The organism is Bacillus sp. IT-79MI2, from assembly GCF_949768135.1.
Taxonomy (GTDB): Bacteria; Bacillota; Bacilli; order Bacillales; family Bacillaceae_G; genus Bacillus_A; species Bacillus_A pseudomycoides.
Genome location: NZ_CATKPV010000062.1, coordinates 57,672 through 173,014 on the forward strand (window position 1 = coordinate 57,672; position 115,343 = coordinate 173,014).

Genomic DNA, 115,343 nt, shown 5'->3' on the forward strand with positions numbered 1-115,343 from the left:
TATTGGCGCATGTTGGATTAGCATCTGATCACCATATCCCTTCTCATAGTTTAATTACAGGATTATCAAAAGAAGTATTAAAAACAGGGAAAATAATGAAAGCGAAATCACGAGAGATTATTAATTGTCAACATGAAGAATGTCCTTTGCAGGCAGCAATCGTTATTCCGTTAACTTCGCATGGCAATACAATCGGAACATTAAAGCTTTATTTTAAAAATCCGAACCAATTAAGCCGTGTGGAAGAAGAATTAGCAGAAGGGTTAGCGAAGATTTTCTCAACACAGCTTGAGTTAGGAGAGGCAGAATTACAAAGTAAACTACTTCAAGATGCAGAGATAAAAGCATTACAAGCACAAATTAATCCGCACTTTTTATTCAATGCGATTAATACAGTATCAGCTTTATGCCGTACAGATGTAGAAAAGGCAAGAAAGCTCTTATTGCAACTTAGCGTGTATTTTCGTTGTAATTTACAGGGAGCACGCCAGTTACTTATTCCATTAGAGCAAGAGCTGAATCATGTACATGCATATTTATCATTAGAACAAGCAAGGTTCCCAAATAAATATGAGGTGAAAACATATATTGAAGAAGGATTACAAACAATTTTACTCCCACCATTTGTACTGCAATTGTTAGTGGAAAATGCACTTCGTCATGCCTTTCCGAAAAAACAACCAATTTGTCAGGTAGAAATTTATGCACACGCGCAGGGAGATATGGTTCATTTTAAAGTGAAAGATAATGGTCAGGGAATTGAACAAGGGCGCTTAGAGCAATTAGGAAAGGCAGTCGTTCCATCGAAAAAAGGAACAGGAACGGCGCTATATAATATTAATCAACGGTTAATAGGACTGTTTGGGAAAGATACAACACTTCATATCGAGAGTGAATTAGAAAAAGGGACAGAAATTTTATTTACAATTCCGATTCAAAACATAGGGGAGGAAGAAAGCGGTGTTAAAGGTATTAGTAGTTGACGATGAGATGTTAGCACGGGATGAATTGAAATATTTATTGCAGCGTACGAAAGAAGTGGATGTAATTGAAGAAGCTGATTGCGTGGAAGATGCATTAGAAAAGCTAATGGGGAATAAGCCGGATCTTGTCTTTTTAGATATTCAGCTTTCAGATGATAATGGATTTGAGATTGCGAATATATTAAAGAAAATGAAGAACCCACCGTCCATTGTTTTTGCAACAGCTTACGATCAATATGCGCTGCAAGCATTTGAGGTGGATGCATTAGATTATATTTTAAAGCCGTTTGATGAAGAGCGAATTGCACAGACACTGAAAAAATATAAGAAGCGAAAGCAAACTGAAACAGAGAAAAACCAAGATGTAGCTACGGAGATGTATAAGCTTGCATTGCCAATAGAAGAATCCATTGTGCTCGTGAATATTGAAGATATTGTTTATGTGGGACTTGTGGACGGGAAAGTAACTGTAAAGACGATTCGGGAAACATACGTAACCCATGATACGCTTGTTATTTTAGAAAAGAAGCTGCCGCAAACGAGCTTTATGCGCGTTCACCGTAGTTTTATTGCGAATATCAACCATATTTCGGAAATACAGCCCTGGTTTAACTCTACTTATAATTTAATTATGAAAGAGGGATCTAAGGTACCTGTAAGTCGTACATATGCAAAGGAACTTAAAAAGCTGCTTCGTATTTAAGAAGCAGCTTTTGCATTTCATCCCGTTATTTTTGTAACTGATTCCGTATATTTGACGTTCTGATATGTAAACGCTTACTTAAACATTTACATCATATACAATGAAGGTACCAAATCGAAAGAGGTGGCCAAAATGAGTACAAAAAAAGTATACAGTTTCTTATCACAAGCATTTGTTTTTTCAGCTATCATGTTGGTTTCTCATATTATTGCAACGCACTTACCAATTCCAATGCCTTCATCAGTAATCGGATTAGTCATTTTGTTTAGTCTATTATGTTTAAAGGTTATTAAGTTGGAGCAGGTTGAATCACTTGGAACGGCGTTAACAGGTATTATTGGATTTCTTTTCGTACCATCTGGTATTTCCGTTATTAACTCTCTTGGGGTAATGGGGCAATACTTTGTACAGATCATAACTGTAATTGTTGTCGCAACAATTATTTTACTAGCAGTAACAGGGTTATTTGCACAATTTATTCTAGGTAAAGATGAAAAAGAAACAACTGATACAAAACAATTAGATGTTGTAAATAAAGGACGCAAACACGGAAAAGTTGCGTAATATATCAGACCATATATGGTTAGGAGGTAATGAACATGGCAAGCACAATGACTCCATACTTCGGAATCGTCGTTTCATTAATCGCATACGGGATCGGAACATTCTTATTTAAACATTCAAAAGGGTTCTTCTTATTTACACCACTGTTTGTAGCAATGGTACTTGGTATTGTCTTTTTAAAGGTTGGAAATTTTACATTTGAAGAATATAATACTGGCGGTAAAATGATTAGTTTCTTCTTAGAGCCAGCAACAATTGCCTTTGCAATTCCATTATACAAACAAGTTGATAAGCTAAAAAAATATTGGTGGCAAATTTTATCCGCTATCGTTGTTGGATCTGTTTGTTCGGTGATTGTCGTGTTCATTGTCGCAAAAGCAATTGGTTTAGATACATCTGTAATGAACTCTATGCTACCACAGGCAGCAACAACAGCAATTGCACTACCAATATCTGGAAGTATCGGTGGTATTCCAGCAATTACATCTTTTGCAGTTATCTTTAACGCAGTTATTGTATACGCACTTGGTGCTTTATTCTTAAAAACATTTAAAGTGAAAAATCCAATTGCGAAAGGATTAGCGCTAGGAACTGCGGGACATGCACTTGGCGTTGCGGTTGGGATTGAAATGGGTGAAGTAGAAGCAGCGATGGCAAGTATTGCAGTAACGGTCGTTGGGGTTGTAACAGTAGTTGTTATTCCAATGTTTATGCCATTTATCGGCTAACAGAATATGTTTTGTGAAAAATATAAAAGCAAGCTATTCGTAGGACAGATTTCTACTGATAGCTTGCTTTTTGTGTTACAGTAGTGGTAAGACCTATTTTATATAAAAATAAATGAGATTTTCCTTAAATCTTCATTAATACTTTGGATAATACGTTCTGAAAAGGACTATTGTATTGTAAAATAGAAAGTAGCTAATGTATCTTGATCTTAAATCTAGCGAAAGCAAAGAAGATAGGTAGGAGAGTCCATAAGCACTCGATTTGTGGGAGAGATAAAGAAAATCCCACTTATTAAAGTCTCACTTTATAGGACAGGAGAGATCACTCGTCGATTATGCAAATGAAAAGCCTGTTTCAAAGCAAAGGATTCCAAAGATTACTCGTACTGCTCTTGTTGGCTCTTATATTATATGGGCTACAAAGTATGTTTAATTTAATTTTAATTACGTTCATTCTTACGTATTTAATGGATCGATTCCAAAAGTTTATTTCTCGAAAACTCGATCATTTTATGCCGATTAATCGAAAAATTATTATAGCGTTATTATATGTGACGTTAGTTGGTGGAATCACTGTTACGTTAGTTAAGTATCTGCCAGTACTAACGGTGCAAATCTCACAATTAATCTACCAGTTTAATGTATTCTTTAAAAATCCACCAGATAATGAAATTATAAAGGCAGCAATTAATGCCATTAACCATATGGAGCTTTCCAAATATATTGGTCAAGGTGTGGACATTCTTTATAAATCCATCGCCAATGTTGGGAAATTTGGGCTGCAATTTTTCCTTTCTCTTATTTTAAGTTTATTCTTCTTGCTTGAGAAGGCACGTATTGTCGCTTTTACCGCGAAATTTAAAGAGAGCAGACTTGCCATTTTTTATAATGAAATTGAATATTTCGGAAAGAAATTCGCACGTTCTTTCGGAAAAGTAATTGAAGCGCAGTTTTTAATTGCTATTGTTAATTGCGTTTTATCTGTTATTGCGCTATGGATTTTAGGATTTCCACAATTGCTTGGTTTAGCGTTAATGATCTTTTTACTCGGCTTAATTCCAGTAGCTGGTGTAATTATTTCGCTAATTCCACTCTGCATGATTGCTTATAATATTGGTGGCATTACATATGTTGTCTATATTATAATTATTGTTACTTTCATTCATGCACTTGAAAGTTATGTGTTAAATCCAAAATTCATGTCACAAAAAACGAATTTACCGATTTTTTATACATTTATGGTATTAACTTTCTCTGAACACTTTTTAGGTGTGTGGGGGCTTATTATTGGTATACCAATTTTTGTGTTCCTATTAGATGTGTTAGATGTGACGAGCGATGAGATAGAAAAAGATTCTGCTGAAAAATAGAGTAAAAGAAAAAGCATCGGACGCCGGTGCTTTTTCTTTTATAACTTCTAACTTCTTATGCCATACTGTAAGAAGAATTAAATAATTGGGGTGAAATAAATGACTATAAATGAAAAGGTAGAAATTGCAACGTTTGCAGGAGGGTGTTTCTGGTGTATGGTTTCACCATTTGAAGAGATGGAAGGTATTATACAGGTTGTTTCAGGTTATACGGGTGGGTATAAAGAGAACCCGACTTATAAAGAAGTTTGTTCTGAAACAACAGGGCATTATGAAGCGGTACAAATTACATTCGATGCAAATAAAATGCCATATGAAAAATTATTAGACATTTATTGGAGGCAAATTGATCCAACAGATATTGGAGGTCAATTTCATGATCGTGGACAATCTTATGGAACTGTAATTTTTTATCATAGTGAAGAACAACTTGAACAAGCAGAAGCTTCAAAAATGGCACTTGCTGAGAGCAGTCGGTTTTCGAAACCAATTGCTACAAAAATACTCCCTGCTACTACATTTTATCCAGCTGAAGAGTATCATCAAGGATATCATAAGAAAAATGCATTTCGCTATGAATTATATCGCCAAGGATCAGGACGCGATGCGTTTATTAAAAAGCATTGGCCGAAAGATAATGTGCATTTAAAAGAGCGATTAACAGATATGCAATTTTATGTAACACAAGAGAATGGTACAGAGCCCCCGTTCCAAAACGAATATTGGAATCATAAAGAGGAAGGAATTTACGTAGACATTGTTTCTGGTGAACCACTATTTACTTCTTTAGATAAATTCGATAGTGGATGCGGTTGGCCGAGTTTTACAAAACCAGTGATGTCCGCTAGTGTAAAAGAGAAAATGGACGTTAGTCACAATATGACGCGTACGGAAGTAAGAAGTAAAGAAGGCGATTCTCACCTTGGGCATGTGTTCCCAGATGGGCCAGGTCCGAATGGTCTTCGTTACTGCATTAATTCAGCAGCGCTTCGGTTTATTCCGAAAGAGGAATTGGAGAAAGAAGGCTATGGAGATTTTTTAATCTTGTTCGGAAATAAAAAATAACCTCGCATATTGCGAGGTTATTTCTTTATTCTACAGTTTTCTTTTTCTTTTTAAACTTACTGAGTACCTCATAAACAATTGGAACGATAAGAAGTGTTAGTAATGTTGAACTTGTTAACCCACCAATTACCGTTACTCCAAGACCTTTAGAAATTAATCCACTTCCTTCGAATCCTAGTGCAAGCGGGATAAGGGCACCAATTGTTGCGATTGCAGTCATTAGAATTGGGCGTAAGCGTGTTGCGCCAGCTTCTAACAATGCTTCGCGTGTTGATAGCCCCTCGCGCTCCTTATGAATAACACGGTCGATGAGAACAATTGCATTTGTTACAACGATACCGATTAACATAAGGGCACCAATCATTGCCGATACGCTTAACGTTTCACCAGAAATCAATAAGGCAACAAGGGCACCGATGATTGTAAATGGTAGCGAGAATAAGATTGCGAGTGGTGCAAGTGCACCGCCGAATGTAACGACAAGAACGAAGTATACAATGGCAATCGCAGCTAACATTGCTAGGCCAAGTTGTTTAAATGATTCTTGAATATCTTTTGTAACACCACCTATAGAAACATCTACACCAGAAGGAAGATCCATTTTATCTACTTCTTTCTGGACAGCAGCAGATGCTTTAGAAACATCATCAGATGTTAATTTTGCACTTACTTCTGCATAAACGCGACCATCACGATGTGTTACTGTATTGGAAGTTTCACCTTCTTTTACAGTCATAACATCTTTAACAGCAACCTCGTTGCCAAGTGGTGTTGTAATTTTACGATTTGTTAAATCATTAATTGTTTGATAATCATGTTTTTCTGCTTCTACATATACGTTAACATCTTTACCGTCTTTTTTGATTGTAGTAAGAACAGGGCGATCATGTTGATTAGAAAGTCCCATTCCAATTTGGGCAGCGGTTAGCCCCATCTTACTTAATTTTTCTTGATCAGCGACTAATGTGTATTCTGCGTATGTTTTTGCAATACTAGAGTCAACATCTTTTAAATCTTTATTCTTTTTCATGATGTCCTGAATATCTTTAACAACAGGTTTGATGTCTTCTGAGCTATCTCCGTATACGTACAGCTTGATTTCATTGCTACCGCCACTTGCTCCGAAGTCTTGGCTTTTCCATTCACCTTTTCCTGTCATCTTTTGTAAGTCTTTAATAACTTGTTCTTTCTCTTTGTCGAAGTTCTTTGTGTCATTATCATACTGAACGAAGAACATAGCTTGATTTGTTTTACCTGGACTCATTGGGTTTTCTCCACCTAATGAGAACTGAATTGTTTTTACATCTTTTTTATCTTGGAAGTGTTTTTCAGCTTTTGTTGTAATTTTTTCAACATCTTCTAAAGTTTGCCCTGGTGCAGGGTTATACGTTGCAATAATCATTTTCTCTTCTTCAGATGGTAAGAAACTGACACCGATAATTGGTACAAGTGCAAGGCTACCTACTAATAAAAGAACAGCAAGGCTAGATGTAATGATTTTATGGTTTAATGCCCATCCAAGCAGGCGTCTATAGCCATTTGCTAATTTACTTGGTTTTTCTTCATGATGTACTTGTTTTTCTCTTGTACTTTCCTTTTTAAATAAAGAGTGTGCTAACATTGGTACAATTGTAACTGCTACAAGTAATGAAGCTAACAAGGCAAAGACAATTGTTAAAGCGAACGGTAAGAACATTTCACCAATCATACCTTTTACAAGTCCAAGAGGTAAAAAGACTGCAATTGTTACAATTGTTGAAGACATAATCGGAACAAACATCTCTTTTGTCGCTTCACGAACTAAGTCTCTACCTTTTAATTTTTCGTCTGATAGGGACATGCGTCGGTAAATATTTTCAATAACAACGATCGAATCATCGACAACGCGCCCAATTGCAACGGTCATCGCTCCAAGCGTCATCATATTAAGTGTAATATCCAGCTGTTTTAATACTAAAACAGCAATTAATAAAGAAAGTGGTATAGAGACAACAGAAATCAATGTTGTTCGAATGTTTCGTAAGAACAACATAATAATAACAATAGCAAAGATGGCACCAAATATTGCTTTGCTAAGCATAGTATCAACTGATTTCTCAATCGGTGCACCTTGGTCAAATGTTGAGATGATTTCTAAGTCTTTATATTTTTTCTCAAAGTCCTTCACTTTGTCTTTGACCGCATTTACGACATCAACTGTATTTGCATCAGCAGCTTTGATGATTTGAATGCCGATTGCTTCTTTTCCATTTGTACGCGAAATAGATTCGGCTTTTCCTACTTCTTTAATATCGGCGATTTCATCTAATGTAACAGTTGGGATTCCGCCAACTAAAGCTGGATTCATCTGAGGTGCTTGGGCTTGGGAACCTGCTCCTGTTCCAGCGTTACCTTGGCCACTTGCTGCTGAAGGGACAGCAGGAATTTTCATTTCTTTTAAAGCTTTGAGTGTTGTAATATTACCATCTACAACAACTGATTTCTCCGTATCTTTAAATGTATATAGGCCAAGTGGTAAGGATACGTCAGAACCTTTAATCATATTTTTAACAGTATCTTCACTTAAACCTAATTCTTTCATCTTATCTTTTTTGAAGACAAGTTGTACTTCATCTACTTGTTGTCCAGCAATTTGAACAGATGCAACACCATCAAGCCCTTTTAATCCTGGAACGATATTTTTTTCAACTTTTTCAGTTAAGGCAGCTAAAGATTCATCTTTACTTGCTACGTTTAATGAAATAACAGGGAAGGCATTAAAGTTTACTCGAGAAACTTTTGGGTCTTTCACGCCTTCTGGTAATTTTACATTTGCAAGTGCTTCTTTAATTTCAGTTTCAGCTTTTTCCATATTCTTATCAAAGTCATACTCTACTTGAATAGACGAAGCATTTTGATAAGAGGAAGAACTGACAACGTTCACGCCATTTAAATTCTGCAGCTGTTCTTCCATCGGTTTCGATACCTTATCAGCTACTTCTGCTGGTGTAGCACCAGGATAAACCGTTGTTACCGTTACAACAGGGGTTGTAATGTCAGGAATTGTCTCTAGTTTCATATTAAGACCAGAGTAAATTCCTGCAATGGTAACAATAATGGCTAGTAGCCAAACTGCGAACTTATTTTTTAACGAGAAGTTAATGATTTTGTTCATGTTTGCGCTCCCTTTTTAACGTGTATTGACCAAGCGGTCAGTCTAATACATAATATAACTGACTGAGTGGTCACTCGTCAATGAAAAGGGATGGTATAATAAAAGTAAGTTAAAATGTTATGATGCGAGATTGAATTAGGAGAGAAGATATGAAAGAAAAAGAACGTTTAATTATAGAAATGGCAATGAAGTTATTTGCAACTAAAGGTGTGAACGCAACGTCGGTACAAGAGATTGTAACAGCATGCGGTATATCAAAAGGAGCATTTTATCTATATTTTAAATCGAAAGATGAATTGTTATTAGCAACACTCCGATATTATTATGACAAAATCCATAAAAAGATGCTGGCTATTGATGGAGAATCATTGCTGCCACGTGAAAAGTTTGAAAAACAACTACATTGTCAATTTAACGATGTACAAAAACATAAGGAATTCATTATTATGCACGCGAGAGAAAATGCAATTCCTTTTAATAAAGAAGTAGAAGCATTTATGATGAGAATGAAGCTCGAGTCACATGCATTTTATCGAAATAGTTTATTATCAATTTATGGTGGACAGGTTACTCCATATCTTTTAGATCTTGTTATTATGGTAGAAGGGATATGCAGGGGTTATTTAGAGTTAATTATTTTAAATGTAGCTGAAATAGATTTATTTCATGTTTCATCATTTATTTTAAAGAGGATGGATGATCTTGTAGCAGGTCTTGTACAATCTAAGGATACGCCTGTTTTACATGAAGAAAAGCTGGGACAATTCTTTTGTAGTTCAGAGCTTATTAAAGAGCAGGCAAAAGAGCACTTTTTACAGGAAATTGTTACGTTCAAACGTACATTAGCAGATCAATTAGAAAATGATGAGTTATTAGTGACTTTAGATGTTCTTGAAGCTGAAATGAGGTTGCTAAATCCAAGAATTCCTGTTATTCAGGGAATGTTAGCAAATTTAAATGCCTATCCTGATTTGAAGGATTTTAAATTACGGCTTAAAGGGTATTATAATATAAAAGGGTTTTAAGTTTGTGGTTATCGTAAAGAGTTGATATGAGAAAAAGTCGTTTTTTTATATAAAGTAAAACTTTAGTCAGTGAGGGCTTCATCCCCACTGATTATTAGCCTTCACCAATTGGGCTTTTACGGGCAGTTTATCTCCCGCCTAACTTCTTTGCTTTTACTGAATTTTGACGTGGAAGTATTACTGTCCACGAATAGCGAGATAAAAAAGGTATCGTTATATTTTACAACGATACCTTTTTGTTTCTATTTATAATGAACTTACTGTTTCTCTTTTAGGCTCAGAAGTATCTTTCTGATCGACATTTATTGTTTCTTTCACAATATAAATTGGACGGTTTTTACTTTCATCATAAATACGAGCAATATATTGACCAACGATTCCAAGGCCAAGTAATTGAATTCCACTGAAGAAGGTAATGGCAACCATAATAGATGCCCAACCTGTTTGGATATCTTTTCCGATTAATTTTACAATAACAGAGTATAGTAGAACTGCAATGGAGATGAAAACAGACATTATACCTAAAGTCATGACGATTCTTAACGGCTTTGTGGAGAATGCAATAATACCATCTGATGCAAATTTAATCATTTTCTTTAGTGGGTATTTTGTTTCACCAGCAAAACGTTCATCTCTTTCATATTCAACATATGTTTGGCTAAATCCAACCCAAGACATCATCCCGCGAATGAAACGATTTCGCTCTGTCATTTGTTTGAAAACATCGGCTACTTTCCGATCGATAATTCGAAAATCACCTGTATCCTTTGGAATATCGATATCAGACATATAGTTTAAGAAGCGATAAAAATATTTAGCTGTTAAAAGTTTAAACCAAGTTTCACCCTTACGTTGCTTTCTTTTTGCATAAACAACTTCATAGCCTTCTTGCCATTTTGCTATAAGTTCAGGAATGACTTCTGGCGGATCTTGTAAGTCTGCATCTATAATTACGATAGCATCTCCACTTGCGCAATCAATACCTGCTGTTACAGCTGTTTGGTGACCGAAATTACGTGCGAAATTAACGACTTTAGCACGATAATCGTTTGCAGCAATTTCTTTTAAAATTTCCATTGTTCGATCTGTACTTCCATCATTTACAAATACAAATTCATAATTGATATTATTTTGAATCATGACAGATTTTAAACGATTATAGCATTCCTGTGCTACTTCTTCTTCGAAATACATAGGAACTACAATTGAAACGAGTTTGTCCATGTTTCTGTCCTCCATAGTTTCAATAAATTTTAATAGATTCTAATTAGTAGGAGTTTTCGCTTTGATTAAACGTCCAAATTTTATTAAGGAAAAAGTTTATCATCATACCAATACCGATCGCAAAAATTTGTGCAATAAATTCATTATATAAAAGTTTGTCTACCAATATAAACAAGCTAAATGTATTAAAAGCTAATACGATTAGATTTACAATCAGAAATTTTAAAAAAATTGATAGATTTTTACCGTTAGATCGAAACACCCAATTTTTATTCCAATAATAGCTATTTGCAACGCCAATTAAATAAGAAATAATATTTGCAATAAGGTAATTAATTCCAAATTTAACTAAGATTATATAGCTAATAATTGTAATCAGTGTATTAAAGATTCCTACTAAACCGAACTTTAAGAATTTCTCCATAATAGTATCCTCATCTTTATAAAATATATAAATAAAATAGATTGTACTGGAATGTTATTCGTACATAACAACTAACAACTAACAATTATAGCATAGTTGTTAGTAACATGTTACATATTTTGGGTAGATTAATTTTTTTACTACGAATAGCATTTTTTATTTTAATCCCAATATTTAGAAATGATAATGTTTTAATTGCAAAATTTCTTGAAGGAAAAAAGTTAGGCGAGATGAAGGGGAGAATGGGGAATTTCTCCTAGAAATATAATTCTTATTGTTTACAATTTTGATATAAGGGAATAAAAATTTCCTTTCATATAACTTTGATTAGTCTAATCGTTGGTACCAAATCGAATATGGCAATCCCAGTGTTATTAATGTATAGTAATTTGTAGTGGAATCCAATGATTGGGATATATGAGAGTTGTTTTAATGAGGAAAATAATACTCGGGAATTTTTGGGTTATTCCGTGTTTTATAAAGTAATGTAGACCAGTATTTAGGAACGTTTTTGTGAACAATATAAAGATGCTCTTGTAATATTCTTGTATAAATATAATTTAAAAGGAGTGAAATTGTTGAACGCATTTTTAAAAGGGTTATCAACTTTTTCGGCACGAACCGTATACATTATTTACGGGTTTTTTGCTTCAGTATTAATTATTAATTACTTCTCTGATACGCAAAAACACAATTATGTATTATTGGTAGTTAGTTTTTTATTCTTGTGTTTGATTGGGACTTTTATACTTAGAAAAGGTTCAATGTATCTTGAAAAATTAAACGAAACAAAATGTTTTTTGGTATTATTAATTGCTTGTTTGGCAGTTAAATTAACTTGGATTTTCTTATATAAAATTGAGCCACTCGTAGATTATGCAACTTTTTATTATACTGCAGAATCACTCAGCAAAAATTTTGTTATTAGTAGCAGGTATGTAGCGCTTTTTCCACATATTTTTGGATATGCATCATTCTTAAGTATTTTCTTTAAAATATTTGGAGTAAGTTATATGATTCCACCTATTGTTAATGTAGTATTGTCGACGATATCAATGGGATTAATATATTTTATATGTAGAAAAATTGGCGGTGTTAAAACAGCAATAACTGCAAGTATTTTATGGATTCTTTTGCCTTCACAAACTATTTATAATATGTTTGCAATTTCTGAACCGCTGTATTGTACAATACTGCTGTTAATTTGGGCGATCATGATTATTGTTTATGAGAAGCTCCCCAATATGGGTGTTAAAAAATTGCTCCTTTATTCAGTTTTATTAGCTGCATTACTTACGTTAATGAATATGGTACGTCCAATTGCAGCGGTGCCTATCATAGCTTTAGCTATATGGCTTTTTATAATAGATACAGGGCATATGGGTAATAAAAAAATATTTTTAAATAAGGTGACATATATAGGCGTTATCATATTGGGATATTTTGTTTTTTCTTCAGCAGCAAATCATTATATAACATTGCGTTTGGGAGAAGAGATAGCATCAACACCTGGATACAATTTTTATGTAGGATTTAACACGGAAAGTTCAGGAACATGGAATGCGGCAGACTCTGAATTGCTTTTACATTACAATGATAGACCAGGATGGACTGCGAATGAGGTTCAAAAACAAATGTTAGAAGAAGCAAAGAAGAGAATACAAAGTGGTAGTATAGATTTTCCAAAGCTATTTTTTGATAAGTTTATCATTTTTTTAGGTGAAGATAGTCAAGCTGTTGGATATGCACAATCAGTAATAGATCATAATGTACGATACGCTGTAATGTCTAATGTTTTTTATTATTTTTTAATTGCAACCTCATTGATAGGTGTTTTGAAAGCATTTAAAAATAGAAATAAATCTTCAGTTTTCATTATTTGTCTTTACACGATAGGGTTAACATTAGCACAAATGTTGGTAGAAGTAGCGCCAAGATATCATTATTCTGCTACAATGCCTATGGTTATTTTAGCTGCTTATGGTATTAGTCAAATTTATAATAAGAAAAATGATATCGATCCTATTAACAGGATGAATTATAAAATAAGATAGAAAGATATCATATCCTTAGAAGTATTATTAATAAAAAAGCTATATAGTTGTTCTTTTGGTAGTACTTATATGTTTAGTATGGAAGAATAAGCTAAGAAAACAAGCAGCTGTTTAGAACAGCTGCTTGTTTTTTATCTCGCATTAACGGAAGGATTTTTATTATAGATAATTAAGCGTTTTGCCCAGCCCATTCTTCTACATTCCAAACTTTCGTTATCCAATCCTCATAGAAATCTGGTTCGTGACATACAAGAAGGATTGTTCCTTTATATGCTTTTAAAGCTTTTTTTAATTCTTCTTTAGCTGAAACATCAAGGTGATTTGTTGGTTCATCAAACAGGATCCAGTTGCTTTCTTCACCCATTAATTTACATAGACGGACTTTCGCTTGCTCTCCACCGCTTAATTGGCTTAATGGACGAGAGATATGCTCGTTTTTTAAACCACATCGTGCTAACATTGCCCGAACTTGATGCTGATCTAGACTTGGGAATGTATTCCATACATCATCGATAGGTGTTAAATTCTCAGCTTTTACCTCTTGTTCGAAGTATGCAGGTTCTAAGAAGTCACCAAGGCTTGTTTTCCCGCTTAATGGTTTAATTTTACCCAGGATTGTTTTTAATAATGTTGATTTACCAACACCATTACATCCAACAATCGCGATTTTTTCTCCACGCTCAATTGTCATCGTTAATTTTGGTAATAATGCATGTGTGTATCCAATTTCTACATCTTCACCTTCAAAGACAAAGCGACTGCTTGCGCGACATTCTTTGAAAGAGAATTCCGGTTTAATTGCTGTTTCTGGGCGATCAATACGCTCCATGCGATCTAGTTGTTTTTGACGGCTCTTCGCACGGCCTGTCGTAGAATAACGAGCTTTGTTTTTTGCGATAAAATCTTCTTGTTTTTTAATGAATTCTTGCTGCTTTTGATAAGCGTTTAAATGTTGATTTTTATTGATTTCAGCTAGCTCTAGGAATTTTTCATATGTCGCTGTGTAACGCGTCATTTTTGAGAATTCTAGATGGAAAATAACATCAACACATTTGTTCATAAATTCCGTATCATGGGAAATTAAAAGGAACGCATGTGGATATTCTTTTAGGTAATTTGTTAACCATTGAATATGTTCAACATCTAAATAGTTGGTCGGCTCATCAAGTAATAGTACCTCTGGTTGTTCAAGTAATAGCTTTGCAAGTAATACTTTTGTACGCTGCCCACCACTTAATGCAGAAACATCACGGTCTAATCCAATTGCATCAATTCCAAGACCACGTGCAGCTTCTTCGATTTTAATATCTAATAAATAGAAACCACCTGCTTCAAGCGCATCTTGAATCTCTGCCATTTGATCAAGAAGTTCTTCTAATTCTTCCGGCGTAGCTGTTCCCATTTTCTCAGTAACGATATTGAGTTCTTTTTCTTTCTCAAATAAAGGTAAGAACGCATCTGTTAATACGTCACGAATCGTTCTGCCCGGTGTTAATATTGTATGTTGGTCTAAATATCCGTAATGTGTACCAGGTGTCCATTCTACGCGTCCTTCATCATGGATAAGTTGTCCAGTAATAATATTCATAAATGTTGATTTACCAACGCCGTTTGCACCAACTAAACCAACATGTTCTCCTGCTAATAAACGCATTGATACGTCTTTAAATAGTGTACGATCACCAAATGTATGACCTAAATTTTCAACTGTTAATAAGCTCATAATGTCCTCCGTCCATTTCAAAATAGTATCTTGAATCATGATACTAAATTCTTGGATATAATGCTATCCTTTCAAAATGTATATTTTTTCAAAAATAGGGTTGCTTATTTTTATAAAAGGAATATACTGTAATTGAACGGTGGTTAATTAAATTGTGAGGTATGAGAAATGTCGCCAAGAAGAGCAGTTAAACAAGAATTAACGAGAGAAATGATTATGAATGCAGCGAGGGATTTATTTATAAAACAGGGTTATCAACATACTTCAATGCGTAAAATTGCATCAGAATTAGGATATAGTCATGGTTCAATTTATTATCATTTTAAAAATAAAGCAGAACTGTTTTATGCGATGGTAGAGCAGGATTTTCAGTTATTAAATCAAAAGTTAGATGAAGTCACTGCTCAAAATTTAGGGCAGAAAGAGCAATTAAAAGCAGTTTTATTCGGATTTATTGAATTCGGTTTACGAAATCAAAGTCATTATGAAATCATGTTCTTAATTAAAGATGATGAATTAAAAGAATGTTTAGCAGATGGACCAAATGTTAGTTATGAAAAGTTTGCTTCTGTTATATCTTCCTTATGTAAAGGGAATATAAATGTAATGACAATATGGTCTGTTTTCTTATCATTACATGGATTTGTTGCACATTATTGTAGAAGTAATCAAACGTTTGAAGATGTGCAAGATTTAGCTGCTGCACATGTGAATTTTATTGCGAAATCGCTTCTTATGTAAGTGATTTTCTTTTTACAATTAATTGAACAGCGGTTAATTAAAAGGGGGATTAAGATGAAAAAGGCGTTAGTATTGGGAGCATCTGGAGCAATGGGATATGCAATTACAAAGGAATTGTGCGGGAGAGGGATTGATGTAATTGCTTTTGCGAGAAATAAGGAAAAGCTAGAAAAGCTGTTTTACGATGAGGAAAGAATACAAATAATAGCGGGAAATGTATTTAAGAAAGCAGATATAATGGAAGCTGCTAAAGATGTAGATGTGATCTTTCATGCTGTAAATATTCCGTATACGGATTGGGAGATAAAACAGCCAGAGTTACTAAAAAATATATTAGAAGCGACGAAACATCACGGTGCTAAATTAGCGATGGTAGATAATATTTATGCGTATGGAAGACAAGGACGAGGGAAGGTAACGGAAGAGGTTGTAAAGAATCCACATACAAAGAAGGGGAAAATTCGTTTGCAGCTTGAATTGATGGCGAAACAGGCTGGTGTACCGGTACTTACTGCTCATTTCCCAGATTTTTATGGGCCAAATGCAGAAAGTACGCTTGTTCATCATACGTTACAAGGTGTTCTTGCAAATAAAACATCTAGCTTTGTCGGGGATAAGAAGCTTGCTAGGGAATATATTTTTACGCCGGATGGAGCTAAGGCGATTGTTGAATTAGCATTACGTGATAGTGCATACGGGCAAAACTGGAACATACCAGGAGTGGGTGTAATTACAGGGGAAGAGATGATCGGGCATATAAGAGAATTAACCGGATATAAGAAGCCTATAATGACTGTGAAAAAACGTATGATTGGAATGCTTGGCTTATTTGATAAACAAATGAAAGAGTTTGTAGAAATGTTGTATTTGACAGAAGAACCGGTTGTATTGAGTGGAGAAAAGTATGAGAGTTGTATTGGTAAAGTGCCAAAGACATCTTACCGTGAGGGACTAAAGGAGACTATTTTGTTTTTGGAGGGGAGAAATTAGATAAAAAAGAAGAGCAAACTGTTCTAATATTGAACGATTGCTCTTCTTTTTTCTTCTATTTAAAATAACCTCGAACGATTCCTTTTAAACGATTTGCATGGAATTTGCGTTTATCATTCGAAATATTTTGCGTCATACGGAATGTAGCGGCTGCAACCGCACGTAAAAAGTATGGGAAGCCATAATGTAAACGAATTACTCTTCCGAAACCACCGGCATAGGAAATGGCTCTTTTTAATGATTGCTCATTAATGACTTCCTCTTTTACTGGATGGTATACGAATAGGTCTTTTTTAAATAGTCCTGTATATCCATTTTTCATACCGCGTAGTACGAAGTCAGTTTCTTCACCAGCTCCGTAAATTGTTCCTGATCCAACACCTAAGTCTTCATCAAATGTACCAACATCTTGCACAAATTGTTTCGTAAAGAATAGTGTGAAAGACGGTCCCATGAATCCATATTTATCATTTAAAATAATATCTGTTTCTGGTGCATGTACTAATGAGCCTGTTCCTTCAACATTTGTAGTATTTGTTGATATAAATTGAATATCCTTATCCTTATTAAATGTTTCTAGGGTGCTTTCCAACACGTTTGTTTCATAAATACAGTCATCATCCGGAAATGCGATAATATCACCATCAGCTACTTTTAATCCTGCATTACGGGCACGGGATAATCCTTTAATAGGCGTATAAATATAGTTGATGGAAAATTTTTTTTTATAATCTTCAAAGAGATCAGAAATTGGTGTATCGTTTTGGTCAACTACAATGAGCTCAAAGTTTTTATAAGTTTGTTTTTCTAATGAGTTTAGTAAATCAAGAATGTCATCACGTCTGCCGCAAGTGGCCATGATTAAAGAAAATTTCAATTGTAACAGCTCCTTCAAGAGGGTTCATTTGTTCATATACAGAAAAGAGTTTGTATTTCTTACGTCATTTTACATTAAGCTCTTTTAAATCTTGCTTTTATTTTGTCTAACAGCATAAAGAGAATTTCATCTTTCGCTATGAATAGGATAAGTGCATAAGCTAATCCACATGCTAACATTGTGACGATAACTTGTAGAATTTGTCCGGAAATTATCGTATTCACTAAGAATGCTATTGGTAAAAATGTTAGTGAATAAAACAGGTATTTTAGCTTTTGCATATCGAATAATGTGTAATTTACTTTTAATTTCTTTTTTATATAAATATATTCCAATACAATCAATGCACAGTTAGCAATCGTTGTTGTAATAATTGCTGTTGTTGGTGTAAGTACACGGAAGAATACAAGTGCAAAATTTAATACAAGGTTTATAAAACCGCAAATGAATAAAAAGCGCACTAAAATACTTTCTTTCTTTTTCACATAAATAATTTGGTTTGATAAAATAGATTCAATTCCTACTGAAATCATATAAAATGCGAAAACCATTAATGTGTCACCAGCTCCAGCAAATTGCCTTCCGCCATAAATAATAACGGCCCCATGAGCGATAAGCATTAAACCAATAGCGGCTGGGAACAACGTAATGAAATATACTTTTGAAATTTTGTTTAGTAATGATTCATATTCTCCATCATTTGCGTTTCCTGATAAATAAGAAAGCCTTGGAATTGTAACTTGTACAACACTTGACATAAGTGTGTTAATAATAGTCATAATCTGGAAGGCCATTGCATAGAAAGCGACCGTAGCTTCTCCTTTATTTTGTAATAAGAAGAGGCGATCTAATTGTGTATATAACATATTGGCGTTTGAAAAGATAACGACTAATACTAAAGGTTTTAAATGTGGAACAATTGTTAAATTAGAAAAATCAAATTTGACTTGACGCTTCACATATACAAAGCTAATAATGTGGTTTAAAAATGTTGATAAAGCTAATAAGCCAGCGAATTTTTTATAGTCATCCACTCCGTGAATTAGAGCGAAAAGAAGCACAACATAAGTAAGTCGGACGATAACTGTTTTCTTCGTAATGAAATCATAATTTTCATGTGCCTCGTTAAACCATTCTACGTAAAACAAATTTGAAATAAAATTGAATCCGAAAATGAGCAGTACAGGAAATAAATTCTGATCACCATATCCAAGGTAGCTAAAGAGTACGAATGTCACTAGAGCCAGGATACTGGTTGTAAAGTTAATCACATATAGACTTGTGAACAATTGTGAAACTTTTTTCTTATCATTTTTTACTAAGCTGATTTCACGTAATCCATATTGATATACACCAAATACAGCAAAAATGAAAAAATAATTAAAAATGGTTTCAGCGGAGCTAACGGTTCCTATTGAAGTAGCCCCGAGTGTTCGGTATGCGTAAGGGCCTACTAAAATTGGAAGAATGATATTAAAGGTATTGAGCAATATTTTATAGAAAATATTTGATACAAGTGACTTTTGCATAATTTCACCTTTCCGTACAAATGAAAGTCAAATAAAGTACCTTTCATGTGAATCATATTAGTTATTGGAATAGATTCCTTAATGAATCAATTATTATTACTTGTAGTTAATAACTACGGGTATAAGTTTACCTCACATAAACTTTGTAAAGCAACTATTGGTTGATAGGTCAGATAGAATAAAGACTTCAGGTGAAATATGAGATTTGTTCTATTTGTATTTAGGCTAGTGGACGATTATATAGTAAGTATAGTGGTATTATGAAATCTCTGTAACGGTGAATACAAAGGAACATAGAGAGGGGATGCAAGTAAAAGGTACGGAATAGATCTCTTTGAAATTCATGTGGTAACAAGAGTGAAATTAGACAGAATGCAATGCTAATTATATTAGAAAAGGAAGATTATTCTTATGTAAATAAAAAAGCTGCCCTAAAGTATCTACTCAGTTACTTTGAGGCAGTCTCCTTAATTGATGGATGTTTTAATTTATACACTCCAAGGTTTGCTCAGTGTTAATACATCAGCCATTTCTTTACTTTTTGAACGATTTTCTTTTTTGCTTTGTGCACGTTCTTTTCCAGTTTTGTATAACCAATGTTCTTCTTCTGTTTCTGGTAACACTTGAGGTACAGAAGAAGGCTTGCCATCTTTTAATGCTACGAATGTAATGAAGCAAGTAGCAGCAATGCGGCGTTCCCCTTCTAATAAATTTTCTGCAACGACTTTCACAAATACTTCCATAGAAGATTTTCCAGTATAGCAAACGAATGCCTCGTAGCAAACGGAATCCGTTTGATGGATTGGAGTTAAAAAGTCAACGGAATCAATGGAGGCCGTTACGCAATGTTTCCTACTATGTCTTGCTGCTGCAATAGATGCGATGCTGTCAATTTCCGCTAATAATTTTCCGCCAAATAATGTTTGATGATTGTTTAAATCATTTGGGAAAACACGCGTTGTTTTAATTGCTTTTGATTCTCTCATAAATTTTTTGTCCATATAATCTACTCCTATTTCTGTTTCCTATATAAAAAAGATGGGTATTTTCTATCGAATATTATTTGTTATTTAGACGATTGAGATCCGATAAAAAGTTTACTTCATTAAAATAGAATAATATTGTATTTCCATGCGTGTAACTGAAAGAAAATTTAATTTGTATAGATTGTAGTGTAAAAGAGGTTTCGCTTACATTGCAAGCGAAAAAGTGAATGTTATATTTTTCTATATAAAGTGAAACTTTAATCAGTAGTTTTTTTCATCCCTCATTGATTATTAGCACTAACCAATCAGTACTTTTACGGGCAGTTCATCTCCTAGTTAATTCTGCTCCTTCTGTTTGAATTTCGTGGTGAGAGTATTACTTGCTCGCAAATAGCGGGATAAATTTTCTAACCGTCATGTGTCCATTCATGATAGAATCGTTGTGTTATGAATGGAAATAGAGGTGCAATATACATATGAATAACATACAAACAGGGTTTTCATCTTTTTTTAGTAAAATAATTATTGGAACTATGCTTGCCTTTTTTGTTTATTCTTGCTGGAACGCCTTCGAGGGAAGTAAGCAATTTTTGGGAGGAAGCGCCACAAGTTTAACGATTGTGCTATCAATTTTCGTGATACTCCTTTTACTTCTTGCTTCTATTTTGCAATATCGATTTACGGATAAACAGTTTCTCATTTTTCTAATGAGTATGACAGTGCTTGTTAGGCTTGGAGCAGTTCTCTTTTTTGATGCTCCAGTTATAGGTGATATGAGAGCTATGTATGAGACTGCAAAACAAGTTGCGCTAGGAAGCAGTAATGTAACTGTTGTTAGTCAATTACCTTTCATTATATATGAGTCAGTATTGATTCGTGTGTTTGGCGATGCTACATTTGTTTTGCAATTTTTTAATGTTTTGTATTGCGCAGGAACAGCGTTTTTCATTTATCGAATTGCTGCAAGTTTATTTCAAGAAGAATGTGGCCGAATTGCTGCAGTGTTTTACTCGCTATATTTGCCAAATATTCTTTCATGTTCATTATTAACAGGGGAATTATTCTCTATATTTTTATTTTACTTTGCGAGTTATATATTACTACATAAAGGATTGAGCCATTCTTACATGTGGGCATGTGCCGCGATACTATTTGCTCTTAGTAATATGATGTATCCAGTAGGCATATTTATACTTATTTTAGTAATTGTGTATGTCTTGCTAGTGGAAATATTCCAAAATGCAGATAAACAAAATGTATTGTTAAAATTGATAGGGGTTTTAGTCGTATTTTATGTTACTCATTTTGCTGTGAATTATGGGATTCAAGCAATGGGAATAAAACAGTATGCCATTTCTAACGATGCGTATGTGCAATCGGTTTTAATCGGAGAAGAGCGTAATAAACAAGAAACCGTTCAAGCACAAAGTATGAAAGAGCGCTTGAGTCAAAAGTTAAAAGAGTTAGAAACAGAGCGATTAGCTGTGGTTAAGCCAAGTATAGATCAGGTATCATCAGAGGGAATGAATGGGATATTGCTAAAAGGTGAAAAACTCATCTTTATAGCTGTAACTCTATTTATGTCAATTGCGCTTTTACATTTCCTTATTCAGAAACAAAAGAGCGAAGGCTATATGTTGTTACTGTTACTTATAACAGGATATATTGGAATGAAGCTTTTTAATGCAGATATTGTGTACGATGGTTTAACGATACCAAGTCTTTTCATTTTACAAAGTTTAGGTGTATATATGTTGTCATTCTATTGTCAAAAGCTATTTTTCAAAAAATAAAGTGAAGTCTTGCGTAGCAGGAAGGTTTGATCCTATATTTTTAGGGGAATCTTGAAGTGTGTGATAAGAAAAAACTCACCGTTTTTTAAACGGTGAGTTTTTTCTTATATTTAGGCAATAAGGAGTAACTATTATAAATAAAGAGAATTCGATTTGAATTCTCTTAATGACTTTTATTAGCTTTTGCATGAGCCTTAAAGAAGACTGGAAAATGCACATTGTATATAACAGTGACTACACGTATGATGAATGTTACTAGTAAACAGATATAAAAGGCTAATACGTGTGCACCCATTTCATACGTAATTAGGAAACTAATTGCACCTAGAATAGAAGCAATTGCATAGATTTCTTTACGGAATACATAGGGAATATCTTGAGCGCAAATATCGCGCATAATCCCTCCACCAATACCTGTAATAACACCCATCGAAACAACTAAAAATGAAGCATCAACGTGATGCGACATTGCAGCGTTTGCGCCAATAGCAGTAAAAACGCCTAAACCGACAGCATCTGAAAGCATGATTACAACTTGAAGTTTATTAATGCGTTCAAAAAACATACAAGTAAAGAGAGCTGCTAATACACTGACCAAAAAGTAAATCGGTTGTACAAATGCAACGGGAGGTAGGTTACCAATCATAATATCACGAATAATTCCGCCACCGAGTGCAGTAGCTACAGCTAAACAAAGGACACCAAATAAATCTAGATCTTTCTTTAAACCAACTAATGTACCAGAAATGGCAGCGGCGACAATGCCAAGAAACGTAAATATTTCGATTAATAACATAGCTCTAATCCCTTCCTCTTAAAGATGTTCCAGAGCAAAATATACACTAAAGTTTTAGAAATAACAATTACTTTTCGTTACATGTAGAAAAAAAGAAAAAATGGGGAAAGAAAGCGTTTGAAGATACGAGATATGTGACATACGAGAAGGGGATTTATTATCTTTTATCTGCATAAATAGGAAGTGGTTAACTAAAAAATTATGTTATAATAAATATTTGAGACGAGTTAGAGGCTTATTGTAAATTGTATAAAGTGAGATAAGGTAATGATAGTTATGGGGGTTCGAGATGTTAGGAAATAATAATTTAAGTAATAAATTTGGGAATTTTTTATTGATTTTCATTATGTTACAGCCGGTTTTAGACTTACTCACGTCATTTTGCATCATGGTTTTAAAGATTGATACGACAATTGGAATTATTACGCGTCTATTTGTAATGGTTCTTGGTGGAATCTATATTTTATTTCAGGCAAGAGAAAAAGAAAATCGTAAATATATCATATACTTAATAGTAGTTGGAATTGTTCTTGCTGCAGGTTTAGTAAATAATAAATTGGTCAAAAGCCCTATCATGTTGGGAGAAGAAATTAAATTTATAGCAAAAGCATTATATCCATTTATTATGCTTACCTGTTACATTTTTGTGTTTAAATCATTACGTGAAAAAGCAAATGCATATTCAAAAATGCGTAACTATATTGTATATTCAACATTAATCATAAATAGTATCATGGTTATTTCGATTGCGACAGGAACTGATTATAATAGCTACGATTGGGTGAAACTTGGTTCACGTGGTTGGTTCTATGCAGGAAATGAATTAGGGGCCATTTTAGCAGTTGTATGCCCAATCGTCGTTCTATATTCAATTGAAAAAACAACAAGCATAGCAAAAAGTTATTTTTGGATTCCTTCTATTTTAATTATCTTCTCATTATTTGCTGTTGGTACGAAGGTGGGAGTTGGAGCCATTTTTGGCACAATGGTTGTTGCTGTTTTCATGTGCTTTGTTCAGGCATTTTTACAGCGTAAAGATAGAAATAAGAAGTCATATTTACTGAATGGCATCCTTGCGACTGTTGTTTTTGCTGGAGCACTAGCATATACACCGTTTTCGCCATTCTTAAAAAATATGGGATTTCACGTCCAAATTCTTGATGAGAAAAAAGAAGTGAAAAAGGCAGAAGAAAAGAAGGAAGAAAAAACGCACCATAAACCGCCTGTAACACAAGAGGAAAAAGCAAAAGAAAAAGAAATAGAGAAAAAAGAGGAAACACAAGCAATAATCTTCAGTGGACGTGAGATATTTGAGAAAATGTATAAAGATTACTATGCAGAAGCTCCAACATCTCAAAAATTATTCGGTATGGGATATGCTGGAAATTTCAAAGAGAAACCGAAGCTAATTGAAAGGGACTTTCATGATTGGTTCTATACATTTGGGATTGTCGGTTTCATCCTACTTTTAATCCCATTTTTATACTTCGGTGTGAAAATTCTTCTCGTACTAGTAACTAGGTTTAAAGAGGTATTTACAGTAAGATACGGGTTATTAGCAACCGCACTAGGATTAAGTATGGGTATTGCATTTATAGCGGGACATGTATTTACAGCGCCTGGAGTAAGTATTTATTTTGCTGTGATTTTTGCATATTTAATCGTTGATTTAGAAATTGAATGATAGAAAAATAAAAGCTAGCGTCACGTTAGCTTTTATTTTTTGTTATAGTAAACTATAAGAGAACATAAAGATGGAGGAAGAAAGAGATGAAAGTGTTGCATATGAATGCTGGAGCAGAAGAAGGTGGCGGGAAAACTCACATTATTTCACTTTTGTCGCAATTTCCAAAAGCTGAAGTTGAACTAGTTGTGTTTGAAGAAGGTGCAATTGCTAGAGAAGCAAGAGAGCTCGGAATTAAAGTGCACGTTTGTTCTCAATCATCTCGTTATGACATATCGATTCTTTCTAAAATACGTACGTTTATTAACGAAGGACACTTTGATATTGTACATACACATGGTGCGCGCGCGAACTTTTATCTTTCTCTTCTAAAAAGGAAGATACGTGCAAAATGGGTAACAACAGTTCATAGTGATCCAACTCTTGATTTTATGCAGCGTGGTTTGAAAGGTTGGATCTTTACAAAGTTAAATTTATATTCATATAAGAAAGTTGATTTGTTTTTTGCAATTACAGAACGTTTTAAGCAAAATACTGTAGCACTCGGTGTGCCAGCAGATAAAATTTGTACCATTTATAACGGGATTGAGTATGATGACATTCCAGCGAAACCTTATAACTTAAAAGATGAATTAGGTATACAAGAAGGAGTATTTACAGCGATTCAAGTAGCCCGCCTTCACCCTGTAAAGGGGCATAATATTTTATTCGATGCCTTGCAAAAAATAACAATTCCTAATATGAAAGTATTGTTAGTTGGCGATGGCCCGATTAAAGAAGAGTTGAAAGAAGCAGTAAGGCAGAAAGGGTTAGAAGATAAAGTATTATTTTTAGGTCATCGTTCGGATGTAAAAGAATTATATGCATCCGCCGATATTAATTTATTAACTTCTTATAGTGAAAGCTTTCCGCTTGTGTTATTAGAAGCTGCAAATCAACGTTTAACGTCTATTGCAACGAATGTTGGTGATATGGAACAGTTGATTGTCGATCCTACATACGGATGGATTGTGCCAATTGGTGATGCACATGCATTAGCAAGTGCATTAGAGGAAGGATATAAGAAGTGGGAGAATGGTGAATTAGCAGTGATGGGTGAACGTTTGTATGAGCATGCTTCTTCTCATTTCTCATTACGAAATCTATATGAAGATACTCATAAAGCATATAAAAAACTTTTATTGAAATAGAGAGGATTATAATTATGGCAGTACAAACAGTTGATATTTTAGGTGTCCCTTTTTCTACGATGACAATGGAAGAGACAATTCGATATATCATGAAGCAGCTAGAATCAGAACAAACTCATACATTTCAAGTTGTAACAGCGAATCCGGAAATCGTAATGTGTGCCAAAAAAGACTCAAGTTTTCATCAAACCCTTTTAGAAACAGATTTGATTACACCGGATGGTATTGGTGTTGTAAAGGCAAGTGGCATGCTAGGGACACCATTAAAAGAGCGCGTAGCAGGTTTTGATTTAATGAGTGATTTATTTGGGGCGTTATCGAAAGAGAATAAATCTGTATCTGTTTTTTTACTGGGAGCGAAACCACATGTTGTGAAGGGTGCTGCTGATCATTTAACAAAAACTTATTCAGCTGTATCTATTGTTGGTACGCAGGATGGGTATTTTGAACAAGAAGAGGAAGAGGGCATCATTGCTCGCATTCAAGAAGTAAAACCGGATATTTTACTTGTAGCTCTTGGATTCCCAAGACAAGAAAACTTTATTCAAAATAATAAGCATCGCTTACAAACAAAAGTGGCTGTTGGTGTAGGTGGCAGTCTGGACGTTTGGGCAGGAGAAGTAAAACGTGCACCAAAATGGATTCAAGCAATTCATCTAGAATGGTTTTACCGTCTATGTAGCAATCCGACGCGTTGGCGTCGTCAGCTTGTATTAGCTGAATTTCTAAAAGAAGTGATGCGTTCGAAAAAGTAGCGAAATATCGCTACTTTTTTTATTTGTGAAAGCTAAAAATGTAGTATTCTCCACTAATGGAAGCTCTATTTTATGGGAAGATTAAAAGGAAGCTTTTAAGTGAAAATAGGGATAAAAGTATTTTACTTATACAATATACACATGTAAAATGAAGTGTAAAGACACCTGTGTAAGGAGGACTTCTAGTGGGGGATATAAAAGAAATTTCAAAGCGCAAGCTTCTTGGAATAGCGGGGCTTGGTTGGTTATTTGATGCAATGGATGTTGGCATGCTTTCATTTGTCATCGTTGCGCTGCAAAAAGAATGGGGATTAAGTAGTCAGGAGATGGGATGGATCGGAAGTATCAATTCTATTGGTATGGCGGTGGGAGCACTTTTATTTGGCATATTAGCAGATAAGTTGGGGCGCAAGTCTGTTTTTATTATGACATTATTATTATTTTCTATCGGTAGTGGTTTAACGGCATTAACAACAACATTAGCTATGTTTCTTATATTGCGTTTTTTAATCGGTATGGGGCTTGGTGGAGAATTACCAGTAGCTTCGACACTTGTATCTGAAAGTGTTGAGGCTCATGAACGCGGGAGAATTGTTGTATTACTAGAAAGCTTTTGGGCGGTTGGCTGGTTAATTGCAGCTCTAATTTCTTATTTTGTAATTCCAAAGTATGGCTGGCAAGTAGCGATGGTATTAAGCGCGATTCCAGCTCTTTATGCACTATATTTACGATGGAATCTACCAGATTCGCCGCAATTTGAAAAAGTTGAGAACAAACAATCTGTTATTACAAATATAAAGGCGGTTTGGTCTGGAGAATATCGAAAAGCGACGATTATGTTATGGATCTTATGGTTCTGTGTTGTCTTTTCTTATTATGGCATGTTTCTTTGGTTACCAAGTGTAATGGTACTAAAAGGATTTAGTCTAATAAAAAGTTTCCAGTACGTATTAATTATGACATTGGCACAGCTTCCCGGATACTTTACTGCTGCATGGTTTATTGAGCGCCTCGGCCGTAAATTTGTGTTAGTTACTTACTTAATTGGCACAGCATGCAGTGCGTACGTCTTTGGAGTAGCTGAATCGCTTACAACATTGGTGATAGCAGGAATGTTACTGTCCTTCTTTAATTTAGGAGCATGGGGTGCGTTATATGCATATACACCTGAGCAGTATCCGACAGTAATTCGCGGTACTGGAGCAGGTATGGCTGCAGCATTTGGCCGTATTGGTGGTATTCTCGGTCCATTGCTAGTAGGTTATCTTGTTGCTTCACAAGCGTCTCTTTCATTGATCTTTACAATTTTTTGCGGTTCCATTTTAATTGGAGTGCTTGCAGTAGTTGTGCTAGGGCAAGAAACGAAGCAGCAAGAGTTGGTATAACGAAAGAAGGGAGCCCAAGCGGCTTCCTTTTTTGTTGTTTTTAAGGGAAGTGATGGTATAGTAAATAGAAAATAGGGCTAGAAAAAGGGATTGTTTCTTACTAAGGCGAATGTATACAACAAGACATATGGACAAAAGAATTAGGTGGTTGGGCAGATGAAAATTTTACTTATCATGGAAGATGCAGAACATCGAAATCGATTCATTGAGATATTTACAGAAAATATGCGAAATGTAGAGTGCTTTGAAGCGGGAACAGGAATGGAATCTTTACAAGTAGCTAAAAAGCATATTCCTGATTTCGTTTTTTTAGATACAGAGTTAAAAGATGGTACAGGGTTTGAACTCTCTAGTTTATTACAACAATTAAATTGCGATACAAAGTTTATTTTTATCGGTGAGGATATAGAAGAGGCGATAACAGCTTTTCGCTTCCAAGCGTTTTATTATTTACTACGACCATTTCGTGAAGAAGATTTACAATTTCTCGTATATAGAATGGAACAAGACAAAGGAAAGAAAATAAAAAGCCATTTGCGAAAACTTCCGATTGAAAGTCATGAAGGGATTACGTATATTTTTCCAGAGGATATTGTATATGTAAGTAAGAATAAGGAGAATAAAACGGTTTCAATTTATACAGCGAATAATCAGTATATTTCAACATATACACTTCAAGAATTGGAAAATAAATTAACAGCATATGATTTTTTACGTGTTCATAAAAGTTATTTAATAAATGTTATGCATGTTCAGGCATTAAAGCCTTATTATAATGGAACGTATAACCTTTATTTAGATAGGTATGATGAGAAACCGATTCCTGTTAGTCGAAACTATGTAAAACGACTTCGAAATAAAATTGAACTATGACAAGTTGTAAGTGAATTTCAACATGTTAACATAAGAATCCTTCATGATAAGGAGGATTCAAATTAAATATTCAGAAAATTTAGTACAATCTCCACTAAGAAGTAGTATAGGGGGGATTGTATGTGAAGGCGTTTAAGTCAATTTTACTTTGGGGTATCATCGCAGCATTAGGAGCAACCGGATTTGGTGTAATTGCCCTATCACAAGGTGAAACAATTAATGCTGTATGGCTATTAGTAGCAGCTGTTTCTGTATATGCAGTTGCTTATCGTTTCTATAGTAGATTTATTGCACAAAAAGTATTTGAGCTAGATAATAATCGGCAAACACCTGCTGAGACGCTAAATGATGGAAAGGATTATGTTCCAACAAATAAATGGGTATTATTTGGACATCACTTTGCGGCAATTGCAGGAGCAGGTCCATTAGTAGGGCCGATTTTAGCAGCGCAAATGGGATATTTACCAGGAACAATTTGGATTATCGTTGGAGTTGTAATTGCAGGAGCAGTACAAGATTTTGTTATTTTATTTGCTTCCATGAGACGTAATGGAAAATCATTAGGCGAAATGATTAAAGATGAGATTGGTCCTGTAACAGGATTAATTGCGATGATTGGTATTTTAGGTATTATGATCATTTTATTAGCAGTATTAGCTTTAGTAGTTGTGAAAGCACTTGTCGGTAGCCCTTGGGGAATGTTTACGATCGCAGCGACAATTCCAATCGCTATTTTAATGGGTGTTTATATGCGTTATATTCGCCCAGGGCGTATTGGAGAAGGATCAGTTATCGGTATTATTTTACTTCTTTTATCTCTTGTTGGAGGGCAGTATGTAGCTGAGAATCCTACGCTTGCAAGCATGTTTACTTTTAGCGGTGAAACAATCGCAATTATGCTTATTGTATACGGTTTTATTGCGTCTGCATTACCGGTGTGGATGCTCCTTGCCCCACGTGATTATTTAAGTACATTTTTAAAGGTCGGAACGATTGTTGGGCTAGCAATTGGAATTCTAATTGTAGCACCAAACTTACAAATGCCGGCCGTATCCAAGTTCATTGACGGAACAGGTCCAGTGTTTTCCGGAAATCTATTTCCGTTTCTATTTATTACAATTGCTTGCGGGGCTGTATCAGGATTCCATGCTTTAGTTTCCTCTGGTACTACGCCGAAGATGATTGAAAGAGAAGGGCACGCACAACCAATTGGTTACGGGGCAATGTTAATGGAATCGTTCGTTGCGGCGATGGCCATGATCGCAGCTTGTGTATTAACACCAGGGACATATTTTGCAATTAATAGTCCGGCAGCTCTTATCGGAACGGATGTATCACAAGCAGCTCAAGTTATTTCTTCTTGGGGATTTGCAATTACACCAAATGAATTAAAGGATCTTGCTGTAAATGTTGGTGAACAAACGATACTATCTCGTACAGGAGGAGCGCCAACATTAGCAATTGGGATGGCCTACATCTTTTCACAAGTAATCGGTGGAACTGCGATGATGGCATTCTGGTATCACTTTGCTATTTTATTTGAAGCACTATTTATTTTAACGACAATTGATGCTGGTACACGTGTAGGGCGATTTATGATTCAAGATATTTTAGGACATGTATATAAACCATTTGCGAAAACAGATTCTACACTGGCTAATGTGATTGCAACAACGTTATGTGTGTTAGGATGGGGGTATTTCTTATACCAAGGTGTAGTTGATCCGCTCGGTGGAATTAATACATTATGGCCACTCTTTGGAATTGCTAACCAGATGTTAGCGGGTATTGCGTTATTGCTCGGAACAACGATATTGTTCAAAATGGGGAAAAAGGCGTACGTTTGGGTTACGCTTATCCCAACGGTAGGTTTGCTGATTGTGACGATGACAGCAGGCTACCAAAAATTATTTCATGAAAATCCGAAAATTGGATTTTTATCGCATGCAAAAGTATTCCAGAGCGCCTTAGATGAAGGGAAAATACTAGCACCGGCCAAAAATGTGGCACAAATGAAGCAAATTATCTTCAATGATTATATCGATGCTATGCTTTGTGGAATTTTCATGTTAGTTGTAATAGCAGTTCTTATTTCTGCTATTCGTATATGGATTAAAGTATTGCAAAATAAATCTATACCATTAAAAGAAGCACCATATATTCCAAGAGATGAAAGTGAGTCGAGAAATTATGCTTAAAAAATTGGAGAAGGTGTGGAGAACACGAAAGCAATTTATTAGTTTGCTTGTTGGAGTACCAAGTTATGAAACGTACGTTACCCATATGAAAGAGTACCACCCAGAAGAACCGATTTTATGTCGAAAACAGTTTTTTGCTGAGGCGCAAGAGGCTAGGTTCAATGCGAAAGGTGGAAAAATATCAAGGTGTTGTTGAAGAGAAAGAGCGATTCGTCGCTCTTTTTTTACTTTTTTGTTGTTTCACGTGGAACAACAAAAAAGTAAAAAGTTTCGGGAATTATAGAGGTAAGGTAAGTTTAGCATCATAAAAAAACAAGCTATCTATGGATAGCCTGTTTTTTACCCCGTAAAAGCCCGATTAGTGAAGGTTGATTAAAGATTCACTTTATTTCTTATACAAGTTCTTTGCCAGTTGCAAATTTACGATATGCACCGTGATGTGTTGGTCCTACATATTCGTTAATTTTGAATGAGTGACGAATTGCTGCTGTGATGAATTCTTTTGCAGTTTTTACCGCTTCTTTTACAGATTTACCTTTTGCAAGTTCTGCTGTAATTGCTGCAGAGTATGTACAACCTGCGCCGTGTGTATTTGTTGTATCAATTTTCTCTGATTCTAAAAGATCAAATGTTTCTCCATCGTACAATACATCGATTGCAGTTTCTGTACCTAGCTTGCTACCGCCTTTAATTAGTACATATTTTGCACCTAAAGCATGGATTTTTTTAGCAGCTTCTTTCATGTCTTCAAGAGAATTAATTTTCACACCGCTTAGTTGATATGCTTCGAATAGGTTTGGTGTAACAACTAATGCTTTTGGAACAAGTACATCGCGTAAGCAGTCATTTGTTTCAGGATGCAATGCTTCATCTGCACCTTTACAAACCATAACTGGGTCTACTACTACATTTTGTAGATTATGCTTTTCAATTGTTTCAGCAACCATTTCAATGATTTCAACAGATCCAAGCATACCCGTTTTTAAAGCATCAACACCAACACCTTCAATTGTTGTTTCTAATTGTGGTTTGAGTGTAGAAGCAGGAATAGGGAATACGTTATGTGCCCAGCCATTATGTGGATCCATCGTTACGATTGTTGTAAGAGACGTCATTCCGTATACACCAAGTTCTTGAAACGTTTTTAAATCCGCTTGTATACCAGCGCCACCGCTTGTGTCAGAACCAGCGATTGTAAGTGCTTTGTTTAATGTCATTGTGAAAGCCCCCTCAGGTGATATAATGAAAACTACATTTTTAACCATTATATCAATCTTATGAATAAGTACAAAGTGAAAAAGTTACTTGTTTGTTTAAGAATACATTGAATTTGGTACAATGAGAAAAGAAAATATTGTATGTAGGAGACAATTTATGTTTCAAGAGAACCGTATAAGCGAATTAGCTATATTAAAAGAGATTGCAGAAACATTAAATACATCCAATGATACATATCATGTGCTACAAGCGGTATTAGAAAAATTGCTGCATGTGACAGGATTAACAACAGGATGGATTTTTCTTGCTGATGAAAATGGTAGGTATACAAAATTAATTGATTATCATTTACCAGCAGCGCTTACCTTTCAAGATAAAAAGCCAATGTGCGAAGGAGAATGCTGGTGTTTGCGCCGTTTTGTGGAGGGGAAATTAGAACGAGCGGTTAATATTATTGAATGTAAACGAATTAACAATGCGGTTGAAAATAATTGGGGTGATACAGAAGGAATTCTTCATCATGCAACCGTTCCATTAAAAGCTGGCGGAGAAGAGTTTGGAGTCTTAAATGTCGCTAGTCCAGGGAAAACACATTTTTCTGAAGAAGAACTGATGCTATTACAATCGGTTGCCCTGCAAATTGGAACAGCTTTAAAACGAACGAAACTATATGAAAATGAAAAGAAACGGGCTCATTATTATGTGAAACTAGAGCGTTTTATTCAGGAACTAAGAAAAATTCATAAATTAAATACATTACCAGAAGAAGTTGTAAAACAAGTGGGAGATGTATTTCTATGGGAGCAAGTTGCATTTTTTATACAAGAAGAAAAAAAGATATCCATGCGAGCTTGTTATAAGAAGCGTACATTACAAAAGGATTCGGGTTTAGAGAGAGCGGCAAAGGAAGCAATAGAAAAGAACAGACCTGTTTTAATGAAAAGACAAGTTGGAAATGGTGTTCATCCTAACGGCTCTATTATTGCCGCTCCAATACATATTCGAAATCATGTGTTTGGTGTTTTATGTGTGAATTCAAATCAAGGTGAGTTTGATACAAATACCGTAGACATACTTCAAGCGTTAACGAATCATATTTCATTAATGATTGAGAATTTACGATTAAATGAACAGCGTCGTGAACTGGTCCGAATGGAAGAACGTAACCGTTTAGCAAGGGATCTGCACGATTCAGTTTCACAAAAGCTATTTTCATTAACCTTCATGACGAAGGGAGCGGAAGCTGTTTTGAAGGGACAAAATGAAAGGGTAGATCAATCTCTTCATGAGATGAGAGAGTTAGCGCAAGGTGCTTTAAAAGAAATGCGGACACTTATTTGGCAGCTTCGTCCAGAAGGATTAGAAAAGGGATTGCTTTCAGCTTTAAAGCAATATGGTGAAAACTTAGGTTTGAAAATTCGTGAGCAGGTTACAGGTGTGCGTGACTTACCGCGTGTAGTAGAAGAAACATTATGGCGTATTGGACAAGAGGCATTAAATAATGTAAGTAAGCATGCAGGTGTCATGGAGGCTACGATTTACTTCAAAGTAACAGAGAATGATGTATCTTTAGAGGTAGTTGATCATGGTGTTGGTTTTATAGAAGCGAATGTAAGAGAGAAGAAATCACTTGGAATGACTACAATGCGAGAACGAGCAGAGTTAATCGGTGGATGTATTACAATTGTAAGTGAAAAGAACCGAACAAGTATAAAGGTTATCGTACCATTATGATGTGAAAATGAGGGAAACTTGTGAAAATAAAAGTATTATTAGTTGATGATCATACAGTTGTTTTAAAAGGATTAGCATTTTTCTTAAGCATGCAAGAAGATTTGGAGTTAGTTGGAGAAGCAAATAACGGAAAAGAAGCGTTAAAGAAAGTAGGAGAAGCACAGCCGGATATTGTTTTAATGGATTTATATATGCCAGAGATGGATGGGATTGAAGCAACCTCGTGTATTAAAAAAGAATATCCAAATGTGAAAGTGCTCGTATTGACTAGCTTTTCTGATCAAGCGCATGTTTTACCAGCTTTAAAGGCCGGAGCGAGCGGATATATTCTAAAAGATGTTGAACCAGATCAACTTGTGGAAGCTATCCGTAGTGCATATAAAGGAAATATTCAGCTTCATCCTGATATAGCAAGTGCGCTTCTTTCTCAAACTTTGCCGCAAGAAGAGAAACAGGAGTCATCAAATATTCATGTAGATGTACTAACGGCAAGGGAGAATGAAGTGTTGCAGCTCTTGGCAAAAGGGATGAGTAATAAGGAAATTGCATCCGTGTTAGTGATCACAGAAAAAACAGTAAAAGCTCATGTAAGTAGTATTTTAGGAAAATTAAATTTATCGGATCGTACACAAGCAGCTTTATATGCAGTGAAAAATGGGATCGTATAAGACAAAAGTCGTAGGATTAGTTCGCCTTTAGGAGATGGACCTTTTTTATGAAAAAATCCGTCTATGTGAGGAAGAAATTGTTAGGAGGAGAGGATAAAATGTATTTGTAAGCAACAATAATTACAGGGGATTGTCCCTTTTTAGTGAGTAGATAATAAACAACGTAAGAGTGAGTAATAGGAGGAAAAAAGGCATGACAACAGTTTTATTTGTAAAAGCTAACAACCGTCCAGCAGACCAAGCAGTTAGTGTGAAATTATATGAAGCGTTTTTAGCAAGCTATAAAGAATCACATCCAAATGATACGGTGGTAGAACTTGATTTATACAATGAAGAATTACCATATGTAGGCGTAGATATGATCAACGGTACATTTAAAGCTAGTAAAGGATTTGACTTAACAGCAGAAGAAGCAAAAGCAGTAGCTGTTGCTGATAAATATTTAGAGCAATTCCTTGCAGCTGATAAAGTGGTATTTGGTTTCCCATTATGGAACTTAACAATTCCAGCTGTATTGCACACATATATCGATTACTTAAACCGCGCTGGAAAAACATTCAAATATACACCAGAAGGTCCAGTAGGTCTTATCGGTGATAAGAAAATTGCATTATTAAATGCACGTGGTGGTGTATATTCTGAAGGTCCAGCAGCTGGCGTAGAAATGGCTGTTAAATATGTAGCAAGCATGATGGGCTTCTTCGGTGTAACAAATATGGAAACAGTTATCATTGAAGGTCATAATCAATTCCCAGATAAAGCGGAAGAGATTATTGCAGAAGGTCTTGAAAAAGCAGCTAAAGTAGCAAGCATATTCTAATTCATGAAATAATCGTCACTCGATATGCAGTACCAACACTTTTATAGTGATGGTACTGCTTCCTATTTGTTCATTTTACTATTTGATATTTGCACTAGCCGCTTGTTTATTCTCACTATTGTTAGGAAGTGGAAATGAATTTCCAATCATTGCAGCTCCAAGCATCGGTAATAACAAATTAATTGGGAAGAACATAAGTAATAGCACTGTAATAGCGATTGGTTTTCGTAATGCATAGCTTGAAATGGCTGTCGTCACGATAGCTACAGAAGCAATTGGATCTAGCGGTATGACAGTGGCCATAGCATATCCAATACTTGCTCCAGCAAATATAATCGGAAAAATGTGTCCTCCACGCCAACCTGTATTTAAACAAACTGCCGTTATACATAATTTTAAAACACCTGAAAGAAACAGCACCCCAAATGATAATTCTGTCCACTCATTCACTAATTCTTTTAATTGGTGTTCTCCTGAAAACATAGTATATGGGAGGAAAGTTCCGGCAATCCCTAAAATAATGCCACCTATAATCCCTAATGTTAGTTTATATTCTTGAAAAGGGTGCACTATTTTTTCCAATATATATTCTATCTTGAAATAAAAATAGCCTACACTAGCACCTATACAAGCAAGAGGTAGAAAGGCAACCCATTCATGAAGTGCAAAAGATCCTTCTCCAAAATTAACAATAAAAGATCCTCGATTATCAAATTTACTAAGCAATAAATAAACAGAAAAACCAGCCAAAGTAGTAGCGACATATACGATAGCCTTTTTCCCTTTGGAAACTTCAGCAAGTCGTTCATCCTCATTTTCACTTGGAGCTAAGTAACCGAATAACGGTGCATTAAAAATAACACTTAAAGTAGCGCCGATTCCAATTTCTGTTAGCCCCTGCATTCCTTTTACAGCAAAGTGAAAGCGATCGCCAACCCATGTACAAAGCCCGCCTATAATCCCAACAAGTGCAGCTTCCGGTCCTAAACTTGCTCCAAATACTAAAACAATAATAGCTGTTAATGTAGCTTGATGTACAAAACGGTATTCAATCCTGCCTGTTTTCTTATATTCATCCATTACCTCTGGCATTAAACGTGGGTATGTACCAAAGTACTTTTGTGACAGTCCAATAAGAAAACCACCGATTATTGTTACACAAATTGTATAATAAGATGGTAATGCAAATTCTTTAGGTAAATATTCCCAAACGAAATGAATTCCAGCATTGGTGACAACTAAAAATAACCAGACTGTGGCACCAACGATAGAACCTAGAAATATACCGTACACGATGAGTAAATAGTGCATATTTCTCCTAATAGCCAATTTTTATGCCTCCTCTATTTATACGTTATTATGAAAAATTAGAGATTCTAATACGAAAATAATGAATTGAATGTGCATATTATCTTTTTAAAGAATTACTTATTCAACATATATTATAAACATTATTAGTATTATTTCTTCTAAAGAAGCAAAATACAAGTGATGTTTAAAGCTTTTGATCTCATCGAGATGATAATGCTCATGCCATGTGCTGAAATAAATATAAATTGTCTAAAATATTATTGTAATCTCTACGAGAATTGTATACTAGTATAAGTTAAAATACGCATTAGATTTAGGAGGTTTCTTATTTGATTCGTGAGTTGAAAGAACAAGCGCTTGATGAGCTTGATGAAAAATGGGGATTAGCGGTAGGAGTTACCTTGTTCTTTATATTCCCTTTCGTATGGTTTTGGAGCTGGAGTAAAGTAATAGAATCGTTTATGATCGATATTATTGTCGTGCTAATGGTTGGGCCCTTAACTTTAGGTGCTTACTATCTTGCCTTAAATACAGTTCGTGACAGGACAGTTGGAATTGGGCAATTATTTAAATGGTGTAAAGAGGTAAATAAATTTATTAAATCAATTTTAATATATTTACTAATGGATATCTATATTACTTTATGGACATTGTTATTTATTATTCCAGGGATTGTTAAATCTTTCTCTTATACCATGACTTTCTTTATTTTAAATGATCATCCGGAATTTTCAATGAACCAAGCTATTACGGAAAGTCGTCGTATGATGAACGGACATAAGATGGATTATTTCTTAATATGTTTAAGCTTTATTGGCTGGTTTATACTAAGTATCCTTACTTTAGGAATCGGTTTCTTATGGTTGATTCCATATTTTTATACTACAAAAGCAGCGTTTTATGAGAAGGTTTCAACAGACTATTATAAAAGAAAATCTTATGTTTAAAAACAACAAAGCATAGATGTTAATGTTCATGCTTGCTGTTCTTTATAAGCATTTTATAAATTGTTATACCATTGAATGACTTGTGATCTCTTACTTTAACGATTGTGTTATGGTATATGATCTATGATCTATAGATCACTTACAGTAGATGCTTTACACGCAAAATAAGCAAACATTTCATAAATACGAAAATGGCCAAGAGTTCTTTAAAAAAATCCTTGGCCCTTAATTTTTTTAAAATATCACGTGCATTATATCAAGCGGTAGGCCTACCAGATTGCCACTATAGAATCTTACAAAACTGTCATGTTGTTGTAAGGTCTAGCGATAGTAAAAAAATAGATTTCCCTACATAATAAAGGTATAACAACAAACACAATTTCATGAGGTGATATATATGAATGGAAATAAAGTTTTATCTTCTTTTTCGTACTGGAGTGTTCTTTTTGCCCCTGTCTTATTCCCACTAATTGTTTGGATTCTCGGAGATCATGAAACAAAAGGTCATGCGAAACGAGCTCTATGGACACATCTTATTCCGGGAATTACTACTTTTATAGGAATTGTAGTATTGGGAATCATGGATGTCGGTTTTAAGCAACTAGGTACAACAATGGCTATTGGCGCAATGATTATGGTATGTATTTGCGGCCTAATTAGTCTATACTTCTTTATTTGGAATATTGTAAAAGGGATTCGAGTAATTAGAGCATAATCTCTAGGGTATCTACTATTCTTCGTATTCATCATTGTAATTCTTATTTAAGCTTACCTTGATGATGAGGGGATATTTCCCTTGTTTCCTTAAATTTAAATTTTCATAATAAACAGTTAAACAGCCAATAAAATATTTTATAAATATTCAGAAAAATAATTGACATTAGGAAATTATTGCTATAAAATCAACGGTAATTGCATAGTCTTATCAAGAAAAGGTGGAGGGACAGGCCCTATGAAACCTTGGCAACAGCCGTGTAACGGAATTGTGCCAAATCCTGCAGGTAATAACCCTGAGAGATAAGAAAGAGACTTTAGAGCGTGTTTTCAAACTGCTTCTTTCTTGTTAGGGAAAGAAGCAGTTTTTTTATTTTCTATAAAAGAAAGGAGAATAAGGAATGGGAGAATCATGGGGAAAAGGAACTATTTGTGTGCAAGGTGGTTATACACCGAAGAATGGTGAACCACGTGTTTTACCACTTTATCAAAGTACGACGTATAAATACGATACGTCCGATGATTTAGCAGCGCTCTTTAATTTAGAGGCAGAGGGCTATATTTATACGCGTATTGGGAATCCGACACTAGCGGCATTTGAACAAAAATTATCAGAGCTCGAAGGTGGAGCCGGAGCTGTTGCGACAGCCTCTGGTCAAGCGGCTATTATGCTTGCTGTTTTAAATATTTGTGGCAGTGGTGATCATTTGCTTTGTTCTTCAACCGTTTATGGGGGAACCTTTAACCTGTTTGGAGTAAGTTTGCGTAAGCTTGGTATTGATGTAACATTCTTTAATCCGAACTTAACTACTGATGAAATTGTGGCACTTGCAAATGATAAAACAAAGCTTATTTATGCAGAATCACTTGGAAATCCAGCGATGAATGTTTTAAATTTTAAAGAGTTTTCAAACGCGGCAAAAGAACTGGAAGTACCATTTATCGTGGATAATACTTTGGCGACACCATATTTATGCCAAGCGTTTGAGCATGGCGCAAATATTGTTGTTCATTCTACAACGAAATATATTGATGGCCATGCGAGTTCATTAGGTGGAATTGTCATTGATGGAGGGAATTTTGATTGGACAAATGGAAAATATCCTGAGCTTGTCGAACCAGATCCAAGTTATCATGGCGTAAGTTATGTGCAGAATTTTGGCCAGGCGGCATATATTGTGAAAGCTCGTGTTCAACTATTAAGAGACTATGGAAACTGTATGAGCCCATTCAATGCGTATATTAGCAACATTGGTTTAGAAACATTACATTTACGAATGGAGCGTCATAGTGAAAATGCTCTTGCAGTTGCGAAGTGGCTTGCTAACCATGACCGTATTGAATGGGTGAATTATCCGGGATTAGAAAGTAATGAAAATTATCCACTAACGCAAAAGTACTTAGCAAAAGGTGCAAGTGGCGTTTTAACATTTGGGATTAAAGGTGGATTAGAATCTGCGAAAGAGTTTATTGCAAATGTAAAGCTAGCAACGCTTGTGACACACGTAGCGGATGCAAGAACATGTGTGATTCATCCTGCTAGTACAACGCATAGACAGTTAAATGAAGAAGAGCAGCGTTTAGCAGGTGTGACATCTGATTTAATTCGCTTATCGGTCGGTATCGAAGATGTTTCTGATATTATTGCGGATCTAGAGAAAGCATTAGTTGGAGGCAAAGCGCATGCCGATCATTGTTGATAAAGATTTACCAGCCCGTAAAGTATTGCAAAAAGAGAATATTTTTGTGATGACAAAAGAGCGAGCTGAAACACAAGATATACGTGCTCTAAAAATTGCGATTTTGAACTTAATGCCAACAAAACAAGAAACAGAAACGCAATTGCTCAGGTTACTCGGTAATACACCACTTCAATTGGATGTGCATTTGCTTCATATGGAGTCTCATACATCCCGTAATGTAGCGCAAGACCATTTAACAAGTTTTTATAAAACATTTCGCGATATTGAGGAAGACAGATTTGATGGTCTCATTATTACAGGGGCCCCAATTGAAACACTTCCTTTTGAAGATGTAGATTATTGGGAAGAACTTGGACGCATAATGGACTATTCAAAAACGAATGTAACATCTACATTGCATATTTGTTGGGGAGCACAAGCGGGTCTGTATTATCACTATGGAATTCCGAAATACTCGCTTGAAGAAAAGATGTTTGGTGTATTCGAGCATGAAGTGCATGAGCAGCATGTGAAATTGTTACAAGGATTCGATGAGCTCTTTTTTGCACCACATTCACGTCATACGGAAGTACGCGCAGCTGATATTGAAAAAGTACGAGAGTTGACATTACTAGCAACATCAGAAGAAGCAGGTGTCCACCTTGTTATGGGGCAAGATGGAAAGCATATTTTTGTTCTTGGTCATAGCGAATATAGCTGCGATACGTTAAAACAAGAATATGAACGCGATAAACAAAGAGGGCTAGATATTAAGGTTCCCAAAAACTATTTTAAACATAATAATCCAGCTGAAAAGCCACTCATAAGATGGCGGAGTCATGGAAACTTATTATTTTCAAATTGGTTAAATTATTATGTGTATCAAGAAACCCCTTATATTTTGTAAGCTGATCATTATATAACATGTGGCAACGTTTTCTTTACAAGGATCGCTTTATATTTTTAAGAATGTTCAAAATATATTGTCTTTCAGAATTTCAACTTATATAATGGCATCTAAATACAATTCTTTAGAGGGGTGGACAGTATCATGAATGAAATTCAAGTGGGCTTATTAGGCCTTGGAACAGTTGGCAGCGGTGTGGTTCGTATTATTACGAATCATCAAGATCGTCTTATGCACCAAGTTGGTTGCCCAGTGAAAGTAACAAAAGTATTAGTGCAAAATATTGAAAAAGAGAGAGAGGTCCAAGTACCCTCTACCTTATTAACGAAAAATGCAAATGAAATTATAGATAATCCTGATATTGATGTTGTCATTGAAGTGATGGGCGGCATAGAGGAAGCGAAAGCATATATTTTACAAGCTTTGAAAAATGGTAAACATGTTGTTACTGCTAATAAAGATTTAATGGCATTGCACGGAGCAGAATTACTGACGGTGGCAAAGGAAAATCAAGCTGACTTATTTTACGAGGCGAGCGTAGCTGGAGGGATTCCAATTCTGCGCAGCATTGTAGAAGGACTTTCTTCGGATCTTATTACGAAAGTGATGGGAATCGTGAACGGAACAACAAACTTTATTCTGACAAAAATGTCTGACGAAGGGAGAGCATATGACGACGTGTTAAATGAAGCGCAGCAGCTTGGATTTGCGGAAGCAGATCCAACATCAGACGTTGAAGGTTTAGATGCAGCAAGGAAAATGACGATTTTAGCTACTCTAGGTTTTTCTACAAATGTAGAGCTTGGAGATGTGAAGGTGAAAGGGATTACTTCCATTACTGAGGAAGATATCGCATATAGTAAAAGCTTAGGATATACAATTAAATTAATTGGACTGGCGAAGCGTGATGGTGAAAAATTAGAGGTAACAGTTGAGCCAACATTACTTCCGAATACACACCCTCTTGCAGCAGTTCAAAATGAATATAACGCCGTATATGTATATGGTGAAGCGGTAGGAGAAACAATGTTTTATGGACCTGGAGCAGGAAGTTTACCGACAGCGACAGCGGTTGTTTCTGATTTAGTTGCGGTAATGCAAAATGTGCGCCTTGGTGTAACTGGGAATAGCGCAGTTTCTCCGCAATATGAAAAGGTATTAAAAGAGCCAGATGAAATTTTTGTGAAGAAGTTTTTACGTCTACATGTAAAAGATGAAATTGGTGTGTTTGCAAAAATTACATCTTTATTCTCTGAACGCGGTGTTAGCTTTGAAAAAATTATTCAAATGCCACTCGGGGAGAAAGGAAAGGCTGAGATTGTTATCGTAACACATCGTGCATCACTTGCAGACTATGAATATATTTTACATACATTGGGGGCATACGAAGAAATAGATTGTGTGAAAGCAAACTATCGAATCGAAGGAGATGCTAGGTAATGTGGAAAGGTTTGCTTGCTGAGTATAAGGAGTTTTTACCTATTACGGAAAAGACACCTCCCTTAACATTGCATGAAGGTAATACACCACTTATTTTATTAGAAAACTTGTCAAAGCGGTGGGGCGTAACAATTTACGGGAAAATAGAGGGGGCAAATCCAAGCGGATCGTTTAAGGATCGCGGTATGGTAATGGCGGTAGCAAAAGCAAAAGAAGCAGGGAGCGGAGCGATTATCTGTGCATCTACAGGTAATACGTCTGCATCTGCAGCAGCTTATGCGGCTAGGGCCGGACTGTCATGTATTGTTATCATTCCAAATGGTAAGATTGCATATGGTAAATTAGCGCAAGCTGTCATGTATGGTGCTGAGATTATAAGTATTGATGGGAATTTTGACCATGCTTTGCAAATCGTACGTAAGCTTAGTAAATTATCGCCAATCACACTTGTGAATTCTGTTAATCCATACCGAATTGAAGGGCAGAAAACAGCTGCATTTGAGATTTGTGATGCGCTTGGGAAGGCGCCGGATATTTTAGCAATTCCAGTTGGTAATGCAGGCAATATTACAGCGTATTGGAAAGGTTTCAAAGAGTATCATGAAAGACTTGGTACGGGTTTGCCAGAGATGCGCGGCTTTGAGGCGGAAGGAGCAGCGGCGATTGTGCATGGACATAAGATTGAAGAGCCAGAAACAATCGCTACAGCAATTCGAATTGGGAATCCAGCAAGTTGGGAGCAAGCCGCCCTAGCTGCAGAACAATCTCAAGGAAAAATTGATGAAGTAACAGATCGTGAAATTCTTGAGGCATATGGATGGTTAGCTAAGTATGAAGGAATCTTTGCTGAACCTGCTTCATGCGCTTCTCTTGCTGGTGTTTATAAACAACTGAGGAGTGGAGAAATTGCAAAAGGAAGCCAAATTGTAGCGGTATTAACAGGTAACGGTTTGAAGGATCCAAATATCGCCATTGATACAAAGGAAATTCAGCCAGTCGTGTTACAAAATGATGAGAAGGTTGTCTTTGATTATATTCAGGGAGCTGTCTTCCGGTAAAATAGATGAAAAAAGCCTATTGTAGCGTTATTCGCTCAATAGGCTTTTTTCATGTGGAGGATTTTTGTACCAATCTGAATAAATGCTTGAATGATCCAGCCTGTTGTAAAGGAAAGGATAATTGTTCCGAAGTAAATAGGCCCATCTAATAAGAAACTGAGTGTCAAAAATAGCAAAGCTAATGAAATTTCTGTTCTGCGAAACGTCCATTTTTTCTTTTCAGACATTGTTAAGACAAAGGCCTCTTGTGGTGCTGCACATAATTGTGTGGAGACATAAATTCCAATTCCAGCGCCAACAAATAGATTTCCGCACACAAGTGTTATATATTTTGGAAGAGAGCGGATTGAATCCATAATGATAGTAATAGAACCAATCCAATCAACAAAAACAGAAATAAGAACCATAGTAACAATTGTTCCGATTGTAATATGCTTCTTATTCAAAAAGAACACAATAAGTGTAAAAGCGAAGTTAATCATAAAAATCCAAAAGCCAATACTTACTCCAAAGTTTTGATATAGCGCAATAAAAAACGAATCATAAGGACTAAGGCCAAATGAAGTAATAGTTGTCATCATGTTAATTCCAAGAGATAGGATGAGTAGTCCGCTAATAAAAAATATATAGTCTAGTTTTAGACGTATCATATGTTTCAAATCCTTTCTGAATGTATTTGCTAGGAAAGGATATATTGTGGAAAGCTTACCAGGTCAAGAAAGAATTTTTTGATGAGGTTTATTTAAATGATGGGAAGGGGAGGAAATAAGATGACAAATATAAAAAAGATTGCGGAAATTGCCGGTGTATCAGTGTCAACGGTTTCACGTGTATTAAATAATCATCCGTATGTAAGTGATAAAAAGAGGCAGGAAATTTTAGCGATCATTGAAGAGCTAAATTACACCCAAAATGTGAATGCGATTCATTTAGTAAGAGGAAAGACGAATGTGATAGGTGTTATTTTGCCGCATGTAAATGATCAATATTACAGTGCAATTATTGAGGGGATTTCTAAAGAAACGGCCAAAAAAAATTATAATATGATGCTCTGTCAGACGAACTATAGTGCCGAAAAAGAACTTGAAATTTTGCATATGTTAAAAATGAAGAAGCTTGATGGTGTAATTATATGTTCGAGAATGAATGGCTGCAAAACAATAGAAGAATATACAAAGTTTGGCCCGATTGTAACATGTGAAGAAATAGAATCTAAATGTATTTCTAGCGTACATATTGATCACTATAAGGTGTTTTCGCAGGGGATGAAATACGTAATAGAAAGCGGACACACTCACATTGGATATTGTATTGGCAGAAGTCATAGCGTAAATAGTCAAAAACGAAAACAAGCTTATGAGGAAGCACTTCAGGAGATTTCTATAGAATCTCGAGAAGAATGGAAGTTTACAGAGCGTTTTACAGTAGAGGATGGTCGTGAAGTGATAAGAGCGTGGATTAACATGTCTGTGAAACCAACAGCATTTCTCGTTTCTTGTAATCCAATTGCAGCAGGTATGGTAACGGAAGCAAAAAAACATGGAATTCGTATTCCTGAAGATCTTGCAATTATTGGGTGCGATGACCAAGAGGTGGCTGATGTGTTAGGAATTACAACAATTGCTCATTCTAGTAAAGTAGTTGGTGCGAAAGCATTTGAAATATTATATGAGAAGATAGAGGATGAAAAAATAGATGTGAAGAACATTGAACTTTTACCACAGTTGACCCTTCGTGAAACTACATAATGCATAAAGTATGAAAATCGCTTTTCGAAAAGGCGTTTGGTATAATTAGGGACAATCTATGAGGCTAAAAGGGGTTTTGACATGAGATCCAAATTAGTAAAAGGAATTTTACTCATTACAATTGCATCTTTTTGTTTATTTGCATATGGTTTTATTTCGGGAATTAATGATGTATTAAATCCGAAAGCTTCAAATTTAACTATGAAGACAGCACAAAAACAAGTAAAGGGGAAACAACACCCTGGAACATTACAAGTTGTCAGTTTAGGCGATTCTTTAACGCGTGGCGTTGGAGATAAAGAAGGAATTGGCTATGTGGGACGAGTGAAAGAAAGTTTGCAGAAGGATTACAAACAAAAGGTAGCGTTAACGAATTTAGCTGTTAGTGGTGCGAAAATGCCGGATTTGTTGAAACAAATAGCAAGTAGTGGTGCACAGTACTCAATTAAGCAAGCGGATCTTATCGTTTTAACAATTGGAGGAAATGACTTATTTCCAGGATGGGAATCACTTGGAAAGATAGATCTAGAAACATATCGCCCTAATACAGAAACATTTCAAAATCAGGCAAAACAAATTTTAACAGAAATTCGAAAGCTAAATCCAGATAGCCCGATTTTCTGGCTCGGTTTATACAATCCTTTTGAGGATGTTGAAGATTTAAAAGGTTCTTCATCCATTGTTGTAGATTGGAATGCATCTTTAGAAAAATTAGCAATAGATAATAAAAATGTATATATAACGCCAACGTTTGATCTGTTTCAAAATCGCGGGAAAGAATTGTTGTACTCAGATCATTTTCATCCGAATGAAATTGGCTACTCATATATGGCGGATCGCTTATTACAAAGCGTTGTAAGTAAGCTGAAGCTAAATGAAGGAGGGGCGAAATGACGACGATACTTTCAGTACGAAATGTGAAAAAGGTCATTGGGAAAAAGACGCTTGTTGAAAACATTTCATTTGATGTGAACCAAGGAGAAGTGTTTGGATTTTTAGGACCAAATGGAGCAGGGAAAACAACAACAATTCGGATGCTAGTTGGTCTTATTAAAGCGACTGAAGGTACGATTTCTATTGGTGGTTATAATATTAAAGAGAACTTTCGAGAAGCGATGCGGCAAATTGGTAGCATCGTGGAAAATCCAGAGCTCTATACATATTTAACAGGGTGGGAAAATTTAAAGCAATTTGCACGTATGCTTGGCGGTATATCAGATGAACGTATTTTAGAAATTGCGAAAATGGTTCATTTAAACGAACGTATTCACGATAAAGTGAAAACGTATTCTCTTGGTATGAAACAACGCCTTGGAATCGCGCAGGCTCTTCTTGGAAACCCGAAACTCCTTATACTAGATGAACCAACAAATGGCCTAGATCCAGCTGGTATAAGAGAGATGAGGGAGTTTATACATAAGCTTGTGAAAGAAGAAAACATGAGCGTCTTTATTTCGAGTCACTTACTAAGTGAAGTGCAAATGATATGTGATCGTGTCGCTATTATTCATAAGGGAAAAATGATTACAGTTGCACCTATTGAAGAGTTGATTAAAACTGCGAGCGATCGTGTTGAATGGATTGTTACACCGATTTCCCGAGCATTAGAACTTTTAAAAACTTCAAAAGAAATTAGGGAAATTAGCATAGATGATGAACGTTTATTGTGCCGAATGGATATTGCTACAATTAGTGCTTGGAATAAACGCTTTGTAGAAAATGGAATAGATGTACATAGCGTGAAGGAGCTTGTCTTTACACTAGAAGATTTATTTATTGAACTCACAGGGAGTGAGCAACATGCGTGAATTTGCGAATCTTGTTTTAAATGAATCAGAAAAAATCTATCGAAAGAAACGTATTGTTGTCGTCATGCTCATATTGGCAATCTTAATTCCTTTGTTTGTTTATGCACAGTATCGTGAAGTGCAGACAACGCAAAAACGCCTTGGTACGAGCGATTGGAAGGTAGCACTTCAGCAGCAAATTGTTGATTCGCAAAATCGCTTAAATAATTCTAGGTTGCCAGAAGAATGGCGGGATTGGCTGAAAGTACGAGTGGAGCAGCAACAATATTATTTAGATCATGATATTAATCCAACGGCACCAGGAGCACCAACGTTTGTACGAGCATTCATTGAACAAGGAATTACATTGTTTATTCCGCTACTTGTAATGATTGTTGCAATTGACATTGTATCGGGGGAACGAAGTGATGGAACGATGAAAATGCTTCTAACACGGCCCATTCGGCGCTTTAAAATCCTTCTCAGTAAATATGTGACGATGTTGTTATTTATATCACTTATATTGCTCTTGGTGGGGATTTTCTCCTATGTGTTATCGGGCGTTGTTTTCGGATATGCCGGATGGAATTTACCGGTACTGACGGGTTTTGGAATTGATAAAGAAACACTGAATACAAATTTTGTCCACCTCATCCCGCAGTGGCAATATATTTTAATGGCATATGGATTAGCGTGGTTTGTTGCGATTGTTGTGGGAACAATATCCTTTATGGTTTCTGTATTAATTCGTAATACACCAGCCGGTATGGGAGTCATGTTGGCAGTATTAATTGCAGGTGGTATTTTAAGTTCCTTTGCAACATCTTGGGAAGGGGCAAAATATATTTTTAGCGTGAACTTATCACTGACAGATTACTTATCAGGGAAGTTACCAGCATTGCAAGGTCTATCGATGAGCTTTTCATTAATGAATTTAACAGTTTGGGCCGTAGTTTCTCTTATCATTTCGTTTGTCGTATTTACGAAGCAAGACATGGTCAATTAAGTGAATAGGAAGTGAAGAGATGGAACATATTTTAAAGAATGATTGGGAGCCGTTACTTGCACCAGAATTCGAGAAACCATATTATCAAAAACTAAGACAGTTTTTAAAAGAAGAATATAGTACCCATGTCATATATCCGAGAGCCAATGATATTTTTAATGCACTACATTATACAAGTTATGAGGATACAAAGGTTGTCATTTTAGGACAAGATCCATACCATGGGCCAGATCAGGCACATGGGTTAAGCTTTTCTGTACAACCTGGTGTAAAAACACCGCCATCGCTGCAAAATATGTACAAAGAATTGCATGCAGATCTTGGTTGTGAAATTCCGAATAACGGTTATTTAGTGAAATGGGCAGAGCAAGGCGTATTATTACTTAATGCGGTGTTAACTGTGAGACAAGGAGAAGCAAATTCTCATAAGGGAAAAGGATGGGAGCATTTCACAGATCGTGTTATTGAACTGTTAAATGAACGTGAAAAACCTTTAATTTTCATATTGTGGGGGCGCCATGCACAAGCAAAGAAAAAACTGATTACCAACTCGAATCATCATATTATTGAATCTGTACATCCAAGTCCTTTATCAGCAAGACGAGGTTTCTTTGGCAGTAAGCCGTTTTCAAAAGTAAATGACCTCTTATCTAGTATGGATGAGAAAAAAATTGATTGGCAAATTCCAAATCTATAAAAAAGGTAGCTAACAGAATGACTGTTAGCTACCTTTTTTAATCACTGCGGTTCATTTTTTAATTTTGCATCTAGTACAAATGTACCAAATGGGATAACGGAAGCAATCAACGCACCTAAAGCCCATAAGATAGACTTACGATGTACGATTGTTACTTGAATCACGGCAAAGATGAATAATATAAATAGAACGCCATGAGCCATACCTGTAATTTTGACTGCTGTTACAAACCCCGCAAAGTATTTTAACGGCATCGCTACAAATAATAGTAGTAGAAAGGAAATCCCTTCGATTAATCCAATTGCTCTTAATCTTCCGATTGGTGTAGATAACATAAAAGTACCTCCTTAAACATGCGCTTGTATATAGTAAATTTGTATTCTTATTCCAAATAAAATAGTATGTTTTGTTTCATTATATACAAAAACAAAGTTAACACTACGAGAATGTTGTAAAGTTCAAAATATCTTCACAAAGCTACGTACATTTAAATAAAAACCCATTTGAAGTATTTGACTTCAAATGGGTTTTGTGAATGCATCTATATAAGTACAAAAAACCTTTCCTTTTAGATGGGAGAGAGTATCCGTCTATGTATAGAAGCGGTCAGGTCCTTTTTTAGCCACATGCCAAGTGAAAACAAAGAGAGAAAATGAGTGCAGGTCACCTTTTGTTTTCAAAGCAGTAATTTGTATGTTGAAAAATTTATATATTAAACAAGAACTTCGGTTTTTAGCACAAATTTCTCTACAACTTTAGCAACGCCATCATTCATATTCGTGTCTGTTACGTAGTTTGCAATTTCTTTAATGTCATCTGGAGCATTGCCCATCGCAACACCAAGGCCAGCGAATTCAATCATTGTTTGATCGTTGTAGCTATCGCCCATTGCGATTACTTCCTCACGCTTAATACCAAGTTTTTGAATCAATTGATTTAAGCTTGTTCCTTTTGTTACACCGGCTTCAGTAAATTCTAAGAAAAATGGTTTAGAGCGCATTACACTTAGTTTACCTTCTAGTTGCTCTTGAAGTTTCTTTTCTACTTCTACAAGGCGTTCAGCCTCTTTATTCATTAACACTTTTACAACGGGTTCTTGTACAGCGGCAGTAAAACTATCTACTTGGATAATTGGCATACCTGTCAATTGGCCCTCAATTTCTGTATATGGATTATTTTCTTCGGTTACGATGTCATCGCCGATATACGTATGAATCCAAACATCTTCTGTTTTACTAATTTCATATAGGCTGTGAACGATTTCAGGAGATAGTGTACTACTGAACAGTTCTTCATCTGTTTTGCAATTAATAATTTTCGCACCATTAAATGATAGAATGAAGCTTCCGTATTCTTCTAAACGAAGCTCCTTTGCAATATGGTGCATGCCGAATGTTGGGCGACCAGAAGCGAGTACAACCTTTACACCTTGCTCTTGGGCCGTCATTAAAGCTTGTTTCGTACGCTCTGAAATCGTATGGTCATCGCGTAGTAAAGTATCATCTAAATCTAAAACAATCATTTTATAAGACATATAAAAAAATCCTCTCTTTGTTGAAATAATAGTTGGTATTGTCAGAAATTCATTTTAGCAAAATGATGAGGAATAAATAGTAAGACATCGAACTTCTTTAAAGGTACATAAATTGAAAAAAAGATAGAAACCTTTCCTTTTTAGATGGAAGAGAGCACTCGCCCATGCATAGAAGCAATCAGATCCTTTTCCTGCCTCCACGCCAAGTTAAAAAAGTGCAGGTCATCTTTTGTTTTCAAAGCAGTAATGTATATGTGAAAAACAAAAAACCTGATTGGTGATGGAAGTTTCATTTTATATAGTGAGCCTGATTACCGTATTGTTAGTATATATTATCATGGGCGTACTGCCCATGATAATTCTATCGTAACAACTCTGAAAGTAGAGTGCAATAATGGAAGTTTTCCAATTTACGATGGTTGTTTTTCCTTTGAACGGGAAAATAAAACTTCAAGTAAAATAGCCATGACAGAACCAAGTACAAGGCCATTGCTTAAAAATGATGCTAAAAATGGTGGCAGGGTCGAAAATGCTTGCGGTGGAACAAACATAACCCCGATCCCTGTAAAGAGGGACAGGCCAGCAACGCGGAATAAATGCTCTTTATTTTCTACGGTGTCATATTCACGGAAGGCAAGACCAATCATACTTGCAAATACAGGATAAATGGCAGCATATCCAACGGCGACAGGAATAGCGGCGAAGAATGATGTAATCTTTGGAAATATACTAATTATAATAATAAAACTTGACCCTAATAGGAAAGGAAGGCGTTTATAAATATTTGTTGTTGCAATAAATCCAGCTGAACCTGAAATAGCTACTGGTCCAATTGCTGAGAAAAGACCACCTAAAAGCTGATTTATGCCCGTTATAATTCCGGCATGTTTGAATCGATTTTGAACTGCACCTTCTTCATATTTAGAAACAACCTTTTGCACAACACGGATGCTTGCCAACATGTTCGTTAAGAGCAACAGTGTAACAAAGACAACGGTAATTGCCATGTTCCATTCGATGCGAGGTGATCCAAAAACGAATAGAGAGGGAAGGCGGATGATATCTGTTACCGGTGTAACCTGATTGGATAATCCGAAGCATGCAAATAAAATCCATCCAAAGACAATGCTGAACAGAACAGAGTATTGTCCAATAATAGGTAGCTTCATAATGAAAAAAGATAGTAAAATAACAATGAGTGAAAGAATAAAGACGTTTGCTTGTACTTCAGTATGTTGTCCATCAAGGCCGAGCATTCCTTTTAGAAAAGAACCACTGAGTTGGGCAACGAGAAGGAATAAATATGTTCCAATTACTGTTGGTGTAAAATAACGAACGAGCTTATCAATAAGTCCAAAAATACTAAGGATAATACAGATGATGCCGCTTAACAGAAATGCGTATTGTAAGACGCGGAGTGTTTCATTATTTGATCCAAATAATACGACACCTAAACTCGCGTATAGCGAGAAGATTCCCCACCAAAGACCAGCGGGCCCTTCTTGAATAGGTAGTCTATGACCAAATATAGCTTGCAAAAGGCCAGCGAAGCCAAGGACAAATAATGTTCGTTGTACAAATGCAATTGCTTCAGCACCTTCAAGTCCATAACTGGCTGCAACACTAATTGGTACAATGAGGCTACCGGCCAAAATAAATAATGCCCATTGCAAGGCAGAAAGAAATGTTTTCATTATATCAACCTCTTTCATAGATTCCGCTTCTAGTATATACGTATTTCATTTCCTCTGGCAAAGATTGTAGTAGAGAAAAGAGTTGAAGAATAAGATGAATGCACGCAGACAATTGTGGATTGCGGTTATATGTATGTGTTTTGTTGTAGTTCTTGGAACAATTGGGTTTATGATGATAGAAGAGATTAGTTTGTTTCAAGCCTTTTGGATGACAATGATTACAGTATTAACGGTTGGGTATGGAGATGCAGTTCCATTAACACAAGCTGGGAAGATTTTTGCGCTTCTTATTATTCCTGTTGGTGTAGGAATTGTTACATATGCAATCGGGGTAGTAGCAGCAATGATTATTGAGGGGAATTTATTTCATGCAGTGCGGAGGAAGAAAATGGACAAACAAATAGCGCAAATACAAGATCATATTATCGTATGCGGTTGTGGTAGAGTAGGACTTCAAGTTGTGCGCGAGTTACAAGAAAAGAATATTCCATTTGTTGTTGTTGATAAAGAAGAAGCAGTACTAGAGAGAGAAAAGCTTTTATATGTACATGGTGATGCCACGGAAGATCAGGTGTTACGTAAGGCGGGAATTACAAGGGCTGCTGGCTTAGTAGCGATTGTTGCAAATGATGCTGAAAATGTATTCATTACATTAACGGCACGAGGATTAAATAGTACAATTAAAATTGTGGCTAGAGCGGAAAAGCCAGAAACGGAAGGGAAATTACGCCGTGCTGGTGCCAATAAAGTTATTAATCCATCTAGTATGGCTGGAATTCATATTGCAAAAGGAATCGCAAATCCGTTAACGGTTCATTATATTGATACGGTACTTTATGGAACAGATCAGGCTTTTGCAATAGAAGAAGTTCAAATCGGCGAAAGGTCTCTTTTAATTGGAAAAACATTAATAGAAAGCAATGTAAGAAATCAATTTGATGTTACAATTTTAGCGATTTTACGAGATGGAAATATTATTCATAATCCAACAGGGCAGGAAAAATTACAAGAACATGATATGATAATAGTATTTGGTCCAGTAGAGAAGCTGGGGCAATTTGAGAAAGAATTACAAAGTACGAGGTGATAAGGATGCAAATATCTAGCGATAAAATTTTAAATAAAATGGCAAATGAAGTTGCGAAAGCAAAAAATAGTGAAGGACAAAAGGCAAAAGAACATCTTTTAGTGGTTCGTGCTTTATGTGATTTATTATTAGATGAACAGGTTGAAACTTCTGCATATGTAGAGCCAAGGCTACAATCACAAGTTATAACACCACATCCGACGATGACGGTTCAACCGATTGCAGCGGTTTCTGGAGAACCTGTCTATATAAAAGAAGATGATGCAAATGGTAATTCGTTACTTGACTTCTAAAAGTTAAATTGGTTGGCTAATATGTAAAAATTTCTTATTATAAAGATAAAAAAGGGGAATTCCAATGAAAATTTTCTTCTTATTGGGCTGTATTGCAGCCGGGCTATCTGTCGCGTTAGGTGCTTTTGGTGCACACGGTTTAGAAAATAAGGTTTCTGCAAAAATGTTAGAAGTTTGGAAAACAGGTGTTACATATCAAATGTTTCATGCTGGAGGATTATTTGTTGTTGCGTTATTAATGGATAAGATTCAATCTTCTCTTGTAAGCACAGCAGGCTGGTTTATGGTAGCGGGAATTATTATGTTCTCTGGAAGTCTATATGCATTAAGTACGACGGGTATTAAGTTTTTCGGACCGATTACACCACTTGGTGGTGTAGCGTTCATTATAGGCTGGATTTTACTGGGAACTGCAGTTGTAAAAGGATTATAAAGACAAAACAAAAGCTGGCAAATGCCAGCTTTTTTTATGGTCTTGGAGCATAGGTTGCTGGTTGGCTAGGTAAATACGTAATTTCTCCAGGGAATTCTACATAATCCAAGTAAATCATAAGTAGTAAGAATCTTTTTCCAGATTTTGGTTCGCTAATGACAATGTGATCGCGTCCAGCTGCTTCAATAATTCCTGTATAGGATTGTGTGCCAAGTGAACTACCGCGCTCATATGTCATAACAATAGTTGCTGGTTTTCCTTTGTTTAAGCGAAGGATGTTTTCAATATATGATTGCTCTAGTGGGAGCATACCTTGAGATACTGCAAGTTGTGCTTGGGCAGCTTGTTGTTGCATTGCCTGTTGTTGCGCCGCTTGCTGCTGCGGCGTCATTTGTTGTTGTGGTTGCATATATCCCCCTGAAGGTTGATAAAAACCTGTTCCATAGTATGGATTTTGTTGCTGTGCCATTACAAGTCCCTCCTTATTTTCATTCCTCAATATACCCCTGGACAGTCCTCACCAGATGGTTGGAAAAAGCAATGTTTTTTAAATCTTCCAGAATTTTCCTGATTATACCAAGTTGATGGACAAGCACCTTCAGGCCTGAAAAACCATAAAGCGAAATTGGCAGGCCAAAAGCGTTGCCCTTGAATTGTACGCCTTGCAAGGGCAATGTCCTGTTCACGTGCTCGTTGATAAAAGTATCCTTTTTGCGTTGCTTCAAAACCACCGGGACTTTGATAAACCATTTGGCGTAAATTACGTATGTTTTTAAAATCTAAACAATTTCCTCGAACACGATTGACACCAACATTTCCAACCATTAGCATACCTTGTTGTCCTTCCCCTTCGGCCTCGGCACGCATGAGTCTAGCTAATAACTTTACATCTTGTTCTGTAGAGCTGATAACGCCCATTATGTCTCACCTCTCTTTATGGATTGCACTAGAGAAAGAGGTTTATTTCTAGATAAAGTGTGGAACAATTACTAGTTCATACGTATGAGGAAAAGGACTCGGATATGACAACCAAACAAAGTTTTAGCATGATATGAGTATTGAATGCACTTGAACATAATAAAAAAGCTAGCAATATGCCAGCTCTTTTATTATCCAAATAATTTTGACCACATATTTGAGAAGAAATCACCGATTGATCGCATTGTTAATATGAACCAATTTGCTTTTTCTACTTCTTCTGTTGTTCTTGCAGCAATTTTCATTTTTTTGCTTCCATCTAAGAATCCGTATTGATCAGTTGATTCTAAAATGAGTGAGCCTACTTTTGTATCTTTTTTGATTGGTGCAACTAATTTTCCATCTTCGGCAAGTGATTTATCTGCCCCAGTAGAAATTGTATAAGGTGGTTTACTTCCTTTTTTTGTGATTACCGTTATCTCTTTTTCAGGTTTCACAGTTACAGTGTCTTCTGTTCCTTTTACAACAGAAATTGTATTGTTTTTATCTATTTTTAATTTCTGTTTTTCAAAGTTATTAAAACCATAATCAATTAACGCACGAGATTCTGTAAAACGCTCATCCATTGATTTTGTTTTAATAATAACGGAGATAAGACGTAGGTCACCGCGTTTTGCAGTAATTGTAAATCCATACCCAGCTGTATCTGAACTTCCTGTTTTTAAACCATCTGTTCCTTCGTAAGCAAAAGCAGCACCTGGTAGCATCCAGTTCCAGTTTTCCATACGGATTGGGAGTGGGTGGTTATCTGGGAAGTTTCTAAATCTTTGTTTTGTATCCTCTAATATTTCTGGATACTTTGTAATGATTGTTCTTGATAGAATACCCACGTCGCGAGCTGATAAGGAGTTTTCTCCATTCGGATCTGTACCTTCCGGATGTTTTCCTTTTAAATCAGCGTTATTTAATCCAGTCGCATTTACAAACTTATATTTCTTTAACCCTAGTTTTTTTGCGTGTTCATTTGCAAGGTTTAAGAAGTTTTTTTCACTTCCTGCAAGTAGTTCGGCTAGCGCAATGCTAGATCCATTTGCAGAGAAGATAACAATAGAATGATATAATTCTTTAACTGTATATTGTCGTCCTTTTTCGAAAGGGACATTGGAGAATTCATTATTACGGGAAATTTCATAAGCGTAATCAGAGATGTTTACTTTTGTATCCCATGTGATTTTTCCTTCTTTAATTGCTTCTAAAACGGAGTAAACAACAATAAGTTTTGACATACTAGCAATAGCTAGTAATTCATCGGGGTTTTGCTCATGTAGTATTTTTCCTGTATCTGCATCAAAAAGAATGGCAGCAGCCGCTTCTATATGTATTTTCTCTTCTGCATGGGGGGTTGTTACTCCTAAGGAAGAAAATGACAATAAAAACACTAGTAAAATAGATAAAATTTTCCTCATATACATTATCACCTTCGCATCGTTATTAGCATATAGCTCGTACCATTTTAGCATAATTTTGAATATAAGAAAGTTATAATTTAACAGGGAATTTGACGAATTCTTGTCTAATATTGTTTGAATTTGGCGAAAAAAGAGGGTTTTGAAGGGTTTTGGTAGGATATTAAGAAAAAGGAACGAATTTCGTTCCTTTTTTGTATTATACGTATAAAAATTTTGCTACTTTTTCGCTTGGTAAGATATTACCAACGAAGAATGTTCCGAATTCACCATAGCGAGCACTTACTTCATCAAAGCGCATTTCATATACAAGTTTTTTAAATTGAAGGATGTCGTCAGCAAATAGTGTCACGCCCCACTCGTAATCGTCAAAACCGACAGAACCTGTAATAACTTGACGTACTTTACCTGCATATTGACGACCAATTTTACCATGGCTGTACATAAGTTTTTTGCGTTCTTCCATTGGAAGCATGTACCAGTTGTCATCACCTTGACGACGCTTGTCCATTGGATAGAAACAAATGTGATTTGCTTCTGGTAATTCAGGGTATAAGCGTGCTAGGATTTGAGAGTTTTGGTATGGATCTTCATCAGCTGGAAGGTAGTTACTTAATTCCACAACAGATACGTAAGAGTATGCAGGAACCATATATTCAGCTAATGTTGTTTTATTTAATTCTGTTTCAATTTCATTTAATTCTTCCATTGTTGGACGTAAAATCATAAACATAATATCAGCTTTTTGACCAACGACTGTATACATTGCATGACTACCTTGTTTTGCGGATGCAACCTTGTTCCATTTTTCGATAACGTTTAAAAATTCAAACATTGCTTGTCCGCGTTCGTCACTAGATAATGTTTTCCAAGCTGCCCAGTCGATAGAACGTAAATCATGTAAACAATACCAACCATCTAACGTTTTTGCTGCTTCACTCATTCTATTCACCTCAGTTAATGATATTTTACACGTTAACTATAGCATATATAGTTTTAAAGTCACCTGTGTAAAGCTTGGGTGCATAAAATTGTCACATTTTAAAAATGCTAAGAAGAGAATATGTATAAATCCATTTTGTTTTCACTTGGCATGGGGTGGAAAAATCTCCTGACTGCTTCTATGCATAGCCGGATGCTCTCTCCGATCTAAAAAGAAAGGTTTTTCATCAATGTTTTATAACAAATTAACCATGCTGAATTTTATGAAAATATAATCATTTTCATTTTACCTATTTTTTAGGAACTATAAGTTTAAAATATAGATGAAAAGAAGTATTCTTAAAAGTAGAGTTTTTTTAACATTTGTAGGAGGGTTTATTCGTGAGCGATTTATTTACAGCAGTAAAAGAAAAAGTTCAAGGAAAAGGTATTTCTATCGTACTTCCTGAAGGAACTGATGAAAGAATTTTAGGCGCTGCAGAGCGTTTAGCAAAAGAAGAGTTAGTAAAGCCAATCTTAGTTGGTAATAAAGAAGAGATTAGCGCAAAAGCTGCTAGCATGAATTTAACATTAGCAGGCGTTGATATTTACGACCCAGCTACATATGAAGAAATGGATGCAATGGTAGCGTCTTTCGTTGAACGCCGTAAAGGTAAAGCAACAGAAGAAGATGCTCGCAAAATCCTTAAAGACGAAAACTACTTCGGTACAATGCTTGTATACATGGGTAAAGCACACGGTTTAGTAAGTGGCGCAGCTCATTCTACAGCTGACACAGTTCGTCCAGCACTTCAAATCATTAAAACAAAACCAGGCGTTACAAAAACTTCAGGCGTATTTATCATGGTACGTGAAGATGAGAAGTATGTATTCGCTGATTGCGCAATCAATATTGCGCCAAACAGCCAAGATTTAGCTGAAATTGGCATTGAGAGTGCGAAAACTGCTGAGTTATTCGGCATCGATCCACGTGTTGCAATGTTAAGCTTCTCTACAAAAGGTTCTGCGAAATCTCCAGAAACAGAAAAAGTTGTAGAAGCAACTCGCATCGCAAAAGAAATGGCTCCTGAATTAACATTAGACGGTGAGTTCCAATTTGACGCTGCATTCGTACCATCTGTAGCTGAGAAAAAAGCACCAGGTTCTGTTATTAAAGGTGATGCTAACGTATTCGTATTCCCAAGCTTAGAAGCTGGTAATATCGGTTACAAAATTGCACAACGCCTAGGTAACCTTGAAGCAGTGGGACCAATCTTACAAGGCTTAAACATGCCAGTAAACGATTTATCTCGCGGTTGTAACGAAGAAGAAGTGTACAAGCTAGCTTTAATTACAGCAGCTCAAGCACTATAATCAAAAAGCCCCGCTATATAGCGGGGCTTTTATTACTTTTCGAAATCAAGTGCTTTATTATTGCGATCGATGATACGTTGTAAATTCATTTCGTACAAAGGAACTTCATCAACTGTTAATTGTGATGGTGTTAATTTGGGTGCGAAATGCTGTAATGTTTTTAACAGGCGCATCATTAAGTCTTGAACGGTAATCGTTTCACCAAGTAGTTCAGACAATGAAGCCATTGTACTTGGAACAATTTCAGGATACGTGAATCTTGTTTCTTCTCCTTGAATTGCTAAGTTGTAGAAATCACGAACAAGTGCCGCTCGTTCGGAGCCACTGCCTGTAGCACATAAATAAATTTGTACGGCAACCCCTCCGCGAATGCGGCGCTGGGAAATACCTGCGAATTTTTGATCACGAATACTTAAATCATAGCTACCTGGACAATAAGAGCCAACGATTTCTTTTGCCTCGATATCGACATCGTAATCCTTTAACATTTCCTTAATTAAATGCCACATTGTATCGTATCCAAGATCGATATCAATTCCTTTTTCTGTTTCTTGGAATAGAAGTGATATATTTAAAACCCCTTTATCAAGTACGACTGCAAGACCACCTGAATTGCGGACAATGACATGGAAGTCGTTCTTTTTTAAAAAGGAAATCCCCTCATTTAAATGAGGAAGACGAGAATCTTGAATGCCAAGAACAATTGTATTGTGATGAACCCAAGAGCGCATTGCTGAAGCAGATGTACCATTTCCGATTGTTGTACATAGCGTATCATCCATTGCAAATGACTGTAGAGCATGAAAAGTCTGGCCTAAACTAGACTGATCCACAATACGCCACTCTGGTTGAGATAAAATCGAACGGGAATTGCTCATATAACTAACCCCTTATCTATAAAATGACAATCTTTATTATAGCAAACATGGAGCAAAATGATGTAGTGGTTGACGGAAAAAATGAAATATGAAGGTAATGTAATTATTGGCGATGCACGTAAATATGCAGATATGTACGCAATCGTAAGCGATGTAGCATATCAAACAATTAGTCAGCCAGTAAAAACAATTGGGGTAGTAGCATGTAAAGGAAATCCGAAAAAAAAAGAGATTTCCCAGATATAAAGAGAGATTCTAAAATATATAAATTCATTTTGATTTTTCAACATATAAGTCGCTGCCTCGAAGAACAAAAGGTGACCTGCACTTGCTCTCTCTCATCTAAAGATTAGGTTTTATGTCGGTTTTTCAATTTGTACTTATATAGAAGAAGCTTATATGATTGAATCAAAATAAAAAGGATGCAGGTACCTGCATCCTTTTTATTCTGCAATTTTTTCTAAATTACCGTTTCGATCCATGCGAAATGAGGTTTGCGTTTGCTCTTCATCATCCATTAATGCTAATTTACGAGCACGGTTCATAATATTCATGAGCGTTTCGTAGTCTTCTTGTACTGTATTAGATTGTTGTTCTAGCTTTTCTAGTTTCTTTTCTAATTCTTCATTTCGAAGCATTTGCGCCTTAATTTCTTGTTTCAATCTCACATTCTCATTTTCAAGAGCTGTTACTTTTACGCTTGAAGACCCTACCGTTTGTAAAAAGTAAATCACATCTTGCATTGTTATAGAGGTACTAGATACAGCTGGTTCCGAACGTGGAACGGTGTTATTTACGACTGGCTCTTCATCGACTGTAATTACTGCTGAAGCTGATGGCGTATAAAGCAGGCGTTTTTTCGCATGTTCACCACTAGCAGCTCGCATTTTATCTTTTCGATGTCTTTTTGCTAGTTGCAGCGCTTGCTCATAGCTATAACGAACGACAGCATTCCAACGAAAACCACAAGCAGCTGATGTGCGATTTAACTGATCGCCAACTTCTTCAAATGCATTTAATTGTGTACTTCCTTCTCGAACATGACGTAGTACGGTTTCAGCGAGTAATAAATCATCTTCGTCTGTCCAAGCATCTTGTCTTACTTTCATAGATTCAACTCCCTTTCTTTTTATAAACTTCCTATTTTTATAATGGACAAAAGAAATTGCTTTTATACAAAGCTTTTAAAAATATGGTAGATTTTGATAAAGAAGAATTTCTATACAAATCCATTTTGATTTTCCAACATAAAAGTCGCGGTTATGAAGATGCACTCGTTTTCTCTCTTTGTTTTTACTTGGCATGGGGCAGGAGACCGCGCCTATGCATGGCCGGATGCTCTCTCCTACCTAAAAAGAAAGGTTTTTATATCGTTTTTTTAATTTGTACTTATATATGTGGATGAATTGTGCTTATAAAGAGAGGGATAACGAGAAAATATTAGCAATGAATCGTACAGAGGAAAACTTGCATCAACCTTCAAAGAGCGGTAAAATACCATTTAGTGTTTATTTTTAAATGTACTTGTGAAAAGTTGAAAATAGAGGAAGTGTTATATAGAATGGGAAATGAATTTCGTGTGTGTGATGATTGTCAGGCAACGAATATTAAGACGCTGATACCACGACTCAAAAAGGTAGATTCATGTGCAAATATCGAAGTTGGATGTCAATCATATTGTGGACCGGGACGTAAAAAGTCGTTCGCTTTTGTTAATAATCGTCCAGTTGCAGCACCAAATGAAGATGAACTGATTAAAAAAATTGAAGCAAAACTAAATAAATAAGAAAAAGAAGAGTGAACAATTTACTCTTCTTTTTTTATGTTCTAAAAAAGAAAAATTATTTTTAAATAAGGAAAGGTAGAGGACTGTTACTGGGTCATTTACTAGTGGATAAACTTCATATTATGATATCGGTTTCGTATGAACTACATTAGTTTTATATTGCAAAATAATGGTTGACAGTCTTTTGTAACGGTAGGTAGAATAGAAAGTATGATTCTGATAATCATTATCACAAGGGTGGATACACCCAATTTTCTTTTTGCTGTTTCTTGAGAATAAATCTCATTTTGTTAAATATATGTTGTTGGTTAGGATGGTTGAGGGATGGAAGCTAGTGCGAGGAGTATAGAACAACAAGAAGTAAATGTGAAAGAGATTAGGAGCAGACCGCTTATTGCTTCTATTATTTTAATAGCGGGAACAATTTTATTAGCTTTAAGTATGGCAACTTCAATTTCATTTGGTGCAGCGGATATTAGTTTAAAGACTGTATGGCAAGCTGTCTTTCAGTTTGATGATTCTTTGACACATCATAATGTGATTTGGGAGCTGCGCATGCCTAGAGCAATTGGCGGTGTTGTTGCTGGTGCGTTTTTAGCGGTATCCGGTGCCATTATGCAAGGAATGACGCGAAACCCGCTCGCATCTCCATCATTAATGGGGATTACTGATGGGGCTGTGTTTGGAATTGCAATTATGTATGCGTTTTTTCCAAATTCACCGTATTTAATGTTTGTTATCGCTTCTTTTGTTGGAGCAGCATTTGGTGCAAGTATTGTATACGGCATTGGAGCTTCTTCACCAGGAGGATTAACACCTGTTAAGTTAGCGCTAGCTGGAGCGGCAATTAGTGCTTTACTTGGGGCTATTTCATCTGGAATCGCTTTGTATTTCAATCTTGCTCAAGAGGTGAGTATGTGGAATGCAGGCGGTGTTGCTGGTGTGAAATGGCAAAGCATTGATATGCTATTGCCGATTGGACTTATTTGTCTCGTTATTGCGATTATGATGTCCAGGTACATTACAATCTTAAGTTTCGGTGAAGAAATTGCGATTGGACTTGGACAAAATACAACATTAATTAAATTTATCGGAACTGTACTTGTTCTTGTTTTAACAGGTTCAGCTGTATCTATGGCAGGATCCGTTGGGTTTGTTGGGCTTGTAATCCCCCATATGACACGTTTTCTTGTCGGTTCAGATTATAGATGGGTTATTCCATGTTCTGCTATATTAGGCGGATTGTTAATTGAATGTGCGGATATGTTATCTCGTATTATTAATCCGCCGTTTGAAACACCAATCGGTGCGATTACAGCACTAATTGGCGTTCCATTCTTCCTCTACTTAGCACGTAATGAAGGGAGAGGAAAAATGTGAGAACAAGCGTCTTAACAAAAAAGAACATTTCAATTGTAACGATTTTAGCTGGATTAATCTTTTCAGTATTCCTTATTAGTTTAAATACAGGAACGTTTAAAATTCCACCAATGGATGTGTTAAAGTCATTGGTCGGGCTAGGAGCAGAAGATCAGTCCGTTATTTTATTCGAATTTCGTATGCCACGTATGGTTATTGCCATCTTAGTTGGTTCAGCGTTAGCGGTATCCGGTGCCATTATGCAAGGATTATCACGAAATCCACTTGCTGATCCTGGAATTATTGGTATTAATGCCGGGGCGGGATTGACAGTTGTTGTTTTCGTATATTTCTTTTTTGGAAAAGTCGGGACGGGTACACTTCTATCTGTATTCATTCTTCCATTCTTTGCATTAGTTGGTGCAGTGTTAGCAGCAGTTATCATTTATGCACTGGCATGGAAGAACGGCGTTTCATCAACTCGTTTAATACTTGTCGGTATTGCAGTAGCAGCTGGGTTTAGCGCTGTTAGCTTAATTTTTTCAATGAAAATGACATCGAATGATTTCCGTTTTGCAACGATTTGGTTAGCGGGAAGTTTATGGGGAACAGATTGGAAATTCGTATTAAGCGTACTTCCATGGATGCTCATCTTTTTACCAATTGCGATTCGGAAAGCGCATGTGTTAAATGTAATGAATTTAGGAGATGCAGCGGCAGTTGGACTTGGTGTAAACGTAGAGAAAGAAAGACGTAAATTATTATTCATTGCTGTTTGTTTAGCGGGAGCATCTGTTGCGGTTGCTGGTGGAATTGGTTTTATTGGTTTAATGGCACCGCATTTAGCAAGACGACTCGTTGGCGGAAAGCATCAAATTATGTTGCCTACAGCGGCATTAATTGGAACGCTCTTGCTGTTATTTGCAGATTTAATTTCACGAAGTGTGTTAACGACATCAGAAATACCGGTCGGTCTTGTTATTTCTGTAATTGGTGCACCGTATTTCATTTATTTACTTATGAGAACAAAATAAAGGGAGGCATTTTGTATGGCAACTTTAGCGGTTGATTCGGTATCTGTTGGTTATAATGAAGGATTAATTATTGATGGATTGTCAGTTGAAATTCCAGAAGGGAAAATTACAACAATTATTGGGCCGAATGGATGCGGAAAATCCACATTGTTAAAAACAGCTTCTCGTATTTTGAAAGCAAAACGAGGTACTGTTTACCTAGATGGAAAAGCAATTGAGAAACAGCCAACAAAAGAAATCGCAAAGAAAATGGCGATTTTGCCACAAACTGCAGAAGTGCCAACTGGTCTTACTGTGTTTGAACTTGTTTCTTATGGCCGTTTCCCTCATCAAAAAGGGTTTGGCACGTTGAAGGAAGAAGATTATCGCTACATCCACTGGGCACTTGAGGTAACAGGGATGACAGAATTTGCGAATCGTCCAGCAGAAGCCTTATCGGGTGGTCAACGTCAACGCGTTTGGATTGCAATGGCTCTTGCGCAAGGTACGAATTTACTCGTACTAGACGAACCAACAACATACTTAGATATGGCTCACCAACTGGAAGTATTAAATTTATTAAAAAAATTAAATCAAGAAGAAGGCCGCACAATTGTCATGGTTATTCATGATTTAAACCATGCTTCTCGTTTTTCAGATCATATGGTTGCTTTGAAAGCTGGTAAGTTAATGAAGCAAGGGACACCAGATGAAGTAATGACAAGTGAAACGCTTCGCAATGTGTTTGAAATAGAAGCACAAATTGTTCCATGTCCTGTAAACTGTAAACCAATTTGTTTAACATACGATTTAATGATGATTAATAATCAGTTACGTAAGAAAGCATAGATGGAATCTCCCCCTCTTACTTTGATAGAGGGGAGGGGGATTCTAATGGCCGTTGAGCTTCTCATTCGAGCTGGGAAGTTGAACGCTCGTTAGAACGGGTTACATACAACGATTAATAAATATATATTAATAAATTGTTGGTTGTAGTTTCTTATAGTGATATGTAGCTTATAAGAGAAATACATCCAGAAGGAGTGGGAATATGAAGAAATTCAAAGCGACGTTACTAGCAATGGTACTAGTAGTTACTTCTGTACTATTTGCAGCTTGTTCTTCTGATAAGAAAGAAGAAAAGAAAGCAGATGCGAAAGTTGAAGAGCGCACTGTACAACATGCAAAAGGGGAAATTAAAATTCCTGCAAATCCAAAGAAAATTGCTGACCTTAGTGGTTCAACAGAAGAATTATTAATCTTTGGAATGAAACCAATCATTACTGCAAATACGTCTCAAGAGAAAATCTATGCACATATTGCAGATAAATTAAAAGATGTAAAGCCAGTTGGCTCTGCATGGGGCGATAAAATTAACATTGAAGCAGTAGCTGCTGCAAAACCAGATTTAATTCTTGTGAACAACCGCCAAGAAAAAATTTATGATCAATTATCTAAAATTGCACCAACAGTTATGTTAAAAACTCCATTAGATCAATGGCGTCCAAAGTTTGAAGAACTAGGTAAAATCTTCGGTAAAGAAAAAGAAACAACTGCATGGTTCAAGGAGTATGATGAAAAAGCAAGTAAATTACACGATAAAATCGTTGCAAAAACTGGTGATGCGAAGTTCATGAAGATGGCTGCATATCCAAATGCATTCCGTGTATACGGTGACTACGGTTACGGTAGCGTACTCTTTAAAGATTTAAAATTACCAGCTGTTCAAGGTACACCAACTGATAAACCGCTAGTACAAGTACAAAAAGAAGCTTTAATTGATTACAACCCAGACTACTTATTCGTATTTACAACTGGTGATGGTTCTCAGCGCTTAAAAGAATTCCAAGAAGAAACAATTTGGAAAAACATGAACGCTGTTAAGAACAACCACGTATTCACAATCAAAAACGAAGACCTAAACAAAGGGTACTTCCCACTTGGTAAAGAAATGATCTTAGACGAAATTGCTGAGTTCGTTTTAGGAAAATAATATATACAGAAAAATCACTTTCGCTTTGGCGAAGGTGATTTTTCTGTATATAGGGGAATTTTATGCATTTCTATAGCCTTTCGTTTATAATAAAGATAAGAATGTAGTAAGGAAGGAGGGTGTCAATATGGTATATTTAAACGACAAACTCAGCGAAACAAAAGTGTTTAAAGACCCAGTACATAAATATGTACACGTGCGTGATCGCGTAATTTGGGATTTAATCGGAACGAAGGAATTTCAACGTTTGCGCCGTATTAAGCAGCTTGGAACGACATTTTTTACATTTCATGGTGCGGAACATAGTCGCTTTACTCATTCATTAGGTGTATATGAGATTATTCGTCGTATGATTGATGATGTGTTTGATGGCAGACCAAATTGGAATGCAGAAGATAGATTATTATGTTTATGTGCAGCGCTCTTGCATGATGTTGGACATGGTCCGTTCTCACACTCCTTTGAAAAAGTTTTTTCATTAGATCATGAGAAGTTCACACAAAAAATTATTGTTAGTGATACGGAAATCAATGATGTACTCGGCCGCGTAGACCGAGAGTTTCCACAAAAAGTAGCAGATGTTATTGCGAAAACGTCTGATAATAAATTAGCAATTAGTATGATCTCTAGTCAAATTGATGCAGATCGTATGGATTATTTATTAAGAGATGCCTATTTTACTGGTGTGAAGTACGGGAATTTTGATATGGAACGTATATTGCGTGTCATGCGCCCATACGGAAATCAAGTAGTAATTAAAAATAGCGGTATGCACGCTGTTGAGCATTATATTATGAGTCGCTATCAAATGTACTGGCAAGTGTATTTCCATCCGGTAACGCGCAGTGCAGAAGTTATTTTAACAAAGATTTTACACCGTGCGAAAACATTGCATGAGCAGTATTATACATTTAAGTATCATCCTGTTCATTTCTATTCTTTATTTGAAGAAGAGGTAACAGTAGAGGATTATTTAAAGCTAGACGAGAATGTAATGTATTATTATTTCCAGGTATGGCAAGATGAAGATGACCAAATTCTAAGTGATTTATGTCGCCGTTTTATGAATCGAAATCTCTTTAAATATGTAGAATTTACAGAGAATCATGGTTTAGATAATTGGATGGAATTAAGTAGTTTATTTAAAAAGATTGGACTCGATCCAGAGTACTATTTAGTTGTTGATTCAACATCGGACTTACCGTATGACTTTTACCGTGCTGGAGAAGAAGAAGAGCGGCTTCCAATCTTACTTCTTATGCCAAATGGAGATCTCAGAGAGCTTTCGCGTGAATCTGATATTGTAGAAGCGATTACTGGTAAGAAGAGAAGGGATCAAAAACTTTTCTATCCACATGATTTAATCTATGAAGATGGAAGAAAAGGAAAATATAAAGAGAAAATTATTGAGTTATTAGAAGGAAAGAAATAAGAAGCAGTCATAGGACTGCTTCTTAGTAAAGAAAACTGAAATTATTTGTCGCTTAAGCGTTTTCCGCCAACTGCATAATGATTTTTAGACATTTCTTCGATGAAAACAACGATGTTTTCTTCTGGAGCACCAGTTGTTTCGCTTACTGCTGTTGTTACTTTCTCAGCAAGAGCTTTCTTTTGTTCTTCTGTGCGTCCTTCTAGCATTTTCACTGTTACGTATGGCATGTACAATCGCTCCTTTTATGTAAGTTACAATCTTATTATAACGGATTCTAGGGAAGAACAATCGGAAAAACAAATATTTTCTTTTTTTGACATAATGAAGAGGAGATGAAGTATGGATCAGTTATTTAGATATCCACTGCACCAAATTCCACTGGTAGCAATGGCTATTATTATCGCGTTGTCTATGCATGAATTTGCACATGCATATGTTGCATATAAGTTTGGTGATGATACAGCGAAAAGGCAGGGGCGTTTAACTTTATCACCAATGTCTCATTTAGACCCGATCGGAATGATTGCAGTATTAATTCTTGGGTTCGGTTGGGCACGTCCGGTACCTGTTAACCCTTATAACTTTAAAAGACCGCGTCTTGCTGGTGTACTAGTTTCTATTGCAGGACCGATTAGTAACCTAATCTTAAGTGCTATCGGTTTAATCATTTGGTACAGTTTGTTAAAGTTTGGAGTACTAGATGCCATCCCATTTGCGGTGGCGGATACATTAGGTCAATTCTTCCAAATTTTTATTGTTCTTAATATCGTTTTATTTGTTTTCAACTTATTACCGATTCCACCGCTGGATGGATATCGTGTAATTGAAGACTTAGCACCGGAAAATGTTCGTGCGAAAATGACGCAATATGAGAAATATGGAGCAATTGCTTTATTGATTCTTGTTATTACACCGCTTGACCGTTATACAATTCAACCAATTTTCAGTGTAGTAATCCCGCACGTACTAGGATTTTTACAAAGTATTATTGCACCTATATTTGGGCTAATGTAATACATGAGTGAGGAGGAGTTTACATATGACAGAGAAAAAGAAAAAAATCGGTTTTAATATTGTGAAGAACGATTCGACAGATGGGCATGGTGGTTTCGGTGTTGGAGCGCTGAGCTTAGAAAATATTTCACCTGTTTTTGTAGATGTAATTGAGCAAAATGCATTCGTTGATATTGGGGCAATGCACGCGCGTAGTACTGTGGAAAAAGGGATTAAGTTTTTAACAAATAAAGATGAAGTTCCAAATGGAAAACCGTATTGGCTTGTGTGGGTAACAATTGAGAGAACGGCAAAAGGTGCTTACTATGCAGGTGTAACAGCTTGTGAAATGACAGTTGATCGTGAAATTCGCCGTGGTTATAAATCACTTCCAGAGCACGTGAATAAGATGGATAAATCATTAAAACGTTACATCATGGTTGACCATATGGATGAACCATCTAAGAAGGTGCTTGGTACATTCTTAAAAGAGCATAATGAAGCAATTTGGAACGAGTCTAGTGAAGAATTGCGTCATGCATTATTAGGAGAATAATTTTAAGGCTACCAGGAGAAATTCTGGTAGCCTTTGGTGTTTTTGGGGTATGGTAGTATTTCTCTTTATGTCGTATATTGTCGGAACGTCGATATGTTGTGTCGAAGCACCGATATATTGATGCTACAAATACGATAAGTATTTACCATGGAAAGTATTTTTTCCACCAGCTCTCTTTTTTCTTCTCTTTGCTAGCCTTCTCGAATTCTTCTTTATCATCAATATGATCCATGCAATATTCAGTCGGTTCTGTTCCTTTTGCAAAATACATTTTCACGGAAACAGGACATCCTTTCGTTGCGATTTTTCCATTTTCAGGATTGACATTTACAGCAATAATATCACTTGGTTGCTTGAATTCCTTTTTAGGCTGACCCTCTAGTCCTTTTTCCATCGCAATAGCCCATATTTTTTTTGCGTAGCCTTGTTCTGCCGGGTTTGTGATGGGTTTTGGCTGATCGTATCCGACCCATACACCTGTTACTATTTGCGGAGTGAAGCCGATCATCCAGCTATCTGTTTCTGTGGAACCAGATTTTCCTGCATACGTACGTGATAGTTTTGGAAGCAGGGATTGTCCTGTAACAGAAGCATACCCACTTAGTTTTTTATTGAACATTCCTGTCATCATTTCTTCCATTACAAACGTATTATTTTTATCGAGCACTTGTTTACTTTCTAAATGTGCATCATATAAAATATTCCCTTCATGATCGACAACGCGGCGAATAAAGGTTGGTTTTACTTGTTTTCCCCCATTGGCAAACATACTGTACGCACCTACCATTTCAATTGGTTTTACAGGAGACGTACCAAGGGCAAGGGATGGTACATCTTTTAATGAACTTGTAATCCCAAATTGTTTAGCAGTTTTTGCTAAAGAGTCCTCTCCTAAAAATAAATGTGTTTTCACGGCATATACGTTATCTGATACTGCAAGAGCTTGCGCCATCGTCACAAAATCATCGGCATAGTAGTCTTTATAATTTTTCGGTTTATATTTAGAAACACCATCGCCTAATGTAAATACTGTATATTCGCTTTTTAAGCGAGTCGCTGGTGTAAATCCTTTTTCGAGTGCAGCATAATATAAAAAAGGTTTAAAGGTGGATCCTGGTTGGCGAGATGCCTGAATCGCTCGGTTAAATTGACTTTCTTTATAATCTTTTCCACCAACAAGAGCTACTACTTCTCCTGTTTTCGGATTCATTGAGACAAGAGCCGTTTGTATATTAGTTGTTTCTGGAATCGTATCTTTTACAGATTGCTCGGCTATTGTTTGTAGTTTTGGGTCTAGTGTTGTGTAAATATGGAATCCACCGCGTTGTAATGTTTGCTCATCGAGTCCAATATCATGCAGGAGAGAGGAGTGTACAGCGTGTTGGAAATAAGGTGCTATTTCTGCGACTTCTTTTGTTTCTAATGAAGCAAATGTAAGCTTTTCCTTTTTGGCAGAGGAAGATTGCCCTTTCGTAATATAACCCTGTTCTACCATTTCATCTAAAATGATTGATTGTCTTGTTTTTGCTCGTTCCTCCTTTAAATAGGGAGAATATACGCTAGGGCCTTTTGGGATACCAGCTAACATACTTGCCTCCGCTAATGTCAAGTCACTAGCAGATTTATTAAAGTAAAGACGGGAAGCGGCTTCAATACCATAAGCGCCGTGTCCGTAATAAATCGTATTTAAATATCCTTCTAAAATATGATTCTTGCTGTAATTAACCTCAAGACGAATGGTATATATTGCTTCTAACGCTTTTCGTTTCCAAGTTTTATCATGATCTAAATATAGATTGCGGGCATATTGCTGCGTAATCGTACTAGCACCTTGGACCTTTGCCATTGCTTTTATATCTGCAATGATTGCACCAGCAATTCTTTTTATATCGAAGCCATGGTGATCATAGAATCGATGGTCTTCAATAGAGAGTGTCGCTTCTCTCGCATAAGGAGAGATTTGGTCGAGAGATACGTTATAGCGCTTTTTCATCCCATTGCTTTGACCTATTACAGTATCATCATTGGCATAAAAGGTGCTTGTTTGCGGAACAGCGATGGAAGGCGGCCCCATAATCTTTGCTACTATGATGATGATAAAAAACGAAAAAACGAAAAAAAGAACACATGAAAAAAGTGCGGTGAAGAAAAGACGTTTATATTTTTCAAGTTTTGGATTCACAGTTTGATCCATCTTTTTCATCCCCTCATCGTATACTTTTATTAGTATTGAGGGTTTTTTCGTATTTTAAACACAAAATGAAAAAGAGCCCTTTCAATTAAGAAAGAAGCTCAAAAGCGCGTATTGGCCAATCCGTAATAATTACATCTACACCGTAATCGATCATTGTTTGTAAGTCTTTATTTTCGTTGATTGTATAGGGACGGAAAACATAGCCTTGCTGCTGTGCAGTTTGGACAAATTCTTTTGTTAGTAGCTGAAAATTTGGGTGTAATCCGGACGCCTCCCTTTTCTTGGCTTCAGCAATTGGATCACTGAGTGGTTCATCGTATAAAATAGCTCTTGGAATTTCAGGTGAAATTTCCGCGAGTAGGGAAACGGAATCATGGTTAAAAGATGAGAATATAATTTGGTTTGAAAGATGATATTCACGAACGAGGTCGACAACCTTTTCTTCGATACCTGGATAGTGGATTACGTCTGTTTTTAATTCAATATTAAGTTGTAAATTTGTTGTAGAGAGCCAAATGAATACTTCACGTAAAGTTGGAATCTTTGCTTCGTTAAAAGCAAGGTTTTTATGGCTACCAGCATCAAGCGCTTGTAATTCCGCTACTGTTTTTTCAGAAACAAGTCCAGTTCCACTTGTTGTGCGATCAACAGTTTCATCGTGAATCACAACAATCTCACCATCTTTCGAAAGGTGAACATCAAGTTCAATGCCGTGGGCACCAACACGCTCTGCTTCTTGGAAAGCAATCATTGTATTCTCCGGATGTGTTCCTTTAACTCCGCGATGGGCAAAAATAAGTGGTTTTTTCATCTGAAAATCTCCTTATGAGTTCATTTCTTCCATTATGAAACTGCGGCGAGAAAAATACAATCCATATGCCAAACATTTACAAAAGTATAACACTTGCATAAAAGTTAACGTTAACGTAAAATGTAATAATGTGATGAGGGGAGGAATAAACATGTATAAGATTGATGAGGTAACGAAGCAAGTTGGATTAACAAAACGTACACTTCGTTATTATGAGGAAATTGGTTTAATTCATCCGCCGGAGCGTAGCGAAGGGAATATTCGTCTTTATACAGATGAGGATATTGTACGTATTAAAAAGATTGTAGAAGCGAAAGAAGTATTAGGAATCACACTTCAAGAAATGCAGCATTTCTTATCATTAAAAGAACGCATGGAACAAAGACGAAATAGTGACAATCCACGTGACCGTGAAGTGATTCAAGAAATTAAGGATATGCTTGAGAACCAAGTGCAAACGCTAGATACAAAAATGAAACAAATGGAGCGCGTGAAAGCAGAATTAGAGAATAGTTTAGGGCGTGCACGTAAATTCTTGGAGGACACAAAAGGAGAGTAATGAATATGGAGAGCAAACAAAAGTTGGGGAGATTGATTACAGTACTGGCTACGTTTCTTGCCTTTTCAGGCATCGGAGTAGTCGATCCTATTTTGCCGATTATCGCTGAGAAGATAGGGGCAACGCATTGGCAAGTGGAGATGTTATTTACAGCCTATATTTTAACGATGGCAATTATGATGCTACCAGCTGGTTTATTCGCAGCACGGTTTGGTGATAAGAGAATGATGACAATTGGTTTATCAATTGTAACTGTATTTGCTTTTATATGTGGTATATCACAAACGATTGCCCAGTTATCTATTTTCCGCGCTGGCTGGGGGCTAGGTAATGCGATGTTTTTCGCAACAGCGATGACATTATTAATTGCTCTTAGTAAAGAAGTACATGAAGCGGTTGGTTTATATGAAGCTGCGATTGGTTTAGGGATGGCCGGTGGACCATTATTAGGAGGACTATTAGGAGGACATTCTTGGCGTTACCCATTTTTTGCGACAAGTTTTTTAATTTTATTAGCATTTATTCTTGTTTTCTTTTTTGTAAAAGAGCCGGAGCGAAAAGTACAGCGAAAAGCAGCTGGAGTGGGGGAATTACTTAACCTTATTAAGTATAAACCGTTTATGCAAGGTGCAATTTCAGGTATGTTATATTATTACGGATTTTTCGTTGTATTAGCATATTCACCACTTATTATGCATTTATCGGCAATTCAGTTAGGCTTCGTATTTTGCGGCTGGGGACTTGCTTTAGCATATGGATCTGCAATATTAGCGCATAAATTAGAAGGGAAATATGAACCGAAAGCATTGTTACGATTTAGCTTACTTGTATTTGCAATTCTGCTAATCGCATTATTTTTTGTTAAAGTTATGTGGTTACAAATTGTTCTTATCGTCTTATCTGGATTAGCATCGGGACTAAATAACGCTTTATATACAAGCTATGTCATGGATATTTCACCTTATGAAAGATCTATTACGTCCGGTGTATACAATTTCGTTCGTTGGCTTGGCGGGGCAATTGCACCAATTTTATCAGGAATTATCGGCCATGCGATTTCACCGCAAAGTCCATTTTTAGTTGGGGGAATTGTTGTATTAGTTGGTTGTGTTATGATTTTGATTCCTGTTCGAGAAGGTTCTAAATTAGAATCAGAAACCCTTTCTTAAGAAAGGGTTTTCTTTGTTATTAAATATAGTGTTTAAATAATATATGAATAAAAATACTTTTACCAAAATATATTTTCGGTATTTTTGTACTTTTAACTATACATTTTGTATGTTTTGTTTTATTTTTGTTAGGGGACATTAATGATGTCCCTATTATAAATTTGCAATGAAAGGCGTGATTGTACGATGGAACTATGGTTCACTGAAAAACAAACAAAACATTTTGGAATTACGGCGCGTATTAACCGCACATTACATACGGAGCAAACAGAATTTCAAAAGCTTGATATGGTTGAGACAGAAGAGTTTGGAAACATGCTTATTTTAGATGGCATGGTTATGACAACAGAGAAGGACGAGTTTGTGTATCACGAAATGGTAGCACACGTACCTTTATTTACACATCCAAACCCTGAGAACGTATTAGTTGTTGGCGGTGGTGATGGTGGTGTAATCCGTGAAGTATTAAAGCACCCAAGCGTAAAGAAAGCAACACTTGTTGAAATCGATGGTAAAGTAATCGAGTACTCTAAACAGTACTTACCATCGATTGCAGGTGCGTTAGATAACGAGCGTGTTGAAGTGAAAGTAGGAGACGGTTTCCTACACATCGCAGAAAGCGAAAATGAGTACGATGTAATTATGGTTGACTCTACAGAGCCAGTAGGACCAGCAGTAAACCTATTTACAAAAGGATTCTACGCTGGGATTTCAAAGGCGTTAAAAGCAGATGGGATTTTCGTTGCTCAAACGGATAACCCTTGGTTTACACCAGAATTAATTTCAACTGTGTTTAAAGACGTAAAAGAAATCTTCCCAATTACACGTTTATACACAGCGAATATCCCAACATACCCAAGTGGAATGTGGACATTTACAATTGGATCTAAAGAATATGACCCATTAGAAGTAAGCGAAGATCGTTTCCACGAAATCGAAACGAAATATTACACAAAAGAACTGCATAAAGCAGCATTCGTATTACCGAAGTTTGTTGGGGACTTAATTAAATAATAATTAAAAGCGGAAGCGGCTCGTTCAGAATGGGAGGGGGGATGGAGCTTCAGACGTAGAGGCGTCTTTTGCCTCGCAGGAAGAAGCGAAGCCACCGAGCGTTCTAGCCGCTGTAGCTGGACAAAAGAAAAGCGGAAGCGGCTCATTCAAGGTGTGCGATAGAACGGACATGCTAGCTACTGACGCTATTATAATAAAATAATCTTCTATCGCTAAAAGAAGATTGAGGTAAATCGAGAAAGAGGAGTGTAGCACTCCAAATTTGAGAAATAATGAAAGGTTGGGATACCTTAAGTTCCACATAAGGAGGAAAAGAGTATGCGTTTTGATGAAGCTTATTCAGGTAAAGTATTTATTAAAAGTCATCCAAGTTTTGAAGATGCAGAGGCAGTAATTTATGGGATGCCAATGGATTGGACAGTAAGTTACCGTCCAGGCTCTCGTTTTGGTCCTGCACGTATTCGTGAAGTATCGATTGGACTAGAAGAGTACAGTCCATATTTAGATCGTGAACTAGAAGATGTAAAATATTTTGATGCTGGTGATATTCCGCTACCATTCGGAAATCCACAACGCAGTATAGACATGATTGAAGAATATGTAACAAAACTATTAGATGCCGGTAAGTTTCCACTAGGTCTTGGCGGTGAGCACCTAGTGTCTTGGCCAATTTTTAAGGCAATGGCAAAAAAATATCCGGATTTAGCAATCATTCATATGGATGCTCATACTGATTTGCGTGAGTCATATGAAGGGGAGCCTTTATCTCACTCTACGCCCATCCGTAAAGTGTGCGATTTAATTGGTCCGGAAAACGTATATTCTTTCGGAATTCGTTCTGGAATGAAAGAAGAATTCGAATGGGCAAAAGAAGTGGGCATGAACCTATACAAATTTGACGTATTAGAACCGTTGAAAGAAGTATTACCAAAGCTTGCAGGACGCCCAGTTTATGTCACAATTGACATTGACGTGTTAGATCCAGCACATGCTCCTGGAACAGGAACATTAGAAGCTGGTGGTATCACATCTAAAGAATTATTAGATTCCATCGTAGCAATTGCAAATTCAAATATAAAAGTAGTTGGAGCAGACTTAGTAGAAGTAGCTCCAGTCTATGATCATAGTGATCAAACACCAATCGCAGCAAGCAAATTCGTGCGGGAAATGCTTCTTGGTTGGGTGAAGTAAAAGCAGAGGCAGCTTGCTCAGAATCGCAGGTCATCGGAGCACTCGACCGAGAAGCGCTTTTGGCTTCGACCGAGAGTGTGAAATGGCCAGAGATTCTAGCTGGCGCAGCTGGATAAAGTAAAAACGGAAGCGAAGCCACCGAGCATTCTAGCCGCTGTAGCTGGATAAAATAAAAGCGGAAGCCGGCTCGTAGCATCCATATATCGACGCTTCTGCAAAATTCGACATCCGTTTACAAAGTACGTATAAGAAAAAAGGAGCTAGTCCCACCTGGTGGAACTAGCTCCTTTTTCTTATGCAACTTTTTCTTCCGAAGGGATTCCGCGAATTTCATCAGCGGAACGAATTGGATACTTGCGGAAAATAATTGTTCCGATATAACCAATAATTGTGGTCACGATTCCACATAATATAGCTGCAATGGCTACTTTCATTACATCATTGAATCCAAAGAGGACAAGGAGACCAGGAATTGGTGATGCTGTACCAGGTGCATTGTTTACAAGTTGGAATAAGGATGTAATAATACCAGCAAGTGCACCACCAACGAAGTTTGTCGTATAGATTGGAATGGGATTTGCTGCTACGACATCGGCTTGTGTTAATGGTTCAATTGCTACAGCAATTGTATCTTTCTTTGAACAGATCTTTAAACGTTTAAAGAAAATAAAATTCATTGGAGCAGAGGCTGCTACTGCAAGACTACCAATAGCCATTGGTAAACCTGTTAATCCAAGCATAGCAGTTAGCGCCATGGAGCTTAATGGAGATGTAGAAATAACTGTTATGAGTCCGCCAAGCATAATTCCCATAATAATTGGGCTTTCTGTGGTTGCGATTGAAATAATAGAGCCGATTTTTCCAAGTGTAGCATTTACAATGGGGTCCATAAGCATAGCCATTCCGCGAGAAAGTGGTGCTGCAACGAATAAAATGGCAAGAAATTCTACACCAGTTGGCAATTTTTTTTCTAGAAATTTAACGACAAAGGCGCATACATATCCAGCAAAAAATCCTGGTAAAATACCAAATCCACTAGTGGCGATACCGATTAAAACAGCATATACAGGAGATACACCAATTGCGAGTGCTACTAAAATAGCAGCCGCGACACCGCTCATACTACCGGAAGCTTGTCCAACCGATTGTAAAAAGTTGTTATGAAACATTTCGCCACCGATATATCGATGAAATGCTTCAATAAGAAAGCTTGCGATTGCAGCATTGGCCAGGGCCCCCATTGCTTTCATTCCGTAAGGAGCACGAAAGCTAAACAGTGTAAAAAGAAAAAGTACAACGAGTAGTAGTGCTAAACCTTGTAAGATAGCCATTTGAAAAATGTCCCCTTTTTAATTTTGTTTATAAAAATTTGTATTATTCAATAATAATACAAAAGTTGTTTAAACGGAAAATTTTTTTATTGCGAAAATACTGCGAGCGTTTTCCTTACAATAGTGTAAGGAAAGTGTAATACATTTCAATAGTGTATAGTATGCCCTTTTCTGTATAATACAGATATAAAAATGTGACTGATAAGAATAAACAGGAGGCCATATATGAAATTGGTAATAAAAGTTTTAGCCGTCTTTACCATTCTTTTAGGTGGTACGGCATATTATTTACAATCAAAAACAGAAGGTGTAGAGGCTTTTGTCGATAACTTCTTTTCAAATAAAGAAATACAAGATTATTACGCAGTTATAAATAAGGGTGAGAAAATAGACGATGAATATTTGTATACATTCAAAGGGTATACAGAGAATGGAAAGCAACAAACGATTAAAAAGATCGTGAATTGTCAGCTACATTCAGGTGCTTTTATAAAAATTTATGCTAAGGGCATGCAAGGAAAAGGCTGGGCTGAAATTTCAAAAGAGGAAATTCCAGAAAAAGCCTTAAAACAATTACAGAAAGTGTAAAAGGAGCGAAACGTCCGCTCCTTTTTTTAGTGCGTTAAAAGTATAATAGTCGTTTGTTTTTGACTGGAAACAATTTCTATACGCCCGCCAATTGGAAAAGTGAAAATTGGTGTTGTATGCCCAAAGTTAGCATTTGCAATTATAGGGATATGGGACAGTTCTTGTTTTGAATAAATCATTTCTTGGATATCTCCTGTGACAGCTTCAGATCCTTTTTGTAGTCTTCCAATTACAATGCCTTTTATATGTTTAAAATCTGGTTGTTGAATGAGAGAGTGTAAGTAACGATCAAAAGTCTTAACTGTAGCTTTTCCTGTGAGAGCATCTTCTTCTAAGAATAATATTTTATCTCGTAAGCTCGGCATATATGCTGTGCCTTGTAGTAAATTAAAGGTACTCATATTACCACCAACAATTGCTCCAACCGCTTCGCCTTCATGTATAGAAACATACCCTTCATTTTGGAAGAAAGTGCGATTTTCTTGGTCAATATACCAAGGATCATCGCTCCACGTTTCAGCAGGTTGTATTTCTATTGGCTCTTCAGAAGTCATGCATTTTAAAAAGTAATCTATCGTATAATCGAGCCCTTTCTCCATTCCAAAAGAAGAAAAGTGAGGACCTGAATATGTAATAAGACCAGTCTTTGCATAAATTGCATTGCCTAGAGCTGTAATATCAGAATAACCACATAAAATTTTTGGATTGCTACGAATTAAGTCGTAATTTATATGGTTTAGTAGCCCATTGGAATTATATCCTCCAAGTGTTGTTAAGATTGCTTTTACATTGGAGTCTGCGAAAGCTTCATGGAGGTCTTGAACTCGAGAAGAAACGGAAGAAGAAGCAAAACGATCAATTTCTTCAGCGTTTTTTGAAAATGTAACACGAAATCCCATATCTGCTATTCGTTTCATAGCAAGCTCACGATTATAATCTGAGACAATACTTAAACTACAAGAAGGTGAAATGACTCGAATTTCATCACCTTGTTTTAACTTTGGTGGTATCATTTGGAGCACTCCTTTTAATGAAAGAAAATTTAGATTTAAAAGATATTTTATCATAGGAGATAGATCTTTATAAATTGTTTTTTCGAAACAGGGTTTTCCTGATTTTTCAGCAGACAGACATAGGTTTTTTTTGATATGATAGGAAAAGTGATTTATTATAAAGTTTATTTAATATCTATAACATATTGAAAGGTGTGCAAGACGTGGAGAAACAACTTGCAGGCTTGCCAGTACACGTTCATTTCGTAACAGAAATCCGTGAAGGGGCACGAAAGGAGACCGTTGCTTTTGAGGCAAATGGTCAATACTATGTAAAAGGTCAAGGTACATATGTAACATTTCAAGAGCCGAACGAACAAGGCGAAGTAAAGACAATCATTAAAATTCAAGGCGAACAAGTTCTCATTATGCGTTCAGGTGCTGTTTCTATGCGTCAGACGCATGCGAAAGGTGAATGGACAACTGGTACGTATACGAGTGAACTTGGTACGTTTGCATTGCAAACGAAAACTGATAACGTTCTTTTTAAATGGTCGGACGAGAAGAAAAAAGGACAACTCTTTTTAACGTACGCATTGCTTCTAAGTGAACAAGAAGCGGGCCGATATACAATTACGATTAATTTGAAGGAGGCAAAATAATGAACTCTTTAGAACAAGTAAAAGAATTGATTAAAGAAGAAATTAAAGCTGCCGTATTAAAAGCAGAATTAGCAACAGAAGAACAAATTCCAAACGTTGTATTAGAATCTCCAAAAGATAAAACGCATGGTGATTTCTCTACAAACATGGCGATGCAGCTTGCGCGCGTAGCAAAAAAAGCTCCTCGTATGATTGCAGAGGAATTAATTGCGAACTTCGATAAAGCAAAAGCTTCTATTGAAAAGATTGAAATTGCTGGTCCTGGTTTTATTAACTTCTATATGGATAATAGGTATTTAACAGACTTAATTCCGGCAATTGTTACAGCTGGAACGAATTATGGTGAAACAAACACTGGTAAAGGTGAAAAAGTACAAGTTGAGTTCGTATCTGCAAACCCAACAGGTGACCTTCACTTAGGACATGCACGTGGTGCGGCAGTAGGTGACACATTATGTAACGTATTAGCAAAAGCGGGATACGATGTATCTCGTGAATACTACATTAATGACGCTGGTAACCAAATTCATAATTTAGCGCTTTCTGTCGAAGCTCGTTACATGCAAGCATTAGGGCTAGAAAAAGAAATGCCAGAAGATGGATACCATGGTGCGGACATCATCGGAATCGGACAACGCTTAGCTGAAGAGTTTGGCGATCGTTATGCAAAAGCTGATGAGAAAGAAAGCTATGAATTCTACCGTGAGTACGGTTTGAAATACGAATTAGCAAAACTTCAAAAAGACTTAGAAAGCTTCCGTGTTAAGTTTGACGTATGGTTCTCTGAAACATCACTATACAAAAATGGAAAAATTGATCAAGCTCTTGCGGTATTAAAAGAGCGCGAGGAAATATTTGAAGAAGACGGAGCAACTTGGTTCCGTTCTATGACTTATGGTGATGATAAAAACCGCGTATTAATTAAAAATGATGGTTCTTACACATACTTAACGCCAGATATCGCGTATCACCGTGATAAATTAGAGCGCGGATTTGATAAATTAATCAACATATGGGGCGCTGACCACCACGGTTACATTCCTCGTATGAAAGCAGCGATTCAAGCGCTTGGTTACGATAAAGAGACGTTAGAAGTAGAAATCATCCAAATGGTACAACTATACCAAAACGGTGAAAAAGTAAAAATGAGTAAGCGTACAGGTAAAGCCGTTACACTTCGCGAGCTAATGGAAGAAGTAGGCGTGGACGCAATGCGTTACTTCTTTGCAATGCGCAGCGGTGACTCTCACTTAGACTTTGATATGGACTTAGCGGTATCAAAATCTAACGAAAACCCTGTATACTATGCACAATATGCTCATGCACGTGTATGCAGTATCCTTCGTCAAGGTGAAGAGCTTGGATTAACTGCAGGTGGAGATGTCAATTACAAACTTGTTGCTTCTGAAAAAGAAGTAGACTTACTGAAAAAACTGGGTGAATTCCCAGCAGCAGTTGCAGAAGCAGCACAAAAGCGTCTGCCACATCGCATTACAAACTATGCGTTTGAATTAGCGGCAGCGCTTCATAGCTTCTACAATGCAGAAAAAGTATTAAACCAAGATAACTTAGAATTAAGTAAAGCTCGTTACGACTTAATGCGTGCAGTACGCATTACACTTCAAAGTGCATTAGCGTTAGTTGGTGTATCTGCACCTGAGAAAATGTAATAGACAAAAGAAAAGATGCTTATTTTTGTTTAAAAGTGATATATAAGTTGATATAAAAACATCTAATCAGCCTATAGACTGATTAGATGGCAAAGAAAACAGATCACCGAAAAGCCGTATGGAGGAGAACCTCACGTATGGCTTGATGAGGGGAAGTTGGGCAGAAAAAGAGATGGCAAAGCTATCTCTTTTTCTGTTTCAGTTTTCTATTCTAAATATATGTGGCAAATATATGTTATGGTGATGAAGTGAAAATAGAAAAACACCAATTAACTATTGATTTTTTAGAACAATTCTAGAATAATAGGTTGTCGGGGGTAAAATTATCAAAAAGCTATACATGTAGTATTAGTAGATGAAATGTTACCAGTAAATGGTGTGATTGTTGTAAATGATGTTGTTACAACTATGCCGAATACTAAACTAACACTTCATCTAATCAAGTATCTACACAATTAGTAAGTAATCTTGAAAACTTCTAACCTAGTCAAAAAACTAGGGATTTTATGTCTAAAATAGTACATATAGTCCAACTAAAGTTTTCATGATTTGATAAAAATAATGAAAGGATATAAATCTCTCGATTTTGCTATTATCATCACTTATGTATATAAATCTCTCGATATTAAAATGTAATGTCGCCCTAGAAAAGCTAACTCTTCTTAGCGAGTAAGTGAAATGTATATATAAGTTCATTTTAATTCTTCGACATAGCCATAGATCCATTAGACAAATTACTTTTTCTCGACACTCATTTATAGACTCCAAAAATGAAAAGGCTGAATTTCATATTTCTGCACGATTTATTATGAAATTAGTTGCCAATCACACTCTTTTTTATTTACCCCCAAATTTGTTCCACTGTATTTAGATTTGGAGAATATGATTTTCATCTTCATAGGCAAACAATACTTCATCCGGAGCGTTTTTAATTATATAGCGCTGACGTTGGAACGCTTCTTATTTTTCTTGTCTACTTGTTTCGATGTGTAGGTCGGTTGTGTACCTAAATACAAAACGTTTTAACATATGGCCGATTTCATCTCAACTCATGATGACAGAAAACGTATCTTCAATGACATCCTTTAGAATACGAGTATCCTAGCATGTGTCACAGCTGTAACCTTCTTCGGCTGGTGTGCTAAATTCGATTATACGCTGTACTTCTTGTTATTCTTCAGGAGGGTAAGCATGTAAGTTGGCCAAATACATATTTGCTGTGAAGTGATTCGTCCATACTTGCCCGCACTGAAAGTTTTTGCGTATTGTGCAATCGTTTGCGATAGGCATGAAGAAGCTTTTTAACCTCTACGGCATAATAAAGTGAATGACTGTCATGAGTTTTGTCGTGAATGCTTTTTGAATTCCTTTATCAAAATTTGTTCTTTCCCTTATTTGTTTTTGTTAAACAATATAGACCAGAAATACCACGGTTTAGATATGTCGGAAAAATTAGATGAATCTATATAAAAAGAAAATTTCAAGTTTCTAAACAATAGAAGAGTTGAAAAAAGAGAAAAAGATGATAATAGCTATCAAACATATTTAAGTAAAATAGCTTAATGACATTGAATAATAGAATCTTTGTCATAGTATGTTTGTACCAAAATCTAGCAACATTTAATTTTATAGGGAGGATAGTATAAAATATGTATTTAAAAAGAGTTACTTCAATTTTTTCGATTATAATGATTTTTATGTTTACTATAGGTCAGAGTTTGCTGCCTATAATAGCAAGTGCACAAGAGTTAAATACAATAGGACTTGTGGATAGTTTTAAGATTGATAAAACAAATCTACAGACCACAGAACGGACTAAAGTAACTGTAAACTTCAGTGAAAAAAATGGACTTAGGCTGAAGCCTGGAGACACACTAACATTAACGCTGCCTCCAGAATTAAAAGGATTAGATAGAGAGTTTCCATTAGATGACTATGGTACTTGTAAAGTCACTGCAGGTACTGTGGTATGTACATTTAATGATAGAGTGAGTACACATCAAAATATTAAAGGATATTTAAACTTTTACGTGGAAGCTGCTAATGTAGGAACGGATCAAAAGAAAGAGATTGAAACCAATTTCGGTACAAATGTAGATAAGCAATCTGTAACAATTACCGGTCCAAGCGGTGGTGGTGGTACAGATCCTGGAAAGGGACCGTTTTTTTATAAAACTGGTGATATGAACTCAGGTAAGGACAATGAAGTACGTTGGTTCTTGAATATAAACTTAAATAAAGAAGAGTTAAGTCGCGATATTGTTGTGACTGATAATTTACAGGAAGGTCAAACACTTAATAAGGATAGCTTCTATATAATTATTGATGATTATATAGGTCGTCGATCTTTAACGCTACAAGAGTTTGAAAAGCAACGTTACGGAACGATTACCTTTACTGGTGACAGATCATTTAAAGTTGTGCTTTATAAGGATAAAGCACGTCTTGCCTCCTTTTCGATTGGTTATACATCTACTATAACGGAAGCCGGAAAGAAGCAAGAGTTTTTTAAGAATGATTATACGATTGATTACCAAGTTTTTCACAAAGACCCAGTTACTGAATCGGGTAGTTATCCAGTCGAAAATATGACAGCTGGCGGTGGTGCTGAAGGTAACGAGGTTCCAAAAGGAACGCTAAAAATTGTTAAACATATTGAAGGAAATAAAGGAAAAGTAATCCCAAATGTTTCGTTTAAGTTGTATAAAGAGCCGGGTGAACAAGTTGGGGGCGAATATAAAACAAATAACGAAGGGATAATTGAAATTCCTAACTTACAACCGGGTAAATATTATATGCAAGAGGTTTCAGCTCCAGACTATGTTGATTTCGATCCTCAAGCAAAAGTAAGTTTCGAGGTTAAATCAGGTGATGTAAATGGAGTGGAGTTGCCGATTCCGAATAAAGTGAAAACTACATCTGTTTTGGGAACGAAGACGTGGAAAGGCGATAATGCGAAAGATCGCCCGACGATGATTAAGGTAGACTTACTACAAAATGGTAAAGTGATCGCAACACAAGAAGTAGCAGAAGCAACAGGCTGGAAATATGAATTCAAAGACTTAGCGGCATATGATACAGACGGAAATGCATATAAGTATGAAGTAAAAGAACAACCGGTAGATGGATATCAAACAGAAGTAAAAGGTTATGACATTACAAATACAAAAGTGGTACAAACAACAAAAGTAGAAGGAACGAAGACGTGGAAGGACGGAAACGCAACAAATCGTCCGGTAATGATCAAAGTAGACTTACTACAAAATGGCCAAGTGATCGCAACACAAGAAGTAACAGAAGCAACAGGCTGGAAGTATGAATTCAAAGATTTAGTGGTAAACGATGCAGACGGAAAAGCATATAAATATGAAGTGAAAGAACAACCGGTAGATGGATATCAAACAGAAGTAAAAGGTTACGACATCACGAATACAAAAGTAGGCAAGACATCAGTTTCAGGAACGAAGACTTGGAACGATAACAATGCATCAGATCGCCCAGAGTCAATCAAAGTAAAATTACTACAAAATGGCAAAGAGATTGACACGAAAGAAGTAAGCAAAGCAACAGAGTGGAAGTATGAGTTTAAAGATTTAGTGGCATATGATGAAAATGGAGTAGCTTACAAGTATGAAGTGAAAGAACAACCAGTAGACGGATACGAATCAAAAGTAAAAGGTTATGACATCACGAATACAAAAGTAGGCCAAACAAAAGTAGAAGGAACGAAAACATGGAAAGACGATAATGCGAAAGATCGTCCGAAGATGATTAAAGTAGACTTACTACAAAATGATCAAGTGGTTGCGACACAAGAAGTAAGTGAAGAAACAGGTTGGAAATATGCGTTTACAGATTTAGCAGCATACGATGCTGAAGGAAAAGCATATAAGTATGAAGTGAAAGAACAAAAAGTAGACGGATATCAAACAGAAGTAAAAGGTTATGACATTACGAATACAAAAGTAAGCCAAACAAAAGTAGAAGGAACGAAAACATGGAAAGACGATAATGCGAAAGATCGTCCGGCAATGATCAAAGTAGACTTACTACAAAATGGCCAAGTGATTGCAACGCAAGAAGTAAGCAAAGCAACAGACTGGAAATATGAATTTGAAGATTTAGCAGCATACGATGCCGAAGGGAAGGCATACAAGTATGAAGTAAAAGAACAAGCAGTAGACGGATATCAAACAGAAGTACATGGTTATGACATCACGAATACAAAGGTTGGTCAAACAAAAGTAGAAGGAACGAAAACATGGAAAGACGATAATGCGAAAGATCGTCCGAAAGCAATTAAAGTAGACTTACTACAAAATGGCCAAGTGATTGCAACGCAAGAAGTAAGCAAAGCAACAGACTGGAAATATGAATTTGAAGATTTAGCAGCATACGATGCCGAAGGAAAGGCATACAAGTATGAAGTAAAAGAACAAGCAGTAGACGGATATCAAACAGAAGTAAAAGGTTATGACATCACGAATACAAAGGTTGGTCAAACAAAAGTAGAAGGAACGAAGACATGGAAAGACGACAATGCGAAAGATCGTCCGGCAATGATCAAAGTAGACTTACTACAAAATGGCCAAGTGCTTGCGACACAAGAAGTAAGTGAAGCAAGCGGTTGGAAATATGAATTCAAAGATTTAGCGGCATACGATGCCGAAGGAAAGGCATATAAGTATGAAGTGAAAGAACAAAAAGTAGATGGATACCAAACAGAAGTGAATGGTTATGACATCACGAATACAAAAATCAAGGACGTAGATCCAAAAGATCCAAGCACAGATCCAAAAGATCCAAACACAAATAACGATTCAAAAGTTCCACCTACTACAGAAAATGATAAGCCGACAGTATTACTTCCTAACACAGGAGGAACATCCACGGAAATCATTTCAATTGTTGGAGGTATGGTATTGTTCCTTTTAGGTGGACTTCTATTCGCTCGTCAACGAATAAAATAATAAAAAAGCTTTAGATTATTGATTACACTGTAATCTGAGTAGCAGACAAATTTAAAAAATTACTATTGATATTACTCCCTTTAGGTAGATATTCAAAAAAACTTCATGATAAGGTGAAGGAAAGAATGCAACCTGAAGGGGGGTTTTCTATAGCGAAATTAGAAATAGTATTTTGTAAAGCTTTGTTCTTGAATGGTTGCAGCAGTAGCTCCTGTCCAGCAAAAGTTAATACACCTGCAAGAATCGTTGTTTTTAATAATAGAAATGTTCTTATCAAGTATAATTATTATTGTTATATTTAGTTATTGTTATATTTAGTATTATACATGATAATACCTTGAAATAAATATGCTTTTATGCATATTTATTTTTTTTTAACAAAAAAAGCCACCACTTTGGAGTGAGTGGCTTTGATGATAATTAAGCAGCTTTCTGCCCTGTTTGTATAGCTGGTTTTTGAAGAACATCATAAACACCAGTACCAATGACATCTAACGCCATTTTCATACGTTCAGGTGAAATGTTTTCTAGAACGTTATCTTGTGGTGTATGGTATACCTTTTCAATATGATAGATAAGTGGATCCCAGCTATCTACTCCCATCCAAATGAACAGAGCTGCAGGGATGCCAGCATAAGCAAACGGTACATGGTCACTAGAACCGAATGTTCCTTGAAGAACAAGATCATTATTTAATTGCTTACTAGCATTTAGTGCAGCATCAGTTACAAGATTCGTAGATCCATCTGAAGTCATTGCATATAAATTTTTTGCTTTCTTATAGCTTGTAGCAACCATATCAGCATTAAACACACCTAAAATACGAGCGCGTTCTGTTTGTGATAAGTTGTCAACGTAATGTTCAGATCCGATTAGTCCCATTTCTTCTGATCCGAAAGCAATAAAACGGATTTCCTTGTCAGTTTCTACATTTTGAAATGCGCGAGCTAATTCTAATACCAAACCTGTTCCAGAGGCATTGTCGTTTGCTCCTGGTGCTCCAGCAACACTGTCATAATGGGAACTTACGATAACAGCTTTTTCATTTCCAGTGCTGTTCTTCGGTTTCTTTTTCGCGATAACATTTAGAGGTTGTAGGTTTGATTCATGTCGTGCTTTTAAAGAAAGGATTGCATTTCCCTTTTTTGTTAATTCTTCTTTGAAGGCATTACCTTGTGCATAAGCAAGACCAAATACAGGGATTGACTGTTTTTTCGTTAATCTTGGATTGAAAGTTTGTCCATAGTTACCGCGACCGCCAATTAAACTATATAAGAGGACACCCTTTGCACCTTTTGCAACGGCATTTTCTACTTGTTTGTTGTAGTCCGTTACTGTTTCACCTCTTTCAAATAAGACAATTTTCCCGTTTACCTCATTTGGAATTTCGTCTAGGTTTGTTCCATTTGGTACAAAAATGAGGGGAGCGGTAACAGCCTCAGTAGAAATTAAAGCATTCGGAGCAGCGCCTGCTTGCCAGTTTTTTGAACGTGATAAAGGAGAATCAATAAATCCCACATATTGATCGGGTACAGCAAATGGCTGATATTCTACTTCATATCCCATTGACTGTAATTTCATCCCAACATAGCGAGAAGCCCATTTTTCTGATTGTGTTCCACCAGGGCGCGGGCCAATTGTTTCTGATAAAAAACGGACGTGTTCGATTGCACGGTTAGCATCAACTTGCCCTGTAATAGGTGGAGTTTTGATCGTTTCTGACGGGGAATCAGCTTTTGCTTGTCCAATTGGAGCTAAGCTGACAGCGAGTGTTGCAGCAAGCAAAGAGCTTACTATTTTTTGTTTCAATGTTCTCTTCATATATTCCTCTCCTATTCTTCTATTCTATCTGACTGACAAAAGAAGACGGATAACGACTCTATTCTATCTCTTGTTTTTTGTATTTTCAATTAATTCAAGTTGAGAAATAAAAGTAGGATCATTTCATATGCATATTTGCATATTTTTAGAGAAGATGTATGTGCTATTATTTTAGACAAAGGTTCGCTTTCTTGTTTTGAAAGCCCCTAAATTGCATGTCTAGTGTACCCAAGCTTTAGATTATGTAGGGAAAAGAAATCTATGGTGAGATTTCCTTTTCCTATGCTTGAACCTTTTGAACATGATAATTGTCATGTTTCCACATTTTATGATAATTATCAGTAGATGTAAGGCATCCATATGAAAAGAAGAGAAATCAGTGTGATTTCTCTTCTTTTTTGTATAGAAAAAGGAATGCCACTTACATTCCTTTTATCCCTTACAGTTCAGTTAAGATAATCGGCTCACCGCGTGTTACGACGACTGTATGTTCACATTGTGCAACAAGGCTTTTATCTGGTGTTACAAATGTCCAACCGTCATCGCCGCGTTCAATAATATGGTCAGCTTTCATAGAAATGAAAGGTTCTACAGCGATAACAAGACCATCTTTAAGAAGTGCATTATCCATTGGATCGTAGTAGCTTAGAATGTGATTTGGTGCTTCGTGTAAGCTAAGACCGATGCCATGACCTGTTAAGTTTTGGATAACGGCATAGCCATTTTTATGAGCAAAGTTAGAAACTGCACGACCGATTTGGTTTTGTTTCGAACCAGCTTTTACTTTTTTCATTGCTGCCCAAAATGCATCTACTGCTGCTTGGCAAAGTTTTTCTTTTTCTTCATCTTGCCCAAGAACAAAAGAGATACCTGTATCTGCATAATAACCGTCAAGTGCCGCAGATACATCAACATTTACTAAGTCGCCTTCTTTTAATACTTGATCTTTTGGAATACCGTGTGCAACTTCTTCATTTACACTAATACAAGTTACACCTGGAAAATCATATTCTTTTTCAGGTGCAGAAATAGCACCGTGCTCATCTAATACTTTTTTACCGATCAAATCAAGCTCTTTCGTTGTCATACCTGGCTTTGCTTGTTTTTTCATCTCTTCGCGTGCAAGCGCAACAACGCGGCCGATTTTTCGTAAACTTTCCAAATCTTGTTCATTACGAATAATCATAAAAAACCACTGTCCTTCCTCAATTATAAATCTTATACGATTGTATCATGTTTGTTTTTGTCCTGCTACTTGCGTGCGATTAACTCATCTCCATTGAAGTTTCGAAGTGGAATTAACTGGTTAATTTCTTTCGTAAGTATTTCTCCCGCTATTCGCTGGCAGTAATATTCCCACCTTAAAATTCGGAGAAAGCAAGCTAGGTAAGAGATAAACTGCTCGTAGCCGAATTGGTGAGGGCTAATAATCAGTGGGGATACATCTCCCCACTGATTAAAGTTTCACTTTATGACAATTGTCATATTCACATCATGACGCATCGTACTGTTTTCCATCTCTTCCAATATATACAATGTAAATATAAGGAATAGTGGAGGTGGCAAGATGGAAAAGATTATTGAAGTAAATGGTGTTTCAAAAACATTTAAACATAAAAAGGCTGTAAATAACGTTTCATTTCATGTGGAGAAGGGGCAGATTGTTGCACTTCTTGGGCCAAACGGTGCAGGGAAAACAACAACAATCTCAATGATGCTTGGATTAAAGGATCCATCAGAAGGAAGTGTTTCTATATTTGGAAAGAGTCCCAAGCGGCGAGCAGTTCGTAATCGCCTCGGTGCAATGCTACAAGAGGTGAGTGTTATCGATAGTATATCAGTGGAGGAAGCAATTGACCTATTTCGCAGCTATTATACGAATCCAATTGCAAAAGAAACATTGCTTCAGTTATCAAATTTAGAATCGGAAAAAAGGCAGCGTTGTGAAAAATTATCAGGTGGTCAAAAAAGAAGATTAAACTTTGCACTCGCACTTGCTGGAAACCCGGATTTATTATTTTTAGATGAACCGACTGTCGGAATGGATATTACGTCTAGAAAGGCTTTCTGGGAAACGATCCGAAAGCTAGCAAGTGAAGGGAAAACGATTATTTTGACAACGCATTATTTAGAAGAAGCAGATGCGTTAGCAGATCGAATTTTACTATTTGCAAACGGAGAAATCATTGCTGATGGAACTCCGGAGGAAATGAAAGCAACGATTTCTCGAAAAACCATTTCATTTTATACAAAAGAAAAAATTCCGACAGGCTTGCTGAAGGGGCTACCGCATGTTACAGCAGTACAGTTTCATGAATCGCGTGTTATTCTCACAACAGATGATACGGATGCTACGTTGCAAGCAATTTATAAAGAGAATTTACCTGTTACAGATATCTCAGTTGAACGAGGAAGTCTTGATGAAGCGTTTGAACAGTTTGTCGCAAATCAGAAGGAGGGAATTGCATGAAAGCCTTATGGATGCAATGTAAAATAGAAATCTTACGTACGTTTCGCAATAAATTATTTATCTTTTTCTCATTATTAATGCCAGTTCTGTTTTATTACATTTTTACAAATGTCATTCAAGTACCACAGAACGGAGATGCTTGGAAAGCGCACTATTTAATTTCGATGGCTACTTTCAGTATTGTAGGAACAGCACTTTTTAGTTTTGGTGTGAGACTTTCTCAAGAAAAAGGGCAGGGATGGACACATCTTTTAAAAATTACACCACTTCCAGAGGGAGCATATTTAACAGCTAAAATTATTTCTCAAACAGTGGTAAATGCTTTTTCAATACTTGTGATCTTTATTGCAGGCATGCTAATCAATAACGTGGAATTAACGATCGGGCAATGGATTGGTGCTGGATTATGGCTATTAATAGGTGTGACGCCGTTTTTAGCACTTGGAACGATTGTAGGTTCAATTAAGAAGGCAGATGCAGCTTCTGGTCTCGCAAACATTTTAAATATGAGTTTAGCAGTACTAGGCGGTTTATGGATGCCAATCGAAATCTTTCCAAAGGTGCTAAGAACAATTGGAGAGTGGACACCAACATATCACTTCGGAAGCGGGGCATGGGATATTGTAGCGGGGAAATCTATAGGCTGGGAGAATATCGCGATTTTAGGAGGTTATTTCCTTATGTTTGTTGTAATATCAATATATATAAGAAAAAGACAGGAAGCGGTATAAATGATCGAGAAGAAGCAGTTTGAAATTTTTCCGAAGCATATGGGGTTTTTCCCCTATATGTGGTTTGTATATCTACTATTCCCAATTTATAATTTAACGCAAGTATCAGGATGGAAGCTTTTAATGGGGATCGGTATGCTGATGATTTTTGTCATCACATACCGTCAGCTTTATTTTGTGAAAAAGACGTTTATTTTATGGGCGTGTATTCAAATGGTGCTCATATTCCTATTTGCTTTACTCTATAATCCCTTTATGATCTTTTTTGGCTTTTTTACTGCAAGTGCGATAGGATTTGCACCAACTAAAAAAGTATTTCGAGTGTTGTTTGGTCTTTTGATTGTAATGCTTGGAGCTTTTATATTCGTGTATGTAAAGCAGCTAACAACTACAAGTTTAGTCAATATAGTTCCAATGTTTATTTTAATGCTTCTTACACCATTTGGTATGCGTAACTTTAATCAGAAAAAAATGTTGAGAATGCAATTAAACGAAGCAAATGAACAGATTAAAGACCTAGTAAAGCGTGAAGAACGTCAGCGAATCGCAAGAGATCTTCACGATACGTTAGGGCATACGTTATCTCTTATTACGCTAAAAAGTCAGCTTGTTGAGAAGTTGACTGTGAAAAATCCAGAGCGTGCAAGTCTTGAAGCCAAGGAAATTACACAAACATCACGCACAGCTTTAAAACAGCTGCGTGAATTAATTTCTGATATGCGGATGATTACGGTAGAGGAAGAGCTTGAACAAATAAAGGCAATTTTGCAAGTGGCTAATATTACGCTAGAAGTAGAACAGAAGGCGAGTTCTAGTGCATTGTCACCGCTTGAACAAAATATTTTAGGTATGTGTTTAAGAGAGGCCGTAACAAATGTTGTTAAGCATAGTAAGGCATCGATGTGTACAGTTTCTATATTTGAAGCACAAGGAGAACTTATTTTGCAGGTGAAAGATAATGGAGTGGGATTACAAGCACAAGGTCATGATGGAAATGGCATTCGCGGTATGAAAGAACGAATTGCACTTATTGAAGGGGCAATTGAACTAGATGAAACGCATCCCGGGACGCTTTTAACGGTAAAAGTTCCAATCGTAATTAGAACAGGAAAAGATGAGGTGAGGGCATGATTCGAATTATTATTGCTGAAGATCAACGAATGCTTCGCGGAGCACTAAGAGCCCTTCTTGATCTAGAAGATGATATTGAAGTAGTTGGACAAGCGGCAAATGGGGAAGAAGCTTTAAAGTTAATTGAATCATTACAGCCAGATATTAGTATTATGGATATTGAAATGCCGATTCAAAGCGGCTTAGATGTTGCTGAAACATTGCAGAAGAAAAAATCATTATGTAAGGTAATGATTTTAACGACATTTGCACGTCCAGGATATTTTGAAAGAGCAATGAAGGCGGGTGTTTACGGGTATTTATTAAAAGATAGCCCAAGTGAAGATTTAGCGGCAGCGATTCGCAATGTGATGCAAGGAAAACGAGAGATTTCCCCTGAATTAATGTTTGGGTTATGGCAAGAACAAAATCCATTATCAGATCGTGAGAAAGAAGTACTTCTATTAGCGAAAGAAGGAAAAACAGCAAATGAAATTGCCAAGACACTGTATCTTTCATCTGGCACTGTACGGAATTATATTTCAGATGTGTTAACAAAATTAAATGCGAAAAACCGAATTGAAGCAATTGCGATTGCGGAAGAAAAGGGCTGGATATGAAAAAAGATGTTTACCGGTTATAGTGGTAAACATCTTTTTCTATTATTCTCCTTATTATTTACTGTTGTTAAGAAGGAGTATCCGTGTTGGAATATTGCGTAATACAGATTTTACTTCGTTTTTCGACAAAAAATTTGGTATAGTAAGATTAGGTTGCTGTTCTAGATTTTGGGCAACTTTACCACTAATAGTCTTAATTGCCTCATGCTTATCTATTTTAACAATGATGTCTTGACCATATATTTTGTTATTTTTATATGTTTGGGAAAGACGTACTTCGGCTTGATTTTCTTTTGCCTTTTTGTTTGTAGGTTGAAAATCAACATTTTTTCAGTGGTAACTTGTTTTTGTTACGCGTTAACCTCTTGTACTTCAACTTTTAAGTATTTTTAGCGATATTTCCCACTGTGACGTTTTGTGGTTCAGTTTATGTACTAATTATGAAACTAGGTTGAGCAACTTCAACGTTCGCTTCACTTTTATCAATTTCTGGGGCACGAGAATTGCTTCCATTGATAAAGGATAGAGTAGACCAAAAACAAGGAATACACTAGCAACTTTTCTATCATTCATCTCTAACACTACGAGTATTGTATTTGTATAAGATGATTTACAAGAAAAGTTTGCTAAATGATACATATTATGCAATGTTTCATGTCAAAAATTGTCAAAAACCAGTATTGTAGTGGTATGACAACTTCGGAAGTTAGATTTCTGTAATGGGATGGTGAACAATTATGCACGCAGCAAAGCTGGGAGCGGAAATAAAGAAAATTAGAATGTTAAGAGGTTTAACACAAAAACAGTTATCTGATAATATATGTCATCAATCAGAAGTGAGCAGAATTGAAGCAGGTTCAGTATATCCAAGTATGGATATACTCCAAGGAATTGCAGCAAAGCTAAGAGTTCCCATCATTCATTTTTATGAAGTGCTCATTTATTCTGATATTGAAAGAAAGAAACAGTTTAAAGATCATATTATAGTACTTTGCAAACAAAAGAAGTATAAAGAAATTTATAATAAAACCTGGGAGGAGCTCAAAAAAGATGAGTATCATCCAGAATTTCAACAATTTCTTCAATGGCAGTATTATTTAGCAGCATATATGTTAAAAAAGATAAATTATGAATATTGTATTTTAGAACTAAAAAAATTACTCAATCAAGAATTAGCAGGAATTGATGTATTTCAAAATTTATATATAGAAAATGCTATAGCAAACATTTATGCAGAAAATGGATATTTCAAAAAAAGTATTGAGTTGTTTGAAGGTATTTTAAAACAATTGGAATCTCTACATAGCAATGAAGAATTTGCTGTGAAGGTTAGATATAACCATGCAAAAGCACTGTATTTAGATGAGCGGTATGAAGAGGCGCTTTACCAGGTTATAAAGGCAATTAAAATCTCTTGCCGTATTAATAGCATGTCATTTATTGGACAATTGCAATATCAAAAAGGTGAATGTCTTGAAAGGTTAGGAAATGCACAGGAAGACATTCAGGAAGCTTATGAAAAAGCGCTGTTCTTCTTTGATTTATTAGAACTGCATGAGTATAAAGATACACTTTTAAAAAAATTAAAGTAATGCTTTTCTTGGTAAGAGGCTTATTAATAGGGATAAAAATGAGTGTTTTATAAAAGTAGATAGAATTAAGGTATGGATATTAATGGATATGCATAATTGCATATAGGATGGATAAATTTTCATGATATATTGAAAGAAAAGCATGTAGGTGATGGAATATGAAAAAGCTACTTATCGGTAGTATGTTGACGTTAGCGATGGTATGGGGTATTTCTTTTGGAGATAAATTAGTAGAGGAAAGTCATACAATAACTCATAATGATCAAGAAGTACAGTTAGCTTCTGATTTGCCATTTGAATACTAAGATGAAAATAAAGAACCCAGGGTATGGGTTCTTTATTTTTTATTAAGTAAATGTTTATGTTAAGGAGCCGCTTCTGTAATAAATTAATAAGCTTGCTAACTAAAAAACGTGAATCTGGTCACAATTTTGCTTATATAAAAATGACCATTGTTCATGCGTTTCAACGCCCTTAGCAAAATACCATATTTTAATAATATCACCCCGAAGAGAATGGCATCATGAAAAAACGTTACAATTACCATTGTAACGCTGCACCACTTATTCGTCTCACTCCTCTTATAGAAGCGAGCTCATCTAATAATTGAAAAAGAGCTAAATCTTTTTGCTTGCTCTCAATCATAATATCGAAATCTTGATTTAGTTCTCTCGTGACGTGTAAAAAGGGTTTTATAAATGTAGCATCAATATAATTAGCGTGGGCCCTGAATTCCTTCTCCGATTTTGGTGAAGAAATATGAATCTTAGGGATGGTATTTGTATGATTCCATGTTTCGAAAATAGCAGGTAGTAGGTCCTCTAACGGTTCATCACAAAGATTTGCCATGTGATGATGATAATCAAATACAAAAGGGATTCTTTCTTGCTCACAAACAGCTAATGTTTCAGAAGCTGTATATGTTTTATCATCATTTTCAAGTGTCATTTGCTGCTTGATATGAGGGGGGAGTTTTTTTAAGTTTTCATGAAAGCGCAGTAAAGCTTTCTCTTTGTTGCCATATGCACCCCCAATATGGATATTAATGTAGGAAGAGTCTGCTAATCCCATTGCATCTAATACGTTATAGTGATACGTCATATCTAGGATCGCATTGTCTGTAATATGAGGTTTTTCACTTGTAAATAATGTGAACTGATTTGGATGAAAGCTGACTCGTAAGTTATGCTCTCGAATTAATTTCCCCATCTTACGCCAAAAGGGTGTAAATATATCGATATAATCAAAATCAACTTCAGGATAGGTTGCGAGTGGGACGATAGAAGATGATAATCGGTATAATGGAATTTCATGTGCGATATTGTAATGCAGGATACGTAATGTATGCATAAGGTTTTGCATTGTAATATTATATAATCTTTCTTCTCGTTCCTGTTTACCAAGCTTTTTCCACGTTGTAAATGTCATTGTTTTAGCAGGGGAGCAGTCCCACAAAGCGACTGCATGTGAGACATACCCAAAGCGCATAATCATCTGTCCTACCCCCGTTATTTATTATTTAATTATAAAAGTTTCATTTCATAAGAAAAACGCTAGTAACGTCCCAATCCATTCTTTTCCTTTATCGACAAGGGAGAGAGAGGAAACATCTTTCCAAGTAAGCAATGTAGATCCCTCTATATCTTTGCTAATGTGCACCTTAATTTCTTGTATAAAAGCCCGATCATATAGGAGACAATTTATTTCATGATTGATGTATATACTTCTCATATCAAAATTAGCTGTTCCGATATCACAAATATGATTATCTACCATAATAATTTTCGCGTGAAAAAATCCTTGTTGAAATTCATAAATATTACACCCTGCCCTCATCAATTTCCGGCAGTATGGTAATTTAGCTTCGCGAACGAGTGGGTGATCTGCTTTTTTAGGAACGAGAATCGTAATGCGAACACCTCGTTTTTTTGCTTGTAATAATGCATTCATTACTATTTTTCCCGGAATGAAATAGGGTGTCCCAATATATAATTCCTCTTTTGCACTTTCAATAAGTGATACAAATGTTTCCTGTAAATAGGCACCGTCTGTTGGGATAAAGCGGTGTAGCATAGGTCCTGGCATCTGTTTAGGAAAAAATGATGCTTCTTCTAATAAATCTTCATTTGTATCATCGCGCCAATCGTGCAAAAATTGTTTTTGTAAATCTTGTACGCCTTCGCCAGTCAGGCGTAAATGATAATCACGCCAAAGGCCCAATTCAGGATCATGCCCTAAATATTCTTCTCCAATGTTGAAACCTCCAATATAACCAATTTTCCCATCGATAATCGTAATTTTTCTATGATTTCTTTGGTTTGCAGAAAAAAAGAGAAAAGGGATCTTGATTTTATGACAATATGAAAAAGATACACCATGTTGCCTGAGTGAGCGAATGGCTTCATCTGATAAATGATGGCTTCCTATACGATCGAGAAGGAGACGTACTTCTATACCTTGTTTGGCTTTTTCAGTGAGAAGCCGTAAAAAGGTTTGACTAATTTCATCATTTTTGACAATGAAAAATAAAATATGTATATGATGCTTTGCCCCCTTTATATCCAGAAATAAATCATTGTATAAATTTGTTCCCCATGTATACAATTTAAAATTGCTACGTCGTAAGGGAAAAGGGCGGGACTTTATTTTTTTTAAATGATGTTTTCTTCCAAGTAAAAAGTCGAGTGAGACCCATATGACTAAGCATATTAGTAAGAGAGATAAAAAGACCATTATCAAATTACCTCCTGAGAATTCATTCTTATAGTTTCACCTAAATAAACAGCTTTATGAAAAAATGTTGTGTTGTATAACAAAAAACTGTTGACTGAATGCTCACTCATTATATAATGGGAATAGGAGATATAATTCAGAAAATTATTTATTTTCGAAGATTCTAAAAGAAAGAGGGCTTACAAAGAGAGGGGTATCATAAAAATGAATAGTTTACTGATCATTAATTGGCTGGCTGCCATTGCTGTTATTGCTTATGCTGGATATTTGTTTGTATATTTGATACGAACAAGGATGGCCTACATACAATTAGGAAAAAAAGTAGAATTTGATCGCCGCTTTAAAGAGAGGTGGGATATTCTTAAGGTTAACGTTTTCGGTCAAAAAAAATTGCTGAAAGATAAAAAAAGCGGTATCATGCACGTTATGTTTTTTTACGGATTTATTCTTGTCCAATTTGGAGCAATTGACTTCGTTTGGAAAGGATTAGCACCAGGATCACATCTTCCACTTGGACCACTATACCCTGCATTTACATTCTTCCAGGAAATTATCACACTTATGATTTTAATCGCAGTTTTTTGGGCTTTTCATAGAAGATACGTTGAAAAACTTGTTCGTTTAAAACGTAATTTTAAATCAGGCCTTGTTCTTATTTTTATCGGAGGCTTAATGCTTTCTGTACTACTTGGTAACGGAATGGGCATTATATGGCACGGCGAAGAGCTTTCGTGGAGCGAACCAATCGCTTCTGGAATCGCTTACGTTTTCTCAGGAATAAATGAAACCGCAGCCATTTCTGTGTTCTATTTCTCTTGGTGGGTGCATCTACTTATTTTGTTAACGTTTTTAGTTTATGTACCACAATCAAAACACGCACATTTAATTGCCGGACCTGCTAATGTATTCTTTACTCGCCTTTCTAATCCAGGGAAACTTGAAAAAATTAATTTTGAAGATGAGACACAAGAAACATTCGGCGTTGGGAAAATTGAGGATTTCAAACAGACGCAGCTTATTGATTTATACGCTTGTGTAGAGTGCGGGCGCTGTACAAATATGTGCCCGGCAACAGGAACGGGCAAAATGTTGTCACCAATGGATTTAATTTTAAAACTTCGCGATCACTTAACGGATAAGGGGGCAGCGGTAACATCACGGGCCCCATGGGTTCCGGCGGTTGCGTTTAACAATACACAAGGAAATCAGTTAGCGATGATGGCAGCGGGGCAAGGGCAACAAGAATCGGCTGCTACAGCACTTGCTTATGATCCAAGTTTAATCGGAGACGTCATTACAGAAGAAGAGATTTGGGCATGTACAACGTGCCGCAATTGTGAAGATCAATGTCCAGTTATGAATGAACACGTTGACAAAGTTATTGATTTACGTCGTTATCTCGTTTTAACAGAAGGAAAAATGGATCCAGAAGCGCAGCGTGCGATGACAAATATTGAGCGCCAAGGGAATCCGTGGGGGCTGAACCGTAAAGAGCGTGAAACGTGGCGCCAAGGCGATGATGAAGTAACCGTTCCAACAGTGAAAGAGAAAACAAAGACTGGCGAAGAGTTCGAATATTTATTCTGGGTAGGCTCAATGGGATCTTATGATAACCGCAGTCAGAAAATTGCAATATCATTTGCGAAGCTGATGAATAAAGCGGGCATTTCCTTTGCGATTCTTGGTAATAAAGAAAAGAACTCGGGAGATACGCCGCGCCGCCTTGGAAACGAATTTGTATTCCAAGAGATGGCCACAAAGAACATTGAAGAATTTGAAAAAGCAGGCGTGAAGAAAATCGTTACGATTGATCCGCATGCCTATAACACATTTAAAAATGAGTATCCAGACTTTGGCCTACAAGCAGAAGTCTATCACCATACAGAATTATTAGCACAGTGGGTGAAAGAAGGGCGATTAGAGCCGGTTCACCGTATTGAAGAGACAATTACGTATCATGACTCCTGTTATTTAGGAAGATACAACGAAGTATATGAAGCACCGCGCAGTATTTTAAAAGCAATTCCAGGTGTGAAAGTTGTTGAAATGGAGCGTAATCGTGAAACAGGCATGTGCTGCGGCGCAGGCGGCGGACTTATGTGGATGGAAGAAACAACAGGTTCGCGCATTAACGTTGCACGTACAGAGCAAGCACTTGCTGTGAAACCGTCAATCATTGGTACGGGATGCCCGTACTGCCTAACGATGATTAGTGACGGTACGAAAGCAAAAGAAGTAGAAGAGCAAGTTCAGACACTTGATGTAACAGAGATTTTAGAACGCTCTGTAATTGGGTCTAAAAAAGAAGTTATGTAATACGTAAGAATCCATACAACTTTAGAAAGAGGTGCAAGATTTGCACCTCTTCTCAGCGTAGGAGTATCGAGCGGGCGCTCAGCGCCGAAAAAAGAAATGGGGGAAATAAACGTGGTAAGAACAGTTATTTTAAGTGCTGCAAGAACACCGGTTGGAAAGTTTGGGGGATCTTTAAAGGATGTAAAAGCAACGGAACTTGGAGGAATTGCGATTAAAGCTGCGCTTGAGCGAGCGGATGTTGCTGCAAATGATGTTGAAGAAGTTATATTCGGAGCGGTGATTCAAGGAGGGCAGGGGCAAATTCCTTCGCGCCAAGCGGCGAGAGAAGCTGGACTTCCTTGGGAAACTCGTACAGAAACAGTGAATAAAGTTTGTGCATCTGGTCTTCGAGCTGTAACAATGGCTGATCAAATTATTCGTACTGGAGATCAAACGCTTATTGTAGCAGGCGGAATGGAATCGATGAGCAATAGTCCTTATATTTTACAAGGTGCACGATGGGGATACCGGATGGGACATAATCAAGTTGCCGATCTAAATGTAGTAGATGGCTTAACGTGTTCATTTTCTGGCGTACATATGGGTGTGTATGGCGGAGAAGTCGCGAAGGAGGACGGAATCTCTCGCGAAGCGCAAGATGAATGGGCATATCGCAGTCATCAGCGTGCAGTTTCTGCGCAGAAGGAAGGTCGACTTGAAGAGGAAATCGTACCGGTATCTGTACCGCAGCGAAAAGGTGAGCCGATTGTTGTTACAAAAGATGAAGCGCCGCGCGAAGATACAACAGTTGAAAAGCTAGCAAAGCTAAAGCCTGTATTTGATAAAACAGCGGCAGTAACGGCTGGAAATGCACCAGGGTTAAATGATGGCGGTGCGGCGCTTGTATTAATGAGCGAGGACAGAGCGCAGCAAGAAGGAAGAAAACCGTTAGCGACGATTTTAGCACATACAGCAATTGCGGTAGAAGCGAAAGATTTCCCAAGAACGCCAGGCTATGCGATTAATGAGCTTTTGAAGAAAACAGGTAAGACAGTGGATGAGATTGACTTATTTGAGATTAACGAAGCCTTTGCAGCAGTTGCAATTGCGAGTGCAAATATTGCAGGAATTGATCCGGAAAAAATTAACGTAAACGGTGGCGCGGTTGCGATGGGACATCCAATTGGAGCAAGCGGGGCACGGATTATTGTAACGCTTATTCATGCACTGAAGCAGCGCGGCGGCGGCATTGGAATTGCATCGATTTGCAGCGGCGGTGGTCAAGGCGACGCGATTATGATTGAAGTTCATTAATAAAAAGGGGGAGAAAAAATGAGTGTACAAAAAATTGTTGTAATCGGTGCGGGGCAAATGGGTTCAGGTATTGCACAAGTATGTGCGATGGCAGGATATGACGTATATATGCAGGATTTGAAACAAGAGCAATTAGATCGGGGATTATCCATTATTACAAAAAACTTAGCACGCCAAGTAGAAAAAGGACGCATGGATGAAGAGTCAAAGGAAGCAACTTTAAATCGTCTTACAGCGACGCTTGAATTAAATTGTGTAAAAGAAGCAGATCTTGTTATTGAGGCAGCCGTTGAGAAAATGGATATTAAAAAGAAAATTTTCGCGAATTTAGATGAAATTGCACCAGAACATGCGATTTTGGCGACAAATACATCGTCTTTACCAATTACAGAAATTGCAGCGGTAACGAAAAGACCAGAGAAAGTAATTGGGATGCACTTTATGAATCCAGTTCCGGTTATGAAGCTTGTTGAAATCATTCGGGGTCTTGCAACAGATGATGCAGTATACGAAACAATCGAAGACATTACAAAGAAAATCGGAAAAGTACCAGTTGAAGTAAATGATTTCCCTGGATTTGTTTCCAACCGTATTTTATTACCGATGATTAATGAAGCGATTTATACGCTATATGAAGGCGTCGCAACAAAAGAAGCAATTGATGAAGTGATGAAGCTCGGTATGAATCATCCAATGGGGCCATTAACATTAGCAGATTTTATTGGTCTAGATACGTGTTTGTACATTATGGAGGTTCTGCATGAAGGACTAGGAGATAGTAAGTATCGCCCATGTCCGTTATTACGTAAATATGTGAATGCTGGTTGGTTAGGTCGAAAAACAGGTCGTGGTTTCTACGTATACGAATAGAAAGCAAGGGTAGGTCTCCCTCTTTTTTACAAAGTAGTGGTCTTACCAGGTGGTTGAAAAAAGATATATCGCAAATGGGGGCGGGGCATATGAATTTTCGTTTTACAGAAGAGCAGCAGATGATGAGGAAAATGGTTCGAGATTTTGCACAAAAGGAAATCGCTCCCTTTGTTCCAGAGATGGAACAAGGGGTGTTTCCTAGAGAGATTTTGAAGAAAATGGGTGAGCTTGGACTTATGGGGATTCCAGCACCAGCAAAATATGGCGGTGCGGAAATGGATTTCATTTCTTACATTTTAGCTATTGAGGAATTATCAAAGGTGAGCGCGACAATTGGTGTTATTTTGGCGGTACACACATCGGTTGGAACAAACCCAATTTTATATTTTGGAACAGAAGAACAAAAGCAAAAATATGTTTCTAAACTAGCGACGGGTGAATATTTAGGTGCATTTGCTTTAACTGAGCCAAATGCGGGATCAGATGCAGGTAGCTTAAAATCAAGAGCCGTAAAGCAAGGTGATCACTATGTCATTAACGGTTCAAAAGTATTTATTACAAACGGTGGCGAGGCGGATACATATATCGTGTTTGCTTCTACGAATCCAGATGCAGGGAAGAGCGGAATTTCTGCGTTTATTGTAGAGAAAGATACACCAGGCTTAATCGTTGGAAAAGACGAACATAAGATGGGACTGCTTGGTTCTCGTACAGTGCAATTAACATTTGAAGATATGAAAGTACCAGTAGAAAACTTGCTTGGTGAAGAAGGACAAGGTTTTAAAGTAGCGATGGCGAATTTAGATGTTGGTCGCATTGGTATTGGAGCACAGGCACTTGGCATCGCCGAGGCAGCGCTAGCATGTGCAGTGGATTATGCGAAGGAGCGTCAGCAATTTGGAAAGCCAATTGCCGCGCAGCAAGGACTGGGCTTTAAACTGGCGGATATGGCTACGAGCGTAGAAGCTTCGAGGCTACTTGTATATAGAGCGGCATCGCTTAGGGCACAGGGACTTCCTTGCGGGAAGGAAGCATCTATCGCAAAGCTATTTGCTTCGAAAACAGCGGTGGATGTCGCAATTGAAGCGGTACAAGTATTTGGCGGTTACGGCTATACGAAAGATTATCCAGTTGAGCGATTTTTCCGTGATGCAAAAATTTGTGAGATTTATGAAGGAACGAGTGAAATACAGCGGCTTGTTATTAGCCGAGCGTTATAAAGAGAAGAGAGAGTGAGGGGAAGGAACATGGATTTTAAATTATCGGAAGAGCATGAAATGATACGAAAAATGGTTCGAGATTTTGCGAGAAATGAAGTGGCGCCGACAGCAGCGGAGCGAGATGAAGAAGAACGATTTGACCGCGCTTTATTTGACCAAATGGCGGACCTTGGTTTAACAGGAATTCCATGGCCTGAAGAATACGGCGGAATTGGAAGCGATTACTTAGCGTATGTGATTGCTGTAGAAGAGTTATCTCGTGTTTGCGCTTCGACAGGTGTCACGTTATCTGCTCATACTTCGCTTGCTGGTTGGCCCATTTTTAAATTTGGAACAGAGGAACAAAAACAAAAGTTTTTACGCCCGATGGCGGAAGGGAAGAAAATTGGTGCATACGGTTTAACAGAGCCAGGTTCTGGTTCAGATGCAGGCGGAATGAGAACGACAGCGAAGCGAGATGGCGATCACTACATTTTAAATGGTTCTAAGATTTTTATTACAAATGGCGGCATTGCCGATATTTACGTTGTCTTTGCATTGACTGATCCAGAATCAAAGCAGCGCGGCACAAGTGCATTCATTGTAGAAAGCGATGTGCTAGGGTTTTCAGTTGGTAAGAAAGAGAGCAAGCTTGGGATCCGCTCTTCACCAACAACAGAAATCATGTTTGAAGACTGCCGTATTCCTGCTGGAAATTTACTTGGCGAAGAAGGACAAGGGTTCAAAATTGCAATGCAGACGCTAGACGGTGGTCGTAACGGGATTGCGGCGCAAGCTGTTGGTATTGCGCAAGGAGCTTTAGATGCTTCTGTGGAGTATGCAAGAGAACGGCATCAGTTTGGAAAGCCAATTGCTGCGCAGCAAGGAATTGGTTTTAAATTAGCAGATATGGCGACAAGTGTAGAGGCAGCACGCCTATTAACATACCAAGCTGCTTGGCTAGAATCAGAAGGACTTCCGTACGGAAAAGAATCAGCGATGTCGAAGGTGTTTGCTGGGGATACAGCGATGAAAGTAACGACTGAAGCAGTGCAAGTATTTGGTGGTTACGGTTATACGAAAGATTACCCAGTAGAACGGTTCATGCGTGATGCAAAGATTACGCAAATTTATGAGGGAACACAAGAGATTCAAAGGCTTGTAATTTCTCGCATGTTAACGAAATAAGAGAAAAAGCGTAGGTATTTTCCTACGCTTTTTCCTTCCAAATGGTAGAGAGAGGTGAAGAGGATGGTTAAGCACAATGTGCATGCGTCTGTAAAGGATGAGAAATTGGTTGCACTAAGGCGCGAGCAGATGATTAAAGGAGCGGTGCAGCTTTTTAAGCAAAAGGGATTTCCTCGTACAACAACGAGGGAAATTGCAAAAGCAGCCGGATTTAGTATTGGGACACTTTATGAATATATCCGTACGAAAGATGATGTATTGTATTTAGTATGCGATAGCATTTACGAACATGTAAAAGAACGATTAGAAGAAGTGGTCTGCACGGAAAAAGGAAGCGTTGAAAGCTTAAGGGTAGCCATTACGAATTATTTTAAAGTAATGGATGAGTTGCAAGAAGAAGTATTAATTATGTATCAAGAAGTTCGTTTTTTACCGAAAGAGTCTCTACCATATGTGCTAGAAAAAGAGTTTCAAATGGTGGGAATGTTTGAAAATATTTTAGAACAGTGCACGGAAAACGGCACATTTACATTAACAAAAAAGGAAATTCAACTGCTGGCTCATAATATTTTCATTCAAGGACAAATGTGGGGATTTAGACGCTGGGCCCTGCAAAAACTTTATACGTTAGAGGAATATACAGAAATGCAGATTAGGTATATATTACATGGGGCGCATATGCTTCCGAAATAAAACGATATACCCCCCTCTTTTAGGCGGGAGAGAGCATCTAGCCATGCATAGAAGCGACCAGTGCCTTTTTTAGCTCCATTCCGAGTGAAACCAGAAGGAGAAAATGAGAGGAAATCCGCTTTTGTATTCATAGCCGCGCTTTATATAGTCCCTACAGGTTAATCTTGTAAATAATGGTCTGTAATCACTTTTATCGATTGCTCGTGAAAGTTTCCCGTTTTTTTTGTAGCATATTTGTTGGAGTTTTGTTTATAATGAATAGTATGGATTTTTTTAAACAGGCCGTTATATATAGGATTATATTTTAAGAAAGGAAGTGCCGCATAAGTGGATTTTAAGAAATATTCACCAGAAGAGCTAAAAGAATTATCCATGATTGAAGTTGTACATAGTGTTTTAGAGGATAAAAGACAGGCAACGTCATTCCATGATTTAGTTCGAGAAATCGCTCAAGTGCTGGGACTAACTCAAGAACAAGTTGCTGCGAAGATCGCACAATTCTATACAGATTTAAATATTGATGGACGTTTCATCAATTTAGGGGAAAACCGTTGGGGACTACGTAGTTGGTACCCATACGAGCAAATCGATGAAGAAATCTTACCTCAACCAAAGCCTAAGAAAAAACGTAAGGTTGAAGAGGAAGAAGATTTTGATGACTACATTGCAGAAGACGAAGACGACTTCGACGGTGACGACGAAGAAGATGATGTAGAAGATTTGGACAAGGTTCTTGACGAAGACGATGATCTTGATGATTTAGATGAAGATGATGAAGAGGAAGAATTCGCTGACGAAGAACTCGAGTATGATGAAACAGAAGAAGAAGAGGAAGAACTGTAGTTCTTGACTTTTCATTATCGTCCATGTAGAATCATTTTTGGGCTCTTTAAAACAGGACGATAATACTTTTAAAGTTTAAATATAAAAGAAAATTGCTCCCTACTTATTACTTTTTGTGATGAGGGGAGCAATTTTCTTTTTTGTTTTTTGTTTAGAAAATAAAAAGAGTCTAACAATAAGATAGATACGGTGTTATCTACATACGTTGCGCTTTGCAACGGTGATTATATAACAACAAAGTAGAAGGGAGTACTTTTATGACTAAGTATATTTTCGTAACAGGCGGTGTAGTATCTTCTTTAGGGAAAGGGATTACAGCAGCATCTCTTGGAAGACTTTTAAAAAATCGTGGTTTAAACGTAACAATCCAAAAGTTTGACCCATACATTAACGTAGACCCAGGGACAATGAGCCCATACCAACACGGTGAGGTATTCGTAACAGATGATGGCGCAGAAACAGACTTAGACCTTGGTCACTATGAGCGTTTCATTGACATTAACTTAAACAAATACAGCAACGTAACAACAGGTAAAATTTACTCTTCTGTTCTTCAAAAAGAGCGTCGTGGTGAATATTTAGGAGGAACAGTTCAAGTTATTCCTCACATTACAAATGAAATTAAAGAGCGTGTATATCGTTCAGGCCGCGAAACAAATGCGGACGTTGTTATTACAGAAATCGGGGGAACTGTTGGTGACATCGAGTCTCTACCATTCCTAGAAGCAATTCGCCAAATTAAGAGCGATATTGGTCGTGACAACGTAATGTACATTCACTGTACATTAATCCCGTACTTAAAAGCAGCGGGTGAAATGAAAACAAAACCAACGCAACATAGCGTTAAAGAACTTCGTAGCTTAGGTATTCAGCCAAATATTATCGTTGTTCGTACAGAATTGCCTGTTTCTCAAGATATGAAAGATAAGCTAGCATTATTCTGTGACATCGATACAAAAGCAGTTATTGAAGCGCGCGATGCAGATACGTTATATGCGGTTCCATTATCGCTTCAAGAGCAAAATATGGACCAAATCGTTTGCGATCACTTAAAACTAGACAATCCAGCTGCAGATATGACAGAGTGGACTGCATTAGTTGAAAAAGTACGTAACCTATCTAAGAAAACAAAAATCGCTCTTGTTGGTAAATATGTAGAACTTCAAGATGCATACATTTCTGTTGTAGAAGCACTTCGCCATGCAGGATATTCATTTGATACAGATGTAGAAGTGAAATGGGTAAATGCTGAGCACGTAACAGCAGAAAACGTAAAAGAATTAGTTGGCGACACAGACGGTATCCTTGTACCAGGTGGCTTCGGCGATCGTGGTGTAGAAGGGAAGATCGCTGCAATTCAATATGCACGTGAAAATAAAGTTCCATTCTTAGGAATTTGCTTAGGAATGCAACTTGCATCAATCGAATTTGCACGTAACGTATTAGGATTAGAAGGGGCTAACTCTTCTGAAATTAATCCTGACACGCCTTATGCAATTATTGACTTATTACCAGAACAAAAAGATGTAGAAGACTTAGGTGGCACACTTCGTCTTGGTCTATACCCATGTAAGCTTACTCCAGAAACAAATGCTTACAATGCGTATAATGAACCAGTTGTATACGAGCGTCATCGTCATCGTTATGAGTTCAACAACGAATTCCGTAAAGACATGGAAGGCGCTGGATTTATTTTCTCTGGCACAAGCCCAGATGGTCGTTTAGTAGAGATCATTGAATTACAAGATCATCCGTGGTTCGTGGCAGCACAGTTCCACCCAGAACTTGTATCTCGTCCAAACCGTCCACAACAATTGTTCCATGATTTCGTAAAAGCTTCTATTACGAATAAAGAAAGCAAGTAATAAAAAAGGCGTCCAAATTCGGACGCCTTTTTCTTTTACTCATATTCGTTTATCATTTCATCAATTGTAAATTTTAATCCGTGATAAGCAAATAGAGATAAGATTAAACTTGGGAACCCGTAACGGTTGCCTTCATCATCCGGGATTAAACCTTTTAGCAATTTTGTATCAATATGTACATCTGTGAACTGCTCTAGTGAGGATTCGCCATTTTGGATAGCTGAAATACCAACAATGGGGTGTCCTTCTTCTTGTAGTTGTTTCGCTAATGAAATGATGTTTTTATCTGTTGAAAAACGACTGATAAGAAGTACGCGGTCTGCGGATGTAACCTCTGCTTGGTTACCATTTTCGAGTAAGCGCTTTGCTTGTTTTAGTGGCTCTGCGCCGTGCAATGCTTCCGAAACAACGCCTTCCATTTCGTTTGTACCGTGTAAATAAACGATGCCATCACCAACTAACGCTTGTGCAAGTAGACGGGCACTATCTTCTATATTCATCTCTTCTTTTTGAGAAATCTTTGTGAAATAGCCGCTCAGCTGAGTAGAAAAAATTTTTAACATTGTATTACTCCTTTCGATTGTGTTAAGGCGGCTTTCATTATAGCTTATTTTTTTAGAAAGGCGAAGTAATAGAGGTAGCATAACAAAATAGTAGGCGGTAAAATAAGAAAGAATGGGAAGGAATTTGGTAAAGAATAGCGAAAATAAATCGAGTAAGATATAAGAAGCTTTTAATCTTGTATTTATACAGAAAGGTTGGGGATTATGGAAGGGAAAATTTTAATCGTTGATGATCAATACGGCATTCGTGTGTTGTTGCATGAAGTGTTCCAAAAAGAAGGTTATCAAACGTTCCAGGCAGCAAATGGATTTCAAGCTTTAGATATCGTGAAAAAGGATAATCCAGATTTAGTTATTTTAGATATGAAAATTCCAGGTATGGATGGTATAGAGATTTTAAAACATGTAAAAGAAATTAATGAAGATATTAAAGTTATTTTAATGACTGCTTATGGAGAGCTGGATATGATCCAAGAAGCGAAAGATTTAGGAGCTTTAATGCACTTTGCTAAGCCGTTTGATATTGATGAGATTCGCCAAGCGGTACGAAATGAAATCACTGTAGAGGCTTAAAAATGAATTTTTTATAAAAAATATGAAAAAAAGCGTTTACATGGACTGATGAGCAGGTGAATACAGTTGAGTTTTTGAGTACAAGTTGTTATCCTATTGAGTGTAGAAAAAAGTCCGGTATATAAATATACATATTTTACCTTATTCTGGTCATACTACCAGCGATAAGAATTTATCGGATACAAAAAACGTTTTTAGGAGGATTTACCATGCCTTTAGTTTCCATGAAAGAAATGCTAAACACAGCACTAGAAGGAAAATACGCAGTTGGTCAATTCAACATGAACAACTTAGAGTGGACTCAAGCTATCTTAGCTGCTGCGGAAGAAGAAAAATCTCCTGTAATCTTAGGTGTATCTGAGGGTGCAGCTCGTCATATGACTGGTTTCAAAACAGTTGTAGCTATGGTTAAAGCTTTAATCGAAGAAATGAACATCACTGTTCCTGTAGCGATTCACCTTGACCATGGTTCAAGCTTCGAAAAATGTAAAGAAGCAATCGATGCAGGTTTCACATCTGTAATGATCGATGCTTCTCACCACCCATTCGAAGAAAACGTTGAAACTACTAAAAAAGTAGTAGAATACGCACATGCTCGTAACGTATCTGTAGAAGCTGAGCTTGGTACAGTTGGCGGACAAGAAGACGATGTAATCGCTGAAGGCGTTATCTACGCTGATCCTGCAGAATGTAAGCACCTAGTTGAAGCAACTGGTATCGACTGCCTAGCTCCAGCTTTAGGTTCTGTACATGGTCCTTACAAAGGTGAGCCTAACTTAGGATTCAAAGAAATGGAAGAAGTTCGTGACGCTACTGGTGTACCTTTAGTACTTCACGGTGGTACTGGTATCCCAACTGCTGATATCGTAAAATCTATTTCTTTAGGTACTTCAAAAATCAACGTAAACACTGAGAACCAAATCGAGTTTACAAAAGCTGTTCGCGAAGTATTAAACAAAGACCTAGAAGCTTACGATCCTCGTAAATTTATCGGACCTGGCCGCGAAGCTATCAAAGCAACTGTTATTGGTAAAATTCGTGAATTCGGTTCTAACGGTAAAGCGTAAGAATAAAATTCCGTTTTGGAAACCGTCTAGTCTTTTAGACGGTTTCCTTTCGTTGTATAATGAAAGCGTGAACAAGTCTTAAGATTAAATGAATTGCCAATTTATTCACATGAACTGTAAGGAAATGTGAAAATGGAAAATGGTGTGAATGATTCTATTAATAAACGTTATCATGTATCTAAGATGAATTGACGAGTATAGCTTGACGGGCAGTTAGTCTTCATCTACTCGCCTAAAGCCTACCTATTTTAAGGTGAGGGCTTACTGCTTGTTAAGTTGAGGAAAGAGAAAAGTCAAAAATGATTGACTCTTTTGTTTTTCTTGATAGTATGCTGAACAAATGAGATTCTTAAGGAAAATAAATACATTCATAAGAAGGGAGCTCAACATGGAAAAGTTGCTGATTGAAGGTGGACGACCTTTAAACGGATCAATTCGCGTGAGCGGTGCAAAGAACAGTGCTGTTGCCCTAATTCCAGCGACCATTTTAGCTGATACTCCAGTGACCATCGGTGGTGTACCTAACATTTCAGATGTGAAGATGTTAGGAGACCTATTAGAGGAAATTGGAGGAGTTGTAACGTACAATCAGGAGGAAGAGATGACAGTTGATCCTTCCAAAATGGTTGCTATGCCCTTGCCAAACGGGAAGGTAAAAAAATTACGTGCTTCTTATTACTTGATGGGCGCTATGCTTGGCCGCTTTAACAAAGCTGTAATTGGGCTTCCTGGTGGATGTCACTTAGGGCCAAGACCAATTGATCAGCACATTAAAGGATTTGAAGCATTAGGTGCACATGTGACAAATGAGCAAGGTGCAATCTATTTAAGAGCGGATGAATTACGAGGAGCTCGTATTTATTTAGATGTTGTTAGTGTAGGAGCAACGATTAACATTATGCTAGCGGCTGTGCGTGCAAAAGGTAGAACGGTGATTGAAAACGCTGCGAAAGAACCAGAAATTATTGATGTAGCAACATTACTAACAAGTATGGGGGCACGAATTAAAGGTGCTGGTACAGATGTGATTCGTATTGATGGTGTGAATTCTCTGCATGGCTGTCACCATTCTATTATTCCAGACCGAATTGAAGCGGGTACGTACATGATTTTAGGAGCGGCGTCTGGTGGAGAAGTAACAGTTGATAATGTAATCCCGCAACATTTAGAGTCAATCACTGCAAAATTACGAGAAGCTGGTGTACAAGTTGAGACGAACGATGATCAAATTACGGTAAATGGGGATCGTAAGTTAAAGATTGTTGATGTAAAAACACTTGTGTATCCAGGATTTCCGACCGATTTACAGCAACCTTTTACAACTCTTTTAACAAAGGCGCATGGAACGGGAGTTGTAACGGATACGATTTACGGTGCTCGTTTTAAACATATTGATGAATTGCGCCGGATGAATGCACAAATTAAGGTAGAAGGCCGTTCTGCTATTGTGACAGGACCTGTTGCTTTGCAAGGAGCAAAGGTAAAAGCGAGCGATTTACGAGCAGGTGCTGCACTTGTAATTGCAGGATTAATGGCTGAAGGGATTACAGAAGTGACAGGGCTTGAACATATTGACCGAGGTTATGAAAATATAGTAGACAAGCTTAAAGGTCTTGGTGCAAACATTTGGCGAGAACAAATGTCGCGGCAAGAGATTGAAGAAATGAAAAATGCATAATTTGCAATGATTGTTGGCAATGTACTCTTGATATGGAGTTTTGCTGATTATTGCAAAATGAAGATGAAGTGGTGGTGCTTCCGTTAATGGGGGAAGAAGAATTACTGCTGACGGAAGCTACACTTTATAGAAGGAACCGGTTCACAAAATACGGCATAAATATTAAGACTTAAAGGAGAGGGATTATTGTGGAAAGAAGTTTATCTATGGAGTTAGTACGTGTAACAGAGGCTGCAGCATTATCATCAGCGCGTTGGATGGGACGCGGAAAAAAAGATGAAGCAGACGGTGCAGCAACATCAGCAATGCGCGATGTGTTCGATACAATTCCGATGAAAGGTACAGTTGTAATTGGTGAAGGGGAAATGGATGAAGCGCCAATGCTATACATCGGGGAAAAATTAGGTACAGGATACGGACCGCGCGTCGATGTTGCAGTTGATCCGTTAGAAGGAACAAATATCGTAGCAGCTGGAGGCTGGAATGCACTTGCTGTTATTGCGATTGCGGATCACGGTAATTTGTTACATGCTCCTGACATGTACATGGATAAAATTGCAGTTGGACCAGAAGCAGTTGGTGCAGTTGATATTGACGCACCTATTATTGATAACTTACGCGCTGTTGCAAAAGCGAAAAATAAAGATATTGAAGATGTTGTAGCAACAGTTCTAAACCGTCCGCGTCACCAAGCGATTATTGAAGAAATTCGCAAAGCTGGCGCTCGTATTAAATTGATTAATGATGGCGATGTAGCTGGAGCAATTAATACAGCATTTGATCGTACAGGTGTTGATATTTTATTCGGTTCTGGTGGTGCACCTGAAGGCGTTCTTGCAGCAGTTGCATTAAAATGTTTGGGCGGGGAAATTCACGGGAAGCTTCTTCCTCAAAATGAAGCAGAATTAGCTCGTTGTAAAAAAATGGGCATTGAAGATATAAATCGTATCCTTCGTATGGAAGACTTAGTGAAAGGTGACGACGCAATCTTTGCAGCAACAGGCGTAACAGATGGTGAATTACTACGTGGTGTTCAATTTAAAGGCAGTGTTGGTACAACAGAATCCCTTGTTATGCGTGCAAAATCCGGAACAGTTCGTTTCGTTGACGGACGCCATAGCTTAAATAAAAAACCAAATTTAGTAATTAAATAAAGAGAAAACAGAAGCAATATAAAAAGCGGAGACAAATTTTCTTGTCTTCGCTTCTTGTATTTGTGTTACAACGTATTGATTAAAACTGGATAAAAGGGTTACAATAGTGAATATTACCCTACTTGAACTTATTGCCTTTCATTATTATGTATTTGCCTTCCGTATATTTTCCCTTTACCCATGTGAAAAGAGAATAATGTCAAAGTGTGGTGTCTGAATGAATTTGTCAATTGCAGCATTAGAAAACATGAAATTAAAAGAGTTATATGAGCATGCGAAAGAATTTAAGATTTCGTATTACAGCAAATTAACAAAGAAAGAGTTAATTTTTGCTATATTAAAGGCTCGTGCAGAAAAAGAAGGTTTCTTCTTCATGGAAGGTGTACTCGAAATTATTCAATCAGAAGGATTTGGGTTCCTACGTCCAATCAACTATTCTCCAAGCTCAGAAGATATTTATATTTCAGCTTCGCAAATTCGTCGTTTTGATTTGCGTAATGGAGATAAGGTTTCTGGTAAAGTACGCCCGCCGAAAGAAAACGAACGCTATTTTGGATTGCTACAAGTAGAAGCAGTAAATGGTGATGATCCAGAATCAGCAAAAGAGCGTGTGCATTTCCCTGCATTAACACCGTTATATCCAAATCGTCAAATGAAATTGGAGACGGAGCCGAAGAAACTATCAACACGCATCATGGATTTAATTGCACCAGTTGGATTTGGACAACGTGGTTTAATTGTCGCGCCTCCAAAGGCTGGTAAAACGATACTATTAAAAGAAATTGCTCATAGTGTCACAACAAATCATCCAGAAGCAGAATTAATCGTACTTTTAATTGACGAACGTCCAGAGGAAGTAACGGATATTGAACGTTCTGTTAAAGGTGATGTTGTAAGTTCTACGTTCGATGAAGTACCGGAAAACCACATTAAGGTGGCTGAGCTTGTATTAGAACGTGCGATGCGTCTTGTAGAACATAAAAAAGACGTTATCATTTTAATGGATAGCATTACCCGTTTAGCACGTGCTTACAACCTTGTTATTCCACCAAGTGGACGTACATTATCGGGTGGTATTGACCCAGCTGCGTTCCATAGACCAAAACGATTTTTCGGGGCAGCTCGTAACATTGAAGAGGGCGGTAGCTTAACGATTTTAGCAACAGCACTTGTGGATACAGGGTCTCGTATGGATGATGTTATTTACGAAGAGTTTAAAGGAACAGGTAATATGGAACTTCATTTGGATCGCTCGTTAGCTGAGCGTCGTATCTTCCCAGCGATTGATATTCGCCGTTCTGGTACGCGTAAAGAAGATCTATTAATTCCGAAAGAACATTTAGACAAGCTATGGGGCATTCGTAAAACAATGCGTGATACACCAGACTTTGTTGAAAGTTTCTTACGTAAGATGCGTCAAATGAAAACAAATGAAGAATTTTTACAAAACATTGTTGCAGATTCCAAAAGATATGTAACAACGAAGTAAAGGGAAACGGTGATGACTCGCTTATTTTTATGCTAAGCGAGTTTTTTCATGTCTTTTTGTGGAGAAGTTTAGCTGGTTAGAGTTGAATGAGCCGTCTCCGCTTTTAGGTATATCCAGTTCCAGCGGCAAGAATGGTCGGTGGCTTCGCTTCTTCCTACGAGGCAAAAGGCGCCTCTACGTCAGAAGCTCCATCCTCCACCCTCCACCCATTCGGAATGAGCCGCTTCCACTTTTAATTTATAAAAGACAAAAACAGGTAGTTGCAAAATGAAGTTAGCCTTGTTATAATTTCATCATATGTGTTTCATCATTATAGTTGTATTCGCAGCTAAAGATGAAAAACTCTGTTTCGAAAATGATTCAGGGCGGAAGGAGATGAAAAGAATGAAAGCAGGAATTCATCCGGATTACAAGAAAGTTGTATTCATGGACACAAACACAGGCTTCAAATTCTTAAGCGGATCTACTAAAGGATCTAGCGAAACGGTTGAGTGGGAAGATGGAAACACTTATCCATTACTAAAAGTTGAGATCAGTTCTGATTCTCACCCATTCTACACTGGACGTCAGAAGTTTGCTACTGCAGACGGACGTGTTGACCGCTTCAACAAGAAATACGGTATTAAGTAATAAAAAACATAAAACAGGCAAGTGTATCTATTCGCTTGTCTGTTTTTTTTGCGAAAATATTAAACCTTTACCCTACTTTGGATAAAAAAGTAGATGAAAGGAGAGCTCCATGTACTTAATAAATCAAAACGGTTGGATTGAAGTGATTTGCGGAAGTATGTTTTCTGGAAAATCAGAAGAGCTCATCCGCCGCGTGCGCCGTACACAATTTGCAAAGCAACATGCAATTGTATTTAAACCATGTATTGATAACCGTTATAGTGAAGAAGATGTTGTATCACATAATGGATTAAAGGTAAAAGCAGTTCCTGTTTCAGCTTCAAAAGATATATTTAATCATATAACAGAAGAAATGGACGTTATTGCAATTGATGAGGTGCAATTCTTTGATGGGGACATTGTGGAAGTGGTGCAAATATTGGCAAATCGTGGCTATCGTGTCATTGTAGCCGGTTTAGACCAAGATTTCCGTGGTCTACCATTTGGACAAGTTCCTCAGTTGATGGCAATTGCTGAACATGTAACAAAATTGCAAGCAGTTTGTTCTGTATGCGGATCTCCAGCAAGCCGTACACAACGTTTAATTGATGGAGAGCCAGCTGCATTCGATGATCCAATTATTTTAGTCGGGGCTTCGGAGTCATATGAGCCGCGTTGTCGTCATTGTCATGCAGTACCTACAAAACAAAAATAAGTAAAACTCGCTACAATAGGGCGGGTTTTTTTCGAAAATAGATGAAGAGTGGGGCGGACTGCCTGCACTTTTAAAATAATAATTTGCGTTTTTTTGATTAAGTACCATATACTATTTGTATTAAAGACTAGGATGTTGAGGTGAATGATGTGTTAGATCGTTTGCAAGCTGTAGAAGATCGTTATGAGAAGTTAAACGAGCTGTTAAGTGATCCAGAGATTATTAGTGATTCGAATAAACTTCGTGAATATTCAAAGGAACAATCTGATATTCAAGAAAAGGTAGAGGTGTACCGTGAGTATAAAGATGTTCGTGAGCAATTAAGAGATGCGAAGGCAATGTTAGAAGAAAAGTTAGATGCTGACATGCGTGAAATGGTAAAGGAAGAAGTTTCTGAGTTAGAGGGACAAGAGAAGGGATTATCAGAGCGTCTGAAAATTTTACTTGTTCCAAAGGACCCGAATGATGATAAAAACGTTATTGTGGAGGTTCGTGGTGCTGCTGGTGGCGATGAGGCTGCTTTATTTGCTGGTGATTTATACCGTATGTATAGCCGTTATGCTGAGGTACAAGGTTGGAAAACTGAAATTATCGAAGCGAGTTATACAGAGTTAGGTGGATATAAAGAGATTATCTTTATGATCAACGGTAAAGGCGCTTTCGCAAAGTTGAAGTTTGAAAATGGTGCACACCGTGTGCAACGTGTTCCGGAAACAGAA

The 115,343-nt window shown here is 36.8% G+C and carries 105 protein-coding genes, 3 pseudogenes and 1 riboswitch (2 of these 109 cut by a window edge); of the genes and pseudogenes, 76 read left to right on the top strand and 32 right to left on the bottom strand.

Annotated elements, in window-relative coordinates; all coding sequences use genetic code 11:
- The 7 genes and pseudogenes from ACM6HU_RS13975 to msrB all read left to right on the top strand — a co-directional run.
- A protein-coding gene (locus ACM6HU_RS13975) for a sensor histidine kinase (protein WP_275856933.1) crosses the window boundary here: on the top strand, positions 1-983 show its 3' portion. Its footprint begins 790 nt before the window's first position; 983 of the gene's 1,773 nt are visible here — the last part of the coding sequence; its start codon lies beyond the left edge, outside the window; the stop codon is at positions 981-983.
- Positions 961-1,686: a LytR/AlgR family response regulator transcription factor gene (locus tag ACM6HU_RS13980; protein ID WP_088094019.1), complete on the top strand. Its 726-nt coding sequence runs from the start codon at positions 961-963 to the stop codon at positions 1,684-1,686. Before ACM6HU_RS13975 ends, ACM6HU_RS13980 begins: the two co-directional genes overlap by 23 nt.
- A gap of 132 nt (positions 1,687-1,818) precedes the next feature.
- Positions 1,819-2,250 (top strand): antiholin-like murein hydrolase modulator LrgA, encoded by a 432-nt coding sequence (gene lrgA, locus ACM6HU_RS13985; protein ID WP_016112789.1) that lies wholly within the window; start codon positions 1,819-1,821, stop codon positions 2,248-2,250.
- A gap of 35 nt (positions 2,251-2,285) precedes the next feature.
- Positions 2,286-2,978, top strand: a complete 693-nt coding sequence (lrgB, locus tag ACM6HU_RS13990; protein ID WP_097836405.1) for an antiholin-like protein LrgB — start codon at positions 2,286-2,288, stop codon at positions 2,976-2,978.
- 335 nt (positions 2,979-3,313) lie between these two features.
- A complete protein-coding gene (locus ACM6HU_RS13995; RefSeq protein WP_016112788.1) occupies positions 3,314-4,348 on the top strand; it encodes an AI-2E family transporter in 1,035 nt (344 codons plus the stop codon).
- Between the two features lie 99 nt (positions 4,349-4,447).
- A pseudogene (msrA, locus tag ACM6HU_RS14000) lies at positions 4,448-4,915 on the top strand (peptide-methionine (S)-S-oxide reductase MsrA); the annotation flags it as partial.
- Positions 4,916-4,987: 72 nt separating this feature from the next.
- Positions 4,988-5,413 carry a peptide-methionine (R)-S-oxide reductase MsrB gene (msrB, locus tag ACM6HU_RS14005; protein ID WP_375337735.1) on the top strand — a complete coding sequence of 142 codons (426 nt, stop codon included), beginning with the start codon at positions 4,988-4,990 and terminating at the stop codon, positions 5,411-5,413.
- 25 nt (positions 5,414-5,438) lie between these two features.
- On the opposite strand, the gene ACM6HU_RS14010 is transcribed toward msrB, so the two are convergent.
- Complete coding sequence (locus tag ACM6HU_RS14010; protein ID WP_016112786.1) at positions 5,439-8,567, bottom strand: efflux RND transporter permease subunit; 3,129 nt, start codon at positions 8,565-8,567, stop codon at positions 5,439-5,441.
- Between the two features lie 149 nt (positions 8,568-8,716).
- Between ACM6HU_RS14010 and ACM6HU_RS14015 the strand changes: the two genes are divergently transcribed.
- Positions 8,717-9,592 carry a TetR/AcrR family transcriptional regulator gene (locus tag ACM6HU_RS14015; RefSeq protein ID WP_088094015.1) on the top strand — a complete coding sequence of 292 codons (876 nt, stop codon included), beginning with the start codon at positions 8,717-8,719 and terminating at the stop codon, positions 9,590-9,592.
- A 246-nt stretch (positions 9,593-9,838) separates the two neighbouring features.
- Here ACM6HU_RS14015 and ACM6HU_RS14020 read toward each other — a convergent pair whose 3' ends face one another.
- Together ACM6HU_RS14020 and ACM6HU_RS14025 are read right to left on the bottom strand one after the other, a co-directional pair.
- Entirely contained in the window at positions 9,839-10,816 is a 978-nt protein-coding gene (locus ACM6HU_RS14020; protein ID WP_016112784.1) for a glycosyltransferase family 2 protein, read from the bottom strand.
- Positions 10,817-10,859: 43 nt separating this feature from the next.
- On the bottom strand, positions 10,860-11,240 hold the full coding sequence (locus tag ACM6HU_RS14025) for a GtrA family protein (protein ID WP_414848227.1): 381 nt from the start codon (positions 11,238-11,240) through the stop codon (positions 10,860-10,862).
- A 578-nt stretch (positions 11,241-11,818) separates the two neighbouring features.
- On the opposite strand from ACM6HU_RS14025, the gene ACM6HU_RS14030 reads away from it, so the two are divergent.
- The gene (locus tag ACM6HU_RS14030; protein WP_016112782.1) at positions 11,819-13,294 is read left to right on the top strand and encodes a glycosyltransferase family 39 protein; all 1,476 of its coding nucleotides are present in this window, start codon (positions 11,819-11,821) and stop codon (positions 13,292-13,294) included.
- Between the two features lie 169 nt (positions 13,295-13,463).
- On the opposite strand, the gene ACM6HU_RS14035 is transcribed toward ACM6HU_RS14030, so the two are convergent.
- Entirely contained in the window at positions 13,464-15,056 is a 1,593-nt protein-coding gene (locus ACM6HU_RS14035; RefSeq protein ID WP_139350024.1) for an ABC-F family ATP-binding cassette domain-containing protein, read from the bottom strand.
- 129 nt (positions 15,057-15,185) lie between these two features.
- On the opposite strand from ACM6HU_RS14035, the gene ACM6HU_RS14040 reads away from it, so the two are divergent.
- On the top strand, positions 15,186-15,758 hold the full coding sequence (locus ACM6HU_RS14040; RefSeq protein ID WP_016112780.1) for a TetR/AcrR family transcriptional regulator: 573 nt from the start codon (positions 15,186-15,188) through the stop codon (positions 15,756-15,758).
- 54 nt (positions 15,759-15,812) lie between these two features.
- The gene (locus ACM6HU_RS14045; RefSeq protein ID WP_088094013.1) at positions 15,813-16,748 is read left to right on the top strand and encodes an SDR family NAD(P)-dependent oxidoreductase; all 936 of its coding nucleotides are present in this window, start codon (positions 15,813-15,815) and stop codon (positions 16,746-16,748) included.
- Between the two features lie 55 nt (positions 16,749-16,803).
- Here ACM6HU_RS14045 and ACM6HU_RS14050 read toward each other — a convergent pair whose 3' ends face one another.
- The 3 genes from ACM6HU_RS14050 to ACM6HU_RS14060 form a co-directional block, all read right to left on the bottom strand.
- Positions 16,804-17,625 (bottom strand): glycosyltransferase family 2 protein, encoded by an 822-nt coding sequence (locus ACM6HU_RS14050; RefSeq protein WP_088094012.1) that lies wholly within the window; start codon positions 17,623-17,625, stop codon positions 16,804-16,806.
- Positions 17,626-17,699: 74 nt separating this feature from the next.
- A complete protein-coding gene (locus ACM6HU_RS14055; RefSeq protein WP_414848228.1) occupies positions 17,700-19,154 on the bottom strand; it encodes an oligosaccharide flippase family protein in 1,455 nt (484 codons plus the stop codon).
- A gap of 488 nt (positions 19,155-19,642) precedes the next feature.
- Entirely contained in the window at positions 19,643-20,155 is a 513-nt protein-coding gene (locus ACM6HU_RS14060; protein WP_003209287.1) for an acyl-CoA thioesterase, read from the bottom strand.
- 461 nt (positions 20,156-20,616) lie between these two features.
- Between ACM6HU_RS14060 and ACM6HU_RS14065 the strand changes: the two genes are divergently transcribed.
- Entirely contained in the window at positions 20,617-21,933 is a 1,317-nt protein-coding gene (locus ACM6HU_RS14065) for a glycosyltransferase family 39 protein (RefSeq protein ID WP_088094010.1), read from the top strand.
- A 163-nt stretch (positions 21,934-22,096) separates the two neighbouring features.
- Here ACM6HU_RS14065 and ACM6HU_RS14070 read toward each other — a convergent pair whose 3' ends face one another.
- Positions 22,097-22,729: a trimeric intracellular cation channel family protein gene (locus tag ACM6HU_RS14070; RefSeq protein WP_003202516.1), complete on the bottom strand. Its 633-nt coding sequence runs from the start codon at positions 22,727-22,729 to the stop codon at positions 22,097-22,099.
- 289 nt (positions 22,730-23,018) lie between these two features.
- On the opposite strand from ACM6HU_RS14070, the gene ACM6HU_RS14075 reads away from it, so the two are divergent.
- The 7 genes from ACM6HU_RS14075 (at position 23,019) to ACM6HU_RS14105 (ending at position 31,010) form a co-directional block, all read left to right on the top strand.
- Positions 23,019-24,413, top strand: coding sequence for an O-antigen ligase family protein (locus ACM6HU_RS14075; RefSeq protein WP_077294275.1), 1,395 nt, complete (start codon positions 23,019-23,021; stop codon positions 24,411-24,413).
- A gap of 86 nt (positions 24,414-24,499) precedes the next feature.
- Positions 24,500-25,603: a glycosyltransferase family 4 protein gene (locus ACM6HU_RS14080; RefSeq protein ID WP_077294272.1), complete on the top strand. Its 1,104-nt coding sequence runs from the start codon at positions 24,500-24,502 to the stop codon at positions 25,601-25,603.
- 14 nt (positions 25,604-25,617) lie between these two features.
- The gene (locus tag ACM6HU_RS14085; protein ID WP_414848229.1) at positions 25,618-26,358 is read left to right on the top strand and encodes a WecB/TagA/CpsF family glycosyltransferase; all 741 of its coding nucleotides are present in this window, start codon (positions 25,618-25,620) and stop codon (positions 26,356-26,358) included.
- 185 nt (positions 26,359-26,543) lie between these two features.
- Positions 26,544-27,743: an MFS transporter gene (locus ACM6HU_RS14090; RefSeq protein ID WP_016112772.1), complete on the top strand. Its 1,200-nt coding sequence runs from the start codon at positions 26,544-26,546 to the stop codon at positions 27,741-27,743.
- Positions 27,744-27,899: 156 nt separating this feature from the next.
- Positions 27,900-28,616, top strand: a complete 717-nt coding sequence (locus ACM6HU_RS14095) for a LytR/AlgR family response regulator transcription factor (protein WP_016112771.1) — start codon at positions 27,900-27,902, stop codon at positions 28,614-28,616.
- A 122-nt stretch (positions 28,617-28,738) separates the two neighbouring features.
- Positions 28,739-30,814, top strand: a complete 2,076-nt coding sequence (gene cstA / locus ACM6HU_RS14100; RefSeq protein WP_016112770.1) for a carbon starvation protein CstA — start codon at positions 28,739-28,741, stop codon at positions 30,812-30,814.
- On the top strand, positions 30,807-31,010 hold the full coding sequence (locus ACM6HU_RS14105) for a YbdD/YjiX family protein (protein ID WP_016112769.1): 204 nt from the start codon (positions 30,807-30,809) through the stop codon (positions 31,008-31,010). Before cstA ends, ACM6HU_RS14105 begins: the two co-directional genes overlap by 8 nt.
- A gap of 196 nt (positions 31,011-31,206) precedes the next feature.
- Here ACM6HU_RS14105 and pdxK read toward each other — a convergent pair whose 3' ends face one another.
- Positions 31,207-32,031, bottom strand: coding sequence for a pyridoxine/pyridoxal/pyridoxamine kinase (pdxK, locus tag ACM6HU_RS14110; protein WP_016132478.1), 825 nt, complete (start codon positions 32,029-32,031; stop codon positions 31,207-31,209).
- A 157-nt stretch (positions 32,032-32,188) separates the two neighbouring features.
- On the opposite strand from pdxK, the gene ACM6HU_RS14115 reads away from it, so the two are divergent.
- From ACM6HU_RS14115 to ACM6HU_RS14125, 3 genes are all read left to right on the top strand, one after another.
- Positions 32,189-33,766, top strand: a complete 1,578-nt coding sequence (locus ACM6HU_RS14115; protein ID WP_016112767.1) for a GAF domain-containing sensor histidine kinase — start codon at positions 32,189-32,191, stop codon at positions 33,764-33,766.
- A 20-nt stretch (positions 33,767-33,786) separates the two neighbouring features.
- Positions 33,787-34,434, top strand: a complete 648-nt coding sequence (locus ACM6HU_RS14120; protein WP_016112766.1) for a response regulator — start codon at positions 33,787-33,789, stop codon at positions 34,432-34,434.
- A gap of 193 nt (positions 34,435-34,627) precedes the next feature.
- A complete protein-coding gene (locus ACM6HU_RS14125) occupies positions 34,628-35,254 on the top strand; it encodes an FMN-dependent NADH-azoreductase (protein ID WP_016112765.1) in 627 nt (208 codons plus the stop codon).
- Between the two features lie 78 nt (positions 35,255-35,332).
- On the opposite strand, the gene ACM6HU_RS14130 is transcribed toward ACM6HU_RS14125, so the two are convergent.
- Positions 35,333-36,565 (bottom strand): chloride channel protein, encoded by a 1,233-nt coding sequence (locus tag ACM6HU_RS14130; RefSeq protein WP_414848257.1) that lies wholly within the window; start codon positions 36,563-36,565, stop codon positions 35,333-35,335.
- A 329-nt stretch (positions 36,566-36,894) separates the two neighbouring features.
- Between ACM6HU_RS14130 and ACM6HU_RS14135 the strand changes: the two genes are divergently transcribed.
- The 6 genes from ACM6HU_RS14135 to thrC all read left to right on the top strand — a co-directional run bounded on the left by ACM6HU_RS14135 (position 36,895) and on the right by thrC (position 43,313).
- Positions 36,895-37,512 (top strand): DUF975 family protein, encoded by a 618-nt coding sequence (locus ACM6HU_RS14135; RefSeq protein ID WP_016112763.1) that lies wholly within the window; start codon positions 36,895-36,897, stop codon positions 37,510-37,512.
- Between the two features lie 397 nt (positions 37,513-37,909).
- Positions 37,910-38,227 (top strand): DUF4870 domain-containing protein, encoded by a 318-nt coding sequence (locus ACM6HU_RS14140; protein WP_016112762.1) that lies wholly within the window; start codon positions 37,910-37,912, stop codon positions 38,225-38,227.
- A gap of 204 nt (positions 38,228-38,431) precedes the next feature.
- Positions 38,432-38,536, top strand: a riboswitch (SAM riboswitch).
- Positions 38,537-38,627: 91 nt separating this feature from the next.
- Positions 38,628-39,926, top strand: coding sequence for a bifunctional O-acetylhomoserine aminocarboxypropyltransferase/cysteine synthase (locus tag ACM6HU_RS14145; protein WP_016112761.1), 1,299 nt, complete (start codon positions 38,628-38,630; stop codon positions 39,924-39,926).
- Positions 39,910-40,815: a homoserine O-acetyltransferase MetA gene (gene metA / locus ACM6HU_RS14150; protein ID WP_016112760.1), complete on the top strand. Its 906-nt coding sequence runs from the start codon at positions 39,910-39,912 to the stop codon at positions 40,813-40,815. The genes ACM6HU_RS14145 and metA overlap by 17 nt, the downstream gene beginning before the upstream one ends.
- A 144-nt stretch (positions 40,816-40,959) precedes the next feature.
- On the top strand, positions 40,960-42,255 hold the full coding sequence (locus ACM6HU_RS14155) for a homoserine dehydrogenase (RefSeq protein ID WP_016112759.1): 1,296 nt from the start codon (positions 40,960-40,962) through the stop codon (positions 42,253-42,255).
- Positions 42,255-43,313 (top strand): threonine synthase, encoded by a 1,059-nt coding sequence (thrC, locus tag ACM6HU_RS14160; RefSeq protein WP_016112758.1) that lies wholly within the window; start codon positions 42,255-42,257, stop codon positions 43,311-43,313. Before ACM6HU_RS14155 ends, thrC begins: the two co-directional genes overlap by 1 nt.
- Before the next feature lie 35 nt (positions 43,314-43,348).
- Here the strand turns inward: thrC and ACM6HU_RS14165 are convergent, their stop codons facing one another.
- Positions 43,349-43,963, bottom strand: coding sequence for a YczE/YyaS/YitT family protein (locus ACM6HU_RS14165; protein ID WP_016112757.1), 615 nt, complete (start codon positions 43,961-43,963; stop codon positions 43,349-43,351).
- Positions 43,964-44,083: 120 nt separating this feature from the next.
- Here ACM6HU_RS14165 and ACM6HU_RS14170 point away from each other — a divergent pair, with 120 nt between their 5' ends.
- From ACM6HU_RS14170 to ACM6HU_RS14190, 5 genes are all read left to right on the top strand, one after another.
- On the top strand, positions 44,084-45,061 hold the full coding sequence (locus ACM6HU_RS14170) for a LacI family DNA-binding transcriptional regulator (protein WP_016112756.1): 978 nt from the start codon (positions 44,084-44,086) through the stop codon (positions 45,059-45,061).
- 81 nt (positions 45,062-45,142) lie between these two features.
- Positions 45,143-45,955, top strand: a complete 813-nt coding sequence (locus ACM6HU_RS14175; RefSeq protein ID WP_016112755.1) for an SGNH/GDSL hydrolase family protein — start codon at positions 45,143-45,145, stop codon at positions 45,953-45,955.
- A complete protein-coding gene (locus ACM6HU_RS14180) occupies positions 45,952-46,869 on the top strand; it encodes an ABC transporter ATP-binding protein (protein WP_016112754.1) in 918 nt (305 codons plus the stop codon). Before ACM6HU_RS14175 ends, ACM6HU_RS14180 begins: the two co-directional genes overlap by 4 nt.
- On the top strand, positions 46,862-47,854 hold the full coding sequence (locus ACM6HU_RS14185; protein WP_016112753.1) for an ABC transporter permease: 993 nt from the start codon (positions 46,862-46,864) through the stop codon (positions 47,852-47,854). The genes ACM6HU_RS14180 and ACM6HU_RS14185 overlap by 8 nt, the downstream gene beginning before the upstream one ends.
- A gap of 19 nt (positions 47,855-47,873) precedes the next feature.
- Positions 47,874-48,551 (top strand): uracil-DNA glycosylase, encoded by a 678-nt coding sequence (locus ACM6HU_RS14190; RefSeq protein ID WP_016132475.1) that lies wholly within the window; start codon positions 47,874-47,876, stop codon positions 48,549-48,551.
- Between the two features lie 41 nt (positions 48,552-48,592).
- Here the strand turns inward: ACM6HU_RS14190 and ACM6HU_RS14195 are convergent, their stop codons facing one another.
- From ACM6HU_RS14195 to ACM6HU_RS14205, 3 genes are all read right to left on the bottom strand, one after another.
- The gene (locus ACM6HU_RS14195) at positions 48,593-48,886 is read right to left on the bottom strand and encodes a DUF3817 domain-containing protein (RefSeq protein WP_016112751.1); all 294 of its coding nucleotides are present in this window, start codon (positions 48,884-48,886) and stop codon (positions 48,593-48,595) included.
- Between the two features lie 377 nt (positions 48,887-49,263).
- Entirely contained in the window at positions 49,264-50,085 is an 822-nt protein-coding gene (locus tag ACM6HU_RS14200; RefSeq protein ID WP_016132474.1) for a Cof-type HAD-IIB family hydrolase, read from the bottom strand.
- Positions 50,086-50,495: 410 nt separating this feature from the next.
- On the bottom strand, positions 50,496-51,779 hold the full coding sequence (locus ACM6HU_RS14205; RefSeq protein WP_016112749.1) for a purine/pyrimidine permease: 1,284 nt from the start codon (positions 51,777-51,779) through the stop codon (positions 50,496-50,498).
- 94 nt (positions 51,780-51,873) lie between these two features.
- On the opposite strand from ACM6HU_RS14205, the gene ACM6HU_RS14210 reads away from it, so the two are divergent.
- The 3 genes from ACM6HU_RS14210 to ACM6HU_RS14220 all read left to right on the top strand — a co-directional run bounded on the left by ACM6HU_RS14210 (position 51,874) and on the right by ACM6HU_RS14220 (position 53,592).
- On the top strand, positions 51,874-52,866 hold the full coding sequence (locus tag ACM6HU_RS14210) for a potassium channel family protein (protein WP_016132473.1): 993 nt from the start codon (positions 51,874-51,876) through the stop codon (positions 52,864-52,866).
- Between the two features lie 5 nt (positions 52,867-52,871).
- Positions 52,872-53,159 (top strand): YwdI family protein, encoded by a 288-nt coding sequence (locus ACM6HU_RS14215; protein WP_016112747.1) that lies wholly within the window; start codon positions 52,872-52,874, stop codon positions 53,157-53,159.
- A gap of 64 nt (positions 53,160-53,223) precedes the next feature.
- Entirely contained in the window at positions 53,224-53,592 is a 369-nt protein-coding gene (locus ACM6HU_RS14220; RefSeq protein WP_016112746.1) for a DUF423 domain-containing protein, read from the top strand.
- A 34-nt stretch (positions 53,593-53,626) separates the two neighbouring features.
- Here the strand turns inward: ACM6HU_RS14220 and gerQ are convergent, their stop codons facing one another.
- The 4 genes from gerQ to hemQ all read right to left on the bottom strand — a co-directional run bounded on the left by gerQ (position 53,627) and on the right by hemQ (position 56,919).
- On the bottom strand, positions 53,627-54,061 hold the full coding sequence (gerQ, locus tag ACM6HU_RS14225) for a spore coat protein GerQ (protein ID WP_016112745.1): 435 nt from the start codon (positions 54,059-54,061) through the stop codon (positions 53,627-53,629).
- A 26-nt stretch (positions 54,062-54,087) separates the two neighbouring features.
- Entirely contained in the window at positions 54,088-54,510 is a 423-nt protein-coding gene (locus tag ACM6HU_RS14230) for a cell wall hydrolase (protein WP_016112744.1), read from the bottom strand.
- Between the two features lie 191 nt (positions 54,511-54,701).
- Entirely contained in the window at positions 54,702-55,982 is a 1,281-nt protein-coding gene (locus ACM6HU_RS14235; protein ID WP_016112743.1) for a serine hydrolase, read from the bottom strand.
- A gap of 193 nt (positions 55,983-56,175) precedes the next feature.
- On the bottom strand, positions 56,176-56,919 hold the full coding sequence (hemQ, locus tag ACM6HU_RS14240) for a hydrogen peroxide-dependent heme synthase (protein ID WP_016112742.1): 744 nt from the start codon (positions 56,917-56,919) through the stop codon (positions 56,176-56,178).
- 380 nt (positions 56,920-57,299) lie between these two features.
- Here hemQ and pta point away from each other — a divergent pair, with 380 nt between their 5' ends.
- Positions 57,300-58,271 carry a phosphate acetyltransferase gene (gene pta, locus ACM6HU_RS14245; RefSeq protein WP_016132472.1) on the top strand — a complete coding sequence of 324 codons (972 nt, stop codon included), beginning with the start codon at positions 57,300-57,302 and terminating at the stop codon, positions 58,269-58,271.
- 32 nt (positions 58,272-58,303) lie between these two features.
- Here pta and ACM6HU_RS14250 read toward each other — a convergent pair whose 3' ends face one another.
- Entirely contained in the window at positions 58,304-59,149 is an 846-nt protein-coding gene (locus tag ACM6HU_RS14250; RefSeq protein WP_016112740.1) for a biotin/lipoate A/B protein ligase family protein, read from the bottom strand.
- A 78-nt stretch (positions 59,150-59,227) separates the two neighbouring features.
- On the opposite strand from ACM6HU_RS14250, the pseudogene ACM6HU_RS14255 reads away from it, so the two are divergent.
- Positions 59,228-59,318 (top strand): annotated as a pseudogene (locus ACM6HU_RS14255) (lipoprotein BA_5634 family protein); the annotation flags it as partial.
- Between the two features lie 274 nt (positions 59,319-59,592).
- On the opposite strand, the gene ACM6HU_RS14260 reads toward ACM6HU_RS14255, so the two are convergent.
- Entirely contained in the window at positions 59,593-60,258 is a 666-nt protein-coding gene (locus ACM6HU_RS14260) for an RsfA family transcriptional regulator (protein ID WP_006096703.1), read from the bottom strand.
- Between the two features lie 452 nt (positions 60,259-60,710).
- On the opposite strand from ACM6HU_RS14260, the gene ACM6HU_RS14265 reads away from it, so the two are divergent.
- The 6 genes from ACM6HU_RS14265 (at position 60,711) to ACM6HU_RS14290 (ending at position 66,732) form a co-directional block, all read left to right on the top strand.
- A complete protein-coding gene (locus ACM6HU_RS14265) occupies positions 60,711-60,935 on the top strand; it encodes a DUF1450 domain-containing protein (RefSeq protein WP_003202417.1) in 225 nt (74 codons plus the stop codon).
- Between the two features lie 324 nt (positions 60,936-61,259).
- Positions 61,260-62,315 (top strand): FecCD family ABC transporter permease, encoded by a 1,056-nt coding sequence (locus ACM6HU_RS14270; RefSeq protein WP_016112738.1) that lies wholly within the window; start codon positions 61,260-61,262, stop codon positions 62,313-62,315.
- Positions 62,312-63,328 carry a FecCD family ABC transporter permease gene (locus ACM6HU_RS14275; RefSeq protein ID WP_016112737.1) on the top strand — a complete coding sequence of 339 codons (1,017 nt, stop codon included), beginning with the start codon at positions 62,312-62,314 and terminating at the stop codon, positions 63,326-63,328. Before ACM6HU_RS14270 ends, ACM6HU_RS14275 begins: the two co-directional genes overlap by 4 nt.
- Positions 63,329-63,343: 15 nt before the next feature.
- Positions 63,344-64,156: an ABC transporter ATP-binding protein gene (locus ACM6HU_RS14280; protein WP_016112736.1), complete on the top strand. Its 813-nt coding sequence runs from the start codon at positions 63,344-63,346 to the stop codon at positions 64,154-64,156.
- 202 nt (positions 64,157-64,358) lie between these two features.
- The gene (locus ACM6HU_RS14285; protein ID WP_414848230.1) at positions 64,359-65,300 is read left to right on the top strand and encodes an ABC transporter substrate-binding protein; all 942 of its coding nucleotides are present in this window, start codon (positions 64,359-64,361) and stop codon (positions 65,298-65,300) included.
- A gap of 127 nt (positions 65,301-65,427) precedes the next feature.
- Positions 65,428-66,732, top strand: a complete 1,305-nt coding sequence (locus ACM6HU_RS14290) for an HD domain-containing protein (protein WP_016132471.1) — start codon at positions 65,428-65,430, stop codon at positions 66,730-66,732.
- Positions 66,733-66,773: 41 nt separating this feature from the next.
- Here ACM6HU_RS14290 and ACM6HU_RS14295 read toward each other — a convergent pair whose 3' ends face one another.
- A complete protein-coding gene (locus ACM6HU_RS14295; RefSeq protein ID WP_001147172.1) occupies positions 66,774-66,959 on the bottom strand; it encodes a 2-hydroxymuconate tautomerase in 186 nt (61 codons plus the stop codon).
- Between the two features lie 112 nt (positions 66,960-67,071).
- On the opposite strand from ACM6HU_RS14295, the gene ACM6HU_RS14300 reads away from it, so the two are divergent.
- Together ACM6HU_RS14300 and ACM6HU_RS14305 are read left to right on the top strand one after the other, a co-directional pair.
- A complete protein-coding gene (locus tag ACM6HU_RS14300; RefSeq protein WP_077294245.1) occupies positions 67,072-67,746 on the top strand; it encodes a site-2 protease family protein in 675 nt (224 codons plus the stop codon).
- 25 nt (positions 67,747-67,771) lie between these two features.
- On the top strand, positions 67,772-68,281 hold the full coding sequence (locus ACM6HU_RS14305; protein ID WP_016112732.1) for a YwhD family protein: 510 nt from the start codon (positions 67,772-67,774) through the stop codon (positions 68,279-68,281).
- Between the two features lie 142 nt (positions 68,282-68,423).
- On the opposite strand, the gene ACM6HU_RS14310 is transcribed toward ACM6HU_RS14305, so the two are convergent.
- Both ACM6HU_RS14310 and ACM6HU_RS14315 read right to left on the bottom strand, forming a co-directional pair.
- Entirely contained in the window at positions 68,424-70,475 is a 2,052-nt protein-coding gene (locus tag ACM6HU_RS14310) for a transglycosylase domain-containing protein (RefSeq protein WP_414848231.1), read from the bottom strand.
- Positions 70,476-70,560: 85 nt separating this feature from the next.
- A complete protein-coding gene (locus tag ACM6HU_RS14315; RefSeq protein WP_414848232.1) occupies positions 70,561-71,286 on the bottom strand; it encodes a glycerophosphodiester phosphodiesterase in 726 nt (241 codons plus the stop codon).
- Between the two features lie 151 nt (positions 71,287-71,437).
- On the opposite strand from ACM6HU_RS14315, the gene ACM6HU_RS14320 reads away from it, so the two are divergent.
- The 4 genes from ACM6HU_RS14320 to speB all read left to right on the top strand — a co-directional run bounded on the left by ACM6HU_RS14320 (position 71,438) and on the right by speB (position 75,219).
- Positions 71,438-71,845, top strand: a complete 408-nt coding sequence (locus ACM6HU_RS14320; protein ID WP_016112729.1) for a MerR family transcriptional regulator — start codon at positions 71,438-71,440, stop codon at positions 71,843-71,845.
- Positions 71,846-71,850: 5 nt separating this feature from the next.
- Positions 71,851-73,014: an MFS transporter gene (locus tag ACM6HU_RS14325; protein WP_016112728.1), complete on the top strand. Its 1,164-nt coding sequence runs from the start codon at positions 71,851-71,853 to the stop codon at positions 73,012-73,014.
- Positions 73,015-73,200: 186 nt separating this feature from the next.
- Entirely contained in the window at positions 73,201-74,028 is an 828-nt protein-coding gene (gene speE, locus ACM6HU_RS14330; RefSeq protein WP_016112727.1) for a polyamine aminopropyltransferase, read from the top strand.
- A 318-nt stretch (positions 74,029-74,346) separates the two neighbouring features.
- Entirely contained in the window at positions 74,347-75,219 is an 873-nt protein-coding gene (speB, locus tag ACM6HU_RS14335) for an agmatinase (protein ID WP_003209245.1), read from the top strand.
- Between the two features lie 95 nt (positions 75,220-75,314).
- Here speB and ACM6HU_RS14340 read toward each other — a convergent pair whose 3' ends face one another.
- A complete protein-coding gene (locus ACM6HU_RS14340; RefSeq protein WP_255254987.1) occupies positions 75,315-75,437 on the bottom strand; it encodes a hypothetical protein in 123 nt (40 codons plus the stop codon).
- Positions 75,438-75,512: 75 nt separating this feature from the next.
- Positions 75,513-76,550: a PTS sugar transporter subunit IIC gene (locus ACM6HU_RS14345; protein ID WP_414848233.1), complete on the bottom strand. Its 1,038-nt coding sequence runs from the start codon at positions 76,548-76,550 to the stop codon at positions 75,513-75,515.
- Between the two features lie 225 nt (positions 76,551-76,775).
- Here ACM6HU_RS14345 and ACM6HU_RS14350 point away from each other — a divergent pair, with 225 nt between their 5' ends.
- Complete coding sequence (locus tag ACM6HU_RS14350; RefSeq protein WP_414848234.1) at positions 76,776-77,138, top strand: YxeA family protein; 363 nt, start codon at positions 76,776-76,778, stop codon at positions 77,136-77,138.
- 26 nt (positions 77,139-77,164) lie between these two features.
- Here the strand turns inward: ACM6HU_RS14350 and ACM6HU_RS14355 are convergent, their stop codons facing one another.
- On the bottom strand, positions 77,165-78,151 hold the full coding sequence (locus tag ACM6HU_RS14355; protein WP_414848235.1) for a S66 family peptidase: 987 nt from the start codon (positions 78,149-78,151) through the stop codon (positions 77,165-77,167).
- Positions 78,152-78,354: 203 nt separating this feature from the next.
- Between ACM6HU_RS14355 and ACM6HU_RS14360 the strand changes: the two genes are divergently transcribed.
- The 3 genes from ACM6HU_RS14360 (at position 78,355) to ACM6HU_RS14370 (ending at position 85,432) form a co-directional block, all read left to right on the top strand.
- A complete protein-coding gene (locus ACM6HU_RS14360) occupies positions 78,355-78,792 on the top strand; it encodes a DUF1934 domain-containing protein (protein WP_016112723.1) in 438 nt (145 codons plus the stop codon).
- On the top strand, positions 78,792-80,462 hold the full coding sequence (gene argS, locus ACM6HU_RS14365) for an arginine--tRNA ligase (RefSeq protein ID WP_414848236.1): 1,671 nt from the start codon (positions 78,792-78,794) through the stop codon (positions 80,460-80,462). The genes ACM6HU_RS14360 and argS overlap by 1 nt, the downstream gene beginning before the upstream one ends.
- A 1,649-nt stretch (positions 80,463-82,111) precedes the next feature.
- Positions 82,112-85,432 carry a Cna B-type domain-containing protein gene (locus tag ACM6HU_RS14370; RefSeq protein WP_414848237.1) on the top strand — a complete coding sequence of 1,107 codons (3,321 nt, stop codon included), beginning with the start codon at positions 82,112-82,114 and terminating at the stop codon, positions 85,430-85,432.
- 420 nt (positions 85,433-85,852) lie between these two features.
- Here ACM6HU_RS14370 and ACM6HU_RS14375 read toward each other — a convergent pair whose 3' ends face one another.
- Together ACM6HU_RS14375 and map are read right to left on the bottom strand one after the other, a co-directional pair.
- Positions 85,853-87,253: a M28 family metallopeptidase gene (locus ACM6HU_RS14375; protein WP_414848238.1), complete on the bottom strand. Its 1,401-nt coding sequence runs from the start codon at positions 87,251-87,253 to the stop codon at positions 85,853-85,855.
- Positions 87,254-87,692: 439 nt separating this feature from the next.
- Entirely contained in the window at positions 87,693-88,439 is a 747-nt protein-coding gene (gene map / locus ACM6HU_RS14380) for a type I methionyl aminopeptidase (RefSeq protein WP_016112718.1), read from the bottom strand.
- A 381-nt stretch (positions 88,440-88,820) separates the two neighbouring features.
- On the opposite strand from map, the gene ACM6HU_RS14385 reads away from it, so the two are divergent.
- The 4 genes from ACM6HU_RS14385 to ACM6HU_RS14400 are packed head-to-tail and all read left to right on the top strand — an operon-like array spanning position 88,821 to position 92,184.
- Positions 88,821-89,723: an ABC transporter ATP-binding protein gene (locus ACM6HU_RS14385; RefSeq protein ID WP_016112717.1), complete on the top strand. Its 903-nt coding sequence runs from the start codon at positions 88,821-88,823 to the stop codon at positions 89,721-89,723.
- Positions 89,720-90,454, top strand: coding sequence for an ABC transporter permease (locus ACM6HU_RS14390; protein WP_414848239.1), 735 nt, complete (start codon positions 89,720-89,722; stop codon positions 90,452-90,454). Before ACM6HU_RS14385 ends, ACM6HU_RS14390 begins: the two co-directional genes overlap by 4 nt.
- Positions 90,455-91,585 carry a sensor histidine kinase gene (locus ACM6HU_RS14395; protein ID WP_414848240.1) on the top strand — a complete coding sequence of 377 codons (1,131 nt, stop codon included), beginning with the start codon at positions 90,455-90,457 and terminating at the stop codon, positions 91,583-91,585.
- Complete coding sequence (locus ACM6HU_RS14400) at positions 91,582-92,184, top strand: response regulator transcription factor (RefSeq protein WP_414848241.1); 603 nt, start codon at positions 91,582-91,584, stop codon at positions 92,182-92,184. The genes ACM6HU_RS14395 and ACM6HU_RS14400 overlap by 4 nt, the downstream gene beginning before the upstream one ends.
- Positions 92,185-92,274: 90 nt before the next feature.
- Here ACM6HU_RS14400 and ACM6HU_RS14405 read toward each other — a convergent pair.
- Positions 92,275-92,757: pseudogene (locus ACM6HU_RS14405) on the bottom strand (M4 family peptidase); the annotation flags it as partial.
- Positions 92,758-92,921: 164 nt separating this feature from the next.
- Here ACM6HU_RS14405 and ACM6HU_RS14410 point away from each other — a divergent pair.
- Positions 92,922-93,776: a helix-turn-helix domain-containing protein gene (locus tag ACM6HU_RS14410; RefSeq protein ID WP_016112713.1), complete on the top strand. Its 855-nt coding sequence runs from the start codon at positions 92,922-92,924 to the stop codon at positions 93,774-93,776.
- 158 nt (positions 93,777-93,934) lie between these two features.
- Positions 93,935-94,081 (top strand): quorum-sensing peptide PapR, encoded by a 147-nt coding sequence (locus ACM6HU_RS14415; RefSeq protein WP_016112712.1) that lies wholly within the window; start codon positions 93,935-93,937, stop codon positions 94,079-94,081.
- Positions 94,082-94,316: 235 nt separating this feature from the next.
- Here the strand turns inward: ACM6HU_RS14415 and uvsE are convergent, their stop codons facing one another.
- Positions 94,317-95,270 carry a UV DNA damage repair endonuclease UvsE gene (uvsE, locus tag ACM6HU_RS14420; protein ID WP_414848242.1) on the bottom strand — a complete coding sequence of 318 codons (954 nt, stop codon included), beginning with the start codon at positions 95,268-95,270 and terminating at the stop codon, positions 94,317-94,319.
- Between the two features lie 45 nt (positions 95,271-95,315).
- The gene (gene cls, locus ACM6HU_RS14425; RefSeq protein ID WP_016112710.1) at positions 95,316-96,509 is read right to left on the bottom strand and encodes a cardiolipin synthase; all 1,194 of its coding nucleotides are present in this window, start codon (positions 96,507-96,509) and stop codon (positions 95,316-95,318) included.
- A 204-nt stretch (positions 96,510-96,713) separates the two neighbouring features.
- Here cls and ACM6HU_RS14430 point away from each other — a divergent pair, with 204 nt between their 5' ends.
- The 8 genes from ACM6HU_RS14430 (at position 96,714) to pyrG (ending at position 106,776) form a co-directional block, all read left to right on the top strand.
- Positions 96,714-98,825 (top strand): (Fe-S)-binding protein, encoded by a 2,112-nt coding sequence (locus tag ACM6HU_RS14430; protein ID WP_016112709.1) that lies wholly within the window; start codon positions 96,714-96,716, stop codon positions 98,823-98,825.
- A gap of 9 nt (positions 98,826-98,834) precedes the next feature.
- A complete protein-coding gene (locus ACM6HU_RS14435) occupies positions 98,835-100,118 on the top strand; it encodes an acetyl-CoA C-acetyltransferase (protein ID WP_275857324.1) in 1,284 nt (427 codons plus the stop codon).
- An 18-nt stretch (positions 100,119-100,136) separates the two neighbouring features.
- Positions 100,137-100,988, top strand: coding sequence for a 3-hydroxybutyryl-CoA dehydrogenase (locus ACM6HU_RS14440; protein ID WP_006096674.1), 852 nt, complete (start codon positions 100,137-100,139; stop codon positions 100,986-100,988).
- A gap of 89 nt (positions 100,989-101,077) precedes the next feature.
- Positions 101,078-102,208 carry an acyl-CoA dehydrogenase gene (locus tag ACM6HU_RS14445; RefSeq protein ID WP_016112707.1) on the top strand — a complete coding sequence of 377 codons (1,131 nt, stop codon included), beginning with the start codon at positions 101,078-101,080 and terminating at the stop codon, positions 102,206-102,208.
- A 27-nt stretch (positions 102,209-102,235) separates the two neighbouring features.
- Positions 102,236-103,375: an acyl-CoA dehydrogenase AcdA gene (gene acdA / locus ACM6HU_RS14450; protein ID WP_016112706.1), complete on the top strand. Its 1,140-nt coding sequence runs from the start codon at positions 102,236-102,238 to the stop codon at positions 103,373-103,375.
- Positions 103,376-103,438: 63 nt separating this feature from the next.
- Positions 103,439-104,068, top strand: coding sequence for a TetR/AcrR family transcriptional regulator (locus ACM6HU_RS14455; RefSeq protein WP_088093736.1), 630 nt, complete (start codon positions 103,439-103,441; stop codon positions 104,066-104,068).
- A 327-nt stretch (positions 104,069-104,395) separates the two neighbouring features.
- Positions 104,396-104,911 (top strand): DNA-directed RNA polymerase subunit delta, encoded by a 516-nt coding sequence (rpoE, locus tag ACM6HU_RS14460; protein ID WP_016112704.1) that lies wholly within the window; start codon positions 104,396-104,398, stop codon positions 104,909-104,911.
- Positions 104,912-105,168: 257 nt separating this feature from the next.
- Complete coding sequence (gene pyrG / locus ACM6HU_RS14465) at positions 105,169-106,776, top strand: CTP synthase (protein ID WP_016112703.1); 1,608 nt, start codon at positions 105,169-105,171, stop codon at positions 106,774-106,776.
- A gap of 35 nt (positions 106,777-106,811) precedes the next feature.
- Here pyrG and ACM6HU_RS14470 read toward each other — a convergent pair whose 3' ends face one another.
- Positions 106,812-107,339 carry a DUF2529 domain-containing protein gene (locus ACM6HU_RS14470; protein ID WP_016112702.1) on the bottom strand — a complete coding sequence of 176 codons (528 nt, stop codon included), beginning with the start codon at positions 107,337-107,339 and terminating at the stop codon, positions 106,812-106,814.
- A gap of 204 nt (positions 107,340-107,543) precedes the next feature.
- Here ACM6HU_RS14470 and spo0F point away from each other — a divergent pair, with 204 nt between their 5' ends.
- The 8 genes from spo0F to prfA form a co-directional block, all read left to right on the top strand.
- Complete coding sequence (gene spo0F, locus ACM6HU_RS14475) at positions 107,544-107,912, top strand: sporulation initiation phosphotransferase Spo0F (protein WP_016112701.1); 369 nt, start codon at positions 107,544-107,546, stop codon at positions 107,910-107,912.
- A 209-nt stretch (positions 107,913-108,121) separates the two neighbouring features.
- Positions 108,122-108,979 (top strand): class II fructose-bisphosphate aldolase, encoded by an 858-nt coding sequence (locus ACM6HU_RS14480; protein ID WP_016112700.1) that lies wholly within the window; start codon positions 108,122-108,124, stop codon positions 108,977-108,979.
- 388 nt (positions 108,980-109,367) lie between these two features.
- Positions 109,368-110,657 carry a UDP-N-acetylglucosamine 1-carboxyvinyltransferase gene (gene murA, locus ACM6HU_RS14485; protein ID WP_016112699.1) on the top strand — a complete coding sequence of 430 codons (1,290 nt, stop codon included), beginning with the start codon at positions 109,368-109,370 and terminating at the stop codon, positions 110,655-110,657.
- Positions 110,658-110,845: 188 nt separating this feature from the next.
- Positions 110,846-111,811: a class II fructose-bisphosphatase gene (gene glpX / locus ACM6HU_RS14490; protein ID WP_003209232.1), complete on the top strand. Its 966-nt coding sequence runs from the start codon at positions 110,846-110,848 to the stop codon at positions 111,809-111,811.
- 217 nt (positions 111,812-112,028) lie between these two features.
- Positions 112,029-113,300, top strand: a complete 1,272-nt coding sequence (rho, locus tag ACM6HU_RS14495) for a transcription termination factor Rho (protein WP_003202242.1) — start codon at positions 112,029-112,031, stop codon at positions 113,298-113,300.
- Between the two features lie 384 nt (positions 113,301-113,684).
- On the top strand, positions 113,685-113,930 hold the full coding sequence (locus ACM6HU_RS14500; protein WP_000643435.1) for a type B 50S ribosomal protein L31: 246 nt from the start codon (positions 113,685-113,687) through the stop codon (positions 113,928-113,930).
- A gap of 109 nt (positions 113,931-114,039) precedes the next feature.
- Positions 114,040-114,624, top strand: coding sequence for a thymidine kinase (locus ACM6HU_RS14505; protein ID WP_016112698.1), 585 nt, complete (start codon positions 114,040-114,042; stop codon positions 114,622-114,624).
- A 149-nt stretch (positions 114,625-114,773) separates the two neighbouring features.
- A protein-coding gene (prfA, locus tag ACM6HU_RS14510; RefSeq protein WP_016112697.1) for a peptide chain release factor 1 crosses the window boundary here: on the top strand, positions 114,774-115,343 show its 5' portion. It continues 498 nt past the right edge of the window; 570 of the gene's 1,068 nt are visible here — the first part of the coding sequence; its start codon is at positions 114,774-114,776; its stop codon lies off the right edge, out of view.

Bases quoted from the DNA above. Each gene is read 5' to 3' on its own strand.
- lrgA (WP_016112789.1), top strand. From the start codon at position 1,819: ATGAGTACAAAAAAAGTATACAGTTTCTTATCACAAGCATTTGTTTTT.
- lrgB (WP_097836405.1), top strand. From the start codon at position 2,286: ATGGCAAGCACAATGACTCCATACTTCGGAATCGTCGTTTCATTAATC.
- ACM6HU_RS13995 (WP_016112788.1), top strand. From the start codon at position 3,314: ATGCAAATGAAAAGCCTGTTTCAAAGCAAAGGATTCCAAAGATTACTC.
- ACM6HU_RS14010 (WP_016112786.1), bottom strand. From the start codon at position 8,567: ATGAACAAAATCATTAACTTCTCGTTAAAAAATAAGTTCGCAGTTTGG.
- ACM6HU_RS14015 (WP_088094015.1), top strand. From the start codon at position 8,717: ATGAAAGAAAAAGAACGTTTAATTATAGAAATGGCAATGAAGTTATTT.
- ACM6HU_RS14020 (WP_016112784.1), bottom strand. From the start codon at position 10,816: ATGGACAAACTCGTTTCAATTGTAGTTCCTATGTATTTCGAAGAAGAA.
- ACM6HU_RS14025 (WP_414848227.1), bottom strand. From the start codon at position 11,240: ATGGAGAAATTCTTAAAGTTCGGTTTAGTAGGAATCTTTAATACACTG.
- ACM6HU_RS14035 (WP_139350024.1), bottom strand. From the start codon at position 15,056: ATGATTCAAGATACTATTTTGAAATGGACGGAGGACATTATGAGCTTA.
- ACM6HU_RS14040 (WP_016112780.1), top strand. From the start codon at position 15,186: ATGTCGCCAAGAAGAGCAGTTAAACAAGAATTAACGAGAGAAATGATT.
- ACM6HU_RS14045 (WP_088094013.1), top strand. From the start codon at position 15,813: ATGAAAAAGGCGTTAGTATTGGGAGCATCTGGAGCAATGGGATATGCA.
- ACM6HU_RS14055 (WP_414848228.1), bottom strand. From the start codon at position 19,154: ATGCAAAAGTCACTTGTATCAAATATTTTCTATAAAATATTGCTCAAT.
- ACM6HU_RS14060 (WP_003209287.1), bottom strand. From the start codon at position 20,155: ATGGACAAAAAATTTATGAGAGAATCAAAAGCAATTAAAACAACGCGT.
- ACM6HU_RS14065 (WP_088094010.1), top strand. From the start codon at position 20,617: ATGAATAACATACAAACAGGGTTTTCATCTTTTTTTAGTAAAATAATT.
- ACM6HU_RS14070 (WP_003202516.1), bottom strand. From the start codon at position 22,729: ATGTTATTAATCGAAATATTTACGTTTCTTGGCATTGTCGCCGCTGCC.
- ACM6HU_RS14075 (WP_077294275.1), top strand. From the start codon at position 23,019: ATGTTAGGAAATAATAATTTAAGTAATAAATTTGGGAATTTTTTATTG.
- ACM6HU_RS14080 (WP_077294272.1), top strand. From the start codon at position 24,500: ATGAAAGTGTTGCATATGAATGCTGGAGCAGAAGAAGGTGGCGGGAAA.
- ACM6HU_RS14085 (WP_414848229.1), top strand. From the start codon at position 25,618: ATGGCAGTACAAACAGTTGATATTTTAGGTGTCCCTTTTTCTACGATG.
- ACM6HU_RS14095 (WP_016112771.1), top strand. From the start codon at position 27,900: ATGAAAATTTTACTTATCATGGAAGATGCAGAACATCGAAATCGATTC.
- ACM6HU_RS14105 (WP_016112769.1), top strand. From the start codon at position 30,807: ATGCTTAAAAAATTGGAGAAGGTGTGGAGAACACGAAAGCAATTTATT.
- pdxK (WP_016132478.1), bottom strand. From the start codon at position 32,031: ATGACATTAAACAAAGCACTTACAATCGCTGGTTCTGACACAAGCGGT.
- ACM6HU_RS14115 (WP_016112767.1), top strand. From the start codon at position 32,189: ATGTTTCAAGAGAACCGTATAAGCGAATTAGCTATATTAAAAGAGATT.
- ACM6HU_RS14125 (WP_016112765.1), top strand. From the start codon at position 34,628: ATGACAACAGTTTTATTTGTAAAAGCTAACAACCGTCCAGCAGACCAA.
- ACM6HU_RS14130 (WP_414848257.1), bottom strand. From the start codon at position 36,565: ATGCACTATTTACTCATCGTGTACGGTATATTTCTAGGTTCTATCGTT.
- ACM6HU_RS14140 (WP_016112762.1), top strand. From the start codon at position 37,910: ATGAATGGAAATAAAGTTTTATCTTCTTTTTCGTACTGGAGTGTTCTT.
- ACM6HU_RS14145 (WP_016112761.1), top strand. From the start codon at position 38,628: ATGGGAGAATCATGGGGAAAAGGAACTATTTGTGTGCAAGGTGGTTAT.
- metA (WP_016112760.1), top strand. From the start codon at position 39,910: ATGCCGATCATTGTTGATAAAGATTTACCAGCCCGTAAAGTATTGCAA.
- ACM6HU_RS14155 (WP_016112759.1), top strand. From the start codon at position 40,960: ATGAATGAAATTCAAGTGGGCTTATTAGGCCTTGGAACAGTTGGCAGC.
- thrC (WP_016112758.1), top strand. From the start codon at position 42,255: ATGTGGAAAGGTTTGCTTGCTGAGTATAAGGAGTTTTTACCTATTACG.
- ACM6HU_RS14165 (WP_016112757.1), bottom strand. From the start codon at position 43,963: ATGATACGTCTAAAACTAGACTATATATTTTTTATTAGCGGACTACTC.
- ACM6HU_RS14170 (WP_016112756.1), top strand. From the start codon at position 44,084: ATGACAAATATAAAAAAGATTGCGGAAATTGCCGGTGTATCAGTGTCA.
- ACM6HU_RS14175 (WP_016112755.1), top strand. From the start codon at position 45,143: ATGAGATCCAAATTAGTAAAAGGAATTTTACTCATTACAATTGCATCT.
- ACM6HU_RS14180 (WP_016112754.1), top strand. From the start codon at position 45,952: ATGACGACGATACTTTCAGTACGAAATGTGAAAAAGGTCATTGGGAAA.
- ACM6HU_RS14185 (WP_016112753.1), top strand. From the start codon at position 46,862: ATGCGTGAATTTGCGAATCTTGTTTTAAATGAATCAGAAAAAATCTAT.
- ACM6HU_RS14190 (WP_016132475.1), top strand. From the start codon at position 47,874: ATGGAACATATTTTAAAGAATGATTGGGAGCCGTTACTTGCACCAGAA.
- ACM6HU_RS14195 (WP_016112751.1), bottom strand. From the start codon at position 48,886: ATGTTATCTACACCAATCGGAAGATTAAGAGCAATTGGATTAATCGAA.
- ACM6HU_RS14200 (WP_016132474.1), bottom strand. From the start codon at position 50,085: ATGTCTTATAAAATGATTGTTTTAGATTTAGATGATACTTTACTACGC.
- ACM6HU_RS14205 (WP_016112749.1), bottom strand. From the start codon at position 51,779: ATGAAAACATTTCTTTCTGCCTTGCAATGGGCATTATTTATTTTGGCC.
- ACM6HU_RS14210 (WP_016132473.1), top strand. From the start codon at position 51,874: ATGAATGCACGCAGACAATTGTGGATTGCGGTTATATGTATGTGTTTT.
- ACM6HU_RS14215 (WP_016112747.1), top strand. From the start codon at position 52,872: ATGCAAATATCTAGCGATAAAATTTTAAATAAAATGGCAAATGAAGTT.
- ACM6HU_RS14220 (WP_016112746.1), top strand. From the start codon at position 53,224: ATGAAAATTTTCTTCTTATTGGGCTGTATTGCAGCCGGGCTATCTGTC.
- gerQ (WP_016112745.1), bottom strand. From the start codon at position 54,061: ATGGCACAGCAACAAAATCCATACTATGGAACAGGTTTTTATCAACCT.
- ACM6HU_RS14230 (WP_016112744.1), bottom strand. From the start codon at position 54,510: ATGGGCGTTATCAGCTCTACAGAACAAGATGTAAAGTTATTAGCTAGA.
- ACM6HU_RS14235 (WP_016112743.1), bottom strand. From the start codon at position 55,982: ATGTATATGAGGAAAATTTTATCTATTTTACTAGTGTTTTTATTGTCA.
- hemQ (WP_016112742.1), bottom strand. From the start codon at position 56,919: ATGAGTGAAGCAGCAAAAACGTTAGATGGTTGGTATTGTTTACATGAT.
- ACM6HU_RS14250 (WP_016112740.1), bottom strand. From the start codon at position 59,149: ATGAGCAATTCCCGTTCGATTTTATCTCAACCAGAGTGGCGTATTGTG.
- ACM6HU_RS14260 (WP_006096703.1), bottom strand. From the start codon at position 60,258: ATGAAAGTAAGACAAGATGCTTGGACAGACGAAGATGATTTATTACTC.
- ACM6HU_RS14265 (WP_003202417.1), top strand. From the start codon at position 60,711: ATGGGAAATGAATTTCGTGTGTGTGATGATTGTCAGGCAACGAATATT.
- ACM6HU_RS14270 (WP_016112738.1), top strand. From the start codon at position 61,260: ATGGAAGCTAGTGCGAGGAGTATAGAACAACAAGAAGTAAATGTGAAA.
- ACM6HU_RS14280 (WP_016112736.1), top strand. From the start codon at position 63,344: ATGGCAACTTTAGCGGTTGATTCGGTATCTGTTGGTTATAATGAAGGA.
- ACM6HU_RS14285 (WP_414848230.1), top strand. From the start codon at position 64,359: ATGAAGAAATTCAAAGCGACGTTACTAGCAATGGTACTAGTAGTTACT.
- ACM6HU_RS14290 (WP_016132471.1), top strand. From the start codon at position 65,428: ATGGTATATTTAAACGACAAACTCAGCGAAACAAAAGTGTTTAAAGAC.
- ACM6HU_RS14295 (WP_001147172.1), bottom strand. From the start codon at position 66,959: ATGCCATACGTAACAGTGAAAATGCTAGAAGGACGCACAGAAGAACAA.
- ACM6HU_RS14300 (WP_077294245.1), top strand. From the start codon at position 67,072: ATGGATCAGTTATTTAGATATCCACTGCACCAAATTCCACTGGTAGCA.
- ACM6HU_RS14305 (WP_016112732.1), top strand. From the start codon at position 67,772: ATGACAGAGAAAAAGAAAAAAATCGGTTTTAATATTGTGAAGAACGAT.
- ACM6HU_RS14310 (WP_414848231.1), bottom strand. From the start codon at position 70,475: ATGGATCAAACTGTGAATCCAAAACTTGAAAAATATAAACGTCTTTTC.
- ACM6HU_RS14315 (WP_414848232.1), bottom strand. From the start codon at position 71,286: ATGAAAAAACCACTTATTTTTGCCCATCGCGGAGTTAAAGGAACACAT.
- ACM6HU_RS14320 (WP_016112729.1), top strand. From the start codon at position 71,438: ATGTATAAGATTGATGAGGTAACGAAGCAAGTTGGATTAACAAAACGT.
- ACM6HU_RS14325 (WP_016112728.1), top strand. From the start codon at position 71,851: ATGGAGAGCAAACAAAAGTTGGGGAGATTGATTACAGTACTGGCTACG.
- speE (WP_016112727.1), top strand. From the start codon at position 73,201: ATGGAACTATGGTTCACTGAAAAACAAACAAAACATTTTGGAATTACG.
- speB (WP_003209245.1), top strand. From the start codon at position 74,347: ATGCGTTTTGATGAAGCTTATTCAGGTAAAGTATTTATTAAAAGTCAT.
- ACM6HU_RS14345 (WP_414848233.1), bottom strand. From the start codon at position 76,550: ATGGCTATCTTACAAGGTTTAGCACTACTACTCGTTGTACTTTTTCTT.
- ACM6HU_RS14350 (WP_414848234.1), top strand. From the start codon at position 76,776: ATGAAATTGGTAATAAAAGTTTTAGCCGTCTTTACCATTCTTTTAGGT.
- ACM6HU_RS14355 (WP_414848235.1), bottom strand. From the start codon at position 78,151: ATGATACCACCAAAGTTAAAACAAGGTGATGAAATTCGAGTCATTTCA.
- argS (WP_414848236.1), top strand. From the start codon at position 78,792: ATGAACTCTTTAGAACAAGTAAAAGAATTGATTAAAGAAGAAATTAAA.
- ACM6HU_RS14370 (WP_414848237.1), top strand. From the start codon at position 82,112: ATGTATTTAAAAAGAGTTACTTCAATTTTTTCGATTATAATGATTTTT.
- ACM6HU_RS14375 (WP_414848238.1), bottom strand. From the start codon at position 87,253: ATGAAGAGAACATTGAAACAAAAAATAGTAAGCTCTTTGCTTGCTGCA.
- map (WP_016112718.1), bottom strand. From the start codon at position 88,439: ATGATTATTCGTAATGAACAAGATTTGGAAAGTTTACGAAAAATCGGC.
- ACM6HU_RS14385 (WP_016112717.1), top strand. From the start codon at position 88,821: ATGGAAAAGATTATTGAAGTAAATGGTGTTTCAAAAACATTTAAACAT.
- ACM6HU_RS14390 (WP_414848239.1), top strand. From the start codon at position 89,720: ATGAAAGCCTTATGGATGCAATGTAAAATAGAAATCTTACGTACGTTT.
- ACM6HU_RS14395 (WP_414848240.1), top strand. From the start codon at position 90,455: ATGATCGAGAAGAAGCAGTTTGAAATTTTTCCGAAGCATATGGGGTTT.
- ACM6HU_RS14400 (WP_414848241.1), top strand. From the start codon at position 91,582: ATGATTCGAATTATTATTGCTGAAGATCAACGAATGCTTCGCGGAGCA.
- ACM6HU_RS14410 (WP_016112713.1), top strand. From the start codon at position 92,922: ATGCACGCAGCAAAGCTGGGAGCGGAAATAAAGAAAATTAGAATGTTA.
- ACM6HU_RS14415 (WP_016112712.1), top strand. From the start codon at position 93,935: ATGAAAAAGCTACTTATCGGTAGTATGTTGACGTTAGCGATGGTATGG.
- uvsE (WP_414848242.1), bottom strand. From the start codon at position 95,270: ATGATTATGCGCTTTGGGTATGTCTCACATGCAGTCGCTTTGTGGGAC.
- cls (WP_016112710.1), bottom strand. From the start codon at position 96,509: ATGGTCTTTTTATCTCTCTTACTAATATGCTTAGTCATATGGGTCTCA.
- ACM6HU_RS14430 (WP_016112709.1), top strand. From the start codon at position 96,714: ATGAATAGTTTACTGATCATTAATTGGCTGGCTGCCATTGCTGTTATT.
- ACM6HU_RS14440 (WP_006096674.1), top strand. From the start codon at position 100,137: ATGAGTGTACAAAAAATTGTTGTAATCGGTGCGGGGCAAATGGGTTCA.
- ACM6HU_RS14445 (WP_016112707.1), top strand. From the start codon at position 101,078: ATGAATTTTCGTTTTACAGAAGAGCAGCAGATGATGAGGAAAATGGTT.
- acdA (WP_016112706.1), top strand. From the start codon at position 102,236: ATGGATTTTAAATTATCGGAAGAGCATGAAATGATACGAAAAATGGTT.
- ACM6HU_RS14455 (WP_088093736.1), top strand. From the start codon at position 103,439: ATGGTTAAGCACAATGTGCATGCGTCTGTAAAGGATGAGAAATTGGTT.
- pyrG (WP_016112703.1), top strand. From the start codon at position 105,169: ATGACTAAGTATATTTTCGTAACAGGCGGTGTAGTATCTTCTTTAGGG.
- ACM6HU_RS14470 (WP_016112702.1), bottom strand. From the start codon at position 107,339: ATGTTAAAAATTTTTTCTACTCAGCTGAGCGGCTATTTCACAAAGATT.
- spo0F (WP_016112701.1), top strand. From the start codon at position 107,544: ATGGAAGGGAAAATTTTAATCGTTGATGATCAATACGGCATTCGTGTG.
- ACM6HU_RS14480 (WP_016112700.1), top strand. From the start codon at position 108,122: ATGCCTTTAGTTTCCATGAAAGAAATGCTAAACACAGCACTAGAAGGA.
- murA (WP_016112699.1), top strand. From the start codon at position 109,368: ATGGAAAAGTTGCTGATTGAAGGTGGACGACCTTTAAACGGATCAATT.
- rho (WP_003202242.1), top strand. From the start codon at position 112,029: ATGAATTTGTCAATTGCAGCATTAGAAAACATGAAATTAAAAGAGTTA.
- ACM6HU_RS14500 (WP_000643435.1), top strand. From the start codon at position 113,685: ATGAAAGCAGGAATTCATCCGGATTACAAGAAAGTTGTATTCATGGAC.
- ACM6HU_RS14505 (WP_016112698.1), top strand. From the start codon at position 114,040: ATGTACTTAATAAATCAAAACGGTTGGATTGAAGTGATTTGCGGAAGT.